Genomic DNA, 113350 nt, shown 5'->3' with positions numbered 1-113350 from the left:
CCGAGCCGAACCAGCCCGCGCGGCTCGGCGGTCAGGGTCTGGGCCGCCTCCTCGGCCGCCTCGGCTTCGGCGAGCGCCGCACGGCAATGGCCGTAGAATACGTCGCCGACCGCCGTCAGCGACAGCCGACGGGCCGAGCGCTCCAAGAGCTGGACATCGAGCCGCTGCTCCAGAGCCGCGACGCGGCGGCTCAGCTTCGACTTTGGAATGCCCAGCGCCCGGCCCGCCGCGGCAAAGCCTCCATGGCGCACCACGGCCTCGAAATAGAAGAGGTCATCGAGATTGGGCATGCGTTCCACCAGTAGGACGACGAGTTGCAATTCCGCCATCTACCACCGGGAGCGTTCCAACAATAGGTCTGATGCATCGCATCATTAGCGGGTTTTCGGATGCTGCCAAGCGCAGTCCGCCGGAGCCCCAAACCAAGGGACCATTGCCATGAAGACGCTTTCGCTCCTCGCCGCAGGCCTCGCGGCATCCCTCGCCTTCGCCGCTCCGGCCTCGGCCCAGCTCGCCTCCACCGGCGACGTCGGCTATGGCCATTTCTACGGCGAGTTCCAGTCCGGCCAGCGCGCCGCGGCCGACCGCAACGATGCGGTTCGCAGCGACGCTCGCCGCGTGACCCGCACCGAACGCACGGCCGCACCGCAGACCGCCCGTGACGCGGCGCGATTCGCGCCCGCCACCCGCACGACCGTCACGCCGCTGGCCTATCAGCCGGTCGCCAACGGCCTGTAATCGGCACCGGAGCATCCTCCCAGCTCCCGTCGCCCGCGGGGCGCTGCCGGACTTGCGGCAGCGCCCTTTTTTCCGTTGACGATGTTCATGCTTCGTTCCATCTAGCGGGCATGAGCGATACCAGCAGACCACGATCGGGGACCCTCGGCGAAGCCGCACGCCGCGGCATGCTGGTCACCGCCACATGCCGCAAATGCGGCCATGCCGCCTCGTTCCTGGCGGTGGACCTGGCCATGGCCGCCGATCCAGCAGGCCCGCTGGAAAAGCTGGCGTTTCGCTGCCGCGAATGCCGCGAACGCGATTGCGAGGTCGAGGCCAGGGAGCTCGATCGGGACCGCCGTCCGAATATCGTGGTGTGGCGGCCGACGCGGCTGCGCTGACGGGCCGACAACCGCTCGCTCAGTTGCGGCGGGTTGCGCGCCAGCGGCCCCAGCGCACCGCCGTGCGGCGGCGCCACCGCCGCACCGGGCCGAGATCGACCGACAGCACCAGAAGGCCGACGGGAATCATCCAGAAGCCGACGATCGGCAGGAAGCCGACGGTGCCGCCCAGGACCAGCGCGGCGCCCGTGGCGATCCGCAGGCCGCGCGAGGCGGGCAGCGGCATGTCGCGCCCCATCACCGCAATACGGTGCGCCTTGCGGACCGACGCTTCGTCGTGGCCGCCGGCATCGGGCACGTCCTGCTGTTCGTCCATGACCTGCGGCATTCCTTGTGGCCCGTCACCTGCGCTGCGAAATGGGCGCGGCGCCCCGTCCGCACAAGCCTTTGCCGCCCTGTCGGTTTTTCCGCCATGCTGCGATGCGTTTTTTTGCCCGGACGGGTTGGCAAATGCGCAATCGCTTTGCTATAGGCACGCCAACGCGTTGGACGCGTCATTCCCCGATAGCTCAGTTGGTAGAGCGTTCGACTGTTAATCGAATTGTCGCAGGTTCGAGCCCTGCTCGGGGAGCCAGTTTCTTGAAAGCCGTCGGTCTCGCGACCGGCGGCTTTCTTCGTTTCAGCGCCCTGTTTGCCTTCTGCCGGACGCAACACGCGCTGCCGCGATTCGGCCCGTTTGGTCGCACCGCCCTCGCCTCTCCGCGCTTTCGCGACACATGGTGCCCCATACCGGGCCGACCGGATCACGTCGGGACAAGCGTAGGCAGCATTCATGACGCAGACATCACAGATCGAACCGATCGTCGTCTGGCTTCGGGACGATCTCAGGCTCGACGACAACCCGGCCCTGGCCGAAGCCGCCGACAGCGGACGCCCGGTCGTGCCGCTTGTTGTTCTCGACGAGGAGAGCGACGGCGTGCGGCCCCTGGGCGGGGCGCACAAATGGTGGCTGCATCATTCGCTGAAGCGCTTCGGCAAGGATCTCGCCGACAAGGGGGCGCCGTTGATCCTGCGCCGCGGCAAGGCGCGCGACCATGTCGTCGACATCGTCGAATCGACCGGCGCCACGACGCTTCTGATGAACCGGCGCTACGACCAGGCCTCGCGCGCCGTCGATGACGCCGTCGAGCAGGCGCTGGGCGGCGATGTCGAGGTGCAGCGCTTCACCGCCAACATCCTGCACGACCCCGACAAGGTGCGCACCAAGACCGGCGGCTGGTACAAGGTCTATACGCCGTTCTGGAAGAACCTCGCCGAGCGCGAACCCCGCGATCCGATCGACCCGCCGGACAAGCTCGCAGCGCTCGACGATCAGCCCCGCTCGGACAGGCTGGAGGACTGGGGCCTGCTACCGACGCGCCCTGACTGGTCCGGCGGCATCGCCGCGTTCTGGGAGGTCGGCGAAGCCGCCGCGCATGAGCGCTTTGAGGAATTCTGCGACGAATGGCTGGACGATTATCCTAACGGGCGGGACCGTCCGGGGGACGACGCCACCTCGCGCATGTCGCCGCATCTGCGCTGGGGCGAAATCTCGCCCTATCGGCTCTGGCACACGGCGGAAGCCTATGCGAACCGGCGCAAGACCATTCCGGGCGACGCGCTGAAGACCTTCAAGAAGGAACTGGTCTGGCGCGACTTCAACTATCACCTGCTCCACAATTTCGGGCCGCTCGCGACGCAGAACTACAATGAGCGTTTCGACGCCTTCCCCTGGCGCAGCGCCGAGTCCGAGCTGCGGGCCTGGCAGAAGGGCCTCACCGGCTACCCCATCGTCGATGCCGGCATGCGCCAGCTCTGGGAATGCGGCTGGATGCACAACCGCGTGCGGATGATCGTCGGCTCCTTCCTCACCAAGGACCTGCTGATCGACTGGCGCGAGGGCGAGCGCTGGTTCTGGGATACGCTGGTCGATGGCGACATCGCCTCGAACACCGCCCAGTGGCAGTGGATCGGCGGCAGCGGCGCCGACGCCCAGCCCTATTTTCGGGTCTTCAATCCGGTCACACAGAGCCAGCGCTTCGATGGCGACGGCGACTATATTCGCCGTTTCGTGCCCGAACTCGCCGATCTGCCGGACAAGGCCCTGCACGCGCCCTGGGAGGCCGATGCCGACACCCTGGCCGAGGCCGGGGTGGAACTGGGCAAGACCTATCCGAAGCCGATCGTCGACCACGGGACGGCGCGCAAGCGGGCGCTCGACGCCTATGGCGAAGTGAAGGGCTGAGCCGACCGGACGCCGCCGTCCCCGCCGTTACCGATTCGGTCGCCGCCTCGGCAGGCGGCCAGTGATTCCCGGTGCGCGGCGGCAGACAAGTTTCCCGTCACGGCAATCATTGCCTTGCCACCCCCACCCACCGGTCATAGTTTCGCGGCAGCATTCCGCATCCCGCCAATCAGGTCCCAGATGTCCCGATACAATTCCGTCCTCGACGCCATCGGCAACACGCCGCTCATCCGACTGCACAAGGCATCGGAAGCGACGGGCTGCGAGATCTACGGCAAGGCCGAATTCCTGAACCCCGGCCAGTCGGTCAAGGACCGCGCCGGGCTGTTCATCATCCGCGACGCCGAGGAGAAGGGTCTCCTGGAGCCCGGCGGCATCATCGTCGAAGGCACCGCGGGCAATACGGGCATCGGCCTGTCGCTGGTCGCCGACGCGCTCGGCTATCGCACTGTGATCGTCATCCCCGAGACCCAGAGCGAGGAAAAGAAGGACGCGCTGCGCCTGATGGGCGCCGAGCTCATCGAAGTGCCGGCGGTCCCCTACAAGAACCCGAACAATTACGTGAAGGTCTCCGGCCGCCTCGCCGAACAGCTGGCCAGGACCCATCCGCAGGGCGCGATCTGGGCGAACCAGTTCGACAATCTCGCCAATCGCGACGGCCATGTGGTCACCACCGCCGAGGAGATCTGGCACGGCACCGGCGGCGAGATCGACGGCTTCATCTGCGCCGTCGGCACCGGCGGCACTCTCGCCGGCACCGCCATGGGCCTGAAGCGCCGCTCCGGTCAGATCAAGTTCGGTATCGCCGATCCGATGGGCGCAGCGCTCTACAGCTACTACACGACCGGCGAGTTCAAGTCGGAAGGCTCGTCCATCACCGAGGGCATCGGCCAGGGCCGCATCACCGCCAATCTTGAAGGCTTCGAGCCGGACTTCGCCTACCAGATCCCCGATGACGAGGCCCTGCGCATCGTCTTCGACCTGATCACCGAGGAAGGGCTCTGCCTTGGCGGCTCGTCGGGCATCAACATCGCCGGCGCCATCCGCATGGCGAAGGAGATGGGCCCCGGCCACACCATCGTGACCATCCTGTGCGACTACGGCAATCGCTACCAGTCGAAGATGTTCAACCCGGCCTTCCTGCGCGACAAGGGCCTGCCGGTGCCGCAGTGGATCGAGCGCACGCCGCAATTCGACGTGCCCTTCGAGCCGGTGGACTGACCATGTCCGAGGCCGGAACCGAGCGCGTCTACCAGGACGATTCCTATCTATCGACGATGGAAGCCGAACTGCTGCGCGTCGAGACCACCGCCGACGGGCGCCCCGGCCTCGTCTTCGCGCGCACCAATTTCTTCGCGGCCGGTGGCGGCCAGCCGGGCGATACCGGTTTCGTCGAGACGGCCGACGGCCGCCAGGTGAAGATCGTCGACACGGTCTACGCCGCCGACAAGTCCACCATCCTGATGCTGGTCGAGGACGAGCCGACCCTGCCGCAGCCCGGCGAGACCCTGGTGCTGCATGTCGACTGGAAGCGCCGCTACAAGCTGATGCGCATGCACACGGCCTGCCATCTCCTGACGGTCGTCTGTCCGTTTCCGATCACCGGCGCGGCGGTCGGCGAGGACGAGAGCCGGGTCGATTTCGACATTCCCGACGGCGCGCCGGACAAGGCCGAGGTCACCGCCGGCCTGATGGAACTGGTGGAGGCCAACCATCCGGTCTTCACCCGCTGGATCAGCGATGCCGAACTCGACGCCAATCCGGGCCTGGTGAAGTCGGCCAACGTCAAGCCGCCCCGCGGCACCGGGCGGATCCGCCTGGTCTGCGTCGGCGACGAAGGGTCGGTGGACACCCAGCCCTGCGGCGGCACCCATGTCCTGGAAACCGGCGAAGTCGGCGAGATCCACATCGGCAAGATCGAGAAGAAGGGCAAGGTCAACCGGCGCTTCCGCATCCGCTTCGGCCCCCTGCCCGCCTGAAACCCGTAACTGCCCTTGCCGCGACGGGAACGGGTGCGATCTACTGCGCCATCCGTTGGCCGCGGCACTCCGTGGCACCAGTGCATGATCGAGGCGGCGCATGAGCCAGAACCCCTTCCTGATCTCTCCCGACGAGCTCGCCGGCCATCTCGGCAAGCCGGGGCTCTCGGTCGTCGACGCCTCCTGGTATCTGCCGGCGCAGAAGCGTCTGGCCGAGCCCGAATTCGAGACAGCCCACATTCCCGGCGCGGTGTTCTTCGATCAGGACGCGATCGTCGATCCGGCCTCGTCGCTGCCGCACACCTTGCCCTCGGCCGCCGATTTCGGCGCAGCCGTCGGCAGGCTCGGCATCCGCGAGACCGACACCATCGTCGTCTATGACGGCATGGGCCTGTTTTCCGCGCCGCGCGTCTGGTGGATGTTCCGGACCTATGGCGCAAAGGACGTGCGCATTCTCGACGGCGGCTTTCCGGCCTGGCGGGCCGGCAATCACCCGGTCGAAACCGGCAAGGTCTCGCCCGAGCCCGCGACCTTCGAGGCCAGCTTCGACGCCGATGCCGTCGCGACCCTCGACGAGATGCGCCGGATCGTCGACGACGGCGCGCTGCAGGTGGTGGATGCGCGCCCGGCCGACCGCTTTGCCGGCGAAGCCGCCGAGCCGCGCCCGGGCGTTCGCGCCGGCCACATGCCCGGCGCCCGCAACCTGCCCTTCCTGCAGCTTGCCGAGAACGGCCGGCTGAAATCGCCCGAGGAACTGCGCGCCGCCTTCGCCGCGGCAGGCGTCGATCCCGATGCTCCGGTGGTGACGAGCTGCGGCTCGGGCGTGACCGCCGCCGTGCTCAACCTGGCGCTGGAAACCCTCGGCAGCAGGCAGCACCGGCTCTATGACGGCTCCTGGACGGAATGGGGCGGCGCGACCGACACACCGGTCGTGACCGGACCGTGATCCCCATGCGCCTGTTGACGACCACGGTCACCAGCCTGGAACTGCGTCAGCCGCCCGAGCGGGTGGCCTCGCCGCCCGCTTCCGACACGGAGTTGAGCTTTCGCGAAATCCGCGACATTGCGCTCGATGCCTATCGCACGCTTTATCGCAGCGTCGGCGACCCGCATCACTGGACGTCGCGGATCCTGCCGGACGACCGCCTCGACCGGGAAATCCACGACGAGGCGACCCGCATCTTCGTGCTCCTGGCCGACGACATCGTCGCCGGCTGGTTCGAACTGGAAATGCGCCGGTCGCTGAAATCGGCCCGCATCGTCCATCTCGGCATCATGCCGGCCTTTCGCGGTCGCGGCCTTGCCGATCATCTGGTGTCCAAGGCAATCGTCACCGGCTTTTCGGAAGGCGCCGAACGCCTGACCATCGAGACCAACACGCTCGATCATCCCGCCGCCCTGCCGCTGTACCGCAAGCACGGCTTTACGCCCTATGCGACGCGGATGGTCCAGACGCCGGCGATAGAATCGGTCGAGGCGCTGGCAAGGGAGCACCACACGCCGGCCCCCACCAGCATGGTCGCCGGGGACGCGCCGCGATGAGGATCATTGGCAGCGCAGAGGCGGATCATCTCCTGACCTGGACGGCGGTGACCGAGGCGATCCGCGAGGCGCATCGCCTGCCGCAGGCCGAGATCGGCGACATGCTGCTGTCGCGCGATGGGCGCAGCCTGCTCAATCGCGGCGCCTGGATCGAAGGCCTCGGCATCGCGCTGAAATCGGTGACCGTCTATCCGGACAATCCGCGCCGCGACCCGCCGCTGCCGTCCGTGCAGGGCGGCATGCTGCTTTTTGACGAGGACAGCGGCGCGCCCACGGCTCTCGTCGACGGCATCCTCGTTACCAAATGGAAGACCGCCGGCGATTCCGTCCTCGGCGCCAGGCTGCTGGCCCGCCCCGGTTCGCGGCGGCTGTTGATCTGCGGCGCCGGCACGGTCGCCCGCACGCTGATTCCGGCCTATGGCGAGCTCTTTCCCGACCTCGAGCAAATCATCCTGTGGAACCGCAGCACCGACAAGGCCGAGGCGCTTGCGGCGGAATACGCCGATAACGCCATTCCGGTGACGGTCGCGACCGAGCTGGCCGAGGCGGTCGCTGCCGCCGACATCGTCTCCACCGCCACCCTGTCGAAAGAGCCGTTCCTGAAGGGCGAGTGGCTGAGCCCCGGCACCCATGTCGATCTGATCGGCGCCTTCCGGCCCGACATGCGCGAGGCCGACGACACGCTGCTCCAGCGCGCCGAACTCTTCGTCGATTCCCGCCGCACGACCTTCGGCCATATCGGCGAGATCCAGATCCCGCTCGACGCCGGCACCATCACCGCCGACGACGTCCTGGGCGACCTGCACGATTTGTGCGCCGGAACCGCCGGCCGGTCCTCGCCCGACGCCATCACCGCCTACAAGAATGGCGGCGGTGCCCATCTCGACCTGATGGTCGGCGCGCTGATCCGGCGGCTGGTCGAAGCCGGCGACAGCCGCGGCTGAACGCCGGCACGGGAGCGACGATCCCGACGGTTTCACGCCGGCACCAGACGCGATAGACGAAGCCACGCCTGCCACCGCCGAACGGACGCTGCCCTTGCTCTGGAAAACGCTTATCGCTCTCGTTATCGTCCTGCTGCTGGCCGGTGCAGCCGTCTGGCTGTTCGGACCGCGCGAACCGGTGGAAACGACGATCCGCTTCGATCCCGCCGCCATCGGCGCCGATGCCGACGCCTACCTCGCGCGCACCGAGGCGGACATTCCCAATCTGCGCCCGAACGCGCAGAAGGAGATCGTCTGGGCCTATCCGGCCTCGCGCGCCCGCACGCCGGTCTCGATCGTCTATGCGCACGGCTTCTCCGCCGCCAAGGGAGAGACCCGGCCGCTCGCCGACAAGGTCGCGGCATCCTTGGGCGCGAACCTCTTCTACACCCGCCTTACCGGCCATGGCCGCGACGGCGCCGCGATGGAACAGGCCGACGTCAACGCCTGGCTCAACGATCTGGCCGAAGCGGTCGCCATCGGCCGCGAGATCGGCAACCGGGTCATCGTCATCGGCACCTCGACCGGCGGCACGCTGGCCACCTTCGGGGCGACGCAGCCGGGCCTGATGGAGGATGTGGCGGGACTGGTGCTGATCTCGCCGAATTTCGGCCTGCTCGACCGCTGGGCCTTTGCGCTGGACCTGCCCTGGGCGCGCGATCTCCTGCCGCTGGTCGGCGGCGAGACCCGCGGCTTCGATCCGCTGAACGATCCGCAGGCGGAGAACTGGACGACGCGCTATCCCATCGGCGCGCTGGTCCCGATGGCGGCGCTGGTGCGCGAAACCCTGCGGGCCGACATCTCCGGCATCGCGCTTCCGGTCCTCACGCTGTTTTCGCCGAACGACCGGATCGTCGATCCCGCCGCGACGGAGGCGGTCATGGAACGCTGGCAGGGTCCGCGCGAAGTGGTGGAGGTGCCGGCGAGCGGCGATCCGGCGAGCCACGTCCTGGCGGGTGATATCGTGTCGCCGCAGACCACCGACGACCTCGCCGCTCGGATCGTCTCCTGGGCCGAGGCCCTGCCTCCGACCGACTGATCTCGGGCCGCCACCGGGCGGGCGTTGGCGCGAACGCGGCGTTGCCGGTCGTCACGGCCAACAGACCGCCCGAAACGAAAAATGGCGGATGGCTGCGCGCCACCCGCCATCGATAGATCCTGCCTCAGGCGGCGTCGCCGTTCGGTGCGCCGTCTTCGGGATGCACCGAAGCCAGAAGCTTCGCCGCGTCCTGCGCGTCCTGGGGCGTGAAGACGAGGCCAATGGGCGCGTCGCCATTGCGGATGATCAGGGCGACATTGCCGTCGGGGAGCTGCGAAACGCCCTCCAGCTTCTCCACCATGACACCCTGGATGCCGTTCTCGTTGTCGTTCTGATCGGACATGCCGTCTCCTGGTGTTCGGGGTAAGCTCTCCAACCTAATCAGTCGGCCCGAGAGTTAAACCACCGCACCCGGATTTCCCGGCATATCCATGGTCCGCCGCTGTCAGGCAGGCGCCGAATGCGAGCGCAGGAACCCGTCGACGCGCTCGAGCGCCCGCACGATGTTCTCCTCCGAATTGGCGTAGGACAGCCGCACATAGCCCTCGCCAAGAATGCCGAAATCCGGCCCGCCGATCAGCGCGACGCCGGCCTCCTCCAGAAGGGCCGAGGCCAGCTTCTTGGCCTTCCAGCCGGTCTGCGAGATGTTCGGGAAGGCGTAGAACGCGCCCTTGGGCGTCGCGCAGGAGACGCCCGGCAGCGCGTTCAGGCCCTCTACCACCACCTTGCGGCGCCGGTCGAAAGCCCGCATCATCGTCTCGACGTCGTCCTGCGGCCCGTCGATCGCGGCGATGCCGGCGAACTGGCTCGGGGCGTTGACGCAGGACCAGCAATTGACCGCCAGCTTGCGGATCTTGTCCATCAGCACATCGGGCCAGATCGACCAGCCCATGCGCCAGCCGGTCATCGCCCAGGTCTTCGACCAGCCATTCAGGACGATCAGCCGGTCGCGAATCTCCGGGAAGGTCAGGAGCGAGCAATGCGCCTCGCCGTCATAGGTCATCACGTCGTAGATCTCGTCCGACATGATCGCCACGTCCGGATGGTCGGCGAGGCCCTTCACCAGCTTCTCGATCTCGGCGCGCGGGGTCACGCCGCCGGTCGGGTTGGCCGGCGAGTTGAGGATCAGGAGCCGCGTCTTCGGCGTGATCAGGGACAGCGTCTCCTCGGCCGAGAAGGCGAAGCCGTTCTCCTCGCGCACCGGCACCGGCACCGGCGTCGCGCCGGTGAACTCGATCATCGAGCGATAGATCGGAAAGCCCGGATCGGGATAGAGGATCTCGGCCCCCGGCTCGCCGAACATCAGGATCGCCGCATACATGGTCGGCTTGCCGCCCGGCAGGATCATCACCGATTCCGGCGAGACCTCGATGCCGGTCGTCGCCAGCGTCCGCCGCACCACGGCCTCGCGGGTCGCGATCAGGCCATTGGCCGGCGTGTAGCCGTGATGGCCGTCGCGCAGCGCCTTGATGGCCGCCTCGACGATGTGCTCCGGCGTACGGAAATCCGGCTGGCCGATGCCCAGATTGATGATGTCGCGGCCCGAATTGGCAAGGGCGGTGGCACGTGCGAGCACCGCGAAGGCGTTCTCCTCGCCGATGCGGTCGAAGGCGGAAACCGTATGCAGCATGTTCGTCTCTCGAAAGGCCCGGGCATCTGAAGGGACGCACGCGGATCCGTGGCTCGTCGGGGTTTCGCGGCGCAAAGCCGATGGGCGATCCGTATGGCATCCCCCGTCCGCTGTCGAGTTCGGCCGCCCCCGCCGTCCCGCCGCCGGCCGCGCTCGGCGCCCGGTTGAGACCGGTAGGGAGCCGACGCGAAACCCGCCCCACATTCCCGCATGCGTGCTAGGCTTGACGTCGCCAGGGCCCGGCAGGTGGAGTCCGGGAACCGGCCGGCTTGCCGGAGCAGGTGCTGCGGCAGCCTCTTGAGGAGGATCCCCGACGCATGAAACTTGCAACCATCAAGGATGGCAGCCGCGATGGCCGCCTCGTCGTCGTCTCGCGCGATCTCACGCAGATGACCGACGCCGCGTTCCTCGCCCGGACCCTGCAGGCGGCGCTTGACGACTGGGCGCGCGTCGCGCCGCATCTGGCGACGCTAGCCCAGAGCCTCGAAACCGGGGCGGTGCCGGCCGAACGTTTCCACGAGCACGATGCGGCCAGCCCCCTGCCCCGCGCCTGTCAATGGATCGAGGCGGCGACGGAGGCTGCCGGGCCCGATGACGGGCCAGCGCTCCACCAGGGCGCGTCGGATGCGATCCTCGGCCCGCGCGAGCCGATCCTCGCCGCCGACGAGGCATGGGGCATCGATCTGGCCGGCGGCATCGCGGTGATCACCGGGGACGTGCCGATGGGCGCGGGGCCCGCGGAAGCACGTGAGGCGATCCGTCTGGTCATGCTGGTCAATGCCGTCGCGCTGCGCGGCTCGCCCGATTCACCCGTGGGGACCGATGGGCGTCCTGGCACGGCGAGCCCGGCCTTCTCCCCCGTCGCCGTGACGCCGGACGAACTCGGCGACGCATGGGACGGCGGCCGGCTCAGCGGCACGCTCTGCGTCGACCTGAACGGCAAGCCGCTGGGCCGGGTCGATGCGGGCATCGGCACGCGTTTCGATTTCCCGGCGCTGATCGCTGGGGCAGCGCGGACCCGCCGGCTGGCGGCCGGCACGATCGTCGGCTCGGGCGCGGTCGCCGACCAGCCGGAAGGCGGCCAGGGCGCCTCGATCGAGGCGGGCGGTTCCGGCCATTCCAGCCTCGCCGGCCTTCGCCGCGCCGAGGCAGCCGGCGGTGGCGATCCGGACACGCCGTTTCTCGGCTTCGGCGACACCGTCCGCATCGAGATGCTGGACGAGCGCCGGCATTCGATCTTCGGCGCCATCGAGCAGAGCGTCGAAAGCGCCTGACCAACCGACGGCACGCGTTCCCGGCTCGGTCGGGAACGCGACTGCTCGCCCGTCCCCGCAGCCGTCAGCTCTGCCTATTGCAGCAGGCGCGGCAGCAGTAGCGAGATCGCCGGGAAGGCGATCAGCAGCAGCACCCGCACGATTTCCGATCCGAAGAACGGCATCACGCCCTTGAAGGTCTCGCGCATCGGCACGTCCGGGGCGAGCGAGTTGATGATGAAGACGTTCAGCCCCACCGGTGGCGTGATCAATCCGAGTTCCACCACCACCAGGATGATGATGCCGAACCAGATCTTGGTCTCCTCGGGGCCGAGCCCGAAATCCAGCCCGGCGACGACGGGCCAGAAGAACGGGATCGCCAGAATCACCATGGACAGGCTGTCCATCAGGCAGCCGAAGATCAGGAACGCCACGATGATCAGGGCAAGGATCTGGAATGGCGCGAGGCCGCTCTCCTGCAGGAAGCCGGCGGCGGCCTGCGGCACGCCGGCCCGGGCCATGAAGATCTTCAGGAGTTCGGCGCCCAAGAGGATCAGGAAAATCATGCCGCTGGTGCGCGCCGTCTCCAGCAGCGCCTCGACGAAGCTGCCCCAGTTCAGCCGTCCGAGTCCGAAGCCGTAGATGCCGACGAGAAAGACGCCGATCGCGGCCGCCGCCGTCGGGCTGTAGACGCCGGCATAGATGCCGCCAATGACCACGCCGAAGATGATGGCGACCGGGATCACCGCGATGCTCGCCGCGACCAGTTCCTGGCGCGGCACCGCCTCACCCACCGGACCCGAGCCGGGGACGAAGCGGACATAGATGGCGATCGTCGCCATGAACATCAGCATCGCCAGGATGCCCGGGATCAGCGCGGCGGCGAACATCGTGACGATGTTGGTCTCCACGATGATGGCGTAGACGATGAGCACGACCGAGGGCGGGATCAGGATGCCGAGCGTGCCGCCGGCGGCGATCGTGCCGGTGGCGAGCGACGGCGAGAACTTGTAGCGGCGCAGTTCCGGCAGCGCGACCTGCCCCATGGTCGAGGCCGTCGCTGTGGACGAGCCGGACAACGCGCCGAAGCCGGCGCAGGCCGCGACCGCCGCCATGGCGACACCGCCATGGAAGCGCCCGAGCCAGGCATTGGCGGCACGGAAGAGATCGCGCGAGAGGCCGCAGCGCGACGCCAGCCCACCCATCAGGATGAACATCGGCAGCACCGACAGATCGTAGTTCGAGAACTGCGCGTAGGCGAGGTCCTTGAGCTGGTACAGGAGCACTGTCGAGCCCGACTGGATCGCCGTGCCGGCCATGCCCACCAGGATCATCGTGTAGGCGATGGGCACCCGCACGGCGATCAGGAACAACAGCAGCAAAAGCCCGAGAATGCCGAGCAGGAACGGGTCGATCATCGTGGTCTACTCGCTCGCTGTCGCAGGAGTGTCCTCGGTCCATTTCGGCTGGCCGCGCATGCCGGCGACCCCGTCGAGGATCGTCACCACGGCCGCGAGGAACAGCAGCGCGAGCGACAGGAGGATGGGCGGAAAGGCGGTCCACAGCGGCAGCTTCAGCACCGGCGTGACCTCCGGATACTGGATGTAGCTGCCGAAGCCGTAGGACATCTGGCGCAGGAGCAGCAGCGCGAAGGCCGCCGCGAAAATCGCGGAGAACAGCGCCATCGCCGCCTTCGCGCCCGCGCTCATGCCTTCGGTGAAGATGTCCACCGTCACGTTCGCGCCGGCGAGCTGGCAGTACGGCAGGAACATGAAGATGACGATGGCGACGAAATGCTTGACCAGTTCGTGGTCGGCCGGAAACGGCACCGAGAAGGCGATGTTCGAGCCGGCGCTGAGCGCCGTCATCACGGCCAGCCCGGTCAGAAGAATGCCGCCGGCCAGCGCCCAGTAGCGCACGAGGCGTGCGACCAGCCGGACGCCGGCGGCCAGCCAGCCGGTGCGGCGGGGCATGACTGCCCCGCCGCGGTTTGTCTCGTCGCGGACCATCAGGACTTGTGCTTGTCCATGGCCGCCCGCGCCGCCGCCACGAGGGCCGCGGAATCGAAGTCGGTGTGGTCGGCCTGCCATTTGTCGACGACCGGTCCGAGCGCGTCGTTGAAGGTCTGCATCTCCTCGGCGGTGAGCTGGATGTGCTCGTTGCCGGCGTCGACCGCGACCTTGATGCCGTGATCGTCGGCACCGCGCCAGATCTCGGCGACCTTGCGCAGGAACGCCTCATCGGAGTTCTTGTCGAACACCGCCTTCAGATCGTCCGGCAGCGCTTCCCAGCGACCCTTGTTCATCGAGACCTGGAAGGTGGTCGTGCCGAACCGGTTCTTGTCCGGTCCCTCGATCTGGTACTGGGTGACCTCCTGCAGCTTCAGCGGCGGAATGATCTCCCAGGGGATCAGCGCCCCGTCGACGGCGTTTGTCGACAGCGCCTGCGGCAGGTCCGGCACCGGCATGGTGACCGGGGTCGCGCCCATCGCGGTGACGACGTCGTTGCCGGTCGGGCCCGGCACGCGCAGCTTCTTGCCCTGGGTATCGGCGACCGTGCGCACCGGGCTGTTGGCCATCTGGATCGCCTGTCCGGCATGGACGTGATTGAACAGGAGATGCACCGGCTCGTATTCGGGCGCCAGATATTCGTCATACATCTCGCGCATCGCCAGATTGGCCGCGGCGATGTCGTTGGTGAAGATGGTCGGCAGCTCGAACACTTCCGAGCGCGGGAAGAGGCCCGGCGTATAGCCGTTCACCGTCCACACGATGTCGACGACGCCGTCGGCGACCTGCCGGAAAAGCTGCGGCGGCGCGCCGCCAAGTGTCATCGAGGGGTAGATCTCGATCTTCACCCGGCCGCCGGAATCGGCCTCGATCGACTGGGCCCAGGGCTCCAGCATCTGGCTGTGCGCCGGCGCCTTGGGGCCAAGGAAGTGATGCAGCTTCAGCGTCACTTCGGGCTCGGCCGCCCAGCTCTTGCGCATCAGCGCGGGGGCCGCAAGCACGCCCGCCGTCGCCGCCAGGAACTGCCGTCTCTTCATCCTCAACATCGCGTCCTCCTCTTCGCTTGTTCCGGGCGACACCGTCGGGTGCTCCGGTACCGGGTGCGGATCGTCTCCCGCCGCCTCCCGCTCACCTCGTTCGACCTCCGGCAGTGCCGGCAAACTCGTTTTGCTTCCAACTAGATTGTCACGCCGCGCGGGGCTTAGCCATCCCTTCCCCATCGCCATGCGACCATCGTCGGAGAACCGCTGGACGGCAAGCGGTGCCGGCCATCCCGGCCCGCATGCGCCCGGTCGATCGCGATCCCGGCGATCCTCATGCGGATGCCAGCCAGACGTCGAGAACCGCCGAGCGTCCCTGGTTGCGCACCATGTCGAACGCCTCGGCCACTGCCGCCTCCATCTCGTCCGGCCGCTCGACCCGGCGCGCATGGGCGCCGCCGGCCGCCGCGGCGATGTCGGCATAGCGTGGCGGCGGGTCGAAGCCGATGTCCAGATCGTCGGCCCGGCTGGCATAGCCGTCGGGATGGACGCCCATCGCCGAGAAGCGCGGCGCCTTCCAGCCCCGGTTGTTGTAGACGATCTGCACGAACGGGGTGCCGTATTTGGCGGCCATCCAGTGCACGCTGGACGGCACCGAGAACATGTAGGACCCGTCGCCGGTCATCGCGACGATGGTCTTCTCCGGGGCCGCGAGCTTGGCGCCGATGGCCGCGCCGCCGTTCCAGCCGAGCGAGCCCCCGCCGGAGGTGAAGATCGAGCCCGGCGCGGTCATTCGCATGTGGTTGAAGATTACCGGGTAATTGGTGATGCCCTCATTGAGGACGATGGTGTCGGCGTCGATGTGCCGGCGCACGCAGGCCGTGGCGAATTCCGGCGTGATCGCGTCCGGCGCGCCGGCTTCGAGCGCGATCAGGCCCTCGCGCCGGGCTGCGCTCGCGGCGGCGTGATGGCGGCTGCGTCGATCGACGATCTCGGGCGCCGGCTGCCGTGCGTCGAGCCCGGCATTGAGCTGCGCGAGCGCCGTCGCGGCATCGGTGCGGAAGGCGTGGCGCGCGCCGATATACCAGAGCGGCATCGCCGCCTTCAGCGGATCGACGTCGAGATGGATGATCGTCGCATCCGCCGCCGGCTTGCTGATGGTCGGGATCCACGGCACGTCGCTGTCGATGACGATGACGCAGTCGGCTTCGGCCAGCGCCGCGTTCTGGCGCGGCTCGTTCCACTGGTTGCCGCGATAGAGCGGATGGTCGTGCGGAAAGTTCATGGCGTTCGGCACCGATTCCAGAACGCCGATGCCGAGGCGTTCGCAGAAGCGGACGAGCTCGGGCACCGCCTCAGGATTGCGTCCGACATAGGAGGTCACCACCAGCGGCCGCTGGGCTTCCGCGACCGCGTCGAGGATGGTGCCGACCGCCGCCTCGGGCAGTGCGGCGGGAGCCAGCGCGCGCCACTGGCCGGGATCGATCGTCACCGGCTCGGCGAGTTCCTCCTCCATCACCTCGCGCGCGCCCATCAGATAGACCGGGCCGCGGGGTTCGGAGCCGGCGAACTGCATGGCCCTGTGGACGAGCTGCTTGACGTTGCGCCCGGTGCGCACCTCGTTGTCGTATTTCATGTAGCCGCGCACGATGCCGCGCTGGTCGTGGACATCCTGGATCCACTGGATGAATTCGTTGCGGCTGCCGCGCAGCTCGCCTTCCTGGGTGAAGGGCGAGGCGCCGGCGAAGATCAGCATGGGCACGCGGCCCCTGGCGGCGTTGTGCACCGCGCCGGCCAGCGCCTGGGTGCCGCATTCGACATGCACGATGACCGCCTGCGCCTGTCCGGAGACCTGCGCGAATCCCTGCGCCGCGCTCATCCCGGCCATCTCGTTCGGACAGGTGATGACGCGGGGCACCGAACGACCCTTGGCACGCGCCTCGGCGATCGCCTCGATCAGGCCGGGATGGTCGCTGCCGAAATTGACGAAGAGATGGGTGACCCCCGCTTCCATCAGGGCTTCGAGAAAGGCGGTGCTGGCGGTGTACATCGGCGACGTTCCTCTCAATCCAGCGCAGCGATGAGGCGGCGCAGCATGTCGAGAAGCGCGGGCTTGCCCGCCCCGACGATGGCGTCCAGTTCCCGGTCGTGACGGGCGGCGCATTCGGCCAGATGCGCCAGCTTCTCGCTGCCCTTGTCGGTCAGGTGCAAACCGTGGCTGCGGCGATCGGCGGTGCTCGGACAGCGCCGGATCAGCATCGCCCGGTCGAGATCGCGCAGCACCGGCGTCAGGGTGGACTTGTCGCGACCGGCCGCGCGGCTCAGCGCTAGCGGCGTGACGCCCGGATTGTCGTTGATCAGCGAGAGCACGGCGAAATGGCCGGGCCGCAGATCGGCCTGCGCCGCATGGCGCTTGAAGGATTTGAAGGAGGCGTTCTGGGCAAGCTGGAGATGAAAGGCGATGTAATCGTCCAGCGCACCGCGGCGGACCGGATCGTCGCCGCGCAAAGGACTGTCCGGCTCCGCGGACCGTCGTGTCGCTGACATGCTTCCCCTCCCAAGGCCGCCGGACGTCACCGTCCGGGCCGCCGCAAGGGCGACCATGCCCGGAGGCTAGGCGAGAGAAAGACCCGCCGCAACTAGTTTTATCACAAACCAGTTTCGGGCAGCGACAAGCAGGGGGGCGTCGGCGCGCAGGTCGATTTCCCGTGCCGGTATGACGAACGGCCCGGGCGCTGGAGAGCACCCGGGCCGCCGGTCGTGTCGTCGATGAGCGGGTGACCGCCCTCCCCGTCGCGCGGGTCAGGCGTCAGCCGACGGCGAGGCTTACCCGCCTAGCGGCCCCAGCGCAGGACCAGCGGGTCGAGCGTGCGGGCGAGCTCCAGGAGACCGGCGCGCGTGTCCGGATGCGCCGGGGCGATCGGCTTGCGCACGGCGTCGGAGGCAATGATGCCGCCTTCCTTCATCAGGATCTTCGCCGTGGCGAAGCTGGTCTGGCGGTTCTCGTAATTGATCAGCGGCAGCCAGCGCGCATAGGCCGCGACGGCTGCTGCGCGATCGCCGGCGAAATAGGGATCGATGATCTGGCGGATGCCGTCGGGAAAGCCGCCGCCGGTCATGGCGCCGGTGGCGCCGGCGTCGAGATCGGCCATCAGCGTGATCGCCTCCTCGCCGTCCCACGGACCCTCGATCGCGTCACCGCCGAGCGCGATCAGCTCGCGCAGCTTGGAGGCGGCGCCGGCGGTCTCGATCTTGAAATAGGAGACGTTCTCGATCTCGGCCGCCATGCGGGCGAGCAGTGCCGGCGGCAGCGGCGTGCCGGCGACCGGCGCGTCCTGGATCATGATCGGGATGGAGATCGCGTCGGACAGCGCCTTGAAGAATTCGAAGACCTGCTTCTCGCCGACCCGGAAGGTCGCGCCGTGATAGGGCGGCATCACCATGACCATGGCGGCACCGGCGGCTTCCGCCGCCTTGCAGCGGGCGACGCACACATCGGTGGAGAAATGGCTGGTGGTCACGATCACCGGCACCCGGCCGGCGACATGCTCCAGCGCCAGATGCATCTGCTCGTCGCGCTCGGCATCGGACAGGACGAACTGCTCGGAAAAGTTCGCCAGGATGCAGATGCCGGTCGATCCGGCGTCGATCATGAAGTCGAGCGCCCGGCGCTGGCCGTCGAGATCGGGCGCACCGTCCTCGGTGAAAATGGTCGGCGCGACGGGATAGACCCCGCGATAGGGCCGGACGGCGGAACATGCGGTCATCGTGTTTCCTGCTCTGCTGGTCAGTCTCGAAGGCGTCCGGGCCGGTCTGGCACGGACGATGTGCGGCAGCGTCAGCCGCGACCGACGAAGGGCATCTGGGTCGCCATGACGGTCATCGTCAGGACGTTGGCCTCCAGCGGCAGGCTCGCCATGTGCGCCACGGCGCGGCCGATATGGCCGGCGTCGATGGTCGGCTCGACCGCCGTCGTGCCGTCCGCCTGCAGCACGCCCTTCGACATGCGCGCGGTCATCTCGGTGGTGGCGTTGCCGATGTCGATCTGGCCGCAGGCGATGTCGAACGGCCGGCCGTCCAGCGCGGTTGCCTTGGTCAGGCCGGTGATGGCGTGCTTGGTCGCCGTGTAGGGCGAGGAATTCGGCCGCGGCGTCGTCGCGGAAACCGAACCGTTGTTGATGATGCGGCCGCCATGCGGCGTCTGCGCCTTCATCATGCGGAAGGCTTCCTGCGTGCAGAAGAACGCGCCGGTGAGATTCGCACCGACCACCGTGTTCCACTGCTCGGCGGTGAGCTCTTCCATCGGGATGGCCGGCGAGCCGGCGCCGGCATTGTTGACCAGCAGGTCGAGGCGGCCGAAGCGCTTCTCGACCTCGGCGAAGAGCGCCGTGACGGAGGCCTTGTCGGAAATGTCAGCCGGCACGACGACGGTCTGCGCCTCGCCGATGGCCTTGGATGCCTCGTCCAGCACTTCGCGGCGGCGACCGGTCATCACGACCGTGAACCCGTCGGCGACCAGCGCCGTGGTGATGGCCTTGCCAACGCCGGTTCCTGCGCCGGTTACCACGGCAATCTTGTTCTGCGACGTCATCGCGTCGACCTCCCCTGATTCATCATACGACCTGGTCGCGTTTCGCCCCCGCGAAACGCCATTGCAGCATGGCGACGTGTGGTCGTTCGTCGGTGCCACCGCTCCCATACGCTGCCGCGATGCCGCTTGACAACGTCGGCAGCGGATGATGGCGTCCATCCCAAGCGATCGCCCTGTCATAAGATCGCAGCAAGAACCGGCCGGAGGAAACGGCATGCAGTCCGAGACAGCCGAAAGGGTCGACAGCGCGACCTGGCGGCGACAGGCCCTGGCGATTCTGTCCGCATGGGGCATGAGCGATGCGCATGCGGCGGTCACCGCCGACGTGCTGGTCGCGGCCGACCTCATGGGTATCGATTCCCATGGCCTGACCCTGTTGCCGCTCTACGACCAGCAGCTCGGCAATGGCGGCGCCACCGCGACGCCGAATATCGAGGTCGTGCACGACATGGGCGCCGTCGCGCTGATCGACGGCGACGCCGGCTTCGGCCAGGTGCCCGGCATGATGGCCGTGGACATGGCCGCCGAGCGGGCCGGACGCTTTGGCATCTCCGCCATCTCGATCCGCAATTCCAACCATTACGGCGCGGCCGGCGTCTATGTGCGGCGGCTTGCCGAACGTGGGCTCGTCGGCATCTCGACCTCGTCGGTCTGGCGGGCCGGCATCGTGCCGACAGGCGGGCTGGCGCCGAAGCTCGGCACCAATCCCATCGCCTTCGCCGCCCCCTCGGCACGCGGCCAGCCCTTCCTTCTCGACATGGCGACCTCCACCGCGGCGATCGGCAAGCTCAAGCTGGCGCAGCGGGCCGAGACCGAACTGCCGGAAGGCTGGGCCCTGACGCGTCAGGGCACACCCCAGCGCGATCCCAACCTCGCGCTGCTCGATCCCTTGCTGGCACCGCTGGGCGGCCACAAGGGCTATGGGCTGGCGACCATGGTCGAGGTCCTGTCCAGCGTCCTGTCCGGCGCCGCCCTGACACCGCTGCGCGGGGCCCCCGGCCAGAAGCACGATGTCGGCCATTTCATCCTGGCCCTCGATCCCGCGATGATCCGCGGCTCGCGCGCCGCCTTCGAGGACGACCTCGACCGCATGGTCGACGGCCTGCGTGCGACCGACCCGATCGATCCGGCCCATCCGGTGATGGTGGCCGGCGACCCCGAATATGCCCGCGAGGCCGACAGGCTGGCGCACGGCATCCCCTTGTCTGCGAAGCTCGCCGCGCAATTGCGCGAGATTGCCGAACGGGCGGGCGCCGCCTTCCTGTTCGAGCGGGAGAGTGCGCCGACGTGACCGACCGTCCCTCGGGGCGGAGATAAACTGGGAGGAGAAAGACATGAAGAAGACCCTACTGACGCTCGCGCTCACGGCGGCGGGCATCGCCATGACCATGCCGGCACAGGCACAGCAGCTGCGGTTCATGACCGGTCCGCAGGGCGGTTCGTGGTATCCGCTGGGCGGCGCCATCCAGGGCATGGCGCCCGACGGCGTGGCGATCCAGGTCCTGCCGGGCGGCGGCGTCGCCAACGTCCAGGGCGTCCAGAACGGGGCTGCCGATCTCGGCTTCGCCAATTCCATCTCGACGGTCGACGCCATCAAGGGACGCGAGCCGTTCGAAGGCGAAGCCGACAATGTCTGCAACCTCGCGACGCTCTATCCGCAGTATTTCCAGATCGTCACGACCGCCAGCACCGGCATCGAGAAGGTCGAGGATTTCGCCGGCAAGCGTCTGGCCACCCAGCCGGTCGGCAACACCGCCGAGCAGGTGACCCGCGCCGTGATGCAGGCCGCCGGCATGACCTATGACGACCTGTCGACCGTCGACTACGTGTCCTATTCGGATGGCGTGTCGCTGATGCAGGACAACAATTCCGACATCTTCACGCTCGGCACCACCGTGCCGGCCTCGGCGATCATGGATCTCGCCAATTCCTCCGAGATCAAGCTGGTGCCGCTGGACGCCGACTTCATCGCCAAGATGAAGGCCGAGATCAATCCGGGCTACACCGGCGTGACCATCCCGGCCGGCTCCTATCCGGGGCAGGACGAGGACGTCAGCGCGGTCGGCTACGCCACCCACGTGATCGCGCGCTGCGATCTCGATGCCGGCGTCGTCGAGGGCATTCTCGGCCAGATGTGGGAGAACCGCCAGGATCTCGCCGCCATCGCCGCCGCGATGAAGGACATCACCGTCGAGGAGATGGCCCAGGACGTCGGCGTGCCGATGCACGAGGGTGCCAAGGCCTTCTACAAGGCCAACGGCGTCGAGATGTAAGCAGGATGGCGGGCGTGCGGCTTCGGGAGGGGCCGCACGCCTTTTTGTGACCGGCGGGCGCTTGAGCCGGCCGGACGACGGGTCGGCAATCCGGCCTGTCCACGGGGGGTGACATGGAACGACACGAAGTCTGGCTGAAGCGAACGATCACCGTCGTCGCGGTGACGATGAGCCTGTTCCACCTCTATGTCGCCTATTTCGGGCCACCCAACGCCTTCACCCTGCGGGCCACCCATTTCGGCTTCGCGCTGGTGCTGGCCTATCTGTCGCTGCCGATGTTCGCCTCGCGCCAGGGCAAGGCCCCGACGCCGCTCGACTGGCTGTTCCTGGTCGGCTCGCTCGCGGCCTCGGCCTACCCGATCGTCGAGCAGCAATATTTCAACACCCGCATGGCCTATGTCGGCCCGGTCTCGGCCACCGACATCAGCTTTGCGATCCTCATGATCGTCGTCGTCCTGGAGGGCACGCGCCGCGCCATCGGCCCGATCCTGCCGATCACCGCGCTGATCTTCCTCGGCTACCAGGTGTTCTTCACCAACACCCACCTGATCCGGCTGCTCGAATACCAGTACATGACGACCGATGCCCTGTTCGGCATCCCGGCGCAGGTCTCGGCCACCTATGTCGTGCTGTTCGTCATCTTCGGCGCCCTCGCCGAACGGCTGGGCATCGGCAAGCTGTTCATGGATTTCGCCCTGGCGCTGACCGGCAGCCAGGCCGGCGGACCAGCCAAGGTCGCCGTCGTCACCTCGGGCCTGTTCGGCTCGGTGTCGGGCTCGGCCGTCGCCAACGTGATGACCACCGGTACCTTCACGATCCCGCTGATGAAGCGCATCGGCTATCCGCCGCACTTCGCCGGCGCCGTCGAGGCGGTCGCCTCCACCGGCGGCCAGATCATGCCGCCGATCATGGGTGCCGCGGCCTTCGTCATGGCCGAGTTTCTCGGCGTCAGCTACCTGAAGGTCGCGGCCTTCGCGCTGCTGCCCGCCCTCCTCTACTATCTCGCGGTCTTCCTCGCGGTGCATTTCGAGGCCAAGAAACAGGGCCTGAAGGGTCTGCCCAAGGCCGATCTGCCCCGCGTAGGCGAGGTGCTGCGCGAGCGCGGCCACCTGTTCCTGCCGCTGTTCATCATCATCGGCACGCTGATGTCCGGCTTCTCAGCGCCCTTCTCGGCACTGATGGGCATCGTCTCCGTGGTGCCGGTCGTCCTGATGCGCAGCACCACCCGCAGCGAATTCACCATGGCCAAGCTGATCGACGGCCTTGAGGCCGGCGCGATCAACTCAGTGATCGTCGCCATGGCCTGCGCCACCGCCGGCATCGTCATCGGTGTCATCGCCCAGACCGGGCTCGGCCTGACCTTCACCAGCATCGTGCGCGCCGCGGCGCAGGACATGCTGCTGCCGGCCCTGCTGCTGACCATGGTCGCCGGCATCGTCCTGGGCATGGGCATGCCGACGACCCCGGCCTACATCGTCCAGGTGGCGCTTCTCGTGCCGGCTCTCGTCCGGCTCGGCGTGGCGGTCGAGGCAGCGCACATGTTCGTGCTCTACTTCGCCATCCTGTCGGCGATCACCCCGCCGGTGGCGATTGCCGTCTATGCGGCCTGCGGCATCAGTCGCTCGGCGGTCTGGGACACCAGCATCGCGGCGGTGAAGCTGGCGCTGACGGGCTACATCATCCCGTTCATGTTCGTCTTCGGCCCGTCGCTGCTCCTGATCGGCGACTGGGACAAGGTGGCCGTGTCCGTCGTGACCTCGATCACCGGCGTCACGCTGCTCACCGGCGGCCTCTCCGGCTATCTGCTGAAGCCGGCCAACTGGCCGACGCGGCTCCTCTACATCGCCGCCGCCTTCACGCTGATCAAGCCGGGCCTGACGACCGACATGATCGGTGCCGGTCTCGGCGCGCTCGGCCTGTTCCTCAACTGGCGCTGGCCGGCGCCGGACTTCGTGCCGCGCAACCGGCCGATGGTCGATCCGGGCCATGTGGAGGCGCCGGAGAACGCGCCGATTGAGCCCGGCGACCTGCTGGAGGCCTCGGCCCACAGCAGCCATCCGCGCAACGGCTGACACGAAAAAGGCGGGGCGCCGAGCGCCCCGCCTTTCTTCATCTCCGGGGACCGCCTCCCTCGGCGCCGGCCGTCCATGACGGCCGATGCCGCATCAGGGCATCGGGATGTCCTGCGTGAATTTCGGCACGTGATAGCCCTTCTGCACCGCCTCGCGGCCGGCCAGTTCGACATACCAGCGCTTCACATTCGGGAAGTCGTGGAGCGAGATCTCCTGCCATTCATGGCGCGATGCCCACGGCCAGATCGACAGGTCGGCGATGGAATACTCTCCGGCGACATATTGTTCGCGGCCAAGTTGGGTGTCGAGCACGCCGTAGAGGCGGCGCACTTCCTTGGCGAAGCGCTCCTCTGCGAAGGGCGCCTTGCCCTTGTTGAACTTCAGATATTGATGCGCCTGGCCGAGCATCGGACCGAAGCCGCCCATCTGCCACATCAGCCATTCGAGCGTCTTCATCCGGGCGACGGGCTCGGTCGGCAGCAGCTTGCCGGACTTTTCCGCCAGATAGATCAGGATCGCGCCCGATTCCATCAGCGTCAGGCCGTTGTCGCGGTCGACGATCGCCGGGATCTTGTTGTTCGGCGCGACCTTCAGGAATGCGGGATCGAACTGTTCGTCCTTGGTGATGTCGATGGCGTGGGCCTCATAGGGAAGCCCCATTTCTTCCAGCGCGATCGAGACCTTGCGGCCATTGGGCGTCGCCCAGGTGTAAAGATCGATCATCGGTGCAAATCCTCCCAGAGTGCTGTGTTCGAGATAGTCGAGGCATGGCGACCTGCGGCGGCGCGAGGACCGACCGCAGGCCGAACCGGATGGCTATTTCGCCGAGGCGCGCAGCTTCGTGACCGTGGTGCGGGTCGAGATCCGCTCGGGATCGGTGACGAGCTCGATCAGCGCCGCCTTGCCGGAGGCACGCGCCCGCTCGAAGGCCGGCATGAACTCGTCATTGCTGGTCACTCGCTCGCCATGGGCGCCCATCGCCGTCGCCATGGCGGCGAAATCCGGGTTCTGCAGGTCTGTGCCGACCACCCGGACGGGATATTCCCGCTCCTGATGCATGCGGATCGTGCCGTAAGTGCCGTTGGCGAAGACGAAGATGATCGGTGTCGCGCCGTACTGGACGGCGGTCGCCAGTTCGAGGCCGCTCATCTGGAAGCCGCCGTCGCCGACGCAGCCGATGACGGTGCGGTCGGGATGGGCGATCGCCGCGGCGACGGCCGCCGGCACCGCATAGCCCATGGCGCCGGCCGTCGAGCCGATCTGCCGCCCCGGCCGTCCATAACGCAGGTAGCGCTGCGGCCAGCCCGTGTGGTTGCCCGCGTCGAGCGTGACGATGGCGTCGGTCGCAAGCTCTTCGCGCAAAGTGGTGAAGGCGGCCGCAAGATCCAGCGGACCGGCTTCCTGTTCCGGTTCCACGTCGGCCAGGAACTCCTGGCGCAGCTGCGAACGCCAGCCCTCGAAGCGCGACGGCTCGAACCAGCGCGCCTCGGCAAGGGCGGAGGCCAGCGGGGCCGGCGAGGCGCAGAGGCCGAGCTCGGGCTGATAGACCCGGCCGACCTCCTCGGCGCCGGAATGGATATGGATGAGGCGCGGACGCGGCGCCGGCGAATCGAGCGTCGTGTAGCCCTTGGTCGTCATCTCGCCGAGCCGCGCGCCGGCGACGAACAGCACGTCGACCTGGGCCATCCGCTTGACGAGGCTCGGCGCGCCGGCCGTGCCGAAATCGCCGACGAAGCTCGACGAGCCCGCGGAAACGACGTCCTGGCGGCGGAACGAACTGGCGACCGGCAGGCCGTTGGCCTCGGCAAAGGCAGTGATGTCGCGGCACGCCGCATCGGTCCAGCCGCTGCCGCCGACCAGCATCAGCGGGTTCTTCGCCTCCGCGAGGATCGCCCGGATCGCCTCGGCATCGGCGGCCGTGACATGGCCCTCGACCGGCGTCGCCTTCGGCGCGTCGCCGACGCTCGCCATCTCGGTCAGCATGTCCTCGGGCAGCGCCAGCACCACCGGTCCCGGCCGACCCGACATCGCCACCTGATAGGCCCGCGCGACATATTCGGGAATGCGCGCCGTGGTCTCGATCTCGGCCGCCCATTTGGCGACCGGCGAGAACATCCGGCGATAGTCGATCTCCTGGAAGGCCTCACGATCGCGCATGTCGCGGCCGACCTGGCCGACGAACAGGATCATCGGCGTCGAATCCTGGAATGCCGTGTGCACGCCGACCGAGGCGTGGCAGGCGCCCGGGCCGCGGGTCACGAAGCACAGCCCCGGCTTTCCGGTCAGCTTGCCGTAGGCATCGGCCATGTTGGCCGCGCCGGCCTCGTGGCGGGCATTGATCAGGCGGATCTCGTCGCGGCTGTCATAGAGCGCGTCGAGCACCGCCAGATAGCTTTCGCCGGGCACGCAGAAGGCAGTGTCGGCCCCCTGCTTCAGCAGCTGGTCCACCAGAATGCGCCCACCGTTGCGGGCATTGGCTTGCGACTGGGTCATGTTCAGATCGACCTCGAAGGAATGCGCGGCCTTGAAGACCGTCCTGCGGGAGGCGCGAGGATCACGCCGGATGAAACCCGCGTCAGCGGGCGGTGGATCGAGCCGGCCGGGCCGTTACGCTCAGGTCTAGCGCGGCCCAGGGGCCATCGCCAAGACCGCCGCAAGGGCCGCCTGGAGGCCGGCTCAGCAATAGCGTTCCGGTCCGACGGACTGGGCGTCCGAATAGCGGTCGCCATGGGCAAAGCCGACCGGCAGCACGGCCTCGATGGCGGCCATGTCCTCCGCCGACAGCGTGATCGCCATCGCGTCGGCGTGGTCGTCCAGATGATCCGCGCTGCGCGTGCCGGGAATGGCGACGATCTGCGGCGAGCGATGCAGCACCCAGGCGATCGCCAGCGCCGCCGGCGACTGGCCGCGCTCGGCCGCAAAGGCACGGAAACGGTCGGCAGCGGCGAGGTTGTGGCTGAAATTCGGCTCGACGAAGCGCGGATTGGCAGTGCGGAAATCGCCCGGCGGAAAATCGGCCGGCACCAGCGGCTTTGCCCCGAACATGCCGCGGGCCAGCGGCGAGAAGGCGACGAGAGCCGTGCCGGAGCGCTCGCATTCCTGCACGAGACCGAGTTCCGGCAGGCGCGTCCACAGGGAATATTCGCTCTGGACGGCGGCCACCGGATGCACCGCATTGGCCCGGCGCAACGTGCCCGGAGAAATCTCCGACAGGCCGATCGCGCCGATCTTGCCCTCCTCTTTGAAGCGCACCAGCGTCTCCATCACCTCCTCGATCGGCCGCCCGGCCTCGCGGCGATGGATGTAGAAGAGATCCACATGCTCGACGCCGAGCCGGCGCAGCGAGCCTTCCAGCGCGCCGCGCAGATAGTCGGCCGAATTGTCGAAGCTGCGCTGCGGCGCCCGCTTGATCGCCGCCTTGGTGGCGATGACGAATCGGTGCGACCGGGCTTTCAGGAAGCTGCCGATCACCTCCTCCGAGACGCCCTCGCCATAGACATCGGCCGTATCGAGATGATCGATGCCGCGTTCGATGGCTCGGTCGAGCGTACGGTGGCTCTCCGCCACGTCGGTCGCCCCGTAGATGCCGCCGAAGCTCATGCAGCCGAGCCCCACGGGCGCCACCTGCGGTCCGCCCGTTCCAAGCCTGCGCCGTTCCATCATGCCCCCTCTTCCTTCACTCGCCGTGCGCCCGCCTGCCCTTGCAGACAGATGCGGACGCCCCGGTCTCGCGTCGCCACGGCGGCCGCTCCCGGCCGGCAATCCCCGCGCGACGTCTCCCTCCACGACCGGTGGATAACGTATCCACTGCCCCGATCGTGCCCTTCCGGGAACCGATAGCACATCGGCGACCTTGCCCCGAGCGTCATATGATGACACGTGAAGCACGTCACCGGCGAATGGTGCCGGCGCGTCGCATGACTTTCGTGTGGACAGCCGTGCTGCCTAATGTCGATGTATGCATTGAAAGCTCGCCACCCGCGACAAACATTCCGGGTCCCAGGATCGCTCGTCCGCTTCGGTGTGGCGGGCATGGCTGCAAATGACAGGTGAATTGATGGCTTTGACAGGAGACCTCCTCATCGGAGGCGCGACACGACACGGAACCGCAGGCGACATCCACGGCCTTGACGCGGCAACCGGCGAGAAGCTCGAGCCGGCCTTCGGTGCGGCCGGCCCCGACGATCTGGAAAAGGCCTGCGCGCTCGCCGCCGAGGCGTTCCCGATCTTCCGCGAGACCGATCTGGAAGCACGCGCCGTGTTCCTGGAGACGATCGCCCAGAACATCATGGATATCGGCGACGAGCTGGTCCAGCGCTGCGTGACCGAGACCGGCCTGCCGCAGGCCCGCGTCGAGGGCGAGCGCGGCCGCACGGTCGGCCAGCTCCGGCTGTTCGCCGCGACCGTCCGCGAGGGCTCGTTCCTCGAGGCCCGCATCGATCCGGCCATGCCGGACCGCAAGCCGATGCCGCGCGTCGACCTGCGCCTGCGCAACGTCGCGGTCGGCCCGGTCGCCGTCTTTGGCGCGTCCAACTTCCCGCTGGCCTTCTCGGTCGCTGGCGGCGACACGGCCTCGGCGCTGGCCGCCGGCTGCCCGGTCGTCGTCAAGGCCCATTCGGCCCATCCCGGCACCTCCGAGCTGGTCGGCAAGGCCGTGCAGAAGGCGGTCAAGGATTGCGGCCTGCATGAGGGCGTCTTCTCGATGCTGTTCGGCTCGGGCCGCGTCATCGGTCAGGGTCTCGTCGCCGATCCGCGCATCAAGGCTGTTGGCTTCACCGGCTCGCGCAGCGGCGGCACGGCGCTGATGGCGACCGCAGCGGCCCGTTCCGAGCCGATCCCGGTCTATGCCGAGATGAGCTCGATCAACCCGGTCGTGCTGCTATCGGGCGCCCTCGCCGCACGCGGCGAAGCGATCGGCAAGGCCTTTGTCGGTTCGCTCACCATGGGTGCCGGCCAGTTCTGCACCAATCCGGGCCTCATCCTCGCCATCGACGGCGAGGGCCTGGAAAGCTTCGTCAAGGGCGCCAGCGCCGCGCTGGGCGAGGCTCAGGCCGCGACCATGCTGACGCCGGGCATCCACGAGGCCTATTGCGAAGGCGTCAAGCGTCTGGACAGCCATTCGCAGGTCCAGAAGCTGGCCGAGGGCAAGGTCGGCGAGAAGTTCCAGGGTCAGGCGGCCCTGTTCTCCACCAAGGCCGCCGACTTCCTGGCGCATCCCGAGCTGCAGGAAGAGGTCTTCGGCTCCACCTCGCTGATCGTGCGCTGTGCCGACGAGGCGGAACTGCAGAAGGTCCTGGGCTCGGTCGAGGGTCAGCTGACCATCGCCCTGCACATGGAAGAGGGCGACCACGACGACGCCCGCAAGCTGCTGCCCGTGCTCGAGGAGAAGGCCGGTCGCATCCTGGTCAACGGCTTCGGCACAGGTGTGGAAGTGGCCCCGGCCATGGTCCATGGCGGTCCCTTCCCGGCCACCTCCGACGGCCGCTCCACCTCGGTCGGCACGCTCGCCATCGCCCGCTTCCTGCGGCCGGTGAGCTATCAGGACATGCCCGACGCGCTGCTGCCGAAGGCCCTGCAGGAGGCCAACCCGCTGAACGTGCCGCGCCGCATCGACGGCAAGCTCGGCTAAGCTCCGCGCAGACCACGAACGAAGCCCCCGGTGACCGACGGTCCCGGGGGCTTTTTCGTTCGGGGCTCCGGCACGTCCGCATGGGCCGGCCCGCCCGGCACGTCTCACCTGGCGGTCTCTCTGCCCTTGGCATCGCCGGCCATATGGCTGACAGTGTCGCGGGGGAAATTCGCGACATCTTCGGGGGGAGAAACTCTTGGCAGTTCAGAAAAGACGGGTCGCGCTGGTCGGGCTCGGCATGGTGGTGGGCGCCCATGTCCGCAGCCTCAACGATCTCGCCGACCGGGTCGAGATCGCCTACGCCTACAGTCCCACGGCGGCCCGGCGCGAGGCCTTCGCGGCGCAGTTCCCGGTGCCGACCTGCGATCGTCTGGAGACGATCCTCGACGATCCGAGCATCGACGCCGTCATCGTCCTGACCCCGCCCAACACCCATCTCGACATCGTCGGGCGCTGTGCGGCGGCGGGCAAGCACGTGCTCCTGGAAAAGCCGCTGGAGATCACCACCGAGCGCGCCACGCAGATGGTCGAGGCCTGCGAGGCCGCCGGGGTCACCCTCGGCATCGTCCTGCAGCACCGCTTCCGCCCGGCCGCCGAGGCGCTCGCACGGATGATGGCCGCCGGCGATCTCGGCGAGATCGCCGGCTGCTCGACGATCATCCGGCTGTGGCGTCCGCAGGCCTATTACGACGAGCCCGGCCGCGGCAGCCTCGCCCGCGATGGCGGCGGCGTGCTCCTCACCCAGGGCATCCATACGCTCGACCTGATGCTGAGCTTGGCCGGTCGACCGGCCGAGGTGCGGGGCTTCGCCACCACCAGTCCGGTGCATGTGATGGAAACCGAGGACATGGTCGCCGCCGGCATCCGCTTCGAGAACGGCGCTCTCGGCACCATCGACGCGACGACCGCCGCCTATCCGGGCTTTCCCGAACGCATCGAATTCATCTGCCGCAACGGGACCGCGGTCCTTGCCGGGACCGGCCTCGACGTGACGTTCCACGACGGTTGCACCGAGCGGGTCGCGCCGCTGGAGACTGCCGGCGGCACCGGGGCCAATCCGATGGATTTCCCGCATGACTGGCACCGCAGTGCCATCGCCGACTTCCTCGATGCGCTGGACGAGCGGCGCCCACCCCGCATCTCGGGCCGCGAGGCGCTGAAGGTGCATCGCCTGATCGATGCGCTGATCGAGGCCGGCCGGACGGGAACCAGCGTCGCGGTCGCCGCAGACCCGGCCTGACGGCCCACCCGCGCCCGCCAGTCAGGCCGGCGCGGGTTGCACCAAACAGTGAACAGCGGCAGCGCTATTGCGCCTCCCAAGCGCCGAGCCGCTGGCCTTCGATGATCGCCATGGCGACATGGTAGAGCAGCCGCGTCGGCGCGTCGGCCTGCAGCGTGTTGCCGTCGGGATCGATCTGGTTGCGCCAGATCGGGCGGTCGGCAGCGATGTGCTGCTTGAACATCAGCTTGGTCAGCTGCCGGGCCCGCGCCACGCCCTCCGCGTCCCCGGCCGATTCGGCCCGCGCCAGATGCGCCTTGATGCCTTCCGTCTGGGGCCAGAGCAGCATCGATGTCGAGATCGGCGCCCCTGACGGGTCGATCTCGTCAAAGACGCCGCCGCCCAGCCGGCCGCCACGATGGGTGCCGTTGTTCCAGCCGAACCGGTAGAGGGCCGCGGCATGGCCGTCGAAGCGCCGGTCGCCCGATAGGGCCGCATAGCGGTGCAGCAGCCAGACCCATTCGAACTGGTGGCCCGGCTCGCGGATGCGGCCGGCCGGCGGCGGCGCCTCGCCGAGATTGCGGTCGAGGAACTCGCGCAGCGAGCCGGTGTCGGCGTCGTAGAAATGTGCCGCGAAGACTTCGGCGATGCGCCTCGCATGCTCCAGCCAGCGCGGCTCGTCCGTCGCCTCGTGCAGCGCCAGCAGTGCCTCGAAGAGGTGCATGTGCGGGTTCTGGCGGCGCGGCAGCGGATAGGGTTCGCCAGGCTGCGTGGCCCGGTCGTCCTCGTGATAACCGCCGGTCGCCGGATCGAAGAGGGTGCCGTGGAACCAGTCGAAGGTCTCGTCGAGGAGACTGCGCGCAGTCTCCGAAGGCCCGAGCTGCAACAAGGACGCAAGTCCGAGCAGCACGAAGCTGTGGTCGTAGGCATCCTTGACCCGGTTCGCACCGGGCCCGGCTGGATCGCCGTCCCGGCCGACCGCGCGGTAGAATCCGCCGTCGGACGGATCGCGCAGATGGTCGGTGAGGAAGGCCAGCGCGGTCTCGGCGCCGGCGACGCAGTCCTCGCCGCCGCCGTTCAGCCGTGCATGGGCGCAGGTGAACAGCATCCGCGCCTGCACGAGCGTGGTCTTGGGATCGTCCTCATAGGGCTCACCGGCCGAGGAGAGCCGGTCGAAGAAGCCCCCATACCGGTCGTCCCGCGCCGTCGCGATCCAGAACGGCATCGCCTTGTCGTAGAGCCAGAGATCCGGCCGCCGATCGCTGCGTGTCATGTGCGTCTTTCCCCGATCGCATGGTCTATAAAAAGAGCGCGGCGCACCGTTTCCGGGCACCGCGCTCCTCCCCCCTCAACCGATGGCTCAGTTGACGAATTGCGGCATCAGCAGTCGCGGCAGCCACAGGCTGACCGACGGGAACACGATGACCAGTGCCAGGATGGCCAGCATCGGTGCCAGGATGATCGCCACGTCCTTGATCACCCGTTTGACCGATATCCCCGCGACCGAACATGAGATCAGCAGGCACAGGCCGTAGGGCGGCGTCACCAGGCCGAAGGCGAGGCTGATCACGCCGATCATGGCGAAGTGGATCGGATGCATGCCGACCGACTGCGTAACCGGCCACAGCACCGTGCCGAGAATGATGATCGCCGGGATTGCATCGATGAAGCAGCCGATGATCAGGAAGGCGATCGCCACGGCAAAGCCCATCTCGGTGATGCCGAGATCCATCGCCTGCACATAGGAGACGAGCGCCGCCGGGACCTTGAAATAGGCCAGGATCCAGCCGAAGGCGCTGGCGGTGCCGATGCAGAACAGCGCGATCGAGGCGAAGCGTCCGGTGTCGTAGAGCACCTCGGTCAGGAGCTTCAGGCCGATGGTGCGATAGACGACCATGCCGAGGAACAGCGCATAGAGGGCGGCGACCACGGAGGCCTCGGTCGGCGTGAAGACGCCGCCGACAATGCCGCCGACGATGATAATCGGCGTCATCAAAGCGAGCGCGGCCCCGAGGAACGCACCGGCGAGTTCGCGGAACGTGGCGCGGGTGTGCAGGCCCATGCCGTGGCGCCTTGCATAGATGTAGACCGTTGTCATCTGCGCGCCGGCGATCAGCATGCCCGGTATGATACCGGCAAGGAACAGGCCGCCGATCGAGACCGACATCAGCCCGCCCCAGACCACCATCAGGATCGATGGCGGAATGACGACGCCCATCACCGAGGAACAGGCGGTCACGGCGACGGAGAACGAGGCTGAGAAGCCCTCCTTCTTCATCTGCGGGATCAGCAGCGAGCCGATGCCGGCAGCGTCGGCGGTCGAACTGCCCGAAATGCCGGCGAAGAACATCGACACCACGACATTGACGTGGCCGAGACCGCCCGGAAGGTGCCCGACCAGGGCCCGCGACAATCGGATCAGGCGGTCGGTAATACCCGCCGCGTTCATCAGATTGGCGGCGAGCAGGAAGAACGGCACCGCCAGCAGCACGAAGGAATTGTAGGAGCGGAACATCTCCTGCAGCAGCAGGATCGGCGTCAGCCGGGGCTCCAGGAAGAACACCGGGATACAGGCGAGAGCGAGCGCGAAGGCGACCGGCACCCGCAGGATGATGAAGAGCAGGAACAGCCCGAACAGCAGCGCGGCGACGAAACCGGGGGTCATGCGACCTCTCCCAGCGGGCGCCGCAGTTCGATCATGACCTTCTCGGCCATGAAGAGCAGCGTGACGACCCCCATCAGCGGCCAGGCGACGAACATCCAGTTCATCGGCAGCGAGGCGATCTCGGAGGTCTGGTACCAGCCGAAGAGCAGGAACTGCCAGCCGTACCAGACGAAGATCACGGCCACGAGCGACACCATCAGATGCACGAAGATGCGCTTGGCCCGCTCAACCTTGGGATTGGCCGATTCCGGCAGGATCTCCAGATCGAAATGAGTGCCGTCGCGCACCGCGCACATGGCGCCGATCATGATCATCCACACGAAGCAGAAGCGGGCGATCTCCTCGGTCCAGATATAGCGGGGCACGTAGTCGGAACGTGACAGCACCTGCATCGTCACGGGAATGATCAGGCCTGCGACGAGCAGGCCCAGTGCCACCTTGAGGACGAGGTGGACTGCGTCGAGGATGCGATGCATGAACTCTACCGAAAAATGCGGGAAATGCGCGGAAACAGCCGGGGTCGCCGGGACGGCAGAGCCGCCCCGGCCAGGCGCCGTTACTTGATCGCCTGGATGTTCTTCAGAACGTCGGCTGCACCGAGCTCTTCGGCATAGGCCTCTAGCACCGGATTGGCGGCCGCCAGCATGGCATCACGCTCGGTGAATTCATGCGTCTTCAGCCAGCCCTTCTCGACCATGGCGTCGAGCTTCTTGCCGTCCTCGCCGCTTTCGATCTCGCGGCCGTACTGCCCGGCCTGCGGACCGGACTCGTCGATGCACTTCTGCAGGCCTTCCGGCAGGCGCTGATAGGTCTTGTTCGACATCATCAGTGGCCGGATGGTGATCGCGTGCTTGGTCAGCGACAGCTCCGGTCCCACTTCGTAGAACTTCATCTGCTCGACGCCGGCCGCCTCGTTCTCGGCCGCCTCGATGACGCCGGTCTGGATGGCGTTGTAAACCTCGTTATAGGCGATCACGGTCGGCGCCGCGCCGAGCGCGTTGAAGACGCTGGTCCAGATCGGGGCGCCCTGCATGCGGATCGACAGGCCCTTCATCTCTTCCATGTTGGTGACCGGCCGCGTCGCAAAGACGTTGCGCGTGCCGCCGCCCGCATAGCCGAGCAGCCGGATGTCGGCCTTTTCGAGAATGTCGTCGGCGATCGGCTTCAGCGCGTCGGCTTCCAGCACCTTGTTCCAGTGATCCTCGTCACGGAACAGGAACGGCATGTCCATCAGCGGCGCCATCTTCGAGAAGGTGGACATGTGGGCCGGCGAGGCCACCGCATAGTCCACCGACAGGCCCTGGTTCATGTAGGCGACGTAGTCCTTCTCGAGGCCCAGCTCGGAGTTCAGGTGCATCTCGAACTCGATGGGCTCTTCGGTGTAGCAGGCCGAAACCAGCTCCTCGAACTTGCGCATCGTCTTGGTGAAGGCGTGGTTCTCGTCGAACTGGCTCGCGCCGATCAGCTTCGTCTGCGCAGCGGCCGGGGCGGCCGAACCGAGCGCCACGGCACTGGCACCAAGCAGAAGTGCGGCGGCCGCACCCTTCATGAATCCAAACGTCATATTGTTCCTCCCAATATGGTGCGCGTTTCTGCAGTAAACGCGCACCGTTCTTTCTGCGCTGCAATATTGCAGTGCAGTATTTTCTCCCGATTCCGACTATATCCGATGACTTGCGCGGGTCAACAACGTATACGCTAAGCCTGTCGGTGCTTTTTATCGCCGGTACGATTGGAGATCGCGAGCGGGAATCGACGTGCAGGAGCGCGACCGTTCGCCGGAGAGGGACTTCACTATGACCAACAAGCCATCGATCGGTTTCATCGGCCTCGGGCTCATGGGATCGGCCATGGTCGAGCGCATGCAGAAGCTCGGCTACCCGATGACCGTCATCGCCAACCGCAGCCGCGGCAATGTCGATGCCGCGGTCAAGCGCGGGGCGACCGAGACCAAGACATCGCGCGAGCTCGCCGGCCGCAGCGACATCGTCATGATGTGCATGGACACCTCCGCCTCGGTCGAGGCGCGCATGTTCGGCGAGGACGGCGTCATTGCGGGCCTGCGCCCGGGCAGCCTCGTCATCGACTTCGGCACCTCGCTGCCCGATTCGACCAAGCGGATCGCCGCGGCCGTGGCCGAGGCCGGCGCCGAATACATGGACGCACCGCTCGGCCGCACCCCGTCCCACGCCGTCGACGGCAAGCTCAACATCATGTCGGCCGGCAGCACGGAAGCCTTCGAGCGCGCCAAGCCGGTCTTCGAGGATCTCGGCGAGAACATCTTCCATGTCGGCCCGCTCGGCGCCGGTCACACGCTGAAGCTGATCAACAATTTCTTCGCCATGACCACCGCCTGCGCGATGTCGGAGGCCTTCGCCATGGCCGACCAGGCCGGGATCGAGCGGGACACGCTGTACGGCGTGATGTCCGCCGGTCCGCTGAAGTCCGGCATGATGGATTTCGTCAAGGCCTACGCCGTCGACGACAATCCCAACATGCTGGCCTTCTCGGTCGCCAATGCCCGCAAGGATGTCGGCTATTACAGCCGCATGGCCGACGATCTCGGCGTGCCGAGCGTCATGTCGACCTCCGCCAAGCAGGCGCTGTCGCTGGCGACCGCCGGCGGCTTCGGTCAGCGCATGGTGCCGGAAATGGTGGCGTTCTTCGCCGGCCTTTTCGGCGGCAAGAAGTAAAAATCAGCTCTGAAACTACCGGATCCGGCGGCCCCGCTGCCGGATCCCTGCAAGGGTGCGATCTTCGCCGGCATCTCCCCCAAGGGCCGGATGGAGCGCCCTGCCCTCGCTAGACGTCAGCGGCGACCCGGTAATAGTCGCGGTACCATGCAACAAAGGCCGCAACGCCCTCCTTCACCGGTGTCGCCGGCCGGTAGCCGACGGCCCGTTCCAGTTCGCTGACATCGGCAAAGGTGTCGGGCACATCGCCCGGCTGCAGCGGCAGGAGCTGGCATTCGGCCTTGCGGCCCAGCGCCTCTTCCAGCGCCTCGACGTAGTCGAGCAGCTTCACCGGCGAATTGTTGCCGATGTTGAACAGCCGGAACGGCGCATTGCTGGTCGCCGGATCGGGCCGGTCGCTGTTCCAGTCGGCATTCGGCGCGGCCGGGTTGTCGCTGGTGCGGATCACCCCTTCGACGATGTCGCCGACATAGGTGAAGTCGCGGGTATGGTTGCCGCCGTTGAACAGCGGGATCGGCCGGCCCTCGAGGATGTTCCGGGTGAACAGGAACAGCGCCATGTCCGGCCGGCCCCACGGGCCATAGACGGTGAAGAAGCGCAGTCCCGTCGTCGGCAGCCGGAACAGATGGCTGTAGGAATGCGCCATCAGCTCGTTGGCGCGCTTGGTGGCCGCGTAGAACTGCAGCGGATGATCGACGCTCTGGTGCTCGGAGAACGGCATCGCCGTGTCCGCGCCGTAGACGCTCGAGGTCGAGGCATAGGTCAAGTGCCCGACCCCGCCATGGCGGCAGGCTTCCAGGATGTTGGTGAAGGCGACGACGTTGGATTCCACATAGGCATGGGGATTTTCCAGCGAGTAGCGCACGCCGGCCTGGGCCGCGAGATGGATCACCCGGTCCGGGCGATGCGCCGCAAAGCAGGCCGCCACCGCGTCGCGGTCGGCAAGATTGGCCCGCACGAAGCTGTAGCGCCCGCTCGAACGCGCCGCCGTCTCTTCCAGCACCTGCAGCCGGGCTTCCTTGAGCGCCGGGTCGTAATAGTCGTTGACCACGTCGAAGCCGACGACATCGTCGCCGCGCTCCAGAAGGCGCCGCACGACATGGAAGCCGATGAAGCCGGCATTGCCGGTGACCAGGATCGTCATCAGAGCCGCCCGTCCGTTTCCTCGCGCGCAAAGACGCCCTTCACATCGTAGAACGCCGCGTTCTCCCGGCCCAGCCCCCTGATCGCCTCCGCGCCCATGGCGGCAAACTGGCGGTGGCCGACGGCCAGCACGATCCCGTCATAGGTGGCAGGATTGGGCGCTTCGGTCAGGCAGGCAAAGCCGAATTCGCGTTCGCATTCCTCCGGCGCGATCCAGGGGTCCCAGACATCGACCACGGCGTTGAACTGCCTGAGGTCGCGGACGAGGTCGATCACCCGCGAATTGCGGATGTCCGGGCAGTCTTCCTTGAAGGCGATGCCCATGATCAGGATGTGGCTGCCGACGACAGGCAGGCCGCGGCTCATCATCAGACGCGCCACCTGGTCGGCCACATGGTGCCCCATCCGGTCGTTGATCCGCCGCCCGGCAAGGATCACCTCGGGATGATAGCCGACCTCCTGCGCCCGGTGGGTCAGGTAATACGGGTCGACGCCGATGCAGTGACCGCCGACGAGCCCGGGCCGGAACGGCAGGAAATTCCACTTGGTGCCGGCGGCCGCCAGAACGTCGAGCGTGTCGATGCCGAGCCGCTGGAAGACGATCGAGAGCTCGTTCATCAGCGCGATGTTGAGGTCGCGCTGGGTGTTCTCGATCACCTTGGCGGCTTCCGCCACCTCGATCGACGGCGCCTTGTGGGTGCCGGCGGTGACGATCGTGCCGTAAAGCCGGTCGACGGTCTCGGCGGCCTCCGGGGTGGAGCCGCTGGTGACCTTGGTGATCGTCGTCAGCCGGTGCTGGCGGTCGCCCGGATTAGCGCGCTCCGGGCTGTAGCCGAGGAAGAAGTCGCGGTTCAGTGTCAGCCCGGACAGACGTTCCAGGATCGGCGCGCAAATGTCGCGGGTGCAGCCCGGATAGACGGTCGATTCGTAGATCACCAGCGCACCGGCCGAGAGTGCCCGGCCGACCGATTCCGTCGCCCGTATCAGCGGCCCGAGATCGGGACGGTTGGCCTTGTCGATGGGCGTCGGCACCGTCACAATGAAGATGCTGCAGGCCGACAGGGCTTCCGGATCGCTGGAAAAGGCGAGATTGTCCGCCGTTGCCTGCAGATCGGCCGGATCGACTTCGAGTGTCGCGTCGCAGCCATCCTGCAGCTCGGCGATCCGCGCGGCCCTGATGTCGAAGCCCAGAACCTTGCGCTGCCGCGCAAACTCCACCGCCAGCGGCAGGCCGACATAGCCCAGCCCGATGACGGCGATCGTGCCCTGGTCCCGTTTGTCCTGGCGCATAGCGGCACCTCCGGTCGCGATCGCCCCGGCCGGTCCGGCCGGGTGGCGTGGTCTTGCCGAAGGGCTATCCATCGCTGCGGGGTCGCGTGTCAAACGGCGCGGGTTTCGGCGGACCGGACCGGCGCATCCGCGTCGCTCCCGCGCGGGCGTCCGACGCCGGCATAGCTGAAGCCGGCGCGGGTCACCGTCTCCTTGTTGTAGACGTTGCGCAGATCGACCATCACCGGGTGGGTCATCAGGGATTTCAGCCGCGCCAGGTCGAGCGAGCGGAACTCGTTCCATTCCGTCACGATGGCCAGCGCATCGGCGCCCTCGGCCGCCTGGTAGATCCCCTCGGCGAAGGTGACGTCGTCGAGCACCGCGCGGGCCTGCTCCATGCCGACAGGATCATAGGCCACGACCCGGGCGCCGCCGTCCTGCAGCGCCTGGATGATCGAGATCGACGGCGCGTCGCGCATGTCGTCGGTGTTCGGCTTGAAGGTCAGGCCAAGCACCGCGATCGTCTTGCCGCGCACCGATCCGCCGCAGGCCTGAACGATCTTGCGCGCCATCGAGCGCTTGCGCTGGTCGTTGATTGACACCGTCGTCTCGATCAGCCGCACCGGGCTTTCGGCATCCTGGGCGGTCTTGACCAGCGCCAGCGTGTCCTTGGGAAAGCACGATCCGCCATAGCCCGGCCCCGCATGCAGGAATTTCGAGCCGATCCGCCCGTCCATGCCGATGCCGCGCGCCACGTCCTGGACGTCGGCGTCGAGCTTTTCGCACAGATCGGCGATCTCGTTGATGAAGGTGATCTTCATGGCGAGGAAGGCATTGGCGGCATATTTCGTCAGCTCTGCCGTACGGCGCGAGGTGAAATAGACCGGCGCCGCGTTCAGCGAGAGCGGCCGGTAGACCTCCGACATCATTGCCTTCGCGGTCTCGTCCTCGGTGCCGATGACCACCCGGTCCGGCCGCTTGAAATCCTCGATGGCCGAGCCTTCGCGCAGGAATTCCGGATTGGAGACGACGGCGACGTCGGCGTCCGGGTTCACCTCGCGGATGATCCGCTCCACCTCGTCGCCGGTGCCGACCGGCACGGTGGACTTGGTGACGACGATGGTGAAGCCGGACAGCGCCCGGCCGATCTCGGCGGCCGCGCCGTAGACATAGGAGAGGTCGGCATGGCCGTCGCCGCGCCGCGAGGGCGTGCCGACGGCGATGAACACCACGTCGGAGCCCGCGACCGAAGCAGCAAGATCGCTGGAAAAGCGCAGCCGCTTCTGCACGGCGTTGCGCGCCACCAGCTCGTCCAGCCCCGGCTCGTAGATCGGCATGCGCCCGAGTTCCAGAAGTTCGAGCCGCGCCGGATCGCGGTCGACGCAGACGACCTCATGGCCGAAATCGGCAAAGCAGGCCCCCGAGACGAGGCCGACATAGCCGGCACCGATCATCGTGATACGCATGGTTCAGTCCTTTCGCGAGCGACGCTTGGCCGGCACCGGTCCGGCTGCGTCGGATGCAGCCCGGCAAGCGGGTTCTCGCCGCCCTTCATGGCGTCCAGATGAAGGGCGCGGCTGCGCTCCGCAATGGTGACGCGCCGTGCACAGATCGCGCGATGGATCGCCGTCGCCCATACCAGCCCGCCGGCGGATGGTGCGAGCGGCGCATCGGATACGCCCTACCCGTCCGTCAGCGCGCCGGCGCGCACCGCCATCCGCACCAGCTCGGACAGGCTGGAGGCTTCCATCTTGGTCATGACATTGGCCCGGTGGACCTCCACCGTGCGCGGGCTGAGCCCGAGATCGTAGGCGATGGTCTTGTTGGGATGGCCGGCGAGCAGCCCGTCCAGCACCTGCCGCTCGCGCGGCGACAGCGACTGGAGGCGTCCTTGTATCCGGGCGGTGTCGCCGTCGGGTCCCCCCTGGTGGTTGCAGCGTTCCAGCGCCGTGTGGATCGCTTCGAGCAGGATTTCGTCGTCGAAGGGCTTTTCGACCAGGTCGACGGCGCCCTCCTTCATCGCCTGCACGGCCAGCGGCACGTCGGCATGGCCGGTCATGATGACCACCGGCAGCATCACGCCCAGGCCCTTCAGCCGCCGTTGCAGCTCCAGCCCGTCGATCCCCGGCATGCGCACATCGCTGACGATGCAGCCGGGCTGCAGTCCCTCGAGCGAGGCGAGGAAGGCGGTCGCCGAATCGTAGACCCGCACCGCCAGTCCGGCCGTCGCCAGCAGGAAGGCCAGCGACTGGCGCACATCCGCATCGTCGTCGATGACGTGCACGACGGCATTATTCGCCATCCTCGACCTCCTTCATCCGGGCGCTGCGCAGGGTGAGCCGGAAGATCGTGCCGCCGTCCGGGTTCGGCTCGGCCCACAGATGCCCGCCATGGGCTTCGATGATGGTCCGCGAGATCGACAGGCCGACCCCCATTCCCTGCGCCTTGCTGGTCACGAAGGGCTGGAAGAGGTGCTCCGCCACATCCGCGGCGATCCCCGTGCCCGTGTCGGTGACGTCCACCCGTACCATCTCGTCCTCGCCGAGCGAGGTGACGACGACCAGTTCGCGGCGCGGCGTTTCCTGCATCGCCTCCACCGCATTGCGGATGAGGTTCAGGAGAACCTGCTGCACCTGCACCTTGTCGGCCAGGACCAGCGCGGCTTCGGGGGCGAAGTCGAAGGACACCCGCACGCCGGTCTCCTTCGCCCCCACCAGCGCCAGCGCGCTGGCCTCCTCGATCAGCGTCGGCAGGTTCTCGATCCGCCGCTCGCTTTCGCGCCGCGCCACGAAGTCGCGCAGCCGGCGGATGATCTGCCCGGCCCGCAGCGCCTGGTCCGCCGCGCGGTCGATGGCGTCGCGCACGGTGGGCAGGTTGTCGGCGTCGCCGCCGTCGAGCAGCCGGCGCGCGCCCTTCAGGTAGTTCGCGGCCGCCGTCAGCGGCTGGTTCAGCTCGTGCGCCAGCGTCGAGGCCATCTCGCCGAGCGCGGTATAGCGCGACATGTGGATGACCTCCGCCTGCAGCTCCTGCAGGCGCCGCTGGGTGTTCTGTCGCTCGGTCAGATCGCGCACGAAACCGGTGAACAGGCGGTTCTCGCCGCTTTGCATCTCGCCGACCGACAGTTCCATGGGAAAGGTCGAGCCATCCTTGCGGGCGCCGACGACGACTCGGCCGATGCCGATGATCCGCCGCTCCCCCGTGGCGAGGTAGCGGGCGAGATAATGGTCGTGCTGCTCGCGATAGGGCGACGGCATCAGCATGCTGATGTTGCGGCCGATGACCTCGTCGGGCCGATGGCCGAACAGCCGCTCGGCGGTGGCGCTGAAGGACTGCATGATGCCGGCCGTATCGATGACGATCATCGCGTCGGGCACGGTGTCGAGCACCAGTTGCAGGCGGGCCTCGCGCTCGGCCAGCTCGGTCAAAGCGCGGCGGGTGGTGGTGATGTCGCGCGCCACCTTCGAGGCGCCGACCAGCCGGCCGGCCGCGTCCCACACCGGCGAGACGGTCAGCGAGACGTCGATGATCTGCCCGTCGGCGCGGCGGCGCCGGGTCTCGAAATGCTCGACCCGCTCGCCGCGATGCAGCCGCTCCATGAAGACACGTTCCTCGTCCTCCTGGCCTTCGGGCAAGAGCATGGTGATCGGCTGGCCGACGATCTGCGCCGCGCTGTAGCCGAAGATCGCCTCCGCGCCGCGGTTCCAGTCGGTGACGAGGCCGTCCAGCGACTTGCCGATGATCGCCACGTCCGCCGAGGCGACGATCGCCGCGAGGCGGTTGTTGGCGTTCTCGGCCGCCTTGCGGGAGGTGATGTCGGCGAGGACGCCATGGATCGCCGAGCCTCCGCCGACCTCCTCGATGGCGCGGCCGCGCAGCCGCAGCCATTCCTCCCTGCCACTTGCCGCCATCGATCGCACGTCGATGTCGATGCCGAAGGGTACGGCAGCGCCGAACGCTTGCTCGGCAATGGCGCGGTCCTCGGGGTGGAGCCGGCCCAGAAGCGCCGTCAGCGGCTGGACATCGACGCCAGTCTTGAAGCGCTCGGCGGCAATCTGCGAGAGGCTGATGGTGCCGGCAACCGGATCGAACCGCCACGTGCCGACGCCCGCCGCCTGGAGCGCCCGCAGGGCATTCTCCGCGTTCCCGCAGGTGATCCGCGGTTCTGGCTCGATATCGGATTCCATGGACAGATCGCGGCCGGCAGGTGCTGGAGGTTGTATCCCTCGTCGATGACCGACACTTCCACCGTGCCGGCCTCGTGGTCAAGTTGCGGGATTATCCCGGCCGCTTGCAATCTGCCGCAGCCTGCACCGATCACTTCGCTGAGGGCACGCGCTGGCGCGCGTCGTCCGGCGTCTTCAGCCCCATGCGGGCGGCGAGCTCGCAGTCGATCCGCCGCACGTCCGCCTCGCGGCAGAGCTCCGTTCCCGGCGTCAGCAGCGCCGCCACGCCGGCGGCAGAAGCGAGGCAGGCGGCGTTTGCCAGCGGCTGGCCCTGCGAAAGCGCGAGAACGAAGGCGCCGACGAAGCTGTCGCCGGCGCCGACTGCGCTCTGCGGCTCCACACTGACGGGAGGGATCGTGAGCAGCCCTGACGCCGAGGCGATGACGGCGCCCTCCGCCCCGAGGGTCAGGGCGACGATCTCGGCCGCCCCGCGCCGGACCATGTCGAGCGCCACCTGTTCCTGTCCCTGCCGGTCGGCGGGCGCCACGCCCGTCAGCTCGCAGAACTCGCGCTGGTTCGGCTTGGCGAGGAAGACACCTTCCGAAAGCGCCGCCGCCAGCGCAGGACCCGACGTGTCGACCACGCAGCGGGCGCCGCGCCTCTTCGCGGCCGCCGCGATGCGCGCATAGAAATCGGTGGGCACGCCCGGCGGCAGGCTGCCACTGGCGACGACGAAGCCGCCGGGCACCAGATCGGCATCGACCGCGTCGAGACAGGCCCGCCATTCGGCTTCGCCAAGCTCGGGTCCCGGCAGGACGAGCCGGTACTGGGCGGTTGTGTCGGTTTCAGCGACGGTGATGTTCAGCCGGGTTTCGCCGGCAATGGCGATGGCCCGGGTCTCCAGCCCCTCGTCGGCGAGGCGCTCCCGATATGCCTGCCCCATGGTCCCGCCGGCGGTGAGAATCGCGCGGGACCCGCCGCCCAGCGCGCCGATCACCCGGGCGACATTGACCCCGCCGCCGCCCGGATCGAGGCGGGCAGGCCCGCAGCGCAGCTTGGCCTCGGGCAGCAGCCGGTCGACCGAGGTCGTCAGGTCGAGAGCGGGGTTCATGGTCAGGGTGACGATCACGGCAGCGCCCTCTTTTCGCATGCACGAGCTGTAGCGGCCCGCCGTATCCGTGCCTTGCGGTCGATCAAGCGAGACCCGGCACCGCCGGCCTCGTCGCCCTCTTGCGCGAGATCAAGGCATGCGTGCCGACCGTTTGCCTAATGGACCAATTGGGCGCGGCAGGGGCGGTTGCCGACGATGGTGCCGGAGCAGCTCGCATGAGGAAAGAAAAGCGGTTGATCCTTCTGGTCGACGACGATCTGGCGGTGCGTGAATCCCTCAAATTCGCGCTGGAACTGGACGATCTCTCCGTGAGCCTCTGCGGCACCGGCGAGGAGCTCTTGCTGCACGACGATCTCGGCGCAGCCTGCTGCCTCGTCCTCGACTACCAGATGCCCGGCATGGACGGCCTCGACGTGCTCGACGCCCTGCGGGCGAAAGGGCTGACGCTGCCCATCATCCTGATCACCGGCCACGCCACCGAAACCCTGCGCCGCCGCGCCCGGAAGGCCGGCGTCATGCAGCTTCTGGAAAAGCCGCTCGTCGACAGTGCCCTCCTCGACAGCATTCGCCATGCCATCCGCCTCGGCCGCAACCAGGGCGCCGCCCGGCCCCACTGATCGCACCGAGCCCTGCCCCGCGCGACCGATCGCAATCAGGCGGCCAGACCCGGAACGCCGAGCGTGGCGCGCAGGCCTCCTTCGTCGCGATTGGCCAGCGACAGCGTACCGCCGAGCCGCTCGGCACATTGCGCGACGATGCTGAGCCCCAGTCCCGATCCGACTGCGACGCGGTTCCGGCCACGAAAGAAGCGTTCGGTCGCGCGGGCGAGTTCGTCTTCCGGCAGGCCGGGCCCCTCGTCCTCGACAAGGATCGCCTCGCCCCTGCGGGCGATGCGGACCGTCCCTCCCTCGGGCGAATGGTTGACCGCGTTCTCCACCAGATTGCGCAGGGCCAGCGCCAGCAAGGTCGGATTCGCGGATATCTGAATGTCCGAGAGCGAGGCATCGAGATCGAGCCGCCCGCCCTTCGCCGTCAGCCGTGCCGCCTGATCGGTCAGGAGATCGGCGAGCATGTCGCGCAGCTCCACCGGCGTTGGCGCACCGTCGACATCGACGCATTCGGCCTCGGCGCTTGCCAGAAGCTGCTGCACCAGCCGCGACGTCCGGTCGACGGCGGTGGTGATCTGCGTCAGCGCAACGTCGCGCACCGCCGCATCCGGGCTGCGCGTGGCGATCTCGGCCTGGGTCTTCAGCCCGGCCAGAGGCGTGCGCAATTCGTGGGCGGCATAGGCGAGGAACTGCCGCTCGCTCCGACGGGCCCGGCCCACCCGGTCGAACAGCCCGTTGAGCGCCGCCACCATCGGGCGGATCTCCGTGACGCTTCCCTCCGCCGGCAGCGGATGCAGCTCGTCGGCGCTGCGCCCGGCCAGCGTGCCGGCCAGTTCGTCGAGCGGGCGCATGCCGCGCTGCACGGCGAACCAGATGATCAGCGCCAGAGCCGGCGCAATCAGGATCATCGGCAGGAGCAGGCCCGTCACCATGTCGCGCACCAGCCGCGCCCGCACTTCCAGACTGTCGCCGACCAGCACCTCCACGCCGGTCTCGGCGCTGCGCACGGCAAACACCCGCCAGGTCTCGCCGTCGATCTGCCGCTCCGCGAAGCCCGATCCATGGTCCGACAGGCGCTGCTGCGGGGCGCCGTCCGACCGGCCGAGCAGCGAGCCGGACAGCGACCAGATCTGGCAGGACAGCTGTCGTTCGTAGCTCTGGCCGGCCTGGGTGAAGGCGGGCAGGTCCGAGGTGCCCAACTCGGCCGCGGCTGCCAGATCGATCTGCCGGCTGCCGACCAGCGAGGACACCATGCGCGCCGCCTCCATCAGCCGGGCGTCGAGCACCTCTTCCACCTCCGCCCGCGTGCTGGCGTAGATCCAGGCCGTCGCCGACAGCCAGATGAAGCCGGTGGAGACCAGAAGCAGGACGAACAGCCGGCCCTTCAGCGACGCTCTCATGAATCGGCCCTGCGCAGCCGGTAGCCGACCCCGCGCAGCGTCTCGATGAAGCGGCTGCCGAACTTGGCGCGCAGCTTGTGGACATGCACCTCGACGGCGTTGCTCTCGACGCCCTCGTCGAAGCCGTAGAGCTTGTCCTCGAGCTGGCTGCGCGACAGGATCGCGCCGGGATGCTGGATCAGCGCGTGGAGGACGGCGAATTCGCGCCGCGACAGGCGGATGTCCACACCGTCCTGCGTCGCCACCATGGCGGCCGGATCGACCCGCACCCCCTCCCATTCGAGGAAGGGCTCGGCGCGTGTGGTCCCCCGGCGGATCAGCGCCCGCAGCCGCGCCGCCACCTCGTCCAGTGCGAAGGGTTTGCCCAGATGATCGTCGGCGCCGCCGTCGAGACCGCGGATCCGGTCCGGCAGCGCATCGAGCGCGGTCAGGAGCAGCACCGGCGTGGTGTCGCCGCGCTGGCGCATGGCCGCGAGAATGTCATGGCCCGACCCGTCCGGCAGCATCACGTCGAGCACGACGGCGTCGAAGCCTCCGACGGCCAGTGCCGCCTCCGCATCGCGGCAGCAATCGGTGAGGTCGGAGGTGAATCCGCTCATGCCCAGTCCGACCTTCAGGCCGTTCCCCAGGATCTCGTCGTCCTCGACGATCAGAATGCGCATGCCTGCTCCGTTGCGGTTCTGCCACGGCGGCGATCCTGCCGATCCAGCTTAAGGCTGCCTTAAGCTTGGCGACCGACCACCCGGTCTGACGAGGCGCCCTACGCCTTACAGCATTTCAGGAACAGACCGCATGATCCAAACCGTCCCCCGCGCCGTCGCGATCACCCTCCTCGGACTGGCGCTGGGCGCCTGCTCCACCAGCGGCGAACCCACCCGGCAGCTCGCCTACGCCCAGCCCAAGCCGCCGGTCGATCCGCGCGTTGCCGAGATGTATGGGCCGGTGCTGGACGATGGCTGGCAGATTCCCGCCGTCGCCCCCACCGCGATGGAGTCCCGCAACATCCGCCAGATCGTCGATTACGATACCAGCGAGCCGGCGGGCACGGTCGTCGTCGATCCGTATCAGCGCTTCCTCTATCTCGTCATGGAGAACGGCAAGGCAATGCGCTACGGCGTCGGTGTCGGCAAGGCCGGGCTGGAATTTACCGGCGAGGCGCTGATCCAGCGCAAGGCGGCCTGGCCGCGCTGGACCCCGACCCAGGACATGATCAAGCGCGAGCCGGAGAAATACGGCGGCGAGCTGCGCAACGGCATGAAGGGCGGCATCGAGAACCCGCTTGGCGCCCGGGCGCTCTATCTATTCAAGGACGGCCGCGACACGCTCTACCGCATCCACGGCACCAACCAGGAATGGTCGATCGGCAAGGCCGTGTCGTCGGGCTGCATCCGCATGCTCAACCAGGACGTCATCGACCTGAACCGGCGCGTGCCGCCCAAGACCCGCGTCGTGGTGCTCGGCCCCGAGTCCGCACCGCAGGTCGCCGACACCGACAGGGACCCTGCCGCATGACCCGCCCCAGCCTCGACCGCCGCCACCTGATGGCAGCGCTCCTCGCCACCGGCACGGTCTCGCTGCTGCCGCGCGCAGCGAACGCGGCGCCGACCGACCCGATGTCGCCGGAGGCGGTGCTGTTCGACCCTCAGATCCCGGTCCTCGGCAATCCGAAGGGCGACGTGACCATCGCCGAATTCTTCGACTACCAGTGCCCCTACTGCAAGAAGGCGCATCCCGACGTCGCCCGCCTCGTGCGCGAGGACGGCAACATTCGCCACGTCATGAAGGACTGGCCGGTCTTCGGCCCGGCCTCGGTACTGGCCGCCCGGCTGACCCTGGCTGCCGGCAAGCACTACGCCAAGGCACAGGCCGCGCTGATGGCGACGCCCGGCCATCTGACGCCCGACCAGGTCGAGGACATCCTCGCCCGGGCAGGCTTCGACGTGGCGGCCTTGAAGCGGGCCTATGAGGCCGATCGGGCACGCATCGAGGGCATCCTCCAGCGCAACAACCAGCAGGCCGAGGGGTTCGGGCTGATGGGCACCCCGGCCTATCTGGTCGGCACGGTGCTCTTCCCCGGCGTCGTCGCCCCGGCCGACATGAAGCGCGCCGTCGCCACCGCCCGCACGCGCTGAGGTCCGGCAAGGCCCGGCAGGCGATCCGTCGGGCCGCCACCCGCCTAGCCCATGAGGGCCGGCAGCCAGAGCGCCAGCGAAGGCAGCGCCGCGACCAGCAGCACGACCATGAGGATGGCGCCCAGCCAAGGCAGCGCTGCGGCCGCCACCTTCTCGTAGCTGACCCCAGCCACCTTCGTCATGACGAACAGCACCATGCCGAAGGGCGGTGTCGCCTCGCCGATGACGAGGATCATGATGAACACGATGCCGAAATGGACCGGGTCGAAGCCGAAGGCGATGGCGATCGGCACGAGGATTGGCGTCAAGACGTTGATCGCCACCGACACGGCCATGAAGCAGCCGATGAACAGCAGGAAGACGATCATCATGATCATCATGAGCGTTGGGCTCTGCGTCACACCGGACAGCCAGACCGCCAGCGTGTCGGGCACCCGGGCCCGCGTGAGGATCCAGGCGAAGAGCGACGAGCAGCCGAGGATGAAGAAGATGACCGCCGTGTCGTAGGCCGTCCGCTTCAGAACGCCGATCACCGCCCTGAAATCCAGGCTCCGGTAGAGCAGCGTGGCGACGAGGAACGCCCAAAGGCCGGCCACCGCCGCCGCTTCGGTCGCGGTGAAGACGCCGGCGAAGATTCCCGACAGCAGGATCACCGGCGTCAACAGCGGTGCGAAGGCACCCAGAAACGCCTTGCCGAGCGCCCTGCCCCCCGGAAACCGGCCGGACGGCAGTCCGCGAGTGCGCGCGAAGATCGCCGCAAGGCCCATCAGGGCAAGCGCCATCAGGATGCCCGGCACGATGCCGGCCAGCAGCATGTCGCTGGCGCTGACGCCGGCCAGCACCGCGTAGAGGATGGCCGGAATGCTCGGCGGGATGATCGGGCCGATCAACGAGGAGCCGACGGTGACGCCGATCGTCGTCTTGTCGTCGTATCCGGCCTCGCGCATCGCCCGCACTTCCATGGCGCCGAGGCCCGCCGCATCGGCGACCCCCGAGCCGGACATGCCGGCAAACAGCATGCTGGCGACGATGTTGACCTGCGCGAGCCCGCCCTTGACGTGCCCCACCAGCGCATTGGCGAAGTTGAACAGCCGCGTCGTCGAACCGGAATCGTTCATCAGATGGCCGACGAAGATGAACAGCGGGATCGCCAGCAGCGGAAAGGAATCGACGCCGGCGACGAGCCGCTGCGTGACGATCGCATAGGGAATGTCGAAGAGGCCGCGGGTGACGGCGAAATAGCCGAGCCCGGCGAGCCCGAGAGCGTAGCCGGCACCGATCCCCAGAACGAGGAGCACGATGAGCACGGCCATGGAGAGGAAACCCGGAACCATCGATCAGGCCTCCCCGTCTTCGGCTTCGGCGTGGATGAGATCGGCCCGGCCGGGCGTGACGAAGTGGACCGCCGTGATGATCGCGGCCGCCGCCCCGCCGAGGAAGGGCGCGAGATAGACGGTGCCCTGGCTGACGAAGGACATGGTGGCCAGCGGATAGGGCCAGTTCGCCACCATCAGCTGGAAGGCGCCGACAGTCAGCGCGCACAGGAACACGAAGGCGGCCAGCAGCTGGAACCGGTAGAGCGTGTCGGTCAGGCGGTTTCGCCCCAGAATGCGGTCGAGCAGGTCGATGCGGATATGGCCGTGGCGCACCGTCACCAGAACCAGCCCGAGAAAAACGACATAGAGGTTGAGCAGCCGCGCCAGTTCCTCGCTGAAGACGAGGTTGATGCCGAGATAGCGGTAGGCGATCTGGGCGAGGACGGCGATGAAGAACCCCGCGAAGCAGATGGTGACGAGGGCGTCTGCCGCCCTCGTCACCAGGGTCGTGACCCGTGTCATTTGGCAGTGCCCGTCGGCTCGCCTCCAGCACCGTCGACGGCCTCGATCGCCGCGTCGTAGACGCCGGGCGCAAGGATCTTGTCGGCGGCGGCCTTGATCACCGGCAGCGCCTTCTCGCGGAACTCCGGCTTCGGCTCGACCGTCTCGACGCCGGCGGCCTCGATCAGGCCGATGATCCGCTCGTTCTCGGCCACGGCCGCGTCGCTGCCGGCCTCGGTGGCCGCATCGATCGCACTCTGCAGCGCCTCCTGCTGCGCCGCGTCGAGACCGTTCCAGAAGTCGAGATTGGCCATCACCGTGACGTAGCTCTGCTGGTGGCGCGTGGCGATGAGGTACTTCTGCACCTCGAAGATCTTCCGCCCGTAGATGTTGCTGAGCATGTTCTCCTGGGCGTCGATGACGCCGGTCTGGAGCGCCGAGAACACTTCCGGCGACGGCATCGGCGTCGTCACCGCGCCCATGCCCGACCAGATGTCGATCCACAGCGGGATTTCCGGCATCCGGATCTTGATGCCCTCAAGCTCCGGAAGGGTCGTGAAGGCGGTGTTCGAGGTGGCCCAGCGGGCGCCCTGGTAATAGGTGCCGAGGAACTTGGCGTTGCCCTTTTCCTCCAGTGCCGCCTTCATCTTGTCGCCGACCGGCCCGTCGAGGAACCGCTGGACGCTGTCATAGTCGGGCAGCAGATAGGGAACGAGCGTCGCGTCGAGCTCGGGGAAATATTCCGATGCGTGGATGACGCCCATGTGGATCTGGGTCTCGCCGATCCGCACGAGATCGATCAGCTCGTTCTCGCCCCCCAGCGTCCCGTCGAGAAAGATGTCGAGCGTCATGTCGGGGGCGGCCGTCGCGAGCTCGGCCTTCAGGGCCTCGACGACCACCTTGTTGACGCCGTTGTCCGGCACCGTCGAGGCCAGCGTCACCGTCTGTGCAGAGACGCTGCCCGAAAGCAGCATCGAGAACCCGGCCGCAAGGGCCGCAATCTTCATCATCGTCATTGTCTTTCCTCCCATTGAAACTCAGATCGCCCGCGCCTCCTCAGTCGCGGGCGTGACGTTTGTCGAACTCCCAGACCCGCTCGAAGCCGATCATCCGGTTGAACTTCTCGAAGCTGTAGAGATCGTCCTTGCCGGCCGAGGCGCCCGTCGCGACGAGGTCGCCATAGGCCCGCTCCAGGGCCTTGGCGGTGGACAGGAAACCGATGGCCGGGAAGATCGCGAGGCTGAAGCCGAGTTCGCCGAGGCGCCGGGCGTCGAGCACCGGCGTGCGGCCGCCCTCGACCATGTTGGCGACCAGCGGCTTGTGCGGGAACCGCTCGCCGATCACCCGCAGCTCGTCCTCGCTCTCCGGCGATTCGACGAACAGGATGTCGGCCCCCGCCGCGTCATAGGCGGCCATGCGGTCCAGCGCCTCGTCGAGCCCCTGATCGGAGCGAGCATCGGTGCGGGCGATGATCAGGAAGTCGTCGCTCTGGCGGGCTTCGACGGCGACACGGATCTTGTCGGCCATCTCCTGCTTGGGCACCACCGGCCGGTTGGGCGTGTGGCCGCACTTCTTGGGAAACACCTGGTCCTCGAGCTGGATCGCCGACGCCCCGGCCCGCTCGTACTCCTTCACCGTCATGTCGACGTTCAGGAGGCCGCCATAGCCGGTGTCGCCATCGGCCACGAGCGGAATGCCCGCCTCCCGCGCGGCGCGGCCCATCACGGCGACCCGGTCGACCATGTCGCGGAAGGAGGCCAGCCCGGCGTCCGGAATGCCGAGATGCGAGGCCACAGTCCCGTATCCGGTCATGTAGAGTATTCTCGCCTTGGCGCTGATCGCGAGATGGGTCGAGATCATGTCGTAGATGCCGGGGGCGACGACGCAGCCGGGCTCGGCGAGAATGGATCTGAGACTGGACGACATGGGGGGCCTGCTCCTCCTGGATACAACAGGTCGTCAAAAAGGCATATAAATCGGCTCGACGCAAATCCTTGTATACAGAAGGCGGAATTGATGGCGGAGAACGAGAGCCTCGGCGCGGCCGACGAAGCCTACCGGTTCATCCGGGATGGTATTGTTTCCAATCGCTTCCCGGAGGGATCTCGCCTGGCGGAGGAGGAACTGGCGCGCCTGTCGGGCCTCAGCCGGACGCCGGTCCGCGAGGCCATCCGGCGGCTCGCCGCGGAAGGCTTCGCCGTCACCAAGGCGCGGTCCAGCGCCACGGTCGCGTCCTGGGACGGCGACAAGGTCGCCGGCCTGTTCGGCACAAGGGCAGTTCTGGAGAGCTATGGCTGCGCGCTGGCGGTCCGGCGGGCCACGGCGTCGGACGTCCGCGGCCTCGAAGCGATGTGCGCCGCCATGGAGGAACTGCTCGCAGGCAGCGAAAGCGATTTCCTGCAGACGTTCTCACAGGCCAATACCGCCTTCCACGTCCGCCTGCTGGAACTGTCGGGGAACGAACACCTGCTGAGCGTCGCCGCGCCGATGATCGATCTGGCGCTGATCATGCGGACCTACCGCAAGTTCTCGCCGGATCAGATCCGGCGCAGCTGCAGCGACCACCGCGAGATCGTCGCCGCCCTCTCCCTCGGCGACGCCCAATGGGCCGAGGCGATCATGAAGGCGCATATCCTGTCGTCGGTGGTCATCGCGACGTCACCGGCGCGGTGACGCCGATCGCGGCGAAGCGGAAGCGCCATACGCGGCCTGACCGTCGACGCTGCTGCGTCTCACGCCGGCAGATCCGCCAAAGGCTGCGAACCGGTGCCGATTGCAGCGCAGGACACCCGGTAGCGGCTTGAACCATGCGCAGTCAGCGACGGAGATCGCGCGCGGACGACCTTCGTCGCGCACATGCCGACGACCGCTCCCCGGAGGGGTCCAGAAGGTTGCCGATGACCTAGGAAGATGTTTGGAAAGAAGATTTGGTGGGTGATGTAGGGTTCGAACCTACGACCCGCTGATTAAGAGTCAGCTGCTCTACCAACTGAGCTAATCACCCACGACGCCGGTGGCGTTCGGTAGCGGCTACATAAGCGGAAGCGCGGTGGCTGTCCACCCGTCGGCGGGCATTTTTTGCAGTGCGATGACGGTTATTTTCGTGGAGCGCGCGGCAAGTGGCCCGGACCGGGCGTCAGGTGCCGCGCAGGATGGGTTTCGACGCCGGTCAGGACCAGGCGAAGAGGCGCGTCAGGGCGGCTGGCAGCGCTTCCGGCGTGATCTTGCGGATGCCGCCGGCCGGGGCCGGGGCCGGCTGCGATTCGGGCTGCCTGGCCGTCGTCTGCGGCGGCAGCGGGCGCTGGTCCCCCGCCTCCGGGCCGGGCTCGATATCGAGGAAGCGGATGCCGGCGAACATGGCGCGGCGATAGACCAGGCGCGCCGGGCGCTCGTCGCGCTCCTCGCCGATCCGGATCTGGAATTCCTTGGGCAGATGCGCCGCGTCGTCGATGGTCAGCAGGGCGCCGGTCGCCGAGATGTTGCGCACGATGCAGTCGAAGGTGGAAAAGCCGCCGTTGAAGATGACCTTGGCGCGCTTGAGCGTGCGCGTGCGGGGCGCGACGCGGCGTTCCGAATCGTCCGGTTCATGTTCGGGAAGCGCAGCCATATCGGCCTCCATGCCAGGACAGTCGGTCCGGTTGTCGCAGGAACTCCTTTGCAATTCCTGAACCAAACCCGGTGAAATTCAAGCGAAATGCAAAGCGCCGGCGGGACAGGTCCCGCCGGCGCTCAAACTGTTGCAGGCTCGGTTGAAGCGAAGCGCCTAGTTGCGGTCCTTGTCGACCAGCGCGTTCGACTTGATCCACGGCATCATGCCGCGCAGCTTCTCGCCGACTTCCTCGATCTGGTGCTTGTCGTTGAGACGGCGGATGCCCTTGAAGCGTGCGCCACCGGCCCGGTACTCCTGCATCCAGTCCGAGGTGAACTTGCCGGTCTGGATGTCGGCCAGAACCCGCTTCATCTCGGCCTTGGTCTCGGCGGTGATGATGCGCGGGCCGGAGACATACTCGCCCCACTCGGCGGTGTTGGAGATCGAGTAGTTCATGTTGGCGATGCCGCCCTCATAGATGAGGTCGACGATCAGCTTCACTTCGTGCAGGCACTCGAAATAGGCCATTTCCGGCGCGTAGCCGGCTTCCACCAGCGTCTCGAAGCCGGCGCGGATCAGCTCGACCAGACCGCCGCACAGGACGACCTGCTCGCCGAACAGGTCGGTCTCGCACTCTTCCTTGAAGTTGGTCTCGATGATGCCCGAGCGACCGCCGCCGACGCCGCAGGCGTAGGACAGCGCCAGGTCGAGGGCGTTGCCCGACGGGTCCTGGTGGACGGCGACGAGGCACGGCACGCCGCCGCCCTTCTGGTATTCGCCGCGCACGGTGTGGCCCGGGCCCTTCGGCGCGATCATGACGACGTCGACGGTCGCCTTCGGCTCGATCAGGCCGAAATGCACGTTGAGGCCGTGGGCGAAGGCGATCGCCGCGCCGTCGCGGATGTTCGGGGCGATCTCGTCGCGGTAGATGTCGGCCTGGAGCTCGTCCGGGGTGGCCATCATCATCAGGTCGGCCCAGCCGGCCGCCTCGGAGACGGTCATGACCTTGAAGCCGTCGGCCTCGGCCTTCTTGGCGGTCGCCGAACCGGCGCGCAGGGCAACGGCGACGTCGTTGGCGCCGGAATCCTTCAGGTTCAGCGCATGGGCGCGGCCCTGGCTGCCATAGCCGATGATCGCGACCTTGCGGGACTTGATGAGGTTGAGATCGGCATCCCGATCGTAATAGACGCGCATGCTGTATCCTCCTTTGGATGCTTTGCTTGTTGTCGTGAATTCAGGCCGTGACCGGCCTCTCCTCGTCCACTCCGTAAAGAGCGAAGAACTGTGTGGTGGCGCGCTCCGCGTCGCGGGCGACGGCCGCCTTGTCGAGCGTCAGCCGGTCGCCGAGCAGCAGCCGGATCTGCACGTCGCGCACGACGAGACCGAAGAAGCTGCGGAAGGCGTCGTCAGCATCCTCGAAGCGCACCAGCCCGGCATTGCGACCGGCCTCCAGCGCCGGCTTCAGCCGCCGGGCCATGGCGAACGGCCCGTTATGCAGGACGATGGCGCCGAGATCGGCCGTCTTCGAGCCGGCCTCGGCAATAGCCAGCCGGTTGAGCGCCACCGAGGTCGGACCGCTGAGGACGGTCAGCCAGTCGCGGGCGAACTGGGTCAGATGCGCCGCGAGGCGCTCGCGCGATGCCGCCTCCGCTCCCACCGGCACGCCGCGGACCTTCGCGGCCTGCCACTGCACCGTCGCGGTCAACAGCCCGTCGCGGTCGCCGAACCATTTGTACAGGGTTTCCTTGGAGCAGCTCGCGGCACGCGCCACGGCAGTCATGGTCAGCGGCCGGCGCGCCTCGACGAGCAGGCGCAGCGCCGCGTCCAGCACATCGCACTGGCGCTCCGTCATGCTCTCCACGGCGATGGTTTCGGTTGCCGACACACTGCCTCCAGGGGCGGCTCGCGAGAGCCGTACCGTACGTTACGGTACGGCTTCTAGGAGGTGTCGGTGGCGGACGCAAGCGGAAATCCGCAGAGCCCGCCCTTTCCCATTCGAGTGCCCGGTATTCGCTGGGGATTCAGCCCTGGCCGCAGGCGGCCCGGAACCGCCGCACCGAGGTCTCCATGCCGTATTCCAGCGCATCGGCGGTCAGGCCGTGGCCGATCGAGACCTCGGCCAGCTCCGGAATGCGCGCGACCAGCGCCGGCAGATTCGCCACGGTCAGGTCGTGCCCGGCATTGACGCCCAGCCCCGCGGCGAGCGCCGCATCGGCCGTCGCGCCGAGCCGCTCGATCTCGGCCTTCGCCGCGTCCGGGTCGGCATGTGTGCCGCCATAGGGGCCGGTATAGAGCTCGATCCGGTCGCAGCCCGTGGCCGCCGCAGCCGCCATCGCCGCCGGATCGGCATCGGCAAACAGCGAGACCCGCGCGCCGCCGGCCTGCAGCCGCGCGACGATGGGCGTCAGGAACGCCCCCTCGCCGGCAAAATCCCAGCCATGGTCCGAGGTCGGCTGCGAGGGATCGTCGGGCACCAAGGTCACCTGCTCGGGGCTGACGGTCTCGGCCAAAGCGAGGAAGTCCTCGGTCGGATAGCCCTCGATGTTGAATTCGGCCGCCGGAAACTCGTTGTCGATCAGGGCGCGCAGCTCCGGCAGGTCGGAGAACCGGATGTGCCGCTGGTCCGGCCGCGGATGCACGGTCAGGCCATGGGCCCCGGCCCGCAGCGCGATCCGGCCGAAATCGACCACGTTCGGCCATGGCAGGTCGCGGCGATTGCGCAGCATGGCGACGGCATTGAGATTGACGGAGAGAGCGGTCGACATGCGGGCCTCGCGGAAACGTTTCGGCGCCCCGTAAGTGTGCGATCCCCGGCGACCGGTCAACGGCCGGGCGAGAAAACCTCCCGATCCGGGCGCACGCGCCGAATGCGTGTTGAAAGCCCCTGCCCGACCGCTAGTCTGTTGAACACGTTACCAATGCCCGGGGGCTCCCTCCGGGACGCGTTGCGAGGGAGAGACAGCATGCGTGGTTCGAACTTCATACCCATCGTCGTCGCCGGGGTCGTCGGCATTGCGATCGGCTGGGCCGTCGGCCCCGACTATGACGACCTGCAGGAGGATCTGGGCAACCAGATGCAGGGCGTCGCCGGCCGGATGCAGGCCGAGATCCAGAAACTGCAGACCAGCGTTTCGGAGCTGAGCCAGCAGGCGGTGGCCCCCGCCGACGACGCGGTGGCGCAGACGCAGCAGGCCATCGCCGATCTGGGCGCCCGTCTCGACCAGATGGGCGGCGACTTCCAGAGCCGCACCGAGTCGCTCGGCCAGTCGCTGCAGAGCGGCGCCGGCGAGGCCCGCGATGCGGCCGCCGCCAAGCTCGACGAGCTCGCCGCTGCGATCGAGGGGCTGAAGGGCGACATCGCCGCCGCACCGGCTGCCGCGCCGCAGGGCGAAGCGGATGCCGCAGGCGGCGACCCGGCGGCACTGGCGAGCCAGGTCGGCAACACCGGCGCGATCCTGCTGCCGGGCCAGTCGGCGATCTTCGGCGGCAATCCGGTGCAGCTGGTGTCGATCTCCGCCGACAGCGGCAGCGCGACGCTGGCGGTCGCCGGCGGCGATCCGCAGGACGTGATGTCGGGCAGCGCGATCGACGCTGGCAATGGCTGCCAGGTGACGCTGGCCGGCGTGGCCGCCGGCGCGGCCTATCTCGGATCGCAGGAATGCGCCGGGGCGGCAGCGCCGGCTGGCGGTGACCAGAGTGCCGCCGCCGCACCGGCCGCACCCGAGCCGCAGCAGGCGGAAGCGGCGCCCGCACAGGAGGCGCAGCCGGCAACGGCCGAAGCCGCGCCTGACGCGGCAACGCAGGAGGCCCAGCCGGCCGCAGCAGAGACGGCGCCCGATGCGGCAGCGCAGGACGCCCCTGCCGAGACCGCGGCTGCGGCGGAACAGCCCGAGGCCACCGAAACGGCGCAACCCGCTGCTGCTGCCGCGCCCGCCGAACAGCCGGCCGCGGCACGTGCCACCAGCCAGACCGTGCCGGTCGGCGGGACGGCGAGCTTCGGCGAGACCAGGATCTTCGTCTCCGCCATCGCCGAGGACAGCGCGACGCTCTTCGCCGTCGGCGGTGGCGGCCGCGAGACGGTCGCCGTCGGCTCGGCTCTCGATGCCGGCAATGGCTGCAGCGTGACGGTCGAGGCGATCGAGAACGGTCAGGTGACCCTCGCCAGCGACGGCTGCACCGGCGACGCTGCCGCGACCAGCGAAGACAGCGCCGCACCGGCGGCCGATGACGCCGCCGCGGCACCCCAGGAGACGCCGGCAGAACAGCCGGATGCGGCGGCAAGCGCCGCGCCGGCCGAGGGCGACGCGGCAGCCGCGCCGGCCGAACCGGCCAGCGAAAGCGATGCGGCCGCCGGTGGCGGCGGGATCACGGTCGGCCAGACGGCGACCTTCGGCGAGACGAAGGTTTTCGTCTCCGGCCTCGGCGACAATGGCGCGACGCTCTACGTCGTCGGCGTCGGGCGCCAGCAGGTCGAGGCCGGCGGCTCCGCCGATCTCGGCGACGGCTGCGCGGTCACGGTCGACCGGATCGAGGATCGCACCGTATATCTGACGGCGAATGGCTGCTGACAGCCGAGCAAAGCGTCGATGATCGGAAAGGGCGGGACCGCGAGGCTCCCGCCCTTTTTCATGCCCCGGACTGACCCAACGGAATACCGCGCATCACCGGATTGAAAATCCTGTCGATATTACGCGGCAACGCGGCTAGACTGCCCCGGCGACGGCGCATGTCTGCCCGGTCGCTTACGGCACGGCATCGGATCACAGCTGTTTCGGCAGGATCGGGAGTTTCGCCATGGTCAGGATCGACAGACTTTACGTCATCATCGGCATCGTGTGGCTGCTTGCAGGCGCGGCCTTCGGCACATGGCTCGGCGCGACCGGCCACCACAATTTCTCCAATTCCCACGCCCATATCGGGCTTCTGGGCTTCGTCGCCTCGGTCCTCTTCGGCCTGGTGCACAAGGTCTGGCCCGAACTGCGCACCCGCCGCCTCGCCTTGCCGCAACTGGCGGTCTACGAGATCGGCACAGCGTTCCTGATCCTCGGCAAGATCATGGTCGACGCGACCGGCGAGGAAAACCTGTTCCTGTTCGTCGGCTCGATCACCGTCATCCTCGGGGCGTTGATGTTCCTCTGGCTGTTCGTCAAAGGCTCGGAGGCGAGCGACGCGCCGACCCTCTCGCCGGCCGAATAGGCCGCGCTTCTCGGCCGGCAGGACCCGGCGGGGCTACTTGACGATGGTCAGCCGCTCGGCCGCGCGGGTGATGGCGGTGTAGAGCCAGCGCTCGCGCGTTTCCTTGAAGGCCCAGCTCTCGTCGAACAGCATGACGTTGTTCCACTGCGAGCCCTGCGCCTTGTGCACGGTCAGCGCGTAGCCATAGTCGAAATCGTCGAAACGCTTCTTGGTCGGCCAGGGAATGTCGGCGTCGGGATCCTCGAAGGCGGCTTTCAGCAGCCGGATCTTCGCGGCGCCCTGGTCGATGTCGTCGTCGTCCGGTTTCACGATCAGATTGACGCCCGGCTTGGTGGTTTCCCGCGAGGCCGTCATCACCTGCCAGAGCGAGCCGTTAAGCAGCCCCTTGGCCGGGTCGTTGCGCAGGCAGACCAGCTTGTCGCCCGACATCGGCAGCGGGCCCTCGAAGCCCTTCAGTTCGCGCAGCCGCGCATTGTAGCGCCGGCGGGTGCGGTTGGTGCCAACCAGCACCTGGTCGGCGGCCAGCACCTCGTCGGTTTCCACCTCGCGCTTGCCGATGATGCGGGCCGCGCCCCAGTCGCCATGCATCAGCTCCTTGCCTTCGCGCACATGCAGGGCCAGGTCGATGATCGGGTTGTCGCGCGCCTGGCGGTGGATTTCGGTCAGGAGGAAATCCGGCTCGGCCTCGGTGAAGAAGCCGCCGCCCGACACCGGCGGCAGCTGCCCCGGATCGCCCAGCACCAGGATCGGCGTGCCGAAGGACATCAGGTCGCGGCCCAGCGCCTCGTCCACCATCGAGCACTCGTCGACGATGATCAGCTTAGCCTTGGCGACCGGGCTCTGCCGGTTCAGGGAGAAGGTCGGCGAGACCCGCGACAGGCCGCTGGTCTCGTCGGAGATCGTCTCCTCGCCGCGCGGGCGGTAGATGAGCGAATGCAGCGTGCGGGCGCTCTTGGCGCCCTTCGAGCGCAGCACCTGCGCCGCCTTGCCGGTGAAGGCGGCGAACTGCACCGCCCCGTCGATGCCCTCGGCGAAATGCCGCGCCAGCGTCGTCTTGCCGGTTCCGGCATAGCCGAACAGCCGGAAGATCGGTGTCTCGCCGTCCGCCAGCCAGTCGGCCACGGCCTTCAGCGCATCGTCCTGCTGTGGTGAGAGCTTCAAGCCGATCTCCGGTTGCCAGCCGGGCACGCGGCCCGATTCCCATTGCGGACAGCCTTATAGGTCCCGGCGCGGTTTTTCACCCTCGTCGCCGATGCGCCGTGCGCTTGCCCACCGTCGGTGGCAAACGCACCACGAACGCCGCTGCAGGGCGGCGCGGCGCGGGTCCTCGGTTCAGGAGCCGGCGATGGCCGCACCCGGCGACGCCGCCTTGCCGGCGCCGAGGATCGCGGTGATCGCCTTGGCCAGTTCGTATTCGCCGAAGGGCTTGGACAGCTTGGGCAGGCTGTTGTCGCCGCCGGGCGGCAGCTCCGCATAGCCGGTCGCCAGGATGATCGGCAACCCGGGCCATTCGCCCCGGATCGCCTCGGCAAGCTGGCTGCCTGTCATCCGCGGCATGGCGTGATCGGTGATCACCAGCTCGATATCCGCCTCGCTCCGCAGGATGTCGAGCGCCTCCATGCCCGACGTCGCCTCGAAGACGCGGTGGCCCATGTCCTCCAGCATCGCGACGGTGTTCATCAGCACCAGCCCGTCATCGTCCACGGCGAGGATGGCGAGCGGCCGGTCCTCGGCCGGTGCAGCCGGCGCTTCGGGCGCACGTGCCGGCGCCGGCGCCGGCGCGAGCGCGGCCGTGGCGACCGGCAGCCACAGTTCGACGCGGGTCCCCTCGCCCTTGCGGCTGTGGATCTGCAGGCCGCCCCCCGACTGGCTGACCAGCCCGTGCACCATGGACAGGCCGAGGCCGGTGCCCTTGCCGACGCCCTTGGTGGTGAAGAACGGCTCGGCGGCGCGCTTCGCCGTCTCGGGATCCATGCCTTCGCCCGTATCGATCACCGCAAGCCGGACATAGCGTCCGGCCGCGAGCCCGCCCGGCCTTGCCGTGTCGATAGCCGCCTCGTCGGCCTCGATGACGACGACGCCGCTGCCGTCCATCGCGTCGCGGGCATTGACCATCAGATTGAGAAGCGCCGTCTCGAGCTGGTTGGGATCGATATGGGCGGGTGCGAGCCCGGCGGGAAAGCGCGTCTCGATGCGGACTTCGGGACCGATCGAGCGCTCCAGGAAAGCCGTGATGCCGGCGACGAGTTCGGCGAGATCGACGGTGCGCGGCGCCAGATCCTGCCGACGCGCGAAGGCCAGCATGCGCTGGGTCAGCGACGCGCCGCGGCGGGCCCCTTCCAGCGCATTGTCGATCAGCGACTGGACGGCCGGCGGGTCGATGCCGACCCGCTTGCGGGCCATTTCCAGGCTGCCGATCACCGCGGTCAGCAGATTGTTGAAGTCATGGGCGATGCCGCCGGTGAGCTGGCCGATCGCCTCCATCTTCTGCGACTGGGCCAGCGCCTCATTGGCCTTGGCCAGTGCCTCCTGCGCTTCCTTGCGCTCGGTGACGTCGCGGGTGATCTTGGCAAAGCCGATCACCCTGCCCGCCTCGTCGTCGACCCGGTCGACCACCACGCTGGCCCAGAACCGACTGCCATCCTTGCGGATGCGCCAGCCCTCGGTCTCGAAGCGGCCATCCCTGAGCGCAGTGGCCAGACCGCGCTGCGGCTCGCCCCGCTCGCGGTCTTCGGGCGAGAAGAAGCGGGAGAAATGCTGGCCGACGATCTCGTCGCGGCTGTAGCCCTTGATCCGCTCGGCGCCGAAATTCCAGTTGGTCACCCGGCCCTCGGGATCGAGCATGTAGATGGCGTAGTCGCTGACCCCGTTGACCAGGAGCCGGAACTGCTTTTCGCTGCGCTGCAGATCCTCCTGCGCCTGCTTGCGCTCGGTCAGGTCGCGGGTGATCTTGGCGTAGCCGATGAGGGTGCCGTCGGCGTGCCGGATCGGGTCGAGCACCACATGCGCCCAGAACTGGCCGCCGTCCTTGCGCACGCGCCAGCCTTCGGTCTCGAAGCGCCCTTCCACGGCGGCGATGCGCAGGGCCCGCTGCGGCAGCCCGGCATCGCGATCCGCCGGCACGAAGAAGCGAGAGAAATGCGAGCCGAGAATCTCGTCCGCCGTATAGCCCTTGAAGCGCTGCGCGCCCGCGTTCCAGCTGGTGATGATGCCGTCCGGATCGAGCATGTAGATGGCATAGTCGGTGATCGCGTCGACGAGCAGCCGGTAGCGGCCTTCGTCACTGGCCGACGCGGTCGCCCGCTCCGTTCGCTCCATCCCCGTATCCCTCACGCATCTGTCCATCACAGACATAGCAGCGGAACGCCCCGCGCCAAGATGGCGCAGGGAGCCCGCGGAACCTGCGCGAAGAACCTACATGCCGTCCTTGCCGCGCGACAGGGCGGCGACGCCCGTGCGGCAGACCTCGACAAGGCCCAGCGGCTGCATGATGGCCACGAACTTGTCGAGCTTCGACGGCCGGCCAGTCAGTTCGAAGACGAAATGCTCGATCGAGGAATCGATCACCTTGGCGCGGAAGACGTCGGCAAGGCGCAGGGCCTCGACGCGCTTGTCGCCCTGCCCCGCCACCTTCAGGATCGCCAGCTCGCGCTCGATCGGATCGTTGTCGCCATTGGCGCCGCCGATGCGGGTCAGGTCGACGACCCGGTGCACCGGCACGATGCGGTCGAGCTGGCTCTTCAGCTGCTCGATCACATGGGGCGCGCCGCGGGTGACCACCGTGATCCGCGACAGGTGCTTCTCGTGCTCGGTTTCCGAAACGGTCAGGCTCTCGATATTGTAGCCGCGCCCCGAGAACAGGCCGATGACCCGGGCCAGAACGCCCGGCTCGTTGTCCACCAGGACGGCGAGCGTGCGGGTCTCGTTCGCCTCCTTCTCCGGCGTGATGAAATAGGCCGATGCGGGCGGCTGGACGGGTTGGTTCATGTCGGAAACTCAGCAGGTTCTTGGCGTTGCGGCACCATAGAGCCGCGACGCCGAAAGGCCAAGGCGGCTTTCGCGGCAGCGCGCGGACGGTCCGCTTGTGCGACGCAGGATGGACGTGCGTCATCGGAAGCGCATCTTCACCTGCCATGAAGGCGCCGGACGCGGTGGCAACCAAGAGGGAGAGACGGACATGAAGACGATCATGCTTCTGGGCACCACGGCTGCGCTGGCGCTGCCGGCATTCGGTGCGGCGACCGCGCAGGAGCCGGACCGGGCCCAGTGCGTGCCTGCGCTCACCGATGGCGGCTTCGCCCTGACAATTCGGGTCGAGGGCGAGGACGGCCTCTTCCGCCTGACCTGCCGCGACGGTTCGCTCGTCGCCGTTCCCGCCGATGCGATGGTCGGACAGGCCCTTGCGCCGACAGCGGACGCGGCATCCGAGACAGCGGCCAGGGAGATCGACGCCAGCGGCGAAGCGGCGCAATCCGAACTCGGCGCAAGCGAGGAACTGGCCGAACCGCCCACCGAACTGTCCGCAGCGCCCGATGGCGACGTGGGCGACAAGATGGCGAGCGACGGAACGGCGGTGCCGAAAGCTCCCGACGTGGAGACGGCCACGAAGGACGCAGGGACAATCATCGAGGACAGCGTTGCGGCCGCGCAAGGTTCGTCCGGCGAAACGCCGGCCGCCCCGGAGGCGGACAGCCAGGCGTCCGGGACGGAAGCCGACGATGAGGATACCCGCGCTCCCGGCACCGCATCGGCTGCGATCAACGAGCTGATCGGCGACACCGGCAACGCCGGTGCCCTGGGTGAAACCTCGGCCGATCCGGCGCAGCCGGACGACCAGGCCGACAGCGCCGATGCTCCGGAGGCGGATGCGGCCGAACAGACGGATTCGCACGACAGCGCCGATGCGGACCCGCAGGATGATGCGATGGCCGACGTCCTCGAAGAGGACAGCACGGCCGACGCCAAGGCCGATACCGTTGATGCCATGTCCGAGGACGAGGCGGAGGCCGAAATCGGCGACGATGGCGATATGGCCGACACCGCGTTGGATGGGATCGATGACGATGTCGAAGACGCGGCAGAGGTCGACGCCGACGACGCGGCGATGTCCAGCGACATGGCTTCAGACAGCGCCGAGTATGATGCTGAGGATGTGGCCGACATCATCGCCGACAGTGCCGACGGTGCCGCGGCCGAACTGGAGGCGGATGCCGCCGATCTCTCGGAGGCCGAGTCGGCCGAAGAGATGGATTCGCAGGACAGCGTCGCTGACACAGTCGATGCGGACCCGCAGGATGATGCGATGGCCGACGCCATGTCCCAAGACGATTCGGAGGCCGAGGCAGGCGACGCGGCGATGTCCGGCGACATGGCGGCCGACAGCCTCGCGGATGACGCCGAGGAAGAGGATGCGGTCGACATCATTGCCGACAGCGCCGACGACGCCGCGAGCGAACTGGACATCGACGCCCTCGACTCGCCGCCGGAAGAGCTGACCGACACCGCCCGCAACGCCGCCGGCGTGGCGGGCACGATGCCGCAATCCTCGGTCACCGAGGCGCCGCAGGATGCCGAACCGACCGGACCGGCCACCATGGCCGCGGAGGACGGCATGGCGGAGATGGACAAGCCGGCGGTCGCGCCCGAGGACGCGGCACCTGACGGCGAGGTCGCGAGCCCCGGCGAGGCGAAGCAGGCCGATCGGCTCGCCGCCACCGAAGACCCGGCAATGGACGAGGCGGACGATGCTGCGGCGCCGCAGACATCCGAACCCGACATGATCGCGGTGCCGCTGGCGGTCATCGGCAGCGCCGAACTGGCCCTGCCCGGCGCGCAGTTCCGCTCCGTGGCGATCCGCGACGACGGCGACCAGCAGGTCTACGCCCTGCGGGGCGAGATGCGCAGCGGCCGCGACGTGGCGGTGACCGTCGCCGAGGACGGCGCCGTCGTGAAGATCGACCGCGAAATCCTGCAGGAGGACGTGCCGGAGCGGATCCTGCGGATCGCCGAGGCGCTGATGCCGGACGCAGAGATCCTGCGCGTGACCCTGTCGAACCGCGACAACTACAAGAGCTTCTTTGTCTTCAGCGGGCTCGACGCGCGCGGCGACGGCTTCGAGCTGGAAATCCGCTCGGACGGCCGCAGCGTCGCCTTCGACCGCCCGTCATAAGCCTGAAACGACGAAGGGCGGCGTTGCCGCCGCCCTTCGCCAATCTGCACTGAGACTGCCAGCCCGGTCAGACCAGGGCACGGCCCTTGGCGTCGATGGCGCTGCCGACCGCCTCGTCGCTCGCCTCGTCCGGCAGCAGGATCTCGTTATGGGCCTTGCCCGACGGGATCATCGGGAAGCAATTGGCGAGGTTCGCCACCCGGCAGTCGAACAGGACCGGCTTGTCGACGGCGAGCATCTCCTCGATGGCGGCGTCGAGATCGCCCGGCTTCTGGCAGCGGATGCCATGGCCGCCATAGGCTTCGGCCAGCTTGACGAAGTCCGGCAGCGCCTCGGTGTAGGAGTTCGACAGCCGGTTGCCGTGCAGGAGCTGCTGCCACTGCCGGACCATGCCCATATACTGGTTGTTCAGGATGAAGATCTTGACGTTGGCGCCGTGCTGCACCGCCGTCGACATCTCCTGCATGTTCATCAGCACCGACGCATCGCCGGCGATGCAGACCGACAGCGCGTCCGGATGGGCGATCTGCGCGCCGATCGCCGCCGGCAGGCCATAGCCCATCGTGCCGAGACCGCCCGAGGTCAGCCACCGGTTCGGCGCCTCGAAGCCGTAGAACTGCGCCGCCCACATCTGGTGCTGGCCGACCTCGGTGGAGACGTAGGTCTCGCGATCCTTGGTGTGCGCATAGAGCCGCTGGATGGCGTATTGCGGCATGATGACGTCGTCATTCGGCCGGTACGCCAGGCTGTCGCGGGCCCGCCACGTGCCGATCTCGTCCCACCAACCGGCGAGCGAGGCCGGGTCGATCGCCGTGCCGCGCTCCTTCCAGATGCCGACCATGTCGCGCAGGACATGGGTGACATCGCCGATGATCGGCAGGTCGACGCGCACGTTCTTGTTGATCGACGAGGGGTCGATGTCGATGTGGATCTTCTTGGAGTGCGGCGAGAAGGCGTCGAGCCGACCGGTGATCCGGTCGTCGAAGCGCGCGCCGACGCACAGCATGACGTCGCAGCCATGCATGGCCAGATTGGCCTCGTAGGTGCCGTGCATGCCCAGCATGCCCAGCCAGCTCTCGCCGGAGGCCGGATAGGCGCCAAGCCCCATCAGCGTCGAGGTGATCGGCGCACCGGTCAGCGCGACCAGCTCGCGCAGGAGCTGCGCGGCCTCGGGGCCGGAATTGATGACGCCGCCGCCCGAATAGATGATCGGCCGTTTGGCGCCCGCCAGCATCGCCACCGCCGCCTCGATGCGGTCGCGGTCGCCGACCAGCTTCGGCCGGTAGCTCTCGTGCTGGGTCTGCGGCGCCGGCGGCGTGTAGAGGCCGGTGGCGAACTGCACGTCCTTGGGAATGTCGACGACGACCGGCCCCGGGCGACCGGTGGTCGCCACGTGGAAGGCCTCGTGCAGGACGCGTGCCAGATCGTTGACGTCCTTCACCAGCCAGTTGTGCTTGGTGCAGGGCCGCGTGATGCCGACCGTATCGCATTCCTGGAAGGCGTCGGAGCCGATCAGCGTCGTCGGCACCTGGCCGGTGATGCAGACCAGCGGGATCGAATCCATCAGGGCGTCCTGCAGCGCGGTCACCGCATTGGTCGCGCCGGGGCCCGAGGTCACCAGCATGACGCCCGGCTTGCCGGTTGCGCGGGCATAGCCCTCCGCGGCGTGGCCGGCCCCCTGCTCGTGCCGCACCAGGACATGGCGGACCGCTTCCTGCTGGAAGATCTCGTCATAGATCGGGAGAACCGCGCCGCCCGGATAGCCGAAGATGTCGGCGACGCCATGATCCTTCAGCGCCTGCACGACCATCGCCGCGCCTGTCATTTCCCGTGTGTCCGATGTCGCGTTCATGGCTCGTCTTCCGTCTCGTGCCTGCCGGGTTGGTCTGGCGCCGCTCCCGGTCCGGATGCTGTGTCGGAACTCGGCGCAATAAAAAAGGGCCGCTGGGGCCCTTTGAGTTGCGCACACGTGGCTCTCGCCGGGCGGTCCCTAGACCGCCTCGCGTGTGCGCCGTCCTACTACGAGAATGTTGATCTTTGTCATGGGGCGGAAGCTAAGCCCGTCCAGCGCGTCCGTCAACGACTTATCTTGCGGCCGTGCCCGGCGGCGGTCCTGCCGCCGGGCCACTCGAGGTCAGCCGACCTTCTCGATGTGGATGCGGCGATAGAGTGCCTCGACGCAGGCATAGGCGCCGAAGGCGATCAGCCCGAGCCCGGTCAGCGACAAGAGCACCCAGCCATAGCTCCAGTCCGACATCGCCTGCAGCGCCGCTTCCAGCCCCGGCGTATCGCCCTCGCCATAGGAGACGGCACCGGTAAACAACAGCCCGGCCAGAACGAAGAAGGTGACGCCCCGGGCGATCAGGCCGAAGCGGCAGATCGGCCGCAGCCAGGCGCGCTTGCCGGCGGGAATGGTCATGTATTTCTCGAAGCCAGCGACGACGCCCTTGTAGATGTGAGCGGCACCGGCGACCGCCATGCCCAGCGACACGATATAGGTGATCCAGACGCCGTAGCCGGCATCGTAGGCCGCCGCGACGACACCGCCACCGCCTCCGTCCGACCGCATGCCGGCAAGGACCGTCGCCGCATAGAACGCGGTACCGCCATAGGCGAAGGCGCTGATCAGCAGGCCGAAACGCGCGAACACGCCCCTGGCGTCGAGACCGTGCTCGTCGACGTCAAAGAACATCTGAATCAGCCGCCAGATGGTGAAACAGGTCAGCGCCGCGATGAGCGCGACGAGGGCGACCGTCCCGAAGGCGGAGCCGGCGACCGTGTCGACCGCGTCCTTGGTCCCCATGGCCCGGCCGGTGGCGTAGGCGGCGCGAAACGCGAAGTAGCCGACGATGAGATACACCAGCCCGCGAGCGGCGTAGCCGGCCCGCGCTGCCTTGCGGAGCCAGTCGTGATGCTGGTGGGGAATATCCAGGGTGGTCAATGTCGCTCCTCGCCTTGTGAAGAGCCTATACGCGGCGGCTCAGGCGTTGGTTCCGAGGAGCACCCCGGCGGCCGACCCGGCACTGACCCGGTTCCGTCCCGCCTGCTTGGCCTTGTAGAGATTGACGTCGGCCCGCTTGAAGATCGCCGCGCAGCCGTCGCCCGGCTCCGAAGAGGCCAGTCCCACCGATACCGTGGTGCGCAGCCTGACGTCTCCGACCCGGATGGTGAGCCCCGAAATCGCCTGCCGTATCCGCTCGGCGAAGGAGACAAGGCCGGGCGCCGACATGTTCGTCACGATGATCGCGAACTCCTCGCCGCCGAGGCGGGCGACCACGTCGCGGTGGCGCGCGAAATCCGTCAGGCAGCCGGCGACCGCCTTCAGCACCTCGTCCCCCACATCGTGGCCGTAGGTGTCGTTGACCGCCTTGAACTTGTCGAGGTCGAACAGCAGCAGCCCAACCGGGCGACCGACGCGGTCGAAGGCGACGACATATTCCTCGAACATCCGGTCGAAACAGCGCCGGTTGCGCAGGCCGGTGAGCGGATCGGTTAGCGCCGCCTGCTCCAGATGCTGGGAGCGCTGCTCGAGCGTGCCGGCAAGCGAGCGCAGCTTGCCCTGCTCGCGAAGCTGCGCGCGGATGGTCGGCAGGATCAGGAACAGGCCGGTGCCCAGCGCCACGACGAGGCTGGCGATGGTCGCCGCAAACAGGCTGCTCATGATCGGCGGCTCGCTGTCGCCGACCCGGGCGAGGATTGCCACGGTGACCGCATGTGCTTTGACGGTACAGGCGACCGCAACGACGATCGCAGCCAGATAAAGCCCGACCGAAAGCTCTGCCTTGGTGACCTTCATCGACCGCCCGACTTCCCGATTCTTCCCCATGGGAACTGATACGACGAGAAGCTGTCCGATCGCTTAATGCGATTGCTCAAATCGTCTCGATCGCGGCGATGTCGGGGGACGCAAGCCGCTGCCAGCTCGCATCGAACTGGTTCCGGAACCAGGTCTCCTGGCGCTTGGCATATTGGCGGGTGCGGGTTGCGGCACGGGCGACCGCGGCATCTTGCGCCATCGTTCCGTCGAGCACCGCCGACAGTTCGGCGACGCCGATGGCCTTGGCCGCCGATCCCTCCATCGCGCCGGGGATGGTACGGAACGCCGCGACCTCCTCCAGCGCGCCTGCCGCCATCATCTGCGCGAAGCGCTCCGCGATGGTCTGGCGCAGCACGCTGCGCTCCGGTGCCGTCACGAGCTTCACGCAGGCGGACGGGTCCAGAAGGCCGGGCCGCCGGCCGGTCTGGAGGGCCGACAGCGGCTGCCCAGCCGCTTCGCCCACCTCGAGCGCCCGCACGATCCGCTGCCCGTCGGCCGGGTCGATCCGTTGCGCGGCAATGGGATCGGAGTGGGTCAGCAGGCCGTGAAGGGCCGGAGCGCCTTCCTCCGCCAGCCGGTTGCGCCAGCGTTCGCGGATCTCCGGCGGCACTTCGGGCAGATCGTCGAGAAGACCGAGCAGCGCCTTGAAGTAGAGGCCGGTGCCGCCGCACAGGATCGGCAGCCTGCCGGCCGCGCGGATCTCCTCCAGCACCGGCGCGACGTCGCGAATCCAGGCGCCGACGGAATAGATCCGGTCGGGCGCGACATGCCCGTAGAGCCGGTGCGGCACGCGGGCGAGCGCATCGGCGTCCGGGCGCGCGGTCAGGATGCTGAGGCCATCATAGACCTGCATGGAATCGGCGTTGACCACGACGCCGTCGTGGCGCTCGGCCAGTTCCACCGCGAGGCCCGACTTGCCGCTGGCGGTCGGCCCGGCTATCAGGATCGCCTGTTTTCCCGCCATTTCGGACTGTCGCTTCATGCTCGTCGCCACGCTCATTGCCGCACCGAAGGGTGCCGGTCTGCCCGCTTCCGGCCTCGCCGCGATCGCCGAAGCGATCGGCACGACGCCGGACCGGGCCGCGTGGCTGGCCCCCGGTTATGCCGCCGATCTTCGCTTCGATACGCCGGTGGCCCCGACCTGGCGGCAGGATCTCGCCGCGATCGCGGCCGATGGCGGGTTCGACTGCGTGGTGCAGCAGCACGACCAGCGGCGCAAGCGGATTTTGATCGCCGACATGGATTCCACCATGATCGATCAGGAGTGCATCGACGAACTCGCCGACGCCATCGGCATCAAGGACCGAGTCGCCGGCATCACCGCCCGCGCGATGAATGGCGAGATCGCCTTTGAGCCGGCCCTGAAGGAACGCGTCGCGCTGCTGGAGAAGCTGCCGACCGCCGCGGTTGCCGAGGTCATCGCCGAGCGCATCACGCTGGCCTCCGGCGGTGCTGAACTCGTCGCCACCATGCGCGCCAACGGCGCCTTCACCGCCCTCGTCTCGGGCGGCTTCACCGTCTTCACCGGACCGATCGCGGAGAAGCTGGGCTTCCACGAGAACCGCGCCAACACCCTGCTGCATGAGGGCGACGCCTTCACCGGGCGCGTTGCGGAACCGATCCTCGGCTCCGCCGCCAAGGTCGCCGCGCTGGAGGATTTCGCAGCTCAGCTCGGTGTCGGCGTCGCCGATGCGATTGCCGTGGGTGACGGCGCCAACGATTTGCCGATGATCGAGCGGGCCGGCACCGGCGTCGCGTTGCACGCCAAGCCGACCGTCGCCGCCCGTGCGCCTCACCGGGTCGACCATGGCGATCTGACCGCGCTGCTGTTCATCCAGGGCTACCGGGCCGACGAGATCGTGCGGCCCGGCTGATCGCCCTTCGGACTATTCGATCGGCACGACGACGAAGCGCAGATCGCCATTGCTGGCGGCCAGCAGCAGCAGCGCGTTGCGGCGGCCCTCGTCCTTGAGCTTGGCGATCTTGTCGGCCACCTCGCGCGCGGTCGCGACCTCTTCCTGGGCCACTTCGCGGATCAGCGTTCCGGCCTCGATGCCCTTCTCGGCGGCATTCGAGTTGGGTGCGACGGCGGTGACGACCACGCCCTTGGCGTCCTCGCCCAACGCATATTGCTCGCGCAGCGTCGGATCGATCTCGGTGAGCGTCATGCCCAGCGTTTCTACCGGTCCGGCATCCGTATCGCCGGTCTCGGCCGCGTCCGGGTCGCTCGTCGGCGCTGCGTCCTCGGATTCGGCCATCAGCTTCTCGCCATCCTCCAGCCGGCCCAGTGTCACCTCGACACTGGTCCGCTCGGCGGGCTTGTCGGTGGCGGTCTTGCGCAGAACCTCGACCGCGACGGCCTTGCCGACCGGCGTTTCCGCGACGATGCGCGGCAGGTCGCGCGAACTCTCCACCGCCGTGCCGTCGAAGGAGACGATGACGTCGCCGACCTTCAGGAGGCCGTTGTCGGACGGGCCACCCTCGACGATGCCCATGACCACGGCGCCCCGCGCTTCGCCGATCCCGAGGCCTTCGGCGATGTCGTCGGTCACCGCCTGCAGGCGAATGCCCAGCCAGCCACGCCGCGTCTCGCCGAATTCGCGCAGCTGGTCGATGACGTTGACGGCCAGGTTTGCCGGCACCGAAAAGCCGATGCCGATCGAGCCGCCGGTCGGCGAGATGATCGCCGTGTTGATGCCGACGACGTCGCCATTCAGGTCGAACAGCGGGCCGCCGGAATTGCCGCGATTGATCGCCGCGTCGGTCTGGATGAAATTGTCGTAGGGGCCGGCATTGATGTTGCGGCCGCGGGCCGAGACGATGCCGATCGACACCGAGCCGCCCAGGCCGAACGGGTTGCCGATGGCCATCACCCAGTCGCCGATCCGCAAAGCTTCCGAATCGCCGAATTTCACCGACACCAGCGGCTCTGCCGGCTCCACCTTCAGCACCGCCAGGTCGGTCTTCGGATCGGTGCCGATCAGTTCGGCGTCGAGCTGGGTGCCGTCGGCGAAATTGACGGTGATCGTGTCGGCGTCGGCGATGACGTGATTGTTGGTGACGACGACGCCCGAGGGGTCGACGACGAAGCCCGAGCCCAGCGACTGCACCCGTCGGTTGCCCAGACCGTCCCGGTCCTGCAGGAGGTCGTCGAAGAAATCCTGCAGCGGCGAGCCTTCCGGCGCCTCGAGCGGGGGAACGCCCCGGCCGGCAACATCGACCGACTGGGAGGTCGAGATGTTGACGACGGCGTCGAGCAGCCCCTCGGCGAGATCGGCGACAGAGGCCGGCCCCCGCGCCGCGCCGGCGCCTGGCGCCGTGGTGGCGGGAGCCGGACGGGCTTCCTGCGTCGGGCCATTGTCCACCGGCGGGACCGGCAGCGCCGGAACGGCCGTGTCCGGTGCATCGGCTTGGGTCTCGCCGGTCTCCGGCGCCTCTGTCTGCGCCTGAGCCTCCGTTTGCGCGTGCGCGGCCAGCGGATGCAGGAGTGCCATCGCGGCGACGGCCATTGCCGCCGACGCCTGGCCGGCGGAGCGGCGCATCGTTCCGGTCGTCCGAAGTCTCATGTCAAATCCTCTCGCATCGGCGCGGGACGCGGCTGCCGCGCGACGGCATGGTCCCGTGCGGCACGGCGCACCGCTGATCAAACGCGGCGCCCGTACTCGGGTGAGCGAGACGGGACCGGAAAACCGCGTCCGAATCAAGAAGGTTTCTTGTCGCCGACGCAATGGTGATGAGGAGGGAGCCGGGAGGAGGCCGCCAATCGCGACGCTGCCGGAGGGATGGCAACTCTAGTGTGCGCGGCGGGACACCCGTCCTGCGGGCCGGGCCTAGTGGCGCACCAGCCAGACGATGCCGACACCGGCAATGGCGGCGGCCAGGCCGCCGATCCGCAGCGAGCGGTCCGGCAGCATGGCCGCCGTACGGGCCATGCGCCGGACCCCGTCGGGAAACAGGCAGTAGACGACGCCCTCGATCACCAGAACGAGACCGAGGGCGGCGACGAAATCGCTCACTGGGCGATGGAACCGGTCTGCTCGGCGTTGCCGGACAGATCGCCGGCTGTCGCTGCCGGATTGGTGGCGGTATCGGCGCCAGCATCCGCGGCCGGGGTCGCTTCAGCCGGCGACGCGGTCCCGGCACTGGCGGCCTCTGCCTCCGGAGCCGGGGTGGCCTGCGACGTCGGCGTGCCCGGCGTCATGCCGTCCAGCGGCAGCGCGGTGATCTCGTCACCGCCGTCACCACTGAAATAACGGAAGAATTCCGTATCAGGCGACAGCACCATCGTCGTGCCCGAGTTTTCCAGCGACTCCCGGTAGGCCTGCATCGACCGGTAGAAGTCGAAGAACTCCGGATTGCCGCCATAGGCCTCGGCGAAGATACCGCTTCGTGCGGCCTCGCCCTCGCCTCGCAGGATCTCCGACTCGCGACGCGCCTCGGCCACCGTCTCGACCACGCCGCGATCGGCGGCGGCGCGGATCTCGCGGGCAGCGACCTGACCGCGGGCCCGCAGGCGCTCGGCCTCGGCCAGGCGCTCGGCCTGCATGCGCTCGTAGGTCTGCTGCGAGACCTCCTGCGTCAGGTCCGTGCGCCGGATCCGCACGTCGGTCAACTCGATGCCGAGCGAGGCCGCATCCGGGCGCAACTGGTCACGCACCTGCCGCATCATGTCGGCGCGCTCGGCCGACAGTGCCGCCTCGAAACCGCGCAGACCGTAGACCCGGCGCAGCGCAGCATCGAGACGGGTGCGCAGCCGCTGCTCGGCCGCCGGGATCGAACCCGAGACCGCCTGCAGGAAGCGGGCTGCGTCCGAGATGTTGTACACGAGGAAGGCATCGACCTCGTAGAACTTGCCGCCCGAGACCTGGACGCGGATGTCGTCCAGATCGAAGCGCAGCAGCCGGTCCGGCAGCTTGCGGACCTGATCGGCGCCGACGAAGGACGCCGGCCACTTGAAGTAGAGGCCCGGCTCGTCGACGACGCGCTGGATCTCGCCGAAGCGCAGGACGATCGCCTGCTCCTTCTCGTTGACGATGAAGATCGAGTTCCACACCACAAGGGCGACGATGGCGACCGCAATGGCGATCCCGTAGAAGCGGTTGCTCATCAGTTCGCTCCCTGCTGGACCGTTGCGTTACCGGTGGTCGTATTGCGCTGGGCCTGCGGCTGGGCGCCGGCCGTTCCGGGACGCTGCAGCTCGTTGAGCGGCAGATAGGGAACGACCCCCTGCCCGCCTGCGGCACCCGGCTCGATGATCATCTTGGTCGATCCCTTCAGGACGCCCTCCATGGTCTCGAGGAAGAGACGCTTGCGGGTGATCTCCGGCGCCTTCTCGAACTCGGCGAGGATCGAGCTGAAGCGCTGTGCCTCACCCTCGGCTTCCTGGACGACACGGTTCTTGTAACCGGCGGCATCCTCGCGGATCTGCGCCGCCTCGCCTCGGGCCTGGCCGAGCTGCTGGTTGCGATAGCGGTTCGCCTCCTCGATGAAGCGATCCTCGTCCTGCTCGGCGCGCTGCACCTCGTCGAAGGCGTCGGCGACCTGGCTCGGCGGGGCCGCGTCCTCGATCGAGATGCCGTTGACGCGCAGGCCGGCCTGATACTCGTTCATCGTGTCCTGGGTGATCTGGCGGACCTCCTCGGCGATGCCGGCGCGGTCGTCGCGGAAGACGTCCTGCACCGGACGGCGGCCGACGACTTCGCGCATGGCGCTTTCGGACACCTGCTGCAGCATCGCGATCGGATCGTCGACCTGGAACAGATAGTTCTGCGGATCGTCGACCTGGTAGAGGACGGCGAACTGGACATCGACGATGTTCTGGTCGCCGGACAGCATCAGGCCGGAATTGTCACCGCTCTGGCTGCTGCCGAGGGTGATCTGGTTCTCGACGACCGGCACGGTCTCGACGGTCTCGAACGGCCAGAAGGCGACGTGCAGACCCGGGTCTGACAGTTCCTGGCGCGGCTTGCCGAACAAGAGCTCGACGCCGATCTCGTCCGGCTGGACGGTATAGACGGCCTTGAACAGCCACAGCACCGCGAGACCCGCGACGAACAGGATGCCCCAACCGGCGATCCCGGCCGGAGAGCCCGGACCGCTGCCACCGCCACCACCACCAGGGATGGCGCGCCGCAGCCGGTCCTGGCCGCGCCGCAGGATGTCTTCCAGATCCGGCGAACCGCCGTTCCCACCGGGGCGCGGAGACTGCGGACGCTGGCCCCAGGGGCCGCCGTTGCCGCCGCCGCTGCCGCCGCCTTTCCAGCCGCCATTGCCAGTCTGATTGCTCCAGGGCATCGCTGTCCTTCCAAATTTCAGGGATTTCTGCGGGCGTCGAGCCTCCCGCTTTTCACGCGCAGATCCGTACGACCCTTATAAGAACTGCCAAATCGGCTTTCAACGCGAGTGTGACCAATTTGCCCAGGGGTGTTCGCAAATGGTGAACAATGCGGCAGTTCTGTCCCGCCCAAGGTGGCTCCGGCCGCTATCGGTCGCGCCGGACATAGACGATGAAGCGGCTGTCGGCGCTGTCCTTCGGCCCCCGCTCGCAGGGCTCGTCCGATTCGACCGCCCAGATCGCCGGATCGATCGGCGGAAACACCGTGTCGCCGCTCACATCCACCGCGATCCGGGTCACGTACAGCCTGTCGAGCCGGTCGAGAAACAGACGGTAGATCTCGGCGCCCCCGGCGACGACGATCTCGTCCGCCCCGCGGGCGGCGGCCGCGTCGCGGGCGCGGTCCAGCGCCGCAGCCGGCGTGCCGGCCAGAATTGCGCCCTCATAAGGCACTTGCTCCGCCCGGCTGAGGACGATGCTGTCGCGCCCGTCGAGCACCCGGCCGATCGAATCGAGCGTCTTGCGCCCCATGATCATCGGCTTGCCCATGGTCAGGCGACGGTAGCGCTTGAGGTCGCTCGGCATGCGCCATGGCATTGCGCCGGCATCGCCGATGACGCCGTTCTCGGCCATGGCCACCACCGCGACGAGCGCCGGATTATTCACCGCCATGCCGTCGCCCTCGCCTCTTCGCGCCGTGCCGCGCCCTCGCCGCGCATCAGACTGCCACCTTGGCCTTGATATGCGGGTGCGCCTCGTAGCCTTCCAGCGCGATGTCGTCGAAGCCGAAGGCGAAGAGATCGTCGATCGCCGGATTCAGCGTCAGCGTCGGCAGCGGCAGCGGCGTGCGGGTGAGCTGCAGCTGCGCCTGTTCAACGTGGTTGCTGTATAGATGCGCGTCGCCGAGCGTATGGACGAAGTCGCCCGGCTTCAGGCCGGTCGCCTGCGCGACCATCGCCGTCAAGAGCGCATAGGAGGCGATGTTGAACGGCACGCCCAGGAAGATGTCGGCCGAGCGTTGATAGAGCTGGCACGACAGGCGTCCGTCGGCGACGTAGAACTGGAACAGGCAATGGCAGGGCGGCAGCGCCATCTCGTCGACCAGCGCCGGGTTCCAGGCCGACACCACCAGCCGGCGCGATTGCGGCGTGCGGCGGATCGCCTCCACCACCTTGGCGATCTGGTCGATATGGCCGCCGTCATAGTCGGGCCAGGAGCGCCACTGCGCGCCATAGACCGGACCGAGATCGCCGTTCTCGTCGGCCCATTCGTCCCAGATCCGCACGCCATTGGTCTTCAGATAGGCGATGTTGGTGTCGCCCTTCAGGAACCACAGCAATTCGTGGACGACCGACTTCCAGTGCAGCTTCTTCGTCGTCAGCATCGGGAAGCCGTCGGCGAGGTCGAACCGCATCTGGTGGCCGAAGACCGAGCGGGTGCCGGTCCCCGTGCGGTCGGGCCGATCGGAACCGGTCTCCATGACTCTCGTCAGAAGATCCAGATACTGGCGCATGTCACATACCCTTCCGGGGCCGCAGCCAGCCGGTCGTTCGCTTGTTGGATGAGCCGCGCGGAGCGCCCGCGCCGGCTGGACTAGAGGTCGGCGAGCTTTCCGAGCCGGTCCGCGGCGAGATAATAGACCACCAGGCGGCTCTTCATGCGGTCGCCCTTCATCTGCTCGAGGACGCCGTCGATGGCCTCCCGCGCAGCTTCGGCCGAGACCGAACAGGCCTTCTGCACCCAGGCCGCCGCGCGCTCAACTTCCTTGGGGTCGCCGGCTGATACGGCCGCCGTATCGCGCTTGCTGAGCACGAGCCGAAGGCGCTGCTCGAGCCGCTTGACGCGCTCCTCGTCGGCGTCCGGCTGATATTCCTTGACCTTGGCGAGATAGTCCATGCGGGGCTCCTCGATGGCATGGCGGAATGCCTGCCCGCAGACTTTGTCCGATTCCCTGCGGTTTCGGAAGCGTCATGGGCTTTTCATGGCGGAATCCCCTGCCTATATTGCGCGTGCCGGCTTCGTGCCGGCTATGGCGATAAACGGCCGATGAAATAAACCTTTCGGACCCGGGGGCGGTACCCGGCGCCTCCACCTGAACCCATCCTCTCGCGGCGATCCCGCGGCGATGGGTTCAGGCGGGGGCGAAATAGGATCGACGAGGGTGTAAAGATCGGACTTTTGCTCGGCATGGTTCCGCCGTTATCGGGCCTATTTGTAGTTGCAAACGACAACTATGCGGAAGCACGTCTCGCAGCGTAAGCTGCGCGATCGCTTCAATTCAAGCCCTGGAGGTTCGCACTTCTAGGCGGGGTCCGGAGGCACCTGGCAACAGAAGCCTCCACTTTTACGAGATGGTCCGGGCGGCGCCCGCCACCATCATCAGGCATGCAGGATCGGGACACCGCAATGGGCCAGGATCATATCCGTTACGATGTTCTCGCACAGGACGCCCTGCGTGGCGTCATTCGCAAGGTGATAGGCGAGGTCGTGAAGACCGGCCTTCCCGGCGACCATCATTTCTTCATCACATTCCTGACGACGGCCCCCGGCGTGCGGATTTCCTCGCGGCTGCGCGAGAAATATCCCGAGCTGATGACCATCGTCATCCAGCACCAGTACTGGGACCTGCAGGTCACCGACACCTCCTTCGAGGTCGGCCTGTCCTTCTCCGACATTCCCGAGCGCCTGCTGATCCCCTTCGCGGCGATCCGCGGCTTCTACGATCCGGCGGTGAATTTCGAGCTGGAATTCGACGTACGCGGCATGGATGCGGCCAACGAGCAGTCCGAGGGCGCCGATGACGGCGACGCGGACGAGATGGGGACGGCCTCCCCGCCGGCACAGATCCTGACGCCGACAAAGCTGCAGGCCAAGGAAAAGGTCGCGGCCGCCCCGGCCTCGGACGACGCATCCGAGCCCGAGGAAAAGAAGGACGCCGAAGTCGTGTCCCTCGACGCGTTCCGCAAGAAACCCTGACATCTGCCGGCGCCGCCGGAACCCGCCCATGGCCGACATCGTCAATCTCCGCACCGCCCGCAAGCGCAAGGCGCGCGCAGCGGATGCGCGGGTGGCCGACGACAATCGGCTGCGCCACGGCACGCCGAAGGCCGTCCGGCAGGCGGCCGAGGCCGAACGGACCGACGCGGCCCGCAAGCTGGATGGGCTGAAACGCGAGCGCCGGGATGACCCGGACGCCGGCATGGACGATCCCTCCGGCGATCCTGCATGATCGTCAAACGCTCGGTCGCCATCAGCGGCCACGCCACCTCGATCAGCGTCGAGGACCGCTTCTGGGACGAGTTGCGGCGCATTGCCGGCCGCCGCGACCTGCCGATCGCCGCGATGATCGCCGAGATCGATGCTGCCCGCGATCCGGCCACCAATCTGTCATCCGCCATCCGTCTCTTCGTGCTGGACGACGCCCTCGCCCATCGCGCAAGCGACTGAGCCACGCGTCGATCGAAGCAACCTCCGGCTACTCGTGATACTGCGCGCCCGACGCCCGTCGCGGGGGCCGCTCTGGCTGCGATGAAACCTAGAATTCCAGGGGATTGGCAACGCCGGGCAGCGACGGGAACCGGCTGCTGTCTCCCGGTGGCGCTTCCGGGATCGGGCGGCTGAAATTGACGCCGGGCGGCAGCGTGGAGTCCGGTTCCGTGGGCTCCTCGGGTGCGGCCTGCGGTACCGCTCGCTGCTGGCGGGCCTGCGCGGCAGCGCGTCCGCGCTGTTCCTCCGCCGCCTGCTGCTGTCGTTGCGCATCCTGGCGGCGCTGTTCCGCGGCCGCCGCCGCGTCGCGCCGACGCGCCTCGGCAGCTTCCGCTTCCGCCGCCGCTGCTTGCGCGGCTTCCGCCTCCTCGGCGGCCTTCGCCGCGGCCTCGGCATCCCGGCGGGCCCTTTCGGCCTCTTCTTCGGCAGCCCGGCGCTCTGCCGCGATGCGGGCGGCTTCCGCCTCGCGCCAGCGATAGAACCGCGTCTCGCGCCGCAGCCGCAGCGTTTCCTGCAGGTTTTCCTGCATCGCCTCGACCCGCGCCTGCTCGCGCTCCAGCGCCCGCACCGAGAGGTAATTGGCCAGCGGCGTGACATTGGCGGTCAGGCGTGGCGCGGCCAGCGAACCGGCCACGTCGTAGCTGACGCTCGGGTCCGCCCCCTCCACCCAGTCGTCGCCGGACGCTGCCTCCAGCCGCAATTCCCCGTCCACGGTCGCCTCGCCGAGATCGACGCTGCCATTCATGGTCAGCGTCGCGCCGTCGTCCCGCGCCGTCACCGGCGAGAACCGCACCCGGCCCGCGGTCACGGCGAAATCCGAGGCTGCTTCGGCGATCGCGAAACCGGCCCCGCCGCTGACCATCGCAAGGGCCGCCTGCGTATCGGTGTCGGGGCTGAACCCCTCCTGATCGGCGACGGCGAGCAGTGGCGACAGGAAGGCCTGGGGAACGCCCGGCATGACCAGATCGCGCGCCTCCACGCGGCCCGCGCCGGTGAGGCCCGAGACAAGGGCGGCATAGGACTGGCCGGTGCCTTCCAGCCGGATCGCGGCATCCATGCGCGGATCGGCCTCGAAGGCCGCAAGCGCCGGCCAGACGCTGTCGAGCGCGAAGCCTTCGGTGGCGACATCGAGGGTGACGCGGCCGAGCCCGTCGGCATTGCGCAGGGCGAGCGTTCCCGCCAGCGTGCCACCCGGCAGGGTCAGGCTCGCATCTAAGAACGCCGCCTCCCCGGCCCCGCCCGACATCGTCGCGGAGAAATCCGTGAAATTGTGGTCGCCGGCAAGGACATTGTCGGCCGTCATCCGCAGCGAGAACGGCAGCGAGGGCATCAGGCTGTCGCGGAAGGCCTCGGTCGGCCACTCGTCGCCGCCGAGCCCCTCGGTCATCGGCCGGCCAAAGACGAGATGGGCGATCCAGGGCAGCGACAGGCGGTCGAGATCGACATGGCCCGTCACCGCCTCGTCGACGGCCTTGTCGAGACTGGCCGCGATGCGGGTGCCGGCGACCTCGCCGGAGAGATCGTTGAGGCTCCAGTGGCCGCCGTCATAGACGAGGGCGCCATTGAGCTGCAGCGGCACCGCGTCCAGCGACTGGCCGAGATCGATCGCCCCGGTCAACAGCCACGGCGCCGCGTCCTCGCTGCGCAGATAGGCCGAGATCTCGGCCCCGGAAATGCCCTCTGGCGTGACCTCCAGCAGACCGTCGAGGCTGACCTCGCTGCCCGGCGCCCGCAGCGTCGCGGTGGTCACGACCGGCCCGGTTTCGGCCGCCGATAAGGAGAGTTCCGCCTCCAGCGGCGCCGGCGCGCCGATGTCGATGGCCGGAATGCCGAGCTGCGACAGGAGCACCGTCGGGGCGTCGTTCTCGAGCCGCAGATCGAGGCCGAACCGGCCGCTTTCCGTGCGCGCATAGAGGCCGTTCTCGATGGACGAGGACAGGTCGATCTTGCTGCCGGCAGCGGTGCCGTCGAGCCGCACGAACAGCGTCGGCTTCTTGCCGGTCTCGCCCTCCAGCGTCTCGACCTCGCCCGACAGGGCCAGCGGCGCCAGATGCGCGGCCTGGCTGTCCAGCGTCTTCAGCAGCGGCACGTCGGGGAAGCGTTTCAGGAGGAAATCGAAGAACCGCTTCGGCGCATCCGACTGCAGCGACACCGCCAGACGGCCCTGCGCCTCGCCGGCAAGGTCCGACAATTCGCCCGAGGCGTTGATCGTCGCGCCCGACAGCCCCTCGACCGCGAAGGTGGCGATGGCCAGCGTATCGCCGTCGAAGCTGACATCGGCATCGATCCGGTCGGCCGATGCGTCGCGCAGATTCACCGGCCCGGCGGTCAGCGCCACGTCGAAACGGTCGGCATTGGCCAGCGAATCGGCATTGCCGGTGAAGAGCTGCGACAACGCCATGAAGGCGTCGAGATCGACAGCCTTGCCGTCGAGATCGGCGGTGATCCGTGTGTGGTCGGCCGCGCGCGCGCGTTCCAGCGAGCCGGTGATCCGGTCGCCGCCGACATCGATCTCCATCTCCGAGAAGGCCTGCCGCTCGGCGCTCAGCTCGGCCTTGGCGGACAGTCCGGCCCGGCCCAGCCGGCGGATGGCCGGGTCGATCTCGCCGGTCAGCCAGTCGGCAAAGCCCGAGGGCTGGTTGGAGGCGAGCAGCAGATCGCCGGTAAAGCCGAAGCTCTCGTCCAGATCGACGAGGCCGGTGGCTTCCAGCCGGGTCCGCCCGGGAAGCTGTGCGATCAGCCGCGACAGCGACCAGCCGGTCTCGGTCGGGCTCGCCGCCAGTGTCGCATCGCGGATCATCGTGTCGCCGGCCATGATGACCGGCAGCGAGATTTCCACCGTGCCCGGGATCGTCGGCCGCGGGATCTCGGCAAGGACCGCGCGCATCGCCTCGACCCGTTCGGCAAGCCCGAGAACCTGCGAGGCGTCGCCATTCTCCTCGGCGGCGATCCGGTCCACGTCGATCTGCTCGCCTTCAAGATTGAGATGGAATTTCGGGATGCCAGCGAAATCGAACCGGCCTTCACCGGTCAGGAGATAGGGACGTGTCGCCTCGCCGGCCTGAACGCGGATGTCGCTGACCTCCGCCGCCGTCGGCGACAGGACGATCGCGCCGACCGCCTTCACCGGCATCACGGCGGGCCGCTCAGGCGCGGCTTCCCCGGCCGCCTCGGGCGCTGCCGGCGCGAACGGATCGCGCGCCGCGAGTTCTTCCGCCGTGGCCGAGGCCGGCGGCAGCGGACGGGTCACCGCGATGGCCCCCGCGAAGCCCGGACGGCCGTCCTTCAGGCTGGCGTTGCCGTCCAGCGTCAGCGAGGTCGCCAGCGTCTCGTTCGCCGTCTCGATGCGCACCGGCAGGTCGCCGCCCTCCTGCAGCGTGCCGATGCCGACCGAAAAGGCGATGACCTCGCCGCCGACCACGATGCTGCCGCGCCCGTCCACCGGACCGGCCAGCGAGCCTGCCGAGAGGGTGGCGTTGAGGTCTTCCAGCCGGTGGGTCCGACCGGTCAGACCGTTCTCGACCGTCACTGTGCCGTTCTCGACCGCGACATTCTCCAGCACCACCGTCGCGCCGCGCGGGATCGCCGGCCGCTCGACGACCCAGTCGATCGTGCCGTCCGCCAGCACCGGCACCCGGATGTCCGGCGTGTCGACGGTCATCGAGTAGATGCGGATCTCGCCGGACAGATACGGCGCCAGCTCGGCGTCCATGCGGAAGCGCGCGATGGTCAGGAGCGCCTCGCCGTCGTCGCCGAGCACCGTCACGTCGCCGAAGGTCACCGACGGGAACGGCAACAGCCGCGCCTCGGCCTCGCCCTCCACCACCACCTTGCGGCCGAGAATCTGCGAGGCCTGACGCTCGAAATCCGTGCGATAGGCGGTCCAGTCGATGAAATACGGTGCGAACAACGCGCCGAGCAGCGCGAGAACGAGAAGTCCGCCGAGGAAGACGAAGGCTCTGACCAGTACGGGCTCCTTTTCCTGCTGTTCGTGAAGATGCCCGGTCGACAGGCCCGACAATGGCCGCCGCCGCTTGTCCGACGCTGATCCTAGAGGACGCGGGGGCGGCGCGAAACCGGCGCGGCGCCCGGCGACCGGTCGTCGAACCGATGCGCGCGGCGCAGCGCGCCCTCGCCCGCCCCGGGGCTATCCGTCTGAGATTACGGGAGGATCTTTCCGGGGTTCAAGATATCGAGCGGGTCGAGCGCGTTCTTGATGGTCTTCATCACGTCGACTGCGCCGCCCAGTTCCTTGCGCAGATAGGACCGCTTGCCCTGGCCGATGCCATGCTCGCCCGTGCAGGTGCCGTCCATGGCGACTGCCCGCTCGGCGAGTCGCGCCATGAAGGCCTCGGCGGCATCGATCTCGGCCTGCGATTCCATGTCGAGCAGCAGCGTGACGTGGAAATTGCCGTCGCCGACATGGCCGACGATCGGCGCGACGAGGCCGGCCGCGTCGATGTCGGCCTGGGTTTCGGCAATGCAGTCGGCCAGCCGCGACACCGGCACGCAGACATCGGTCGCGATGCCCTTGGCGCCGGGCCGCAGCGCCAGCGCCGCCCAGTAGAACTGGTGGCGCGCCTTCCACAGCTGCGCCCGGTCCTCGGTGCGCGCCGCACTCTTCAGCGGCCCGCCGCCATGCTCGCCGGCGATCGCCTCGAACATCTCGGCCTGTTCGGCCACCGAGCCCTGCGAGCCGTGGAACTCGACGAACAGCGACGGCTGCGGCTGCAGATCGAGCTGCGAATAGGCGATTGCCGCCTGCATCGACTGGGCGTCGAGCAGCTCGATCCGGGCGACGGGAATGCCGATCTGGATGGTCTGGATCACGGCGTCGCAGGCACTGCGCACGTCCGGGAAGGGACAGACGCCCGACAGGATCGTCTCCGGAATGCCGTAGAGCTTCAGATTGAGCTGGGTGATGATGCCGAGCGTGCCCTCCGAGCCGACCAGCAGGCGGGTCAGGTCGTAGCCGGCGGAGGTCTTGCGGGCGCGGCGCGCGGTGCGGATCAGGCTGCCGTCGGCCATCACCGCGGTCAGGCCGATGACATTGTCGCGCATGGTGCCGTAGCGCACCGCATTGGTGCCGGAGGCGCGCGTCGCCGCCATGCCGCCGAGGCTGGCATTGGCGCCGGGATCGATGGGGAAGAACAGGCCGGTGTCGCGCAGATGCGCGTTCAGCGCCTCGCGGGTGACGCCCGGCTGGACGACGCAGTCGAGATCCTCGGGATGCACCGCCAGCACCTGGTCCATGCGCGACAGGTCGAGCGAGATGCCGCCCTGGGGCGCGTTGACGTGGCCCTCCAGCGACGAACCGGTTCCGAAGGCGACGATCGGCGTGCGGTATTCGGCGCAGACGCGCACGATCTCCTGCACCTCCTCCTCGCTTTCGGCGAAGGCGACCGCGTCGGGCATCTGGTTCGGAATGTAGGTGGTCGAATGGGCGTGCGCCCGCCGCACGTCCTCGCCGGTCACCAGCCTTTCGCCGAAGCGCTGCTTCAGCACCGCGACCGCCCCGGCGATCCCTTCGCGCCTTGCCGGCCGCTCGGCCAGAATATCCGCCAGCGCCATGTCTTTCTCCCTCTCCGTCCCTGCGCCGCCCCCCGGCAGCACCTGCGCGGCCCTTGCCGCATTCCGTTTCGCCGCGTGCTGCGGCACCATCAGCCGGTTTGACTTCCCGCGTCCCGCACGCTTTGCCTGACCCAGCGCCATCTTGCCAGGAGCCACCATGACGTCGCCGACCGCGTTGCCCTATCGTTCAGGATTGATGGCCGTCCGCCCGGAATGGATCGACTATAACGGGCATCTGAACCTTGCCTATTACCATGTCCTTTTCGACAAGGGGATCGACGGCCTGTTCGACTCGATCGGCCTCGGCGAGACCTATCGTGCCGAGCGCGGTTACACCACCTACACGGCGGAAGCCCATGTCTGCTACCTGCGCGAAGTGCCGCCGCAGGCCGAGGTCTACGTGACCTCGCAGATCGTCGGGCTCGACGAGAAACGGCTGCACATCTTCCAGGAACTGCACCACTGCGACGGCTGGGCCGCCGCGACGCTGGAAAGCCTGAGCCTGTCGATCGACCAGCGCGGCGACGCGCCGAAGGTGGCACCCTTCCCCGCCGAGACCTTCGCCCGCGTCTCGGTCGCCGCCGCCGCGCACGCCGAACTCGCCCGGCCCGAGCGCCTCGGCCGGTCGATCGGAATGCCGCGCCGCTGACGCGGAGCCTTCCGCGCAACGTCCTGAGGCCCCCAACAACACCTCGCCCGACCCGACCCAAACCGGCAGATCGTTAACCCGTGATGCTTATGATTGCCGCCGGACACAAGGCGGAGGGGCTGCGCCACGATGGACGTGACGGTAACGTTGAGCGCAGTGAATATCGTCGTTTTCGGCGGTCTTTCGGTGTTGTGCGCGGCGATCTATGCCGGGATGCGGACCGAGCCGGCGCTGGCCTGGCTGGCCGCCGCGCTGCTCATCGGCAGCGTCGAAGTCCTGGTCCTCAGCCAGTTGCAGAGTTCCAACGCCGAACTCGTTGCCATCACCCTGCTTTTGCCGGCCGCCTATCTGTGCGTCGGCCAGTCGATCCGGCTGACCACGCGCAGCGCGCAGCGGCACGGGGCGCTGATCGGCACGGTCGCAGGCCTCGCCGCCGGGTCGCTGGTGCTGCTGGCACTCGACGTGCCCTTCATCTACCAGACCCTGCCGCTGCAGACCGCCTGCGCGATGGCCATCCTCGACAGCGTCTGGCGCCTTGCCAAAGCTGATGAGCGGAGCTGGCTCGATACGGCGCTGGCCGTCGCGCTCTGCCTCGTGTCGGGCATCTTCCTCGTCCGCCTGCCGCTGTTTCCCATGCTCTTCGACGGTACGGCCAGCTACCACGCCGTGAAGACCTCCGGCCTCGAGACCACCCTCCTGACGCTGTCGGGTCTGGTCACGCCGCTCGTGGTCTTCCTGCTGCTCGCCCGCATCATCAGCGGCGTCATCACCGACTACCGACGCAGGTCGGAGCGTGACGCCATGACCGGGCTGCTCAATCGCCGCGGCTTCGACCAGTCGCTGAGCCGCACGCTGAAGCGTGGCGGCGCCGTGATCCTGTGCGACATCGACCATTTCAAGCAGGTCAACGACAGCTACGGCCACGCCGTGGGCGACACGATCATCCGGGCCTTCGGCGATCTGATCGGGCGCAGCGGCTACCGGGCCGGGCGCATCGGGGGCGAGGAATTCGCGCTGATCCTGCCGGATTGCAGCGCGCGGCAGGCGGCCCGGGTGGCCGAGACGCTGCGCCTGACGTTCTACCGCACCGAGCACGAGGCGCTGGCCGCCGGCCACCGGATCAGCGCCAGCTTCGGCATTGCCGGCTTTACCCCCACCGACACGATGGACGCCGTGCTGCTCGCGGCGGATCGCGCCCTCTACCGGGCCAAGGACAATGGCCGCAACCGCGTCGTTATCTCCGCCCCGTCCGAGACCGCAGCCGAACTGCGCCACGCGGCCTGATCGCAGCCGAGGCCCGCCTCGGCAGTTCGTCCATCGGATTCAGAGCGTCGCGTAACCGTCGGGTCCGACTCTCACTTTCCCGAACGCCCCATGCATATGAAAACGGCGCCCGGTGAGACCGGACGCCGTAATCTTGAGATCGAATGCGCTGCGAAGAGCCGGAACGCTACTGCTGCGGCTCCGGCGCCTGCTCGACCGAACCGCTCGGCTGGACGGCAGGTGCGATCTCGGTCTGTGCGGGCTGCGGCGCCGTGTCGGCCTCGGTCTCCGCGGGTGCGTCACCTGCCGGCTCGTCCGCGGCAGCAGGTGCTGCATCGTCGGCCGGAGCCGGCGCGGTCTCGGCGTCGGGGGTTGCCGGGGCCGTGCCGGCGTCGGTCGGCGCTGCCGGCGTGGCAGGATCCTCACCGGAAGCGGCGGGCGTCTCTGCGGGCGCTGCGGCGTCTTCGCCGGCCGCAGGCGCGGCCGCACCATCACCCGCTGCGGGCGCAGCGGCACTGCCGGCGATCTGATCGGTCCCGACCGGCTGGTCGGAGACGGTGCCGTCGGCCGCCGCGACGCGCCAGACCGTGTTGCCCGAATCGTCGGCCACGAGCAGCGCGCCCGTGCCGTCGATCCCGACACCGACCGGACGTCCCCGGGCCTGATCACCGTCGAGGAAACCGGTCACGACATCCTGTGCCATGCCGTCCGGCTTGCCATCGGTGAACGGGACATAGACCACCTTGTAGCCGTTGAAATTGCTGCGGTTCCAGCTTCCGTGCTCGCCGATGAAGGCACCATTGGCATAGGCTTCCGGCAGGGCGGAGTTGTTGGTGAAGGTCAGGCCGAGCGCCGCGACGTGGCTGGACAGCGCATAATCAGGAGCGATGGCTTTCTCGACCATGTCCGGGCGCGGGGGATAGACGCGCTCGTCCACATGGTCGCCGTAATAGCTGTAGGGCCAGCCATAGAAGGCGTCCTCCTTCACCGAGGTCATGTAGTCCGGCACGAGGTTGGGCCCGAGCTCGTCGCGCTCGTTGATGACCGCCCAGAGCTCACCCGTATCCGGCTGGAACGCCAGGCCGTTGGGGTTGCGCAGGCCGGAGGCGAAGACCTTGCTGGCCCCGGTCTCGCGGTCGATCTGCCAGATCGCGGCGCGGCCCTTCTCGGCTTCCATGCCGCGCTCGGCGGCGTTGGAGTTCGAGCCGACCGACGCATAGAGCATCGTGCCGTCGGGGCTCAGCGCCAGATCCTTGGTCCAGTGGTGGTTGATCGGCCCGCCCGGCAGCGGCGTCAGCACCGTGGGCTCGGCCGTTAGCTCGGTCTGGCCCAATTCGTAGGGATAGCTCAGCACCGCATCGGCGGCGGCGACATACAGCGTGTCGTCGACCCAGGCGACGCCGAAGGGCGAATGCAGGCCGGTCAGAAGATCCGTGCGCTCGTCCACCGTGCCGTCGCGATCGGTGTCGCGCAGCAGGGTGATGAGGTTGCTCTCCTTCTGCGGGCCGCTGCTGCCGTGGGACAGCGACATGATCCAGCCGCGGATCACGTCCTTCGGCCGCTCCACCGGCTTGCCCGACGGGCCGCGCGACTGCACCACCAGGACGTCGCCATTCGGCAGCGTGTGGACGGTGCGCGGATTGGCGAGATCGGTGGCGTAGGGGGTGATCGTCAGGCCTTCGGGAACGGTCGGGGTCTGCCCCTCCTCCCAGCCGACGACTTCGGCCACCTTCAGGTCGGGCAGCAGCGCGGTGCTCGGCTCCGGCAGGACCGGATCGGGTCCGATCTGGGACGACACGTCGAAATCGCCGCCCTCGTCGCTGCAGCCGGCAATCGCCAGCAGCACCATGGCACTGCCGCCGAGAATGGCGGTCCGGATGGATGGCTTGCGATTAATCATGGTTACGCACTCCGACGCCGTACTGAAAGACCATCGAACGGCCGAGCCAGGCCGTGACGAAGATGAGGATCACGTTCACGGCCGACAGGGCGAGACCGTAGGGAACGATCGCCGTCCAGCCGTCACCGGCATGGACGAGACTGTTGAGGAAGCCGAGCGCCAGCACGAAGACGGTCCCGATCGCATAGGCCCAGGCGGGCGGCTGGGCCCGAAGGCGCGGCTGGGCGATGAAGTCGACAAGGCCGGCCAGCAGCGCAAAACCACCGAAGATCAGACCGGCGAACAGCAGCCAGGACGAGAAATTGTGCCACATCAGATGACCGGTCTGCCAATAGGCGATGTCGGTCAGAAGGGTCAGGGTGAAACAGACGAACGGAAACGGGATCAGCATCGCGTGGATCGGCTGTCCGCCGACCGTCGCGGTCACTGGAGGGTGCGGGAAATCCATGGAGAGCATCTCGATCTGTCAGGTGGTAAACCACTGACAATACGAGTGGGCCCGTGCTTGGTTCCAAGACCCCGGTGCGAAGCCGGGTGGCGCAGGATTCCGGGCAGATCGACGGACGCCGAGAGCCTGCGCGGCAGGGGCTTCACGCGCCTCCGCAACCACCCGGCATCGGGACGCGTCGTCCCGTACCGGCACACCCCCGATCCGCCTCGATTACCCGTAGTGGTTGCGCACCACGGCGTTGGCCAGTTCCTCCCGGCTGATGACGCCGGCGATGTCCTCGGGCCGCGGCACGCCACGGGTCTCGCTGACGACGATGGCGTAGGAGCGGTTGCGCCGGTTCATCCGGGTGATCACCGTGTTCAGATTGTGGACCGTCGAGGCGAGGATGAACTCCGACGAGCCGATGTCGTCGAGGGTCTGGGTGGCGAAGCGATCGGCCCGGTAGGGAATCGTGCCGAAGCGCACAAAGCCGGTGATCCGGTTGCCATCGGTCAGGATCACCCGCGAGGTCTCGACGTCGATGCGTTTCAGGGCTTCCGAGACGGTCATCGCGCCCGGCAGGATCTCGAAGGTCTTCGACATCACCTCGGTGACCGGCTGCACCATGAACATGTTGGTGGTCCGGTCGGTCGGGATCGGCCGGCCGCGGTTGCGCAGCTTGATCGTGTAGATGTCGGCCAGGGTCAGCGAGCGCCGCACGCCGATGGCGATCGCCACGGCCAGCACCAGCGGCAGGATGATCTCGTAGTCGCGGGTCATCTCGAAGATCATCACGATCGCCGTCATCGCCGCGCTGGTGGCACCGCCGACCATGGCCCCCATGCCGATGATCGCGAAGGTTTTCATGGTCAGGCCGGCGCCCGGCAGGATCGCGTTGCCGATCAGCCCGACCGCGCCGCCCAGAGCCGCGCCCATGAACAGGCTCGGCGAGAAGATGCCGCCCGACGCCCCGGCCCCGAGGCTGAGACAGGTGGCCACGAGCTTGCCGGCGAACAGCATGATCAGCACCGCGACCGTTATGTCGGCGCCGCTGATGATGTCCTGGATGGTGGCGTAGCCCACCGAATATATGTGGTAGTGGCCGGTCCAGGAGAGGAACAGGTAGCCCATCACGCCGACGGCGGTCATGCCGATGACGTTCTGGACATAGGGATTGAGGTTCGACTGCTCGAAGACGTCCTCGGACTTGGCCAGCAGCTTGACGAAGGCCCAGGCGGCGACGCCCATCACCGCGCCGAGGATCGCCGCCAGCAACAGCTCGGCGCCGTTGACCGCGGCGCCCTCCGGCAGGCCGCCCAGTGGCACGATGAAGGCCGATTCGATCCCCATCGCCAGGCGGAAGACATAGGTCGAGGTCGCCGTCGCCACGACCACCGGCAGGAAGGTGCGGGCCGAAATCTCCGGCAGCAGCACTTCGGAGGCGAACAGCACCCCGCCGAGCGGCGTGTTGAAGGTTGCCGCGATGCCGGCGCCCGCACCGGCCGATAGCAGCGTGATCTTCTGGTGGCGTACGAGGCCCAGCGCCCGGCCGAAGGTCGAGCCGAAGGATGAGCCGATCTGGATGATCGGCCCCTCGCGACCGACCGAGGCACCGGTGCCGATGGAGATCGCCGAGGCCAGCGACTTCACCACCGCGACGACGCCGCGCACGTTCCCGTTCTGGTGGTAGATCGCATACATCACCTCCGGCACGCCGTGGCCCTTGGCCTCGGGCGCGAAGCTGCGCACCAGCCAGACGACGACGAGGCCGCCGATCACCGGCACCAGGATGATGCCCATGCCCCACGGGCTCGGCGCGCCATAGGCGTTCGGCTCGAGATGCAGGCTGAGCTCGCCGTAGAAGGCCAGATTGTAGATGAAAGCGATCAGGTACTTGAAGACGATCGCGCCGACGCCGGCGACGATGCCGACCACAAGCGCCAGCAGGAGCATGGCCGGCAGCGACACTTCCCGGTCCGGCGGCGCCTCCGCCTCCGGTGCGGGCGACGCAGCGGACGGGACGGACGGGCTATCGACGGACATGATCACGGGAACGCTGTTGGGATGGATCGGACAGGCTGTAAGTCGCCCTTCTATTCCACCCTCGCCCGGCGATTGAAAGGCTGCGAGCGAAAGATTCGCAGCTTCTCCACCAGGGCCGTGGCCTGCCCTCAGCCATGCCACGCCGCCAGACAGCCGGGCTGCGCGCCGGTGACGGGATCGCGCGGCGGCAGCGCCAGCGCCGCGATCTGTTTCTGCGCATCGGTCAGCTCGCGGTCGCCGGCGCGCAGGATGGTGCCGCTCTGGCCGGGCGGATAGGCGCCGACGACGGCGAAATCGGGCGTCGCCGACAGCCGCCGATGTCCGACGCCGGCGGGGATCACCACCACGTCGCCCGGCCGCATCCGCGTCGTGATCCCGCCCGGCCCGCCAAAGCCGATCTCCGCTTCGCCGCCGACGCAGCCGAGCACCTCGTGACCGTCGGCATGATAGTGCCAGTAGTCGAAGACCGTGTAGGTCCAGCAGCCCTGCCAGCCATGCTCCCGGAAGCGTTCGGTCATTACGGACGCGGTCGCGTCTTCCGCACCGACAGCCTCGCGCAACACAAGCAGTGGCAAGGAGCTGTTGGGAATATCGTCCCGCGCCGGGAACAGGTGGGTTTCGACTTCCATTTCGCCTCGCAAGGGTCGATAATTCCGCAAAGATCGGTCGCGCGTCCGGCGCCGCGCGATTGCGCTTGCTTGGCGGAAGCTAGGCGACATTCCTGCCCAGTCCACGAGATCCATGCCCCAGCATCGTCCCCCGCTTCCCGTTCTTGCCGCGCCCTTCGTTGTCGATACGGTACTCAAACGCGACGTCTTCGGCGAGATCGCCGCCGGTCACCTCGCCAATGCGCCCGACACCCCGGTAACGCGTCGCCGCGTCGGGAGCGCCGCGCGCTGGGTCCGCCGCTTCGCCTGGCATCTTGCCGGGCGCGAGATCCGCGCGCTGCAAACGCTGGGCCCCGTCGCCGGCACCCCGACCCTTCTCGGCGTCGATTCCGAGGCGCTCTACCGGTCCTGGATCGAGGGTACGCCGCTGCATGTCGCCCGCCCGATCGGCAACACCGCCTATTTCCGCGACGCCAAGCGGCTGCTGCGCTCGCTGCACCGGGCCGGCATCACCCACAACGATCTCGCCAAGCCGCAGAACTGGCTGATGACCCCGGACGGCAAGGCGGCGCTGATCGACATGCAGCTCGCCACCTTCTTTCCGCGCCGCACGCGCCTGTTCCGGCTCCTGGCCCGCGAGGATCTGCGCCATCTCCTCAAGCACAAGCGCAGCTTCTGCCGCGAGGCGCTGACGGCGTCCGAAAAGCGCATGCTCGCGACGAAGAGCCTGCCGGCGCGGGTCTGGATGGCGACCTTCAAGCCGGTCTACAACATGGTCACCCGGGGCATCTTCAACTGGTCGGATGGCGAGGGCACGCGCGACCGGATGGACACCGACGGGGTGGCGATCAAGGCGCGGGTCGCCGCCGATCCCGCCATCGCCGGCTTCGCCCTCGTGCCCTATCCCTATCCGCGCCAGCGCGGCGTCGGCCTCTATCTCTTCGCCGAACCGGCACCGGACACCGATGCGGCGGCGCTGGAGCAACGCCTCCGCGACGCGCCGCGTCCCCGTCCCGACCTCGTGCAGGTGGTCGCGACCCTGCCCCGCGACGCCATCGGCACCGTGCGCGAGGATCTCCTGCGGCTGGTGGCGATCAACCAGGTCGAACGCCTCGCCGCCGTCGCCGGCGACGACACCGCCCTCGCCATCACCCAACGCATCGCCGAAGACCGCCGCAACCTCACCGACCGCCGCTTCAAACGGTAGGGGGTGGTGTCCATGGAGGTGGCCGTGACGGCACGGTGAGCCTTCGTTTTGCGGGGCTTTCATTCGGCAACGTGGCGGCGGCGCGACGGGTTTGGCATGGGTCCTCGGGTCAAGCCCGAGGATGACGCCCGTGTTTGAAGGAAGCGATCATCCTGCAGCGCAGGCGGCTCGTGTCGTGCGGTTGCTCGGCTCGGTTTTGCGGGGGCTCATATTCGGCAACGCCGCGGCTGCGCGAACGGTTTGGCATGGGTCCTCGGGTCAAGCCCGAGGATGACGCCCTTGTTTGAGGCAAGCGATCATCCTGCAGCGAAGGCGGCTTGGGTCACGGTCGCTCGGGTCGCCCACCAGCGTCCGCGACTGGCTTCGACCTCCCTCCCCGCGTCATCCCCCTCCCCGGTCTTGCCCCGAGGACCCATGCCTCAGCGCCGACACCGCCGCGACGGTGACAAGCCGGCACCTTCGCCATAACGGCAGCGCATTGCGGCATACCGCCACAACTTCATCAAGCGTCAGCCGGGGCTATCGATACACGTGGCGATTGCCATGAGATGCGCCGCCGTTTGACGGGGCTGCTGTTCGGCAACGCCGCGGCGGCGCGAAGGGCTTGGCATGGGTCCTCGGGTCAAGCCCGAGGATGACGCCCGTGTTTGAGGGGTTCGCCACCACCACGTCGGCGCGCCACAACGCCCCCCGCCCTCATCCCAGCCGTGCGGCAATCGCCTTCCCGGCCGCGACGCCCGAGGCCCAGGCCCATTGGAAATTGTAGCCGCCGAGCCAGCCGGTGACGTCGACGGCCTCGCCGATGGCGTAGAGGCCGGGGACGCGTCGGGCTTCCATGGTCTTGGACGACAGCTCCGCCGTATCGATGCCGCCGGCGGTCACCTCGGCCTTGGCATAGCCCTCGGTGCCGGTCGGGCGGAAGCGCAGGCGTGTCAGCGTCTCGGCGGCCAGATCCAGCTCGGCATCGGTGATGGCGCCCAGCGGCCGCGTCTCGCCGATGCGCTCGGCCAAGGCGTCGGCGAGGCGGTTGGGCAGCCTTTCGGCGAGCGCCGCCTTCATGTGGGCGCGCGGCATGCGCCGCTTCGCCGCCCGCAGCATCTCGGCGGCATCCTTGACCAGGGTCAGCTCGACGGTCTCCCCCGACGACCAGTAGGACGAGACCTGCAGGATCGCCGGGCCCGACAGGCCTTTGTGGGTGAACAGCGACGCCTCCTCGAAGGCGATGTCGCGCACCCGCGCGATGGTCGGGCAGGCCACGCCGGAAATCTCGCGAAACAGCATCTCGTCCTTGCCGAGCGTCAGCGGCACCAGCGCAGGGCGCGGGGTGACGAGTTTCAGGCCGAAGCGCTCGGCGATCTCGTAGGCCTTGCCGGTGGCGCCCATCTTCGGGATCGACGGCCCGCCCGTGGCGATGACCAGCGCCGGGGCGGATGCGCCGGCGACCCGGAAGCGGCCGTCGGCATGCGCGATCTCGCCCACCGGCGTCGACAGGCGGATCTCGACGCCGCCCAATCGGCATTCGGCCAGCAGCATGTCGACGATCTGCTTCGCCGATCCGTCGCAGAACAGCTGCCCGAGGGTCTTTTCATGCCAGGCAATGCCGTAGCGCTCGACCAGCGCGAGAAAGTCCCACTGGGTGTAGCGGCTGAGCGCCGACTTGGCGAAATGCGGATTCTCCGAGAGGTAGCAGTGCGGCTCGGTCTCGCGATTGGTGAAATTGCAGCGCCCGCCGCCGGAGATCAGGATCTTCTTTCCCGGCGCCTCGGCATGGTCGAGGACCAGGACGCGCGCCCCCACCTGCCCGGCGGTCGCCGCCGCCAGAAGCCCGGCGCCGCCGGCACCCAGAATGATCGCGTCGTATTCCATCGTCGCTCTTTGCGGTGAGATGCGGGAGCCTTGCCCGCCAACGGGTCCGGCCGTCAGGCGGGCGGCGGCCGGCCGATGCTCAGGTCGGCTCCACGAAGCCTTCGAGCACGCGCTTCTGGCCGGCCTTGTCGAAATCGACGGTCAGCTTGTTGCCCTCGACGCTGGCGACGGTGCCGTTGCCGAATTTCAGATGGAAGACCCGGTCGCCGGAGGCAAAGCGGCTGGCTTCGGTCGCCACCGACTTGGCCACCAGTTCGCCCTCGATATCGCGTGGACCGCCCTTGCGGGCCGCGGCATTGAGGCCGAAGCCGGTGCGCGGCGGCTGGTTGTGGCCCTTGCCGCCGTGCTGGCCGCTGCGGGCGCCGACGCCGCCCTCGTCATAGCTGATCTCGCGGGTGCGCCCGCCCGACCAGCCGTCGCCGCCCCGGCCGCGCCCGCCATTGCCGCCGGCAAAGCCGGCATTGGCCGCCTGGGCGCGGCGCCAGCCCGGCGTCGTATAGGCGCCTTCCTGAAAGGCCGCGGCGCCGTCCCAGCGGCTGGCGCCATAGCCGCCGAAGCCGCCGGCCCCGTAACCGCCATAGGAGGTGTTGGCTTCCATCACCTCGACATGCGCCTCGGGCAGTTCGTCGAGAAAGCGCGAGGGAATGGTCGACTGCCACATGCCGTGAATGCGGCGATTGGAGACGAACCAGATCTTCACCCGCTGCTTGCCGCGGGTGATACCGACATAGGCCAGCCGGCGCTCTTCCTCGAGGCCGGAGCGGCCGCCCTCGTCGAGGGCGCGCTGATGGGGAAACAGCCCCTCCTCCCAGCCGGGCAGAAAGACGGTTTCGAACTCCAGCCCCTTGGCCGCGTGCAGCGTCATGATCGAGACGGCGTCCATCTCGGCGTTCTGCTCGGTGTCCATGACCAGCGCCACATGCTCCAGGAAGGAGGGCAGCGTGTCATAGGCCTCCATGGAGCGGATGAGTTCCTTGAGGTTCTCCAGCCGGCCCGGCGCCTCGGCCGAGCGGTCGTTATGCCACATCTCGGTGTAGCCGGATTCCTCGAGGATCTGCTCGGCGAGGTCGGTGTGCTTGGCGGTGGACAATTGCTCGGCCCAGCGCACCAGATCGGTGACCACCCGGCGCAGCGCGTTGCGCGGTTTGGGCTTCAGCTCCTCGGTTTCCACCATCTCGACCGCCGCCGCGATCAGCGGCACGCCGCGGGCGCGGGCATAATCGTGCAGCAGCCGCATGGTGGCGTCGCCGAGCCCGCGCTTGGGCGTGTTGACGATCCGCTCGAAGGCCAGATCGTCGGCCGGCTGGCAGACGCAGCGGAAATAGGCGAGCGCGTCGCGCACCTCCATCCGCTCATAGAACCGCGGACCGCCGATCACCCGGTAGTTCAGCCCCATGGTGACGAAGCGGTCCTCGAACTCGCGCATCTGGAACGAGGCGCGCACCAGGATCGCCATGTCGTTGAGATTGTGGTCCTCGCGCCGCTGCAGGTCCTCGATCGCCTCGCCGATCGCTCGCGCCTCCTCCTCCGAATCCCAGCCGGCATTGACCTCGACCTTCTGGTGCTCGGGGTCGGAATAGTCGGTGAACAGCGTCTTGCCGAGCCGGTCCTCGTTATGGGCGATCAGATGCGAGGCCGCGCCGAGGATGTGGGCGGTGGAGCGATAATTGCGCTCCAGCCGGATCACCGTCGCGCCAGGAAAGTCCCGGTCGAAGCGCAGGATGTTGTCGACCTCGGCGCCGCGCCAGCCATAGATCGACTGGTCGTCGTCGCCGACGCAGCAGATGTTGACAGGCGGCCGCTCCGCCGCGCCCGCCTCGGCGGTGCCCGCCTGCGTCACGGCGCCGGCGCCCGCCGCCTGCCGAAGCGCGGGGCTGCGCCCGGTCTCGCCCCGCACCTGCGAACGCTGGGCCAGAAGCCGCAGCCAGAGATACTGGGCGACGTTGGTGTCCTGGTACTCGTCCACCAGGATGTAGCGGAAGCGGTCGTGATACTCGGCGAGGACGTCCGGGTTGTCCCGGAAGATGGCGATCGGATGCAGCAGGAGATCGCCGAAATCGCAGGCGTTGAGGGACTGCAGCCGCGCCTGGTAGGCGGCGTAGAGTTCCCGCCCCTTGCCGTTGGCGAAGGCCCGCGCGTCGCCCTCGGGAATGTCCTTCGGCGTCAGCGCCTTGTTCTTCCAGCCATCCAGCATGTTGGCGAAGGTGCGGGCCGGCCAGCGCTTGTCGTCGAGATTCTCGGCCTTGATGAGCTGCTTGATCAGCCGGATCTGGTCGTCCGTGTCCAGAATGGTGAAGTTCGACTTCAGCCCGGCCAGCTCGGCATGGCGGCGCAGGATCTTCACGCCGATCGAGTGGAAGGTGCCGAGCCACGGCATGCCCTCGACCTGTTCGCCGACCAGAAGGCCGATGCGCTGCTTCATCTCGCGCGCGGCCTTGTTGGTGAAGGTCACGGCGAGGATCTGGGACGGCCAGGCCCTGCCGGTGGCGAGGATATGGGCGATGCGCGTCGTCAGGACGCGCGTCTTGCCCGTGCCGGCGCCGGCCAGCACCAGCACCGGACCCTCGGTGGTCTCCACGGCGGCGCGCTGCTCTGCATTGAGGCCGGAGAGATAGTCCGGCGCCCCCGCATTGCGGGCCACCCCGCGGGCCGACAGTGCACGAGCGGCGATGCCGCCGGGACGGGCCGCCGGGACCCCGGTTGATTCGTCGAAATCAGTCATCCGCGCCAATGTAAGACTTCGCGCGCGGAACACTAGGGAAGCGGTCGCCGGAAGCCGGCATGGCGCGGCCGCGATGCGCGATTGCCGCCGCATTGCACCGCGGGCGCTACGGGTTAGTATGCCCTGCGAACGGTGATGGAGCAGGCGATCATGGACGACAGGACCCCGACGATCACCCAGGCGATGATCGATGCCTATGACGAATACACGCACCTGACGCTCGATCGCCGCGGCTTCATGCGCCGGCTGACGGCACTGGCCGGTTCGGCGACGGCCGCGGCCGCGATCGCCCCGCTGATGGCCGCATCCAGCGCCCGCGCCGCCATCGTCGCACCGGACGATCCGCGTCTGGCCGGCGTCTGGGCCACCTATCCCGGCGCCAGCGGCGAGATGAAGGCCTATGTGGCCCGGCCCGCCGATGCGACCGATGCCCTGCCCTGCGTGCTGGTGATCCACGAGAACCGCGGTCTCAACGCCCATATCCAGGACGTCGCCCGGCGGCTGGCGCTGGAAGGTTTCCTCGTCGTGGCGCCCGACTTCCTGTCGCCGGCCGGCGGCACGCCCCCGGACGAGGACAAGGCCCGCGAGATGATCGGCGCGCTGGACGCCGAGACCCGCATCGCCGACGCTGTGGCGTCCCGCAAATGGCTCGCCGGCCGCGAAGACGGCAATGGCCGCGTCGGGGCGGTCGGCTTCTGCTGGGGCGGCGGTCTCGTCAACGACCTCGCCGTCGCCGATCCGGACCTTGCCGCCGGTGTCGCCTATTACGGCCGCCAGCCGGATGCGGACAAGGTCGCCGACATCAAGGCGGCGATGCTCTTGCATTACGCCGGCCTCGACGAGCGCATCAATGCCGGCATCGACGCCTATCGCGACGCGCTGGAGGCCGCCGGCACCGAGCATCAGGTCCATGTCTATGCGGGCGTCAACCATGCCTTCAACAACGACACCTCGCAGGCCCGCTACGACGAGGTCGCCGCCGGGCTGGCCTGGGGCCGCACCGTCGACTTCCTGAAGACGCATCTGGGCAGCTAGGCCCACCGGGACAGCCCGGATGCGTGCCGCACACGCCGTCCTCTGCCTGGCCTTCGGCGAAACCATCGTCTGGGCCGGCTTCTACTATCTCTTCCCGGCGCTCCTCCTGCGCTGGGAAGCCGATGCCGGCTGGTCCAAGACCTGGCTCACGGCGGCCTTCGCGGCGGCCATCATCGTCTCGGCAATTGTCTCGCCGATGGCGGGGCGCCTGATCGACCGCGGCCACGGTCCGCTGGTGATGGGCGGCTCCGCTCTGGCGGGGGCGATCCTTCTGGCGCTGCTGCCCTTCGCCGACACGCTGCCCGGCTTCACGCTGCTCTGGCTCGGAATCGGCGCGGCGATGGGCGGCTGCCTCTACGAGCCCTGCTTCGCCTTGGTCACGCGGGCGCTTGGCGCCGATGCCCGCCCGGCGATCACCCGGGTCACGCTGGTGGCGGGTTTTGCCGGCACCCTGTCCTTTCCGCTCAATCACGTCATGGCCGAGACGGCCGGCTGGCAGGGCGCCGTCTGGCTGTTCGCCGCGCTCGTCGGATGCCTGGGCGTGCCGCTGATCGTCCTCGGCGCCCGGGCGCTCGAAGCCTCCGCCGGCCTTGCGAGCGAAGCCCACGGCCATGGCGGCCCCGGCGAGGCGACCGCCAGTCCGACCGTTGCCGCGCCGGCGTTGGCCACGACCGCGTCGTCCGCGCCGGCCCCCGCCCTTCTGCGCCGTCCGCTGTTCTGGTACCTCGCCGCCGGCTTCTCGCTGCTCGGCTTCAATCACGGCGTGGTGCTGAACCATCTCCTGCCGATCCTCGCCGACCGGGGCGTCAGCCTCGATCTCGCGGTCCTCGCAGCGGCGATGATCGGGCCGATGCAGGTCGCCGGGCGGCTGGCGCTGATGCTCGGCGGCGCCCGCCTGTCCAACGCATGGGTGACGACGCTGTCCTTCGCCTTCGTGATCACGGCAACGCTCTGCCTGATCGCGGCGGAGTTCGCGCCCCTTCTGGTGATCGCCTTCGTCGTCCTGCAGGGCAGCGGCTACGGCGTCCTCAGCATCATGCGGCCGGTGATGACGCGGGAGATCCTCGGCCAGGCCCGGTTCGGCGCGATCAGCGGCGCCATGGCCGTACCGTATCTGTGCGCCTACGCCCTGTCGCCCTTTGTCGGCTCGCTGCTCTGGGCGGCCGGCGGCTACGACGTCGCGCTGGCGGTGGTGGCGCTGCTCACCCTTGTCGGGCTGGCCTGCTACCGGGCGGCCCTGCGCCATGCGACCGCCCCAGCGATCCCGCCAAGACCGGCCCGCCAGCCATCGTGATCCGTCACCCCGGCAGCGCCCGGGCGCGCGGTCCGGCATCGGCCGCCGGCGAAGGCGGCAGGTAGACCAGCTCGGCCGACACGGCTTCGTCATCCTCCACCGTCCCGCGTCCGCAGGTCAGGAGCATGCGCGCGAGCTCGTCGGCGGGTTTCGGAGGCGAGAAGAAATAGCCCTGCATCTCGCGGCAGCCTTCGCGCAACAGGATATCGCGCTGGGCCGACGTCTCGACGCCCTCGGCAATCACCGACAGGTCCATGGCCCGGCTGAGGCCGATCACGGCGCGGATGATCGCCATGTTCTCGCGATCGTCGATGTGGCGGACGAAGGACTGGTCGATCTTGATCTTGTCGAAGGGGAACCGGCTGAGATAGCCGAGCGAGGAATAGCCGGTGCCGAAATCGTCCATGGAGATGCCGATGCCATGGTCGCGGAACCGCTTCAGCGTCGCCAGCACCGTGGCGCTGTCCTGCAGCAGCAGCGATTCCGTGACCTCGATCCGCAGCCGTTCGGGAGCGAGGCCGGCTCGCTCCAACGCCGCCTCCACGATATCGGCGAGGCCCGGATCGCGGAACTGCACCGGCGAAAGATTGACCGAGATGGCCAGGTCCGACGGCCATTCGGCGGCCTGCCGGCAGGCGGTTTCCAGCACCCAGACGCCGAGCGGCGCCATCAGCCCGCAATCCTCGGCGACCGGGATGAACTCGGCCGGCGACACCAGGCCGCGCTGCGGATGGTGCCAGCGCAACAAAGCCTCAAACCCGGTGACGACCTGGCGCTCGACATCCACGAAGGGCTGGTAGAACAGCGCGAATTCCTCGTTCTCGACGGCCAGCCGCAGGTCGAGTTCGAGCTGCCGCCGTGCCTCCAGCCCCGCATCCATGTCCGGCTCGAAGAAGCGGAAGGTGCCGCGCCCCTCGCTCTTGGCCCGATAGAGGGCCACGTCGGCATTCTTGATGATGGTGTCCGGGTCGATCGCCCGCCCGGCCTCGGCCATTTCCGCCGTGACGAAGATGCCGACGCTGACGCCGACGCAGATCGGCCGCTCGTCGATGGGAAACGGCTCGACGAAGGCATCGACGATGCGCTGCGCCAGGGCTGCGGCGCCGAGATGCGGATCGCCGGCGGACTGGATGATCGAGAATTCGTCGCCACCGACACGCGCCACGAGATCGCCCTGCCTGACGCAGGACAGCAGCCGGGCCGCGGCGGCGCGCAGCAGGGCGTCACCCGTCGGATGGCCGAGCGTGTCGTTGACCGCCTTGAAGCCGTCGAGGTCGAGGCAGAGCACGCTGGTGTTGGCGATGCCGGCAGCGGTCCGCGTCGCCGTCTCCAGCCGGTCGCGGAACTGCACCCGGTTGGGCAGTCCGGTGAGCGCGTCGTGCAGCGCCATGTGGGAGAGCTTCGCCTGGGCCCGATACTGGTCGGTCACGTCCTCGAACGTGTCGAGCCAGCCGCCGCCTTCGATCGCCTGCCGAGAGGTCGCGATCATCCGACCGTCGGGAAGTTCGTGGGTGAAGCTGCCGTCCGGACCGGGCGCCAGAAGATGCTGGATCTCCGGATCGAGCAGCACTTGCCGCGCCGACACGCCGATCTGCAGACCGCCGAACATCTCCGCGAACCGCCGGTTGAAGATCACCAGCCGCTCGTTGACGTCGAACAGGCAGAGGCCCTGCGTCATGTTGTTGAGCGCCGCCTCGAAGCGGCTGTTCTGGATGGCGATATGGCTGTCGTAGCTGTCGGCCTGCTCGGCCATCAGCTCGCGAATGCGGCCGATATGCTCGCCGATACTGCGCTGCATCGTCGCCAGGGCGCGCATCAGCTGGGCCGTCTCGTCGTGACCATGTGGCACGATCTCGTTGTCGAGCTTGCCGCGGGCGATCGATTCGGCCACCTGCACCGCCCGGTTCAGCGGCGGCACGATCATCCGCGCCAGCATCAGCGAGATCATGACGGCCAGCACAACGGCCGCCGCCATCGCGCCCTGGGTGCTGTGCATCGAGGCTTCGATCAGTTCGCCGACTTCCCGGCGAAAGCGGTAGCCGTCGCCGGCGAGGATCTCGACCGCCGTGTCGAATTCCCCGTCGAGGGCGGAAAACCGCGCCCGCAGCTGCGTGTTGTCCAGCGTGCTGAAATCCTGCTGCAGCAATTGCAGCCCGGTGCGGATTTCGCCGATCTTGCGACGGCCACCGGGCGACATCGCCCGTTCCGAGGCGACGTCGAGATCGGCCATGATGTCCGGCAGGAATGTCGACAGTGCGGTCTGCGCCGACAGGAACGCTTCGCCATCGCCCCGCACCTCGCCCGAACGCAGCTGCAGATCGTCCATCTCGATCTGCAGGAGCGAGTTCTGCGCCGAGCGCAGATAGCTCAGCGACAGAAGCGCCTCGTCGTAGATGCGGGTGGCGAGGTCACCGGCCCCACGCTGCGAGTGCTGCGCGAAGACGCCGAGACCGAGCGTGACGAGCGTCAGGCACAGGCAGCCGACAAGAAGTTTCAACCGGAGGGGCATGCGGTGTCGTAATCCCGGAGGGTTAGGAGGGGCGGAATCTGCCGGGTATCATTCGACCGAAACGGCGAGGCTCATGCGCGGATGAATGCCGCAGCGGACTTCGTAGTCGCCCCGTCGCGGAAAGGTGACGTCGATCACCTCGCCGGGCGCCTGTTCGTCGGAATCGAAGCTGAAGCCGTCGGTCTCGACATAGATCTGGTGCAGGAACTCGTCGCGATTGGTGAAGCGCAACGTGTCGCCCTCTTCGATCGCCACCGCCTTGCGGTCGAACATGCGGTCGATCTGGTCGATGATGATCATATGCCCTGCCGCCATGGCGACGACGATCGGCAGGGTGAAGCCGCACAGGGCGGCGCAAGTGACGAGACGGAGCATCCGGGACGTCCTTTCCGTGTCGGGGCTAGTGGCTGTCCGTCGCCGCCGCGCCGGCGGTCAGCCGTCGGCTATAGGACATGCGGTAGCTGCGGGTGCGCGTGATCAGCATCGGGTCGTCGGAGGGCGCAATGCCGCCGACGAGGCTAAGCGGCGTGAAGACGAGCTCTCGCTGCCGCGCGACCGAATCGGCAGCCAGCGTCGTCAGGGACAGGACGCCGAGCTCCACCTGTTCGCGGTCCTCGGGCCAGGGAAAGGCCGCGCGGGTGATCGGATCGCCCTCGCCGGCGAGCTGGACCAGCAGGCGGAATTGCACCGGCCCGTCCTCCAGCCGCTCGGCCATGTCCTGCGACAGATAGTCTGGGTCCTTTGCCGCCGCTTCGGCCGCGCTCAGATGCGCGACGCCCGCGACCGGCACCAGCCGATACTTGCCGAAGCGCGATTCGCCGGCCGCATTGGTGAAGGAGAAGGCGTTGACGCCGTAGAAGGCCTCGGTGGCGAAGCTGACCGGTGCCGGCTTCGGCGCGTCGATGAAGCGTTTGGCGGCCGGATGCGCGGCCAGGTGATCGGCAAAATCCTGCGGATCGGACGAGCCGAGCGCCTGGACGAAGCGGCGGAACTCCTCCGGCGTCTGGGCGGCGAAGCCGTCGAAGGAATGGGCGACGATGTCCGTCGAGCCGCCTTCCGGCAGCAGGAACTTGATCGCCATGCCCTTGGGGTTGGCGTCGCCGGTATTGTCGCCGACATGGGGCACGCCCGCGAAATTCGAGAAGCGGACCGTCACGTCCACATCGCCCCCGGTGAGATGTTCGGCGCGGGTCAGCGATGCGGCGTTCTTGGACGGGCGGAACGTCCCGTCGAGGAGAATGCCCTTGGAATGGGCCGTTCGGTAGCCCTTGTGCGGCCCGCCGAAAACCTTGTCGAGCCCGGCGACGATGTCCCGGGCGAGCTGGGTCTGGCTGCTGCCGGCCGGCTTGTCCTCGGCAAGCGCGGGTGCGGCGCCGAACCATGCCGTCGAAACTGCAAGAACGGCTGCCGCGCGCCGAATCAGGGCGCCGGCGCGCCTGTCGTCAGGTCTGGTCATTGCGGGAATCCTGCCAGTTGCTCACGCGGCAACCTGACACGTGCCTGCTTAACCCATTGCTACATTGCGGATAATTCCGGGCAGCCGATGGTTAGCCGGAACGGGACGTCACGGCACAGCTGTCGCAAGGGCAATGGAAGCGGCGACCGGAACGCGATCAGGCGGCACCGACCGGCGCGGTCTGGGGCAGCACGAAGGGCAGATCCGGTGGTGTCCGGCCAACCGGCAGGGCGATGCCGTAGACCGCACTGACAAGCGCGTCGTCTACGACCGTGCCGACCGGCCCGTTGGCCAGGACGCGCCCGTCCTTGAGGGCGACGATGCGGTCGCTCGCAAGCGCTGCGAGATTGAGATCGTGCAGCACCACGACGACACCGATGCCGCGTCCCGCCAGCCGCCGGGCCAGCGACAGGGTCTCGACCTGGTGGCGCAGATCGAGACTGGCGGTGGGTTCGTCCAGAAGCAGGTAATGGCCGTCCGCGCCGTCGCCGGCCGGCGATTCCATCGCCGCTTCGAGCTGGGCAATGGCCCGGGCCAGATGCACGCGCTGGGCCTCGCCGCCGGACAGGCTCGGCACCAGCCGCGCCGCGTGGCCGGCCATGTCCACCTGCGCCAGCGCCGCGGCGGCGATGGCTTCGCGCCGCCGGCCGAGCGCCCCGCCCGCCTCGGCGCCGAAGCCGACCACCTCGGCGGCGGTGAAGGGAAAGGCGAGCGCCACGCTCTGGGCGACCACCGCACGGCGCCGCGACAGCGCCGCGGCGCCGATGTCGTCCATCGCGCATCCGTCGAGGCGCGCCGCCCCGCGGTCGGGCCGCATCTGCCCGCTCAGCACCTTCAACAGCGTTGACTTGCCGGCCCCGTTGGCACCGATCACCGCGACGCATTCGCCGGGAGTGACGGCAAGGCTGACCCCGTCGAGGATGGTTCGGCCGCCAAGGGAGACCGAAATGTCGGCGAGTTCCAGCATCAGACGACCAGCCCGCCGCGCCGCCGCAGCAGCAGCCAGAGGAAGAACGGCGCCCCGACAAGCGCGGTGAGGATGCCGATCGGCAGTTCGGCGGGGGCGACGATGGTCCGCGCCGCGGTGTCGGCGGCAACGACGAGACTGCCGCCGAAGAGCGCCGCCGCGGGCAGCAGGGTGCGATGGTCCGGGCCGATCAGCGTGCGCAACAGATGCGGCGCGATCAGGCCGACGAAGCCGATGATCCCGGAGATGGCGACGGCCGCGCCGATCGCCCCGGCGATGACGAACACCGCGAGGCGCGTGACGCGTTGTACGTCGATGCCCAGATGAAACGCTTCCGTGTGGCCGAGGGTCATGGCGTTGAGGCTGCGCGCGAGGAACGGCGCGGCGACGAAGGCCGGCAGCATCAGCGGCAGCACCGCCGCGATCTTCGGCCATGTGGCGCCGCCGAGGCCGCCCATGGTCCAGAAGGTCAGTTCGCGCAATTGCTGGTCGTTGGAAATGAAGACGAGCACGCCGATGAGGGCGCTGGCGAGCGCGGCCAGCGCGATGCCGACGAGCAGCATGGCGGCCACCGAGGTGCGGCCGTTGACCGTCGAGAGCCGGTACAGGATGATTGTCGTGCAGAGGCTGCCCAGGAAGGCGGCGATCGGCAAAAGATGCCGCGCGACCAGCTCCGGCAGCCAGCCGGCGGCCATTTCTCCCAGCACGATGCTGGTCACGGCGGCGAGCGCGGCACCTGAGGAGATTCCGACAAGGGACGGATCGGCCAGCGGATTTCGAAACAGCCCCTGCATCATCGCGCCGGACAAAGCGAGCGCCGCCCCGACCAGCATGCCGGCGAGGACACGCGGCAGGCGAATGTCGAGGACGATGGTGGCCAGCGACAGGTCCAGCGTCTCCCGGCGGCCGGTCGCGGCCGCGACCAGCGCGTCGAGCGTGGCCGAAAGCGACAGGCCGGCAGCCCCGACCGTCAGCGCTACGAGGCAGGCCAGCACCGCAAGAATTCCCGCAGCGACGACACCGATCCGCGCCAGCGCGGCGCGGTCGCGGGAACGCAGGATGTTCCCGCCCCTCCCGGTCCGCGCGCCCACCAGTTCCCCGGAGACGCTCACCGCGGCTCGACCCAGGCGCGCGGCGGCAAGGTCGGCAGATCGAGCCCGGGATACAGATCGGCGGCCAGATCCCGGATCGCATGGGCCGTGCGCGGGCCGAAGCCGAGAAGATAGGTCCCGTCATAGGCGAAGAGCCGGTCGTCTTGCACCGCGGGCGTCGTTGCGAAGGCCGGGTCGGCGCGCACGTGATCGAGGCCGTCGGCATGCTCGCCCGACTGCATGGTGACGACCGCATCGGGCGCGGCGGCAACGACGGCTTCCGGGGTTGCCGGCTTGAAACCTGTGAAGGCAGCAAAGGCGTTGTCGGCGCCGGCCAGCGCCAGCATGGCGTCGGCCGAGGTCTCGCGGCCGGCCACCAGCGGCGCTCCGCCCCGCATGGCCAGGACGAAGGCAACGCTTCGCCGCTCGTCGATGCTTGCGGTCGCCGCGGTCACGGCCGCCAGGTCCGCCGCGACCGTCGCAGCCAGTTCCTCGCCCTTCTCCCCTGCCCCGACAGCGTCGGCCACGGCGCGGATCTTGGCGACGATCCCGTCGGCCGTCGGCGTGTCGGGAATGTTGACGAAGGGCACCGAAGCCGCTTCCAGGACGTCGAGCACGTCCGGCGGGCCAGCGCCCTCGATGGCGACGATCAGCGTCGGCGACAGCGCCAGGATGCCTTCCGCCGCCAGGGCGCGCATGTAGCCGACGTCCGGCTTGTCCGTCATCGCCGCGGGGTAGGTGCTGGTCGTGTCCACCGCGACGATCTTGTCGGCCATGCCGAGCGCGTCGAGGATTTCGGTCACCGCCCCGCCGATCGACACGATGCGGGCCGTATCGGCGATCGCGACCGTGCGGCCATGGGCGTCGACGACGCTGCGGCTCTCCGCCATCGCCTGAGCCGACAGGGCCGGCAGGAGCGACAGCGCCGCGGCGGCGATGGTGAGGCGGCGGAAAAGGCTTTGCATGCCGGATGTCCTACTTGGTCAGGATGAGCTTGTTGTTGGACGTCAGCCGCAGCCGGTAGATGTCGCCGGCATGCCGGATCAGGACTTCCCGCCCGGCCGAAAACAGCTCGGCGGCATTCAGCATCGGCAGCGTTCCGCCGCCGGTTCCTCTCGCCTCATGGCCGGTCCCCGTCTGCGGCTTCGGCGCCGTTTCGCACATCATCTGCACCCTCATCGTCGTCATCCCGCGCTGGACACCCCAGCCCACCGGGCCTTGCCACCCCCTCGGCAACAATGTTGACTCTGATAGTCAGGTTAAATATCGAATGCAAGCAAGGCGCCACGGTCGACAGGCCGTCCGCCTCCGGATGCCAGCCAGCCGCTCCTGACCGTAGCCAGCCAGCCCGTCACGCCTCTCAAACGACAGCGGGAAATCATGGCCCATCCAGACGGGCGCCTTCGCGGCGCGACACCACCCCTCCTTCTTTCCCTGGCGACGGGCGTCTCGCTCCTCGCCCTTTCGACCGTCGCCATGGCGCAGGATGTGCAAACCACGCAGGAACCGGCGGGCGCTCCGGACATGGATGCGATGGCGATCCAGCTCGACGAGGTGTCGATCCTCGCCAATCGTGGTCCGCAGAGCCCGATCCAGAGTCTTGGCGGCGTCAGCGTCGTCGGCCGTGACGAGATCGCCCGCTACAATGCCGGCGACCTGGAGGACGTGCTGGCGACGATTCCGGGCGTGTCCACCACCAGCGACCGCGACGATCCCGGCGTGTCCATTTCCGTCCGCGGCCTGCGCGATTCCGGCCGCGTCAACGTGATGATCGACGGCGCCCGCCAGAATTTCGGCGTGCAGGGCCATCTCGACAACAATCTCGTCTATGTCGATCCGGCGCTTCTGGGCGGCATCGACGTGATCCGCGGCCCGGTGGCGAACGCCTACGGTTCCGGCGCGATCGGCGGCGTCGTGGCGATGCGCACGCTGGAGCTGGAAGACCTTTTGACGCCATCCGAGCGCTACGCGGCGCGTCTCGGCACGGTCTACGGCACCAACGGGCCGGACTGGGTGGGCAAGCTTGAAGCCGGCGTGCGCTTCACGGAGGACGCCGATGTCTACGGCGCCTTCGTCTACCGCGACGAGGACGACTACCGGGACGGTGACGGCAACGATGTCGACAACACCGGCTTCGACGTGCGTTCCGGCGTCCTGAAGGCGCGGCTGCGCCCCGCCGACGGCCACGAGATCACCCTGTCGGGCGTCATCTACGACAACGACTTCGTCTCATCGACCGGCTCCGGCGCCGATCGCGACACCGACGTGCGCAACGCCACCTACCGTGTCGGCTACACCTTCGTCAGCCCCGACACGCCGCTGGTCGACCTCAACTTCAACCTCTATCGCAACGAGACCGACTACACGCAGATCGACCAGAATCCCGCCGCGGCGCGCCGCGACGTCGAGGTGTCGACGACCGGCTTCGATCTCTACAACGCCTCGCGCTTCGATCTCGGCATCGTGCCCACCACCCTCACCTACGGCGTCGACTATTTCCGCGACGAGGTGGAGACCCGCGACGATGTCGGCTCGACCGAACTCTTCACGCCGTCCGGCACGCGCGAGGTCTATGGCGGCTTCATCCAGGCCCGGTTCGAATACGACACCTGGCTGGAAGTGATCGGCGGCGGCCGCTTCGATCATTTCGACCTGACCAGCACCGCGACGACCGAAGAGAACACCGGCGACCGCTTCTCCCCGAAGCTCAGCGTCGGCGTCACGCCGATCCAGGGCTTCCAGATCTACGGCACCTATGCCGAAGGCCTGCGCTCGCCGACGCTGAACGAGGCGGTCGTGTCGGGCCTCCATCCGGCGCCCGCCGCCTTCGAGCTCCTGCCCAATGCCGGCCTGTCGCCGGAAGTCGGGCACACGCTGGAGGCCGGCGTGAACCTCTCCTACGACAATGTCCTCGTCGGCGGCGACGGGCTGCGCGCCAAGCTGGCGGTCTTCCGCAACGACGTCGACGACTACATCGAATATGCCACGCTTGATCGGCCCGGCGTCGCCAATCCGTGCCTCGCCGGCCGCGGGCCGATCTGCTTTGCGCGCCTGCCCTACGATGCGCTGCAGTACCAGAACATCGAGGAAGCCCGGCTGGAAGGCGTCGAGCTGGAGGCCAGCTATGACTGGCGCTGGGGCTATGTGGGCCTGGCCGGCGCGATCATCGACGGCGAAAACCGCCGCAACGGCGATCCGCTCAACTCGGTCTATCCCGACAAGCTGACGACGACGCTGGGCTTCCGGGCGCTCGACGAACGCCTGACCTTCGGCGGCCGCTGGCATGCGGTGGCGGCCAAGGACGACGTCACCGATCCGACCCTCGCCTCGGACCGCTACGACGTCTTCGACCTCTTCGTCGCCTACGAGCCCAACGAGAACACCCGCTTCGACGCCAGCATCCGCAATCTCTTCGACCAGCAGTACCAGGCCTATTCCGGCTTCCCGGCAAGCGAGACCGACCCGGCGCCCGGCTTCGAGGCGATGTTCGGGGTGAGCATCAAGTTCGGCGTCGACAGCTGACACCCCAACACAAGGATCAGACCATGTTCATCGCAATGAACCGCTTCAAGGTGCTCCCCGGACAGGAGGAGGAGTTCGAGGCGGTCTGGCGCAATCGCGAATCCCAGCTCCAGACGGTGCCGGGTTTCGTCGAGTTCCACCTGCTGCGTGGGCCGGTGCGCGAGGACCACGTCCTCTACGCCTCGCACACCATCTGGGCCGACGAGGCCGCCTTCACCGGCTGGACCAAGTCGGAAGCGTTCCGGGCCGCCCATCGCAGTGCCGGCGAACGCCAGCCCATGTATCTCGGCCACCCCGAGTTCGAGGGCTTCACCGTCGTCCAGACCATTCCGGGTCTCGAAGCGGCAGAGCTTGCCGCCACCGGCTGATCGACACGACCGGCCGGCGGCGCGGGTTCACGCGCTGCCGACCGGCATGAACGGGCCCCGCGTCATAGCAGGACGACGTGGCGGACCGTGCGGCCAGCCGCGAGCGCATCGAAGCCTTCATTGATATCGTCGAGCGTTCCGCGGCTGGTCAACAGCCGGTCCACCGGCAGCCGTCCGCCGCGATAGAGCGCGATGTAGCGAGGAATGTCGCGGCTCGGGATGCAGCTTCCGACATAGCTGCCCTTCAGGGTCCGCTCCTCGGCGACGAGCTTGAGCGGCGACAGGGCCATGGTCGCCGTCGGCGGCGTCAGCCCGGCCGTCACCGTCGCCCCGCCGCGCCGGGTGATGGCGAAGGCCAGTTCCAGCGCCCGCGCCGAGCCGGCCATCTCGAAGGCATGATCGACACCGCCGCCGGTCGCCGCGCGCACCGCATCGGCGACGCCCTCCTCGCCGGCATTGAAGATGTCGGTTGCCCCCAGCGTCTTCGCCATGTCCAGCTTGTCGGCCTGCAGATCGACCGCGATGATCCGCGACGCCCCGGCCGCGACTGCGCCGAGAATGGCGCTGAGGCCGACGCCGCCGAGCCCGACCACGGCGACGGTCTCGCCGGCCTTGACCCGGCCGGTATTGACCACCGCGCCGACCCCCGTCAGCACGGCGCAGCCGAACAGCGCCGCGATCTCCAGCGGCAGTTCCGGATCGATCTTGATCAGCGAACGGCGGGACAGGACGGCACGCTCGGCAAAGGCCGAGACGCCGAGATGATGGTGGACGGGTTCGCCCTCGCAGGACAGGCGCCGCTCGCCCGACAGCAACGTGCCCTCGCCGTTGCGGGCATTGCCCGGCTCGCACAGCGCCGGCCGGCCTTCGGCGCAGGGGCTGCAATGGCCGCAGGACGGCACGAAGACCATCACCACGTGGTCGCCGGGGGCCAGATCGTCGACGCCCGCGCCGACCGTCTCGACGATGCCCGCGGCTTCATGGCCGAGCACCATCGGGGTCGGCCGCGGCCGCACACCGTCGATCACCGACAGGTCTGAATGGCAGAGCCCGGCGGCCTTGATGCGCACCAGCACCTCGCCGAAGCCCGGTGGAGCCAGCTCGACGGTCTCGATGGAGAGCGGCTGCGACGTGGCATAGGGGCCCTCGACGGGCGATCTGCGCAGCACCGCCGCGCGCGTGGTGGTGGTCATCATGTCTGTCCTCCCCTCGGGCCTGCCGCCGCGATGTTCCGCGATGGCCGGCATCAACGGCGCACGACCGGTCAAGGCCGCTTCCGGCCGGTGCAATCCGGCCGGCGATACTCCCCAGTGCGCCGCATGTCTCCCTGCGATCGGCCGGGAATGTCGCATCGCCTTTGGCGGCTTGGCAATCCGCGCCCCGCGGCTCCTGCTTGTGCGCGCGTCAGAGCGGCGCGAAGCAGACGATCAGCCCGCCAAGTCCGGCAGCAAGCCGCATCCACACCGGCCCCTTCCAGATGAAGGCCAGCGACAACGCCCAGAGCGCGATGGCGATCTTCACGAAGGCGATCCCGGCCTCGGCCGGACGGTCGGCCATGTGGATGATCGCCGGATTGGCGATCATCGCCAGCGGGATGACATAGAGCCCGATGCCGAGGCGCATGGCGGACCCTGCCACCTTCAGCCAGTTCTCGCCGACCATGCCGGCCGCGATGAACACGGCGCCGCAGACCGGCGGGGTGATGGTCGACAGGAGCGCGAACCAGAAGACGAAGAGATGGGCGAGCAGCGGCTCGATCCCGAGCCGTTCCAGCGCCGGCCCGGCGATGGTCACGCAGATCACGTAGGCCGCCGTCGTCGGCACCTCCATGCCGAGCAGGATGCAGGCGATGGCGGTCAAAAGCAGCGCCGGCCACAGGGAATCGTCGGCCACCGACAGGATCGTCGAGGTGACCTTCACCCCGAGCCCGGTCATGCCGAGAACGCCGATGACGATGGAGGCGCAGATGATGATCGCGCCGATGACCGCGATCTGCTGGCCGGCGCTGACCGCGGCCCCGCCTGCCCGCTCGACGAAACGGTGCAGCGAGACCTCGCCGCGAACATTGACGAAGAGCAGCAGCGCCGCGGCCAGGATCGCCAGGCAGGCGGCATATTGCGGCGTGAAGCCGCCGACGAACATGCGCTCCAGGAGAATGCCGAAGGGCACTGCGAAGAACATGGAGGTGATGACCACATCACGAACCGACGGACGGTCCGCCGCATCGACGGCGCCGAGGCCGTAGCGCCGGGCAAACAGGTCGATGCCGATCCAGGTGGTCAGGAAGTAGAGGATCGCCGGCGGCAGCGCCGCCGCCATGATGGTCGCATAGGGCGTGCCGGTGAGCTCGACCATGACGAAGGCCCCCGCCCCCATCAGCGGCGGCATGATCTGGCCGCCCGACGAAGCCACCGCCTCGACCGCGCCGGCCAGCGCCCGCGGATAGCCGAGCCGGGTCATCGCCGGGATGGTCACCGCGCCGGTAGAGGCGACATTGGCTGAGGCCGAGCCGGAGATCGAGCCGAACATCGCCGAGGACAGCACCGACACCTTGCCGGCGCCGCCGCGCAGGCGCCCGGCCGCCAGCGTCGCGACATTCATGAAACCCTGCCCGGCCTCGCCAGCATTCAGCACGGCGCCGAGAATGACGAAGATCGAGACGATGCCGACGGACACGCCCGTGAGCGAGCCCCAGATGCCGCCCTCGGTGATGGTCATGGTGCCGAGAAAGCTGGCGAAGGGAAAGCCCGGATGGCCGTATTCGCCGGGCACGTACTGGCCGAACAGGCCGTAGGCGAGACACAGGAGGGCCACCAGCGGCAGCGGCCAGCCGATCGCGCGGCGCGCCATCTCCAGCGTGATGGCGAGCAGCGTGATCGCGACCGCCATCTGGAAGCCATTGTCGATGTAGCCGTACTGGTCGGACAGCGCCTCGGCGTTGAGGGCGATGTAGAGGCAGCCGATCTCGCCGAGGATCAGCAGCACCCAGCCGGTGAGAAGCTGTGTGCGGGTCTTGGCCAGGAAGACGAAGAGCCAGGGCAGCGCCAGCGCCATGTGGAGCGGTCGGGCGACCAGCGCCGGCACGAGACCGCTGAAGATCAGTCCCAGATGGAAGGCGATGGAGAGCAGCCCGAGCAGCGGCCAGACGAACCACATTGGAGGGCGCACGGCCGCATCGTCGGCTACCATCGTACTCATCGCATCATCCTTGCGCTGGCCGCCGCGCGGCGCGTCGCACTTGCAGGCCGGCCCCGGCAGCGTTGCGCGCTACCGGGGCCGGAAGGGTCTTTGTCGGTTCAGGGCCCGGTCGTCTCAGCGCAGATCGTCGGGCAGATCGATCCCGGCTTCCTCGTAGTAGCGCGCCGCACCCGGATGCAGCTTGACGCCGCTGCCTTCCAGGAGTTCCGGCGTGACCGCGTTCCACCAGCGGGCGCTCTCGCCCATCGCCGCCTTCTCGTCCCAGAAGGTCTTGGTCAGGAGATAGGCGGTCTCATCGCTCGTGGCGGTGGTGGTGAAGGCGACGACCGGCAGCGAGGTGGTGACGGTGTCCTCGTCGATGCCGGCATAGGTGCCGGCCGGGATCACCTGCCGCGTGCGGCCGGTCTCGGCCACCTGCTCGTCGGTCAGCGTGATCAGGCTCACCGGCGTGCTGGCCGAGGCCTCGATGACGTTCGGTGCGGGGAACGAACCGGCGGTCACGAAGCCGTCGATCTGGCCGTTCTTCAGCGCGTCGGAGGCGTTGCCGAGCTCGGCGTCGGCGACCGTCACCTTGTCGGCAAGGCCGAAGAGCTCGAGATATTTCTCGCCCTCGGTGGCGCCGAAGGAGCCCTTGCCGAGAAGGATGGTCTTGCCGGCCATGTCCTCCAGCGCGCGCGCATCGGCATCGCCGCGCATGACGAAATGCATGGTCAGCGACGGGATCGGGAACAGCGAGCGGATCTCGGCGAAGCGCGGGTTCTGGCGCTCGGCGAAGGGGCCGGTGCCGGCCGCGGCGGCCGAGACGAGACCGGGAGGCGCGGTGAAGACGTAATTGCCGGCGCGGGCCGCCGCTTCCATCACGTTCTGGACCGAGCCCTGGCTTTCCTCGACCGTGACGATGACCTCGCCATTGGTGCCGCCCTTCACCGCATTCGCGAGCTCGACACCCATCTGGTAGTAGGACGTGCCGCTCTTGGCGGATTTGTAGGAGATCCGCTCCTCGGCGGCACCCGGTGCCGCATGGAGCCCCGCGACCAGTACGGCCGCAGCGGCTGCGAACGTCTTCAGACCATTTCCGTGCATCGTCATTCCTCCCATCGTCGTTCCGCCGGTGCCGGCGTGTGTCCCGGTCGACGCTGTCGGCAGCGCCGGCCTCTCTGTCAAGTGCGGCCGCCCCTTGAGGCAAGGCACGGCGGCCGCAGAAAAGGTCACATCGGGATCGGATGCTTGCGATGCAGCGCGTCGATCTCGGCCAGAACGTCCTCACCGAGCGTCACGTCCGTTGCCGCGATGTTGTTGCGCAGCTGGTCCATGTCGGTCGCGCCGATGATCGCCGCCGTCATGAACGGCCGGGTCAGGCAGAAGGCGATCGCCATCTGGCAGACATCGAGGCCGTGCTTCTTCGCGATGGCGCCGTAGGCGTCGGCGATGACCGCGTTCTGCGGCGTGTAGCGGCCGCCGAGCGCATTGTCGTTGACCGCGAGCCGCGCGCCCTCCGGGCTGGCGCCGCCGCTGTAC

101 protein-coding genes, 2 tRNA genes and 1 other RNA gene (2 of these 104 only partly in view) are annotated in these 113350 nt (G+C 68.3%); 36 read left to right on the top strand and 68 right to left on the bottom strand.

All coding sequences use genetic code 11. The features are described 5' to 3' along the window. A protein-coding gene (locus J3367_RS04660) for a LysR family transcriptional regulator (RefSeq protein WP_029703421.1) crosses the window boundary here: on the bottom strand, nucleotides 1-290 show its start. 652 nt of this gene lie to the left of the window's left edge; the window shows 290 of its 942 coding nt (coding positions 1-290); the start codon lies at nucleotides 288-290; its stop codon lies beyond the left edge, outside the window. Between the two features lie 148 nt (nucleotides 291-438). Between J3367_RS04660 and J3367_RS04655 the strand changes: the two genes are divergently transcribed. Beyond that, the gene (locus J3367_RS04655; protein ID WP_024351466.1) at nucleotides 439-738 is read left to right on the top strand and encodes a hypothetical protein; all 300 of its coding nucleotides are present in this window, start codon (nucleotides 439-441) and stop codon (nucleotides 736-738) included. Between the two features lie 110 nt (nucleotides 739-848). Next, a complete protein-coding gene (locus J3367_RS04650) occupies nucleotides 849-1118 on the top strand; it encodes a hypothetical protein (protein WP_148233775.1) in 270 nt (89 codons plus the stop codon). Between the two features lie 19 nt (nucleotides 1119-1137). Here the strand turns inward: J3367_RS04650 and J3367_RS04645 are convergent, their stop codons facing one another. Further along, nucleotides 1138-1434 carry a hypothetical protein gene (locus tag J3367_RS04645; protein ID WP_024351468.1) on the bottom strand — a complete coding sequence of 99 codons (297 nt, stop codon included), beginning with the start codon at nucleotides 1432-1434 and terminating at the stop codon, nucleotides 1138-1140. A 182-nt stretch (nucleotides 1435-1616) separates the two neighbouring features. Between J3367_RS04645 and J3367_RS04640 the strand changes: the two genes are divergently transcribed. The 8 genes from J3367_RS04640 (at nucleotide 1617) to J3367_RS04605 (ending at nucleotide 8885) form a co-directional block, all read left to right on the top strand. Next, nucleotides 1617-1692: transfer RNA gene (locus J3367_RS04640), tRNA-Asn, on the top strand. 198 nt (nucleotides 1693-1890) lie between these two features. Continuing rightward, nucleotides 1891-3342, top strand: coding sequence for a cryptochrome/photolyase family protein (locus J3367_RS04635; RefSeq protein WP_024351469.1), 1452 nt, complete (start codon nucleotides 1891-1893; stop codon nucleotides 3340-3342). Between the two features lie 180 nt (nucleotides 3343-3522). After that, nucleotides 3523-4563 (top strand): cysteine synthase A, encoded by a 1041-nt coding sequence (locus J3367_RS04630; RefSeq protein WP_009209252.1) that lies wholly within the window; start codon nucleotides 3523-3525, stop codon nucleotides 4561-4563. Between the two features lie 2 nt (nucleotides 4564-4565). Beyond that, complete coding sequence (locus J3367_RS04625; protein WP_024351470.1) at nucleotides 4566-5321, top strand: alanyl-tRNA editing protein; 756 nt, start codon at nucleotides 4566-4568, stop codon at nucleotides 5319-5321. A gap of 100 nt (nucleotides 5322-5421) precedes the next feature. After that, entirely contained in the window at nucleotides 5422-6267 is an 846-nt protein-coding gene (gene sseA, locus J3367_RS04620) for a 3-mercaptopyruvate sulfurtransferase (protein ID WP_024351471.1), read from the top strand. A 5-nt stretch (nucleotides 6268-6272) separates the two neighbouring features. Further along, entirely contained in the window at nucleotides 6273-6863 is a 591-nt protein-coding gene (locus J3367_RS04615) for a GNAT family N-acetyltransferase (RefSeq protein ID WP_024351472.1), read from the top strand. Further along, a complete protein-coding gene (locus J3367_RS04610; RefSeq protein ID WP_024351473.1) occupies nucleotides 6860-7807 on the top strand; it encodes an ornithine cyclodeaminase family protein in 948 nt (315 codons plus the stop codon). Before J3367_RS04615 ends, J3367_RS04610 begins: the two co-directional genes overlap by 4 nt. 94 nt (nucleotides 7808-7901) lie before the next feature. Beyond that, nucleotides 7902-8885 (top strand): alpha/beta hydrolase, encoded by a 984-nt coding sequence (locus J3367_RS04605; RefSeq protein ID WP_024351474.1) that lies wholly within the window; start codon nucleotides 7902-7904, stop codon nucleotides 8883-8885. 124 nt (nucleotides 8886-9009) lie between these two features. On the opposite strand, the gene J3367_RS04600 is transcribed toward J3367_RS04605, so the two are convergent. Continuing rightward, complete coding sequence (locus tag J3367_RS04600; RefSeq protein ID WP_024351475.1) at nucleotides 9010-9228, bottom strand: hypothetical protein; 219 nt, start codon at nucleotides 9226-9228, stop codon at nucleotides 9010-9012. A 102-nt stretch (nucleotides 9229-9330) separates the two neighbouring features. Further along, entirely contained in the window at nucleotides 9331-10515 is a 1185-nt protein-coding gene (locus J3367_RS04595; RefSeq protein ID WP_024351476.1) for a pyridoxal phosphate-dependent aminotransferase, read from the bottom strand. A 317-nt stretch (nucleotides 10516-10832) separates the two neighbouring features. On the opposite strand from J3367_RS04595, the gene J3367_RS04590 reads away from it, so the two are divergent. After that, nucleotides 10833-11789, top strand: a complete 957-nt coding sequence (locus J3367_RS04590) for a fumarylacetoacetate hydrolase family protein (protein ID WP_024351477.1) — start codon at nucleotides 10833-10835, stop codon at nucleotides 11787-11789. Between the two features lie 74 nt (nucleotides 11790-11863). Here J3367_RS04590 and J3367_RS04585 read toward each other — a convergent pair whose 3' ends face one another. The 7 genes from J3367_RS04585 to J3367_RS04555 form a co-directional block, all read right to left on the bottom strand. Continuing rightward, nucleotides 11864-13186: a TRAP transporter large permease gene (locus J3367_RS04585; RefSeq protein WP_024351478.1), complete on the bottom strand. Its 1323-nt coding sequence runs from the start codon at nucleotides 13184-13186 to the stop codon at nucleotides 11864-11866. A gap of 6 nt (nucleotides 13187-13192) precedes the next feature. Continuing rightward, nucleotides 13193-13741 carry a TRAP transporter small permease subunit gene (locus J3367_RS04580; RefSeq protein WP_244495436.1) on the bottom strand — a complete coding sequence of 183 codons (549 nt, stop codon included), beginning with the start codon at nucleotides 13739-13741 and terminating at the stop codon, nucleotides 13193-13195. 35 nt (nucleotides 13742-13776) lie between these two features. Further along, nucleotides 13777-14823, bottom strand: a complete 1047-nt coding sequence (locus J3367_RS04575; RefSeq protein ID WP_029703428.1) for a TRAP transporter substrate-binding protein — start codon at nucleotides 14821-14823, stop codon at nucleotides 13777-13779. A 268-nt stretch (nucleotides 14824-15091) separates the two neighbouring features. Beyond that, nucleotides 15092-16807 carry a thiamine pyrophosphate-requiring protein gene (locus J3367_RS04570; RefSeq protein WP_024351481.1) on the bottom strand — a complete coding sequence of 572 codons (1716 nt, stop codon included), beginning with the start codon at nucleotides 16805-16807 and terminating at the stop codon, nucleotides 15092-15094. A 14-nt stretch (nucleotides 16808-16821) separates the two neighbouring features. Continuing rightward, nucleotides 16822-17304: a MarR family winged helix-turn-helix transcriptional regulator gene (locus J3367_RS04565; RefSeq protein WP_029703430.1), complete on the bottom strand. Its 483-nt coding sequence runs from the start codon at nucleotides 17302-17304 to the stop codon at nucleotides 16822-16824. Between the two features lie 287 nt (nucleotides 17305-17591). After that, nucleotides 17592-18524, bottom strand: coding sequence for a dihydrodipicolinate synthase family protein (locus tag J3367_RS04560; RefSeq protein ID WP_024351483.1), 933 nt, complete (start codon nucleotides 18522-18524; stop codon nucleotides 17592-17594). Between the two features lie 71 nt (nucleotides 18525-18595). Beyond that, entirely contained in the window at nucleotides 18596-19348 is a 753-nt protein-coding gene (locus J3367_RS04555; RefSeq protein ID WP_187390975.1) for an SDR family oxidoreductase, read from the bottom strand. 214 nt (nucleotides 19349-19562) lie between these two features. Here J3367_RS04555 and J3367_RS04550 point away from each other — a divergent pair, with 214 nt between their 5' ends. The 3 genes from J3367_RS04550 (at nucleotide 19563) to J3367_RS04540 (ending at nucleotide 23693) form a co-directional block, all read left to right on the top strand. Beyond that, nucleotides 19563-20639 (top strand): Ldh family oxidoreductase, encoded by a 1077-nt coding sequence (locus J3367_RS04550; protein ID WP_024351485.1) that lies wholly within the window; start codon nucleotides 19563-19565, stop codon nucleotides 20637-20639. A gap of 43 nt (nucleotides 20640-20682) precedes the next feature. Further along, entirely contained in the window at nucleotides 20683-21621 is a 939-nt protein-coding gene (locus J3367_RS04545; protein ID WP_024351486.1) for a TAXI family TRAP transporter solute-binding subunit, read from the top strand. Between the two features lie 113 nt (nucleotides 21622-21734). After that, on the top strand, nucleotides 21735-23693 hold the full coding sequence (locus tag J3367_RS04540) for a TRAP transporter permease (protein ID WP_024351487.1): 1959 nt from the start codon (nucleotides 21735-21737) through the stop codon (nucleotides 23691-23693). 93 nt (nucleotides 23694-23786) lie between these two features. Here the strand turns inward: J3367_RS04540 and J3367_RS04535 are convergent, their stop codons facing one another. From J3367_RS04535 to J3367_RS04525, 3 genes are all read right to left on the bottom strand, one after another. Next, nucleotides 23787-24416, bottom strand: a complete 630-nt coding sequence (locus J3367_RS04535; protein ID WP_024351488.1) for a glutathione S-transferase family protein — start codon at nucleotides 24414-24416, stop codon at nucleotides 23787-23789. A 93-nt stretch (nucleotides 24417-24509) separates the two neighbouring features. Beyond that, nucleotides 24510-26186, bottom strand: a complete 1677-nt coding sequence (locus J3367_RS04530) for a thiamine pyrophosphate-binding protein (RefSeq protein ID WP_024351489.1) — start codon at nucleotides 26184-26186, stop codon at nucleotides 24510-24512. Between the two features lie 183 nt (nucleotides 26187-26369). Further along, complete coding sequence (locus J3367_RS04525) at nucleotides 26370-27356, bottom strand: aldo/keto reductase (RefSeq protein WP_202814813.1); 987 nt, start codon at nucleotides 27354-27356, stop codon at nucleotides 26370-26372. A 394-nt stretch (nucleotides 27357-27750) separates the two neighbouring features. Here J3367_RS04525 and J3367_RS04520 point away from each other — a divergent pair, with 394 nt between their 5' ends. Both J3367_RS04520 and J3367_RS04515 read left to right on the top strand, forming a co-directional pair. After that, entirely contained in the window at nucleotides 27751-29322 is a 1572-nt protein-coding gene (locus tag J3367_RS04520; RefSeq protein ID WP_024351491.1) for an aldehyde dehydrogenase (NADP(+)), read from the top strand. 196 nt (nucleotides 29323-29518) lie between these two features. After that, nucleotides 29519-30562 carry a Gfo/Idh/MocA family protein gene (locus tag J3367_RS04515; protein WP_024351492.1) on the top strand — a complete coding sequence of 348 codons (1044 nt, stop codon included), beginning with the start codon at nucleotides 29519-29521 and terminating at the stop codon, nucleotides 30560-30562. A gap of 64 nt (nucleotides 30563-30626) precedes the next feature. Here J3367_RS04515 and J3367_RS04510 read toward each other — a convergent pair whose 3' ends face one another. The 4 genes from J3367_RS04510 to J3367_RS04495 form a co-directional block, all read right to left on the bottom strand. Beyond that, entirely contained in the window at nucleotides 30627-31814 is a 1188-nt protein-coding gene (locus J3367_RS04510; protein ID WP_024351493.1) for an AGE family epimerase/isomerase, read from the bottom strand. Nucleotides 31815-31901: 87 nt separating this feature from the next. Then, nucleotides 31902-33206: a TRAP transporter large permease gene (locus tag J3367_RS04505; RefSeq protein WP_024351494.1), complete on the bottom strand. Its 1305-nt coding sequence runs from the start codon at nucleotides 33204-33206 to the stop codon at nucleotides 31902-31904. Continuing rightward, nucleotides 33203-33682, bottom strand: coding sequence for a TRAP transporter small permease (locus J3367_RS04500; RefSeq protein ID WP_024351495.1), 480 nt, complete (start codon nucleotides 33680-33682; stop codon nucleotides 33203-33205). Before J3367_RS04500 ends, J3367_RS04505 begins: the two co-directional genes overlap by 4 nt. 80 nt (nucleotides 33683-33762) lie before the next feature. Beyond that, on the bottom strand, nucleotides 33763-34770 hold the full coding sequence (locus J3367_RS04495; RefSeq protein ID WP_024351496.1) for a TRAP transporter substrate-binding protein: 1008 nt from the start codon (nucleotides 34768-34770) through the stop codon (nucleotides 33763-33765). A 232-nt stretch (nucleotides 34771-35002) separates the two neighbouring features. Here J3367_RS04495 and J3367_RS04490 point away from each other — a divergent pair, with 232 nt between their 5' ends. Next, the gene (locus J3367_RS04490; RefSeq protein ID WP_024351497.1) at nucleotides 35003-35899 is read left to right on the top strand and encodes an NAD(P)-dependent oxidoreductase; all 897 of its coding nucleotides are present in this window, start codon (nucleotides 35003-35005) and stop codon (nucleotides 35897-35899) included. A 109-nt stretch (nucleotides 35900-36008) separates the two neighbouring features. Here J3367_RS04490 and J3367_RS04485 read toward each other — a convergent pair whose 3' ends face one another. From J3367_RS04485 to J3367_RS04460, 6 genes are all read right to left on the bottom strand, one after another. Beyond that, on the bottom strand, nucleotides 36009-37043 hold the full coding sequence (locus J3367_RS04485; RefSeq protein WP_024351498.1) for an NAD-dependent epimerase: 1035 nt from the start codon (nucleotides 37041-37043) through the stop codon (nucleotides 36009-36011). Next, nucleotides 37043-38332, bottom strand: coding sequence for a nucleotide sugar dehydrogenase (locus J3367_RS04480; RefSeq protein WP_024351499.1), 1290 nt, complete (start codon nucleotides 38330-38332; stop codon nucleotides 37043-37045). The genes J3367_RS04485 and J3367_RS04480 overlap by 1 nt, the downstream gene beginning before the upstream one ends. 89 nt (nucleotides 38333-38421) lie before the next feature. After that, the gene (locus tag J3367_RS04475) at nucleotides 38422-39777 is read right to left on the bottom strand and encodes a UDP-glucose dehydrogenase family protein (protein ID WP_024351500.1); all 1356 of its coding nucleotides are present in this window, start codon (nucleotides 39775-39777) and stop codon (nucleotides 38422-38424) included. A gap of 215 nt (nucleotides 39778-39992) precedes the next feature. Then, nucleotides 39993-40613 (bottom strand): response regulator FixJ, encoded by a 621-nt coding sequence (gene fixJ, locus J3367_RS04470; protein WP_024351501.1) that lies wholly within the window; start codon nucleotides 40611-40613, stop codon nucleotides 39993-39995. Then, entirely contained in the window at nucleotides 40603-42495 is a 1893-nt protein-coding gene (locus J3367_RS04465; protein ID WP_024351502.1) for a PAS domain S-box protein, read from the bottom strand. The genes fixJ and J3367_RS04465 overlap by 11 nt, the downstream gene beginning before the upstream one ends. A gap of 130 nt (nucleotides 42496-42625) precedes the next feature. Then, nucleotides 42626-43603 carry a 1-phosphofructokinase family hexose kinase gene (locus tag J3367_RS04460; RefSeq protein WP_024351503.1) on the bottom strand — a complete coding sequence of 326 codons (978 nt, stop codon included), beginning with the start codon at nucleotides 43601-43603 and terminating at the stop codon, nucleotides 42626-42628. Nucleotides 43604-43800: 197 nt separating this feature from the next. Here J3367_RS04460 and J3367_RS04455 point away from each other — a divergent pair, with 197 nt between their 5' ends. After that, nucleotides 43801-44202 (top strand): response regulator transcription factor, encoded by a 402-nt coding sequence (locus tag J3367_RS04455; protein ID WP_024351504.1) that lies wholly within the window; start codon nucleotides 43801-43803, stop codon nucleotides 44200-44202. Between the two features lie 35 nt (nucleotides 44203-44237). On the opposite strand, the gene J3367_RS04450 is transcribed toward J3367_RS04455, so the two are convergent. Together J3367_RS04450 and J3367_RS04445 are read right to left on the bottom strand one after the other, a co-directional pair. After that, nucleotides 44238-45593 (bottom strand): ATP-binding protein, encoded by a 1356-nt coding sequence (locus J3367_RS04450; RefSeq protein WP_024351505.1) that lies wholly within the window; start codon nucleotides 45591-45593, stop codon nucleotides 44238-44240. After that, nucleotides 45590-46255 (bottom strand): response regulator transcription factor, encoded by a 666-nt coding sequence (locus J3367_RS04445; RefSeq protein WP_009209219.1) that lies wholly within the window; start codon nucleotides 46253-46255, stop codon nucleotides 45590-45592. The genes J3367_RS04450 and J3367_RS04445 overlap by 4 nt, the downstream gene beginning before the upstream one ends. Before the next feature lie 130 nt (nucleotides 46256-46385). Here J3367_RS04445 and J3367_RS04440 point away from each other — a divergent pair, with 130 nt between their 5' ends. Both J3367_RS04440 and J3367_RS04435 read left to right on the top strand, forming a co-directional pair. After that, nucleotides 46386-47105: a L,D-transpeptidase gene (locus J3367_RS04440; protein ID WP_024351506.1), complete on the top strand. Its 720-nt coding sequence runs from the start codon at nucleotides 46386-46388 to the stop codon at nucleotides 47103-47105. Next, nucleotides 47102-47725 (top strand): DsbA family protein, encoded by a 624-nt coding sequence (locus J3367_RS04435; protein WP_029703437.1) that lies wholly within the window; start codon nucleotides 47102-47104, stop codon nucleotides 47723-47725. The genes J3367_RS04440 and J3367_RS04435 overlap by 4 nt, the downstream gene beginning before the upstream one ends. 44 nt (nucleotides 47726-47769) lie before the next feature. Here the strand turns inward: J3367_RS04435 and J3367_RS04430 are convergent, their stop codons facing one another. Genes J3367_RS04430 through J3367_RS04415 form a run of 4 tightly spaced genes read right to left on the bottom strand, consistent with a single transcriptional unit; the run spans nucleotide 47770 to nucleotide 51468 of the window. Next, nucleotides 47770-49059: a TRAP transporter large permease gene (locus J3367_RS04430; RefSeq protein ID WP_024351508.1), complete on the bottom strand. Its 1290-nt coding sequence runs from the start codon at nucleotides 49057-49059 to the stop codon at nucleotides 47770-47772. Between the two features lie 3 nt (nucleotides 49060-49062). Next, on the bottom strand, nucleotides 49063-49563 hold the full coding sequence (locus tag J3367_RS04425) for a TRAP transporter small permease (protein ID WP_024351509.1): 501 nt from the start codon (nucleotides 49561-49563) through the stop codon (nucleotides 49063-49065). Further along, nucleotides 49560-50558 (bottom strand): TRAP transporter substrate-binding protein, encoded by a 999-nt coding sequence (locus J3367_RS04420; RefSeq protein ID WP_024351510.1) that lies wholly within the window; start codon nucleotides 50556-50558, stop codon nucleotides 49560-49562. Before J3367_RS04420 ends, J3367_RS04425 begins: the two co-directional genes overlap by 4 nt. A gap of 40 nt (nucleotides 50559-50598) precedes the next feature. Then, nucleotides 50599-51468, bottom strand: a complete 870-nt coding sequence (locus tag J3367_RS04415; protein ID WP_024351511.1) for an isocitrate lyase/PEP mutase family protein — start codon at nucleotides 51466-51468, stop codon at nucleotides 50599-50601. A 90-nt stretch (nucleotides 51469-51558) separates the two neighbouring features. On the opposite strand from J3367_RS04415, the gene J3367_RS04410 reads away from it, so the two are divergent. Then, nucleotides 51559-52215, top strand: a complete 657-nt coding sequence (locus tag J3367_RS04410) for a GntR family transcriptional regulator (RefSeq protein ID WP_024351512.1) — start codon at nucleotides 51559-51561, stop codon at nucleotides 52213-52215. 255 nt (nucleotides 52216-52470) lie between these two features. On the opposite strand, the gene J3367_RS04405 is transcribed toward J3367_RS04410, so the two are convergent. The 5 genes from J3367_RS04405 to J3367_RS04385 form a co-directional block, all read right to left on the bottom strand. Further along, nucleotides 52471-52546, bottom strand: a tRNA-Lys gene (locus J3367_RS04405). Nucleotides 52547-52711: 165 nt separating this feature from the next. Next, complete coding sequence (locus J3367_RS04400; RefSeq protein ID WP_155898330.1) at nucleotides 52712-53149, bottom strand: PilZ domain-containing protein; 438 nt, start codon at nucleotides 53147-53149, stop codon at nucleotides 52712-52714. A 156-nt stretch (nucleotides 53150-53305) separates the two neighbouring features. Continuing rightward, on the bottom strand, nucleotides 53306-54325 hold the full coding sequence (gene ilvC / locus J3367_RS04395; RefSeq protein WP_009209110.1) for a ketol-acid reductoisomerase: 1020 nt from the start codon (nucleotides 54323-54325) through the stop codon (nucleotides 53306-53308). 40 nt (nucleotides 54326-54365) lie between these two features. Then, nucleotides 54366-54983 (bottom strand): TetR/AcrR family transcriptional regulator C-terminal domain-containing protein, encoded by a 618-nt coding sequence (locus tag J3367_RS04390; RefSeq protein ID WP_050767679.1) that lies wholly within the window; start codon nucleotides 54981-54983, stop codon nucleotides 54366-54368. 169 nt (nucleotides 54984-55152) lie between these two features. Beyond that, nucleotides 55153-55896, bottom strand: a complete 744-nt coding sequence (locus tag J3367_RS04385) for a pyridoxine 5'-phosphate synthase (protein WP_024348519.1) — start codon at nucleotides 55894-55896, stop codon at nucleotides 55153-55155. A gap of 198 nt (nucleotides 55897-56094) precedes the next feature. Here J3367_RS04385 and J3367_RS04380 point away from each other — a divergent pair, with 198 nt between their 5' ends. Both J3367_RS04380 and J3367_RS04375 read left to right on the top strand, forming a co-directional pair. Next, complete coding sequence (locus tag J3367_RS04380) at nucleotides 56095-57699, top strand: hypothetical protein (protein WP_421460257.1); 1605 nt, start codon at nucleotides 56095-56097, stop codon at nucleotides 57697-57699. Between the two features lie 226 nt (nucleotides 57700-57925). After that, nucleotides 57926-58327 (top strand): hypothetical protein, encoded by a 402-nt coding sequence (locus tag J3367_RS04375; RefSeq protein ID WP_024348521.1) that lies wholly within the window; start codon nucleotides 57926-57928, stop codon nucleotides 58325-58327. Between the two features lie 33 nt (nucleotides 58328-58360). On the opposite strand, the gene J3367_RS04370 is transcribed toward J3367_RS04375, so the two are convergent. The 3 genes from J3367_RS04370 to ilvN all read right to left on the bottom strand — a co-directional run bounded on the left by J3367_RS04370 (nucleotide 58361) and on the right by ilvN (nucleotide 62314). Continuing rightward, nucleotides 58361-59488, bottom strand: coding sequence for an ATP-dependent DNA helicase (locus tag J3367_RS04370; RefSeq protein ID WP_024348522.1), 1128 nt, complete (start codon nucleotides 59486-59488; stop codon nucleotides 58361-58363). A gap of 171 nt (nucleotides 59489-59659) precedes the next feature. Continuing rightward, on the bottom strand, nucleotides 59660-61645 hold the full coding sequence (locus J3367_RS04365; protein ID WP_024348523.1) for a hybrid sensor histidine kinase/response regulator: 1986 nt from the start codon (nucleotides 61643-61645) through the stop codon (nucleotides 59660-59662). A gap of 96 nt (nucleotides 61646-61741) precedes the next feature. Further along, entirely contained in the window at nucleotides 61742-62314 is a 573-nt protein-coding gene (ilvN, locus tag J3367_RS04360) for an acetolactate synthase small subunit (protein WP_009209104.1), read from the bottom strand. Nucleotides 62315-62504: 190 nt separating this feature from the next. On the opposite strand from ilvN, the gene J3367_RS04355 reads away from it, so the two are divergent. Further along, on the top strand, nucleotides 62505-64496 hold the full coding sequence (locus J3367_RS04355) for a hypothetical protein (RefSeq protein WP_035694385.1): 1992 nt from the start codon (nucleotides 62505-62507) through the stop codon (nucleotides 64494-64496). A gap of 67 nt (nucleotides 64497-64563) precedes the next feature. Here the strand turns inward: J3367_RS04355 and J3367_RS04350 are convergent, their stop codons facing one another. From J3367_RS04350 to miaA, 4 genes are all read right to left on the bottom strand, one after another. Next, complete coding sequence (locus tag J3367_RS04350) at nucleotides 64564-66348, bottom strand: acetolactate synthase 3 large subunit (protein ID WP_081651759.1); 1785 nt, start codon at nucleotides 66346-66348, stop codon at nucleotides 64564-64566. 282 nt (nucleotides 66349-66630) lie between these two features. After that, nucleotides 66631-67437: a DUF1206 domain-containing protein gene (locus J3367_RS04345; RefSeq protein WP_024348526.1), complete on the bottom strand. Its 807-nt coding sequence runs from the start codon at nucleotides 67435-67437 to the stop codon at nucleotides 66631-66633. Nucleotides 67438-67476: 39 nt separating this feature from the next. Beyond that, nucleotides 67477-68292, bottom strand: a complete 816-nt coding sequence (locus J3367_RS04340) for a GGDEF domain-containing protein (RefSeq protein ID WP_024348527.1) — start codon at nucleotides 68290-68292, stop codon at nucleotides 67477-67479. A 76-nt stretch (nucleotides 68293-68368) separates the two neighbouring features. Then, the gene (miaA, locus tag J3367_RS04335) at nucleotides 68369-69295 is read right to left on the bottom strand and encodes a tRNA (adenosine(37)-N6)-dimethylallyltransferase MiaA (protein WP_024348528.1); all 927 of its coding nucleotides are present in this window, start codon (nucleotides 69293-69295) and stop codon (nucleotides 68369-68371) included. On the opposite strand from miaA, the gene serB reads away from it, so the two are divergent. Beyond that, nucleotides 69294-70187, top strand: a complete 894-nt coding sequence (gene serB / locus J3367_RS04330) for a phosphoserine phosphatase SerB (RefSeq protein ID WP_024348529.1) — start codon at nucleotides 69294-69296, stop codon at nucleotides 70185-70187. The genes miaA and serB overlap by 2 nt on opposite strands. A gap of 12 nt (nucleotides 70188-70199) precedes the next feature. Here the strand turns inward: serB and J3367_RS04325 are convergent, their stop codons facing one another. The 7 genes from J3367_RS04325 to J3367_RS04295 form a co-directional block, all read right to left on the bottom strand. After that, entirely contained in the window at nucleotides 70200-71879 is a 1680-nt protein-coding gene (locus tag J3367_RS04325; RefSeq protein ID WP_244495456.1) for a Do family serine endopeptidase, read from the bottom strand. A 264-nt stretch (nucleotides 71880-72143) separates the two neighbouring features. Next, nucleotides 72144-72329: a DUF2065 domain-containing protein gene (locus J3367_RS04320; RefSeq protein ID WP_024348531.1), complete on the bottom strand. Its 186-nt coding sequence runs from the start codon at nucleotides 72327-72329 to the stop codon at nucleotides 72144-72146. Beyond that, nucleotides 72326-73420, bottom strand: a complete 1095-nt coding sequence (hflC, locus tag J3367_RS04315; RefSeq protein ID WP_024348532.1) for a protease modulator HflC — start codon at nucleotides 73418-73420, stop codon at nucleotides 72326-72328. Before hflC ends, J3367_RS04320 begins: the two co-directional genes overlap by 4 nt. Further along, nucleotides 73420-74607 carry an FtsH protease activity modulator HflK gene (gene hflK / locus J3367_RS04310; protein WP_024348533.1) on the bottom strand — a complete coding sequence of 396 codons (1188 nt, stop codon included), beginning with the start codon at nucleotides 74605-74607 and terminating at the stop codon, nucleotides 73420-73422. The genes hflC and hflK overlap by 1 nt, the downstream gene beginning before the upstream one ends. A 187-nt stretch (nucleotides 74608-74794) precedes the next feature. Further along, nucleotides 74795-75319 (bottom strand): dihydrofolate reductase, encoded by a 525-nt coding sequence (locus tag J3367_RS04305; protein WP_029702455.1) that lies wholly within the window; start codon nucleotides 75317-75319, stop codon nucleotides 74795-74797. A 46-nt stretch (nucleotides 75320-75365) separates the two neighbouring features. Beyond that, nucleotides 75366-76160 (bottom strand): thymidylate synthase, encoded by a 795-nt coding sequence (locus tag J3367_RS04300; RefSeq protein ID WP_024348535.1) that lies wholly within the window; start codon nucleotides 76158-76160, stop codon nucleotides 75366-75368. An 80-nt stretch (nucleotides 76161-76240) separates the two neighbouring features. Next, complete coding sequence (locus J3367_RS04295) at nucleotides 76241-76543, bottom strand: DUF2853 family protein (RefSeq protein WP_024348536.1); 303 nt, start codon at nucleotides 76541-76543, stop codon at nucleotides 76241-76243. A gap of 76 nt (nucleotides 76544-76619) precedes the next feature. Here J3367_RS04295 and ssrA point away from each other — a divergent pair. The 4 genes from ssrA to J3367_RS04275 all read left to right on the top strand — a co-directional run bounded on the left by ssrA (nucleotide 76620) and on the right by J3367_RS04275 (nucleotide 78094). Beyond that, nucleotides 76620-76990, top strand: a transfer-messenger RNA (tmRNA) gene (gene ssrA, locus J3367_RS04290). Between the two features lie 63 nt (nucleotides 76991-77053). After that, nucleotides 77054-77623 carry an SspB family protein gene (locus J3367_RS04285; protein WP_024348537.1) on the top strand — a complete coding sequence of 190 codons (570 nt, stop codon included), beginning with the start codon at nucleotides 77054-77056 and terminating at the stop codon, nucleotides 77621-77623. Between the two features lie 28 nt (nucleotides 77624-77651). Next, nucleotides 77652-77876, top strand: coding sequence for a DUF4169 family protein (locus J3367_RS04280; protein WP_024348538.1), 225 nt, complete (start codon nucleotides 77652-77654; stop codon nucleotides 77874-77876). Continuing rightward, nucleotides 77873-78094, top strand: a complete 222-nt coding sequence (locus tag J3367_RS04275; protein ID WP_024348539.1) for a ribbon-helix-helix domain-containing protein — start codon at nucleotides 77873-77875, stop codon at nucleotides 78092-78094. The genes J3367_RS04280 and J3367_RS04275 overlap by 4 nt, the downstream gene beginning before the upstream one ends. Nucleotides 78095-78182: 88 nt before the next feature. On the opposite strand, the gene J3367_RS04270 is transcribed toward J3367_RS04275, so the two are convergent. Both J3367_RS04270 and J3367_RS04265 read right to left on the bottom strand, forming a co-directional pair. Further along, a complete protein-coding gene (locus J3367_RS04270; protein ID WP_024348540.1) occupies nucleotides 78183-82154 on the bottom strand; it encodes an AsmA-like C-terminal region-containing protein in 3972 nt (1323 codons plus the stop codon). A 140-nt stretch (nucleotides 82155-82294) separates the two neighbouring features. Further along, nucleotides 82295-83704, bottom strand: coding sequence for an FAD-binding oxidoreductase (locus J3367_RS04265; RefSeq protein ID WP_024348541.1), 1410 nt, complete (start codon nucleotides 83702-83704; stop codon nucleotides 82295-82297). Between the two features lie 157 nt (nucleotides 83705-83861). Between J3367_RS04265 and J3367_RS04260 the strand changes: the two genes are divergently transcribed. Both J3367_RS04260 and J3367_RS04255 read left to right on the top strand, forming a co-directional pair. Continuing rightward, nucleotides 83862-84353, top strand: coding sequence for a thioesterase family protein (locus J3367_RS04260; RefSeq protein WP_024348542.1), 492 nt, complete (start codon nucleotides 83862-83864; stop codon nucleotides 84351-84353). 156 nt (nucleotides 84354-84509) lie between these two features. Continuing rightward, nucleotides 84510-85637: a GGDEF domain-containing protein gene (locus tag J3367_RS04255; protein WP_024348543.1), complete on the top strand. Its 1128-nt coding sequence runs from the start codon at nucleotides 84510-84512 to the stop codon at nucleotides 85635-85637. A gap of 166 nt (nucleotides 85638-85803) precedes the next feature. Here the strand turns inward: J3367_RS04255 and J3367_RS04250 are convergent, their stop codons facing one another. The 4 genes from J3367_RS04250 to J3367_RS04235 form a co-directional block, all read right to left on the bottom strand. Next, nucleotides 85804-87516 (bottom strand): PQQ-dependent sugar dehydrogenase, encoded by a 1713-nt coding sequence (locus J3367_RS04250; protein WP_024348544.1) that lies wholly within the window; start codon nucleotides 87514-87516, stop codon nucleotides 85804-85806. Continuing rightward, nucleotides 87509-87973, bottom strand: a complete 465-nt coding sequence (locus tag J3367_RS04245) for a DUF2231 domain-containing protein (RefSeq protein ID WP_009209083.1) — start codon at nucleotides 87971-87973, stop codon at nucleotides 87509-87511. The genes J3367_RS04250 and J3367_RS04245 overlap by 8 nt, the downstream gene beginning before the upstream one ends. A gap of 204 nt (nucleotides 87974-88177) precedes the next feature. Further along, complete coding sequence (locus J3367_RS04240) at nucleotides 88178-89989, bottom strand: chloride channel protein (RefSeq protein WP_024348546.1); 1812 nt, start codon at nucleotides 89987-89989, stop codon at nucleotides 88178-88180. 128 nt (nucleotides 89990-90117) lie between these two features. Then, complete coding sequence (locus J3367_RS04235) at nucleotides 90118-90732, bottom strand: cupin domain-containing protein (RefSeq protein ID WP_244495455.1); 615 nt, start codon at nucleotides 90730-90732, stop codon at nucleotides 90118-90120. Here J3367_RS04235 and J3367_RS04230 point away from each other — a divergent pair. Further along, nucleotides 90731-91804, top strand: coding sequence for a hypothetical protein (locus J3367_RS04230; protein WP_024348548.1), 1074 nt, complete (start codon nucleotides 90731-90733; stop codon nucleotides 91802-91804). The two genes, J3367_RS04235 and J3367_RS04230, sit on opposite strands and share 2 nt — an antisense overlap. Before the next feature lie 696 nt (nucleotides 91805-92500). Here the strand turns inward: J3367_RS04230 and J3367_RS04225 are convergent. Further along, nucleotides 92501-93670, bottom strand: coding sequence for an NAD(P)/FAD-dependent oxidoreductase (locus J3367_RS04225; protein WP_421460247.1), 1170 nt, complete (start codon nucleotides 93668-93670; stop codon nucleotides 92501-92503). A gap of 79 nt (nucleotides 93671-93749) precedes the next feature. Continuing rightward, the gene (locus tag J3367_RS04220; protein ID WP_024348550.1) at nucleotides 93750-96392 is read right to left on the bottom strand and encodes an ATP-dependent helicase; all 2643 of its coding nucleotides are present in this window, start codon (nucleotides 96390-96392) and stop codon (nucleotides 93750-93752) included. 150 nt (nucleotides 96393-96542) lie between these two features. On the opposite strand from J3367_RS04220, the gene J3367_RS04215 reads away from it, so the two are divergent. Together J3367_RS04215 and J3367_RS04210 are read left to right on the top strand one after the other, a co-directional pair. Further along, entirely contained in the window at nucleotides 96543-97427 is an 885-nt protein-coding gene (locus J3367_RS04215; RefSeq protein WP_035694458.1) for a dienelactone hydrolase family protein, read from the top strand. A 19-nt stretch (nucleotides 97428-97446) separates the two neighbouring features. Continuing rightward, nucleotides 97447-98721 carry an MFS transporter gene (locus J3367_RS04210; RefSeq protein WP_024348552.1) on the top strand — a complete coding sequence of 425 codons (1275 nt, stop codon included), beginning with the start codon at nucleotides 97447-97449 and terminating at the stop codon, nucleotides 98719-98721. A gap of 4 nt (nucleotides 98722-98725) precedes the next feature. Here J3367_RS04210 and J3367_RS04205 read toward each other — a convergent pair whose 3' ends face one another. The 7 genes from J3367_RS04205 to hemP all read right to left on the bottom strand — a co-directional run bounded on the left by J3367_RS04205 (nucleotide 98726) and on the right by hemP (nucleotide 105923). Then, the gene (locus J3367_RS04205) at nucleotides 98726-101230 is read right to left on the bottom strand and encodes a putative bifunctional diguanylate cyclase/phosphodiesterase (RefSeq protein WP_024348553.1); all 2505 of its coding nucleotides are present in this window, start codon (nucleotides 101228-101230) and stop codon (nucleotides 98726-98728) included. A 48-nt stretch (nucleotides 101231-101278) separates the two neighbouring features. Further along, the gene (locus tag J3367_RS04200) at nucleotides 101279-101605 is read right to left on the bottom strand and encodes a plastocyanin/azurin family copper-binding protein (protein WP_024348554.1); all 327 of its coding nucleotides are present in this window, start codon (nucleotides 101603-101605) and stop codon (nucleotides 101279-101281) included. A 25-nt stretch (nucleotides 101606-101630) separates the two neighbouring features. After that, nucleotides 101631-102686 (bottom strand): catalase family peroxidase, encoded by a 1056-nt coding sequence (locus J3367_RS04195; RefSeq protein WP_051141472.1) that lies wholly within the window; start codon nucleotides 102684-102686, stop codon nucleotides 101631-101633. A 157-nt stretch (nucleotides 102687-102843) separates the two neighbouring features. Further along, complete coding sequence (locus J3367_RS04190; RefSeq protein WP_024348556.1) at nucleotides 102844-103653, bottom strand: heme ABC transporter ATP-binding protein; 810 nt, start codon at nucleotides 103651-103653, stop codon at nucleotides 102844-102846. Further along, nucleotides 103653-104765: a FecCD family ABC transporter permease gene (locus J3367_RS04185; protein ID WP_024348557.1), complete on the bottom strand. Its 1113-nt coding sequence runs from the start codon at nucleotides 104763-104765 to the stop codon at nucleotides 103653-103655. The genes J3367_RS04190 and J3367_RS04185 overlap by 1 nt, the downstream gene beginning before the upstream one ends. Next, nucleotides 104762-105709, bottom strand: a complete 948-nt coding sequence (locus J3367_RS04180; protein WP_024348558.1) for a heme/hemin ABC transporter substrate-binding protein — start codon at nucleotides 105707-105709, stop codon at nucleotides 104762-104764. The genes J3367_RS04185 and J3367_RS04180 overlap by 4 nt, the downstream gene beginning before the upstream one ends. 10 nt (nucleotides 105710-105719) lie before the next feature. After that, nucleotides 105720-105923 carry a hemin uptake protein HemP gene (hemP, locus tag J3367_RS04175; RefSeq protein ID WP_228238627.1) on the bottom strand — a complete coding sequence of 68 codons (204 nt, stop codon included), beginning with the start codon at nucleotides 105921-105923 and terminating at the stop codon, nucleotides 105720-105722. A gap of 201 nt (nucleotides 105924-106124) precedes the next feature. On the opposite strand from hemP, the gene J3367_RS04170 reads away from it, so the two are divergent. Together J3367_RS04170 and J3367_RS04165 are read left to right on the top strand one after the other, a co-directional pair. Next, complete coding sequence (locus tag J3367_RS04170) at nucleotides 106125-108266, top strand: TonB-dependent hemoglobin/transferrin/lactoferrin family receptor (RefSeq protein ID WP_421460243.1); 2142 nt, start codon at nucleotides 106125-106127, stop codon at nucleotides 108264-108266. 23 nt (nucleotides 108267-108289) lie between these two features. After that, a complete protein-coding gene (locus J3367_RS04165; RefSeq protein WP_024348561.1) occupies nucleotides 108290-108634 on the top strand; it encodes an antibiotic biosynthesis monooxygenase family protein in 345 nt (114 codons plus the stop codon). 62 nt (nucleotides 108635-108696) lie between these two features. On the opposite strand, the gene J3367_RS04160 is transcribed toward J3367_RS04165, so the two are convergent. The 4 genes from J3367_RS04160 to J3367_RS04145 form a co-directional block, all read right to left on the bottom strand. After that, nucleotides 108697-109827, bottom strand: a complete 1131-nt coding sequence (locus J3367_RS04160) for a zinc-dependent alcohol dehydrogenase family protein (RefSeq protein WP_024348562.1) — start codon at nucleotides 109825-109827, stop codon at nucleotides 108697-108699. A gap of 211 nt (nucleotides 109828-110038) precedes the next feature. Further along, nucleotides 110039-111832 (bottom strand): TRAP transporter permease, encoded by a 1794-nt coding sequence (locus tag J3367_RS04155; protein WP_024348563.1) that lies wholly within the window; start codon nucleotides 111830-111832, stop codon nucleotides 110039-110041. Between the two features lie 114 nt (nucleotides 111833-111946). Further along, nucleotides 111947-112930, bottom strand: a complete 984-nt coding sequence (locus tag J3367_RS04150; RefSeq protein ID WP_029702466.1) for a TAXI family TRAP transporter solute-binding subunit — start codon at nucleotides 112928-112930, stop codon at nucleotides 111947-111949. 110 nt (nucleotides 112931-113040) lie between these two features. Then, nucleotides 113041-113350, bottom strand: the end of a protein-coding gene (locus J3367_RS04145; RefSeq protein WP_024348565.1) for an aldo/keto reductase. Its footprint extends 737 nt past the window's final position; 310 of the gene's 1047 nt are visible here — the last part of the coding sequence; its start codon lies off the right edge, out of view; its stop codon occupies nucleotides 113041-113043.

It is taken from the genome of Aurantimonas sp. NFXS3 (genome assembly GCF_049132005.1).
GTDB classification, from domain to species: Bacteria; Pseudomonadota; Alphaproteobacteria; order Rhizobiales; family Rhizobiaceae; genus Aurantimonas; species Aurantimonas coralicida.
This window is presented reverse-complemented; position numbering and strand designations above follow the sequence as displayed.

Bases quoted from the DNA above. Each gene is read 5' to 3' on its own strand.
- J3367_RS04655 (WP_024351466.1), top strand. From the start codon at position 439: ATGAAGACGCTTTCGCTCCTCGCCGCAGGCCTCGCGGCATCCCTCGCC.
- J3367_RS04650 (WP_148233775.1), top strand. From the start codon at position 849: ATGAGCGATACCAGCAGACCACGATCGGGGACCCTCGGCGAAGCCGCA.
- J3367_RS04645 (WP_024351468.1), bottom strand. From the start codon at position 1,434: ATGGACGAACAGCAGGACGTGCCCGATGCCGGCGGCCACGACGAAGCG.
- J3367_RS04635 (WP_024351469.1), top strand. From the start codon at position 1,891: ATGACGCAGACATCACAGATCGAACCGATCGTCGTCTGGCTTCGGGAC.
- J3367_RS04630 (WP_009209252.1), top strand. From the start codon at position 3,523: ATGTCCCGATACAATTCCGTCCTCGACGCCATCGGCAACACGCCGCTC.
- J3367_RS04625 (WP_024351470.1), top strand. From the start codon at position 4,566: ATGTCCGAGGCCGGAACCGAGCGCGTCTACCAGGACGATTCCTATCTA.
- sseA (WP_024351471.1), top strand. From the start codon at position 5,422: ATGAGCCAGAACCCCTTCCTGATCTCTCCCGACGAGCTCGCCGGCCAT.
- J3367_RS04615 (WP_024351472.1), top strand. From the start codon at position 6,273: ATGCGCCTGTTGACGACCACGGTCACCAGCCTGGAACTGCGTCAGCCG.
- J3367_RS04610 (WP_024351473.1), top strand. From the start codon at position 6,860: ATGAGGATCATTGGCAGCGCAGAGGCGGATCATCTCCTGACCTGGACG.
- J3367_RS04600 (WP_024351475.1), bottom strand. From the start codon at position 9,228: ATGTCCGATCAGAACGACAACGAGAACGGCATCCAGGGTGTCATGGTG.
- J3367_RS04595 (WP_024351476.1), bottom strand. From the start codon at position 10,515: ATGCTGCATACGGTTTCCGCCTTCGACCGCATCGGCGAGGAGAACGCC.
- J3367_RS04590 (WP_024351477.1), top strand. From the start codon at position 10,833: ATGAAACTTGCAACCATCAAGGATGGCAGCCGCGATGGCCGCCTCGTC.
- J3367_RS04585 (WP_024351478.1), bottom strand. From the start codon at position 13,186: ATGATCGACCCGTTCCTGCTCGGCATTCTCGGGCTTTTGCTGCTGTTG.
- J3367_RS04580 (WP_244495436.1), bottom strand. From the start codon at position 13,741: ATGCCCCGCCGCACCGGCTGGCTGGCCGCCGGCGTCCGGCTGGTCGCA.
- J3367_RS04575 (WP_029703428.1), bottom strand. From the start codon at position 14,823: ATGTTGAGGATGAAGAGACGGCAGTTCCTGGCGGCGACGGCGGGCGTG.
- J3367_RS04570 (WP_024351481.1), bottom strand. From the start codon at position 16,807: ATGTACACCGCCAGCACCGCCTTTCTCGAAGCCCTGATGGAAGCGGGG.
- J3367_RS04565 (WP_029703430.1), bottom strand. From the start codon at position 17,304: ATGTCAGCGACACGACGGTCCGCGGAGCCGGACAGTCCTTTGCGCGGC.
- J3367_RS04560 (WP_024351483.1), bottom strand. From the start codon at position 18,524: ATGACCGCATGTTCCGCCGTCCGGCCCTATCGCGGGGTCTATCCCGTC.
- J3367_RS04555 (WP_187390975.1), bottom strand. From the start codon at position 19,348: ATGACGTCGCAGAACAAGATTGCCGTGGTAACCGGCGCAGGAACCGGC.
- J3367_RS04550 (WP_024351485.1), top strand. From the start codon at position 19,563: ATGCAGTCCGAGACAGCCGAAAGGGTCGACAGCGCGACCTGGCGGCGA.
- J3367_RS04545 (WP_024351486.1), top strand. From the start codon at position 20,683: ATGAAGAAGACCCTACTGACGCTCGCGCTCACGGCGGCGGGCATCGCC.
- J3367_RS04540 (WP_024351487.1), top strand. From the start codon at position 21,735: ATGGAACGACACGAAGTCTGGCTGAAGCGAACGATCACCGTCGTCGCG.
- J3367_RS04535 (WP_024351488.1), bottom strand. From the start codon at position 24,416: ATGATCGATCTTTACACCTGGGCGACGCCCAATGGCCGCAAGGTCTCG.
- J3367_RS04530 (WP_024351489.1), bottom strand. From the start codon at position 26,186: ATGACCCAGTCGCAAGCCAATGCCCGCAACGGTGGGCGCATTCTGGTG.
- J3367_RS04525 (WP_202814813.1), bottom strand. From the start codon at position 27,356: ATGATGGAACGGCGCAGGCTTGGAACGGGCGGACCGCAGGTGGCGCCC.
- J3367_RS04520 (WP_024351491.1), top strand. From the start codon at position 27,751: ATGGCTTTGACAGGAGACCTCCTCATCGGAGGCGCGACACGACACGGA.
- J3367_RS04510 (WP_024351493.1), bottom strand. From the start codon at position 31,814: ATGACACGCAGCGATCGGCGGCCGGATCTCTGGCTCTACGACAAGGCG.
- J3367_RS04505 (WP_024351494.1), bottom strand. From the start codon at position 33,206: ATGACCCCCGGTTTCGTCGCCGCGCTGCTGTTCGGGCTGTTCCTGCTC.
- J3367_RS04500 (WP_024351495.1), bottom strand. From the start codon at position 33,682: ATGCATCGCATCCTCGACGCAGTCCACCTCGTCCTCAAGGTGGCACTG.
- J3367_RS04495 (WP_024351496.1), bottom strand. From the start codon at position 34,770: ATGACGTTTGGATTCATGAAGGGTGCGGCCGCCGCACTTCTGCTTGGT.
- J3367_RS04490 (WP_024351497.1), top strand. From the start codon at position 35,003: ATGACCAACAAGCCATCGATCGGTTTCATCGGCCTCGGGCTCATGGGA.
- J3367_RS04485 (WP_024351498.1), bottom strand. From the start codon at position 37,043: ATGACGATCCTGGTCACCGGCAATGCCGGCTTCATCGGCTTCCATGTC.
- J3367_RS04480 (WP_024351499.1), bottom strand. From the start codon at position 38,332: ATGCGCCAGGACAAACGGGACCAGGGCACGATCGCCGTCATCGGGCTG.
- J3367_RS04475 (WP_024351500.1), bottom strand. From the start codon at position 39,777: ATGCGTATCACGATGATCGGTGCCGGCTATGTCGGCCTCGTCTCGGGG.
- fixJ (WP_024351501.1), bottom strand. From the start codon at position 40,613: ATGGCGAATAATGCCGTCGTGCACGTCATCGACGACGATGCGGATGTG.
- J3367_RS04465 (WP_024351502.1), bottom strand. From the start codon at position 42,495: ATGGAATCCGATATCGAGCCAGAACCGCGGATCACCTGCGGGAACGCG.
- J3367_RS04455 (WP_024351504.1), top strand. From the start codon at position 43,801: ATGAGGAAAGAAAAGCGGTTGATCCTTCTGGTCGACGACGATCTGGCG.
- J3367_RS04450 (WP_024351505.1), bottom strand. From the start codon at position 45,593: ATGAGAGCGTCGCTGAAGGGCCGGCTGTTCGTCCTGCTTCTGGTCTCC.
- J3367_RS04445 (WP_009209219.1), bottom strand. From the start codon at position 46,255: ATGCGCATTCTGATCGTCGAGGACGACGAGATCCTGGGGAACGGCCTG.
- J3367_RS04440 (WP_024351506.1), top strand. From the start codon at position 46,386: ATGATCCAAACCGTCCCCCGCGCCGTCGCGATCACCCTCCTCGGACTG.
- J3367_RS04435 (WP_029703437.1), top strand. From the start codon at position 47,102: ATGACCCGCCCCAGCCTCGACCGCCGCCACCTGATGGCAGCGCTCCTC.
- J3367_RS04430 (WP_024351508.1), bottom strand. From the start codon at position 49,059: ATGGTTCCGGGTTTCCTCTCCATGGCCGTGCTCATCGTGCTCCTCGTT.
- J3367_RS04425 (WP_024351509.1), bottom strand. From the start codon at position 49,563: ATGACACGGGTCACGACCCTGGTGACGAGGGCGGCAGACGCCCTCGTC.
- J3367_RS04420 (WP_024351510.1), bottom strand. From the start codon at position 50,558: ATGACGATGATGAAGATTGCGGCCCTTGCGGCCGGGTTCTCGATGCTG.
- J3367_RS04415 (WP_024351511.1), bottom strand. From the start codon at position 51,468: ATGTCGTCCAGTCTCAGATCCATTCTCGCCGAGCCCGGCTGCGTCGTC.
- J3367_RS04410 (WP_024351512.1), top strand. From the start codon at position 51,559: ATGGCGGAGAACGAGAGCCTCGGCGCGGCCGACGAAGCCTACCGGTTC.
- J3367_RS04400 (WP_155898330.1), bottom strand. From the start codon at position 53,149: ATGGCTGCGCTTCCCGAACATGAACCGGACGATTCGGAACGCCGCGTC.
- ilvC (WP_009209110.1), bottom strand. From the start codon at position 54,325: ATGCGCGTCTATTACGATCGGGATGCCGATCTCAACCTCATCAAGTCC.
- J3367_RS04390 (WP_050767679.1), bottom strand. From the start codon at position 54,983: ATGACGGAGCGCCAGTGCGATGTGCTGGACGCGGCGCTGCGCCTGCTC.
- J3367_RS04385 (WP_024348519.1), bottom strand. From the start codon at position 55,896: ATGTCGACCGCTCTCTCCGTCAATCTCAATGCCGTCGCCATGCTGCGC.
- J3367_RS04380 (WP_421460257.1), top strand. From the start codon at position 56,095: ATGCGTGGTTCGAACTTCATACCCATCGTCGTCGCCGGGGTCGTCGGC.
- J3367_RS04375 (WP_024348521.1), top strand. From the start codon at position 57,926: ATGGTCAGGATCGACAGACTTTACGTCATCATCGGCATCGTGTGGCTG.
- J3367_RS04365 (WP_024348523.1), bottom strand. From the start codon at position 61,645: ATGGAGCGAACGGAGCGGGCGACCGCGTCGGCCAGTGACGAAGGCCGC.
- ilvN (WP_009209104.1), bottom strand. From the start codon at position 62,314: ATGAACCAACCCGTCCAGCCGCCCGCATCGGCCTATTTCATCACGCCG.
- J3367_RS04355 (WP_035694385.1), top strand. From the start codon at position 62,505: ATGAAGACGATCATGCTTCTGGGCACCACGGCTGCGCTGGCGCTGCCG.
- J3367_RS04350 (WP_081651759.1), bottom strand. From the start codon at position 66,348: ATGAACGCGACATCGGACACACGGGAAATGACAGGCGCGGCGATGGTC.
- J3367_RS04340 (WP_024348527.1), bottom strand. From the start codon at position 68,292: ATGAAGGTCACCAAGGCAGAGCTTTCGGTCGGGCTTTATCTGGCTGCG.
- serB (WP_024348529.1), top strand. From the start codon at position 69,294: ATGCTCGTCGCCACGCTCATTGCCGCACCGAAGGGTGCCGGTCTGCCC.
- miaA (WP_024348528.1), bottom strand. From the start codon at position 69,295: ATGAAGCGACAGTCCGAAATGGCGGGAAAACAGGCGATCCTGATAGCC.
- J3367_RS04325 (WP_244495456.1), bottom strand. From the start codon at position 71,879: ATGAGACTTCGGACGACCGGAACGATGCGCCGCTCCGCCGGCCAGGCG.
- hflC (WP_024348532.1), bottom strand. From the start codon at position 73,420: ATGAGCAACCGCTTCTACGGGATCGCCATTGCGGTCGCCATCGTCGCC.
- hflK (WP_024348533.1), bottom strand. From the start codon at position 74,607: ATGCCCTGGAGCAATCAGACTGGCAATGGCGGCTGGAAAGGCGGCGGC.
- J3367_RS04305 (WP_029702455.1), bottom strand. From the start codon at position 75,319: ATGGCGGTGAATAATCCGGCGCTCGTCGCGGTGGTGGCCATGGCCGAG.
- J3367_RS04300 (WP_024348535.1), bottom strand. From the start codon at position 76,160: ATGCGCCAGTATCTGGATCTTCTGACGAGAGTCATGGAGACCGGTTCC.
- J3367_RS04295 (WP_024348536.1), bottom strand. From the start codon at position 76,543: ATGGACTATCTCGCCAAGGTCAAGGAATATCAGCCGGACGCCGACGAG.
- J3367_RS04285 (WP_024348537.1), top strand. From the start codon at position 77,054: ATGGGCCAGGATCATATCCGTTACGATGTTCTCGCACAGGACGCCCTG.
- J3367_RS04280 (WP_024348538.1), top strand. From the start codon at position 77,652: ATGGCCGACATCGTCAATCTCCGCACCGCCCGCAAGCGCAAGGCGCGC.
- J3367_RS04275 (WP_024348539.1), top strand. From the start codon at position 77,873: ATGATCGTCAAACGCTCGGTCGCCATCAGCGGCCACGCCACCTCGATC.
- J3367_RS04265 (WP_024348541.1), bottom strand. From the start codon at position 83,704: ATGGCGCTGGCGGATATTCTGGCCGAGCGGCCGGCAAGGCGCGAAGGG.
- J3367_RS04260 (WP_024348542.1), top strand. From the start codon at position 83,862: ATGACGTCGCCGACCGCGTTGCCCTATCGTTCAGGATTGATGGCCGTC.
- J3367_RS04250 (WP_024348544.1), bottom strand. From the start codon at position 87,516: ATGATTAATCGCAAGCCATCCATCCGGACCGCCATTCTCGGCGGCAGT.
- J3367_RS04245 (WP_009209083.1), bottom strand. From the start codon at position 87,973: ATGCTCTCCATGGATTTCCCGCACCCTCCAGTGACCGCGACGGTCGGC.
- J3367_RS04240 (WP_024348546.1), bottom strand. From the start codon at position 89,989: ATGTCCGTCGATAGCCCGTCCGTCCCGTCCGCTGCGTCGCCCGCACCG.
- J3367_RS04230 (WP_024348548.1), top strand. From the start codon at position 90,731: ATGCCCCAGCATCGTCCCCCGCTTCCCGTTCTTGCCGCGCCCTTCGTT.
- J3367_RS04235 (WP_244495455.1), bottom strand. From the start codon at position 90,732: ATGGATCTCGTGGACTGGGCAGGAATGTCGCCTAGCTTCCGCCAAGCA.
- J3367_RS04225 (WP_421460247.1), bottom strand. From the start codon at position 93,670: ATGGAATACGACGCGATCATTCTGGGTGCCGGCGGCGCCGGGCTTCTG.
- J3367_RS04220 (WP_024348550.1), bottom strand. From the start codon at position 96,392: ATGACTGATTTCGACGAATCAACCGGGGTCCCGGCGGCCCGTCCCGGC.
- J3367_RS04215 (WP_035694458.1), top strand. From the start codon at position 96,543: ATGGACGACAGGACCCCGACGATCACCCAGGCGATGATCGATGCCTAT.
- J3367_RS04210 (WP_024348552.1), top strand. From the start codon at position 97,447: ATGCGTGCCGCACACGCCGTCCTCTGCCTGGCCTTCGGCGAAACCATC.
- J3367_RS04205 (WP_024348553.1), bottom strand. From the start codon at position 101,230: ATGCCCCTCCGGTTGAAACTTCTTGTCGGCTGCCTGTGCCTGACGCTC.
- J3367_RS04200 (WP_024348554.1), bottom strand. From the start codon at position 101,605: ATGCTCCGTCTCGTCACTTGCGCCGCCCTGTGCGGCTTCACCCTGCCG.
- J3367_RS04195 (WP_051141472.1), bottom strand. From the start codon at position 102,686: ATGACCAGACCTGACGACAGGCGCGCCGGCGCCCTGATTCGGCGCGCG.
- J3367_RS04190 (WP_024348556.1), bottom strand. From the start codon at position 103,653: ATGCTGGAACTCGCCGACATTTCGGTCTCCCTTGGCGGCCGAACCATC.
- J3367_RS04180 (WP_024348558.1), bottom strand. From the start codon at position 105,709: ATGCAAAGCCTTTTCCGCCGCCTCACCATCGCCGCCGCGGCGCTGTCG.
- hemP (WP_228238627.1), bottom strand. From the start codon at position 105,923: ATGAGGGTGCAGATGATGTGCGAAACGGCGCCGAAGCCGCAGACGGGG.
- J3367_RS04170 (WP_421460243.1), top strand. From the start codon at position 106,125: ATGGCCCATCCAGACGGGCGCCTTCGCGGCGCGACACCACCCCTCCTT.
- J3367_RS04165 (WP_024348561.1), top strand. From the start codon at position 108,290: ATGTTCATCGCAATGAACCGCTTCAAGGTGCTCCCCGGACAGGAGGAG.
- J3367_RS04160 (WP_024348562.1), bottom strand. From the start codon at position 109,827: ATGACCACCACCACGCGCGCGGCGGTGCTGCGCAGATCGCCCGTCGAG.
- J3367_RS04155 (WP_024348563.1), bottom strand. From the start codon at position 111,832: ATGAGTACGATGGTAGCCGACGATGCGGCCGTGCGCCCTCCAATGTGG.
- J3367_RS04150 (WP_029702466.1), bottom strand. From the start codon at position 112,930: ATGGGAGGAATGACGATGCACGGAAATGGTCTGAAGACGTTCGCAGCC.